This is a genomic window from Stappia sp. TSB10GB4, from assembly GCF_900185745.1.
Lineage (GTDB): Bacteria > Pseudomonadota > Alphaproteobacteria > Rhizobiales > Stappiaceae > Stappia.
This window is the reverse complement of record NZ_FYAV01000026.1, coordinates 53217-159295: the sequence shown is the minus strand read 5'-3', so window position 1 is coordinate 159295 and position 106079 is coordinate 53217. Positions and strand designations below refer to the sequence as shown.

Here is a 106079-nt window from a genome sequence, read left to right as displayed (position 1 = left end):
CCGCCGACTACCGCGCAAACCTCATCACCGTCATGGCCAAGCGCGCCGTCGCAAAACTCAAAACCTGAAACCCCGAAACCCTCAAACAGACCCACATCCCAAACAAAACACCCCGCCGGAAAAAAAAACGGCGGGGTGCTCGTGCTTGCGGGAGGCGCGCTCTTCCGCAGAAGCCTCCTGAAGCGGGTGCCTTCATGGTGAAATTTCTGCCGCTTCGACGTGTAATGGTTAATGAATGGTTAATATGCAGTGTTTCTTGTAAAGTAATTAATCCAAATTTTGCCTCTATCCCGTAATATATGATCCGATGAACCGTAGCCTGAATTCGTGTAAACGCGCATTCTAGCGGCCATGGATCGAAGAACAGGCAAGATGCGGAGAGAGTCATGTCATTTTTGCGGTTGTTATTGTCAATTGCTGCAGGCGTCTGGCTGCTTGCAGCGGCCCATGCCGCCAGTCCTGTCGTGTTGACGGTGGAAGGCAGCATCGAGGGGAATGGTCCGCGTGACTTCACGATTGCCGAGTTGGAGGCCATTGGCGTAACGGCTGTAACCACATCGACCCCCTGGCATGACAAGGTCGTTACATTCGAGGGCGTCCTGCTGTCCGACCTGCTGCAGCGAGTCGGATCCAAGGGGACGATGATCGAAGGGGTTGCCCTCAACAATTTCTACGCCGAGATTCCGGTCTCCGATCTTGCCGCCTATGGGGTGCTTCTCGCTTTCAAGGCCGATGGAGCGTATCTCGGCGTTCGCGACAAGGGGCCGCTTTTCGTCATCTACCCCTTCGACCGCTTTCCGGAGTTGCGCAACGAACTCTTCTACTCCCGATCGATCTGGCAGTTGCGTCGCATCAAGCTGAAGTGAGCCGATGAGCCCGTCGCAACTCCTCAAGCGTGCGACTGCCATTGGCGAGCGGTTTCGCCATCTGGCGATAACGGTTCTGGTGGTGCTGGTCGTCGCGGTGCTGCTGCACGCCGAAGCGGTGCTGACGACCGGAGGGGCGGTGGACAGGTCGATGCGCTACGACATCGCCATGTCGGGCATGAACGGGCGCGTCGATGCGATCACCGCCCGGCAACGGCTCTCCCACTATGCGGCGACCGGGGATCTGGCGGACGCCGAGGAAGCGTGGCTGTTCTACAATATTCTGGCCAGTCGTATCGAGACATGGTCGTCGGGGTCCTTTGGCGCATTCGTCTCCCGTTCGCCGCAGCGCAGGGAGATGATGGAAGACCTGAGGCGTGATGTCGCCGCGATCGAAAGCGATTATCTCGCTCTGCCCGATCAAGCCGCCCTGCGGCGTATCGACCAGGTGCTGGAGAAAGTCGTTGGCATCGTTGACCGGATCGGCGGTGAGGCCCTGACGGAAAATCTGGTCGAGGCCGCCGAGATCCGGGGCACCCTGGTGGAGCGGCAGCGGCTCCAGAATATCCTGGTGGAAGTGCTGGTGGGCATCGGCGCCTTGCTGCTGCTGTTCATGTCCCTTCAGGCCCGCTCCCTGCGTCGGGCCCGGGCGGTGGCCGAAGAAGCGGCGCGGGAATTCGAATTCGCCGCCCGGCACGACCCGCTCACGGGCCTGCCCAACCGCATTGCCTTTCACGATGCGCTGGAACAGGCGCTCTCCTCCGCCGAGGGTCGGGGAGAGGGGCGCCTTGCCGTGCTCGCTCTCGATCTCGACGGGTTCAAGGCGGTCAATGACATTCTCGGCCATGCTTCGGGCGACGACCTGCTTCGTTCGGTGGCGGACAGACTGCGCCGCATCGTTGCCGACTGGCATCCGCGCGATGTGGTTTCGCGTCTCGGCGGAGACGAGTTCACGGTGCTCACGCGTGTTTCGGGCGGTGAGCAGGAGGCGGCGATCCGAGCTAAGCAACTCATCGACGGGTTGCATGAAGCCCACGCGCTCGGGGGCGGCAATGTCGTCGTCAACGCCACCATCGGCGTTGCCCTGTCGCAGGACGGCGAAGGTGGTGCTGCCATGCTGCAGAACGCAGATCTCGCGCTGAGCCACGCCAAGGCGACCGGCAAAGGCCGTGTGCAACTCTATGACGTGTCGATGCGTGCCGACGCGACGCGCCATCGCCAGATCGAGGAGGGCATCACCCAGGCGCTGGAAGATGGCGATATCGCGACCCACTACCAGCCCCAGGTCGACATGCTGACGGGGCGCATCGTCGGTTTGGAGGCGCTGGCCCGCTGGCGGCATCCGGTTCTTGGATGGATACCGCCGAGCGAGTTCATTCCTATTGCGGAGGCTTCCGGTCGGATCGTCGAGATCGGCGAGCGGATCCTTGAGCAGGCCTGTCGCGACACGCTCTCCCTGTCTGACGATCTGCCGGTAGCGGTGAACCTGTCGGTCGCCCAACTCGCGCGTGAGGACCTGGCCGAAACCGTCGCCGACGTGCTGCTGCGTTTCGGCATGCCGGCATCGCGGCTCAAGCTGGAAGTGACCGAAAGCGTCGTGATGAAGGACACGCGCCGGGCGATTTCGACGCTGAAGAAGCTGAAGGCGCTCGGGGTCTCGATCTCGCTCGACGATTTCGGCACCGGCTATTCGGCCCTGTCCTATCTGCGCAGCTTCCAGTGGGACGAACTGAAGATCGATCGGAGCTTCGTCCGCTCGCTGGAAAGCGACCGGCACAGCCTGTCGATCGTGACCTCTATTCTCGAACTGGCCGCGCGGCTCGACATCGGGGTGACCGTCGAGGGCGTCGAGACCCAGCAACAGGTGGCCCTGCTGACCGGTGCGGGCTGCCGTATTGCGCAGGGCTTCCTGTTCGGCGCTCCGGTTCCGGTCTCCGACCTGCCGGCCCTGCTCGCTCGAAGCGCAGTGAGGTCGGGAGCCGCCGATCCGACCGTTTCGAGCGACGCGCTTGCGGCCGCTCGGGGGTTGGCCTGACTTTGCCGTTTGCCGTTTTTCGGGGAAGCTGCTAGCCAGATTTCCGGCCTTCGTGAAACGTCGGCCCGGGAGGGTGTGTCAGGCTGCGGCTTGCCGCGGGCCGATCATGTTCCACAGGAGGTCTGTGCTCCCATGTCCGACCCTTGCATCATCTGTGTGGCAATCACCGGTTCCGTGCCGCAGAAATCCGACAACCCGGCGGTGCCGATCAGCATCGCCGAGCAGGTCGAAAGCACGCAGGAGGCGTTTGAGGCGGGAGCCACGATCGCTCACTGTCACGTGCGCGAGGAGGACGGCACCCCGACCTCCGATCCGGAGCGTTTCGCCCGGCTGGTCGAGGGGCTGAAAAAGCACTGCCCCGGCATGATCATCCAGTTGTCGACCGGCGGCCGTTCGGGGGCTGGCAAGGCGCGCGGCGGCATGCTGCCGCTTTCCCCCGACATGGCGTCGCTGTCGGTCGGTTCCAACAATTTCCCGACGCGCGTCTACGAGAACCCGCCGGACCTCGTGGATTGGCTGGCGGCCGAAATGCTCGCCTGCAACGTCAAGCCGGAGATCGAGGCCTTCGATCTGTCGCATGTCTTCCAGGCGGCTGCGATGGTCAAGGACGGCCGCCTGAAGGCGCCGCTGCACGTCCAGTTCGTGATGGGTGTGAAGAATGCCATGCCGGCCGACCGCAGGGTCTTCGAGTTCTATGTCGAGACCTTGAGGCGGTTGATGCCGGACGCGACATGGACGGGAGCGGGCATCGGCCGCAACCAGATCGAACTCAACCGCTGGAGCCTTGAACTTGGCGGCCACTGCCGCACCGGCCTTGAGGACAATGTGCGCCTCGACAAGGAGCGGCTGGCGCCGTCCAACGCCGCCCTGGTGCAGCGCGTCGTCGACTTGTGCCCGGACTATGGCCGCCACCCGGCGAGCGTTGCCGAAGCGCGGGCGATCCTCGGGCTTGCTGCCTGAAACAGGGTCGGAGCGATAAACGGCATGGGGCCCGCACCGGCATGGCGCGGGCCCTTCGACGTCTTGAGGTGCGACCGGACGGGCCTACTTGCCGGCCAGTTCGTCCTTGAGGGCCATCACGTCTTCGGCCGACATCTGGCCGACGGTCGTGACCTCGCCGGACGAGATCCGCCAAAGGCGGAAGGGGCCGGTGATGTCGCCGTATTCGTCGAAGCCGACCGGCCCGATGACGCCTTCGTACTTGATCGGCTTGCCGGCCTTGATCAGTTCGAGCGCCTTGGCGAACTCGTCCTTGCCCGCGAAGATCGGCTCGCCATCGGCGGCGACCACCTGCGGGATCGCGGCCTTGATCGCGGCGGCTTCGGCGGTGCCTGCCTTGGCGATCGCGAGGCCGACGATGGCGCCGGCATCGTAGGAGCGGTCGGCGGCGGGAGCGCTCGGTTCGATGCCGCCGGAGACGTCCTTGTAGGCGCCGTAGAAATACTCCGTCGACTTGGTCGGCGTGGTGCCCGAGGAGGTGCCGAAGGCGTTTTCCAGGAACTTCGCACCGACACTTTCGATGAAGTCGGTGGAGTTCATGCCGTCGTTCAGCAGGAAGGTCTGCGGTCCGCCCTGCGAGATCCAGGCACGGGCGATGGTGGCCCCGTCGACCGGGTAGCTGACGAGATAGAGCGCGTCCGGCTCGCCCGCCATCGCGGCCGACGCTTCCGCCGAGTAGCTCGCCTGTTTCTCGTTATAGGGCGTGACGGAGGTGATGGTGCCGCCGAGCTTTTCGAAGGCGGAGGAGAACTCCCGCACCATGTTGACGCCGAAGTCGTTGTTCACATGAATGATCGCGAGCTTCTTCAGCCCCTGGTCGATGGCGTATTTCGCCGCCGCGGTGCCCTGGAGAGCATCGGAGGTGATCGTGCGGAAGAAGTAGCCGCCGCTCTTGCCGTCGCGGGCGAGCTGGGTCAGCGTCGGCGAGGAGGAGGCGGGCGAGACCTGGACGACGCCGGCGGGTGCGGTGACCGAGGTCAGGATCGGAATCGATACCGAGGAGATGATGCCGCCGATGATGACCGGCACCTTCTTGATGTTGACGAGTTGCGTCGCCTGATCCACGGCGACATTGCCCTGGCTCTGGCTGTCGCGGGTGTCGGTGACCAGCTTGCAGCCGTCGAGAACGCCGCCGGCCTCGTTGAGGTCGCGGAAGGCCATCTCGACCGACTTGGCGCCGGCCTGGCCGTACTGGCCGGCGGGGCCGGTGAGTTCGAGGACGAGGCCGATGGTGACCTCGCAGGCCTGTGCCGCCGGACCTGCCGCCAGCGCGGCGAGGACGCCGCCGGCAAGCGCGGAAGTCCATTTCAACTTGCTCATTGCTGTTCCCCTTCTCGTTGTTCTGCCGCCGGTTGTCCGTCCGTGCGGTCCTTGATCCAGGTTTCCTGGACGAAGCGCCACGCCACCCCCAGGGGAGCGCCGGCATTCCTGGAGAACAGCGCGCCGGCCCGGCGGAAGGTGATCCTTCCGCCGAGCTCCTGCCGTTCCACATAGATCACGAGGGCATCGTCGCCGGTCTCGCGCAGCACCGCGATATCCTCGATGGCGATTGCGAAACCCTCAGCAAACCGCCCCCTTGCCGCGGACAGCATCGACGCCAGGCCTTCGCGGTCCTGCAGGGCGCCGTCCGGGCCGATGCGATGAAAGTCCGGTTCGAAGGCGGCGAGTGAGGCGGCAAAGGCGCTGTCTTCGAGCCGGCCGGCGAACCAGTCGACGAAGAACGCGTGCCGGGCGATGATCTCGCGCGCGGCGGCAGCGCCGATGTTGCCCGCTCCCATCATGCGGCCTTCTCGTCGTTGAGGTTGTATTTCATGATGCGGCCGTGGCGGCCGTGGCGGTCGCGCTCCAGCGTGTAGACATCGCCGTCCAGCTCGCGGGCGGAGGCGAGCACCGCGGCGATCCTTGTTCGGTCGTCGGCATCCAGGGCGATCTCGCAAAGGCCGAGATTCGAGGGAAGGTGTGCCCGGTTGCGCGCACCGACGATGACCGCGCCGACCTGATCACGGTCGAGCACGCAGCGGCTGGCAACGCTGGCGATGTCGGTGCCGTGCTTGTCGGCGACCTGCTTGAGGGCGGCAAGCAGCGCCTGGAACAGATCCCAGCCGCCGAAGTCCTCGATGATCAGCTTGTATTTGACCAGCGAGCGGTTCTCGAGCTCCGCCGCCGGCTCCGCCCGGCCAAGCCAGTTCTCGCTCAGGAAGCCGCCGGCGACGGTGCCGTAGCACAGAAAGGACATGCTGTTGTCGCGGGCGATGCCGGCAAGCCGCTTGGCAGGGCGCGTGTCGAGCAGGGAATACTGCACCTGCGCCGAGACCAGAGGTACGCCCGCGGCCAGCATGGCGGCGACATGGTCGCTGTCGAAATTGGTGACGCCGATATTGCGGATCTTGCCGGTCTGGCGAAGCTCCTTGAGCCACAGGGCGACGTCCAGCCAGCCGGGGGCGTTGTAGTCCCACCAGTGGAACTGGACGAGGTCCAGCCGCTCGCAGCGCAGCCGCGTCAGCGAACGATCGATCAGTTCCTCGACATGCGCGCGGTCGATGCCGATCAGTCGATCGAGGTCCGGCACCAGCTTGGTGTGAATGCAGATGCGGGATAGGGCTTCCCCTCCGCGCATATCGCGGTAGCGCGTGCGGAAGGCGCCGATCAGCTCTTCCACGCCGGTGTAGATGTCGGCGCAGTCGAAGGTGGTGATGCCGGCATCGGCGAAGGCGATCATGTCGTCGATCGCCATGTTACGGTCGACGGCGCCGTGGCCGCCGGCGAGCTGCCAGCCGCCACGGATGACACGGGAGATGACGTGATCGTCCTTCAGGACATGGCGTTCCATCAAGGTCACGGGGTCACCCGCCGGTTGCGCTGCCGTCAGCGTCGTTTGGAAGGGGGACGGCGGTCGTCGCCGCGTGGGAGAAACGGCGCCGGCCGAGCCGAGTGATGCGCAGCCGGCTGGCGCAGTTGGGGTCGGGGCAGGCGACATCCGCGTCGCTGGTCATCCAGTCGTTGGGATGGCTCGGGCGCTGCTTAGCTGCCAGCAGCGGCAGCACGGCGGCGATGGAATAGATCGAGAAGCCCTGGCCCGGTGGCATGTGGAGCATCTCGCCGCGCAGCTCGAAATGGTCGCCCGGCTTTGCGCCGCAATAGACCTTGCCGCCGCCCTCCGGCATCACTGCTTCGACCCGCAGATCATAGAGCTCGAAGCTGTCGTCGTCCGCTTCGTTGCTCATTGGGCTTCCTCGCCGGTTTCGGTCAGGTGCTTGCGCAGGATGTCGAAGGCACGGCCGATATCGGCCCTGAGCGCGGCCTGCGCCCCCGGCGTATCGCGGCGCGTGACCGCCTCGATGATCTCGCGATGGAAATGGGTGGCGGAGCGGTCGACGGCGGCATCGAACAGGCGGGCGGAGGCGCGCAGATACGGGCCCGACTGCAGCCACAGGCTTTCGATGATCGGGATCATCACCTGCGAACCGGCCGCCCGATACAGAGTGAAGTGGAAGGCGTGATTGAGGTCTGCCGCTTCGCCCGAGATCTCGCGTCCCCTGGTCGCCAGAACGGCGTCGCAGGCGTCGGTCAGGCGCACGAGGTCCTCGACCAGGGCGTCGGTGACATTGGGCATGGCGAGGGCGATCACCTCGCTTTCAATGAGCGCCCGGGCGCGGGCCAGATCCTCCAGCCTGTCGCGGGAGATCAAGGGAACGCGAACGGAGCGGTTGGGCATCGCCTCCAGCGCCTGTTCCGAGATCAGTCGGGCCAGCGCCTCGCGCACGGGCATGGTGCTGGTGCCGAGGCGGTTGGAAACGTCGACGATCCGCAGGACCTCGCCGGGATCGAACAGGCCCTGGATCAGGGATCGGCGCAACTCGTCATAGACGCTGTCCTGCACCGTGCGGCGGCCGACCGGATTGAGCGGGGCGAGCGCGTCGTCGCTCTCGCCGGCATCGGTTCCCGGCATGGCGCGCGCCACGCGCAGCAGTCCGCTCGCCGTCCTTGCAGCCACGGCCTCCTCCCTGGTTTTCCGTCTCCGGGGCAGATCTTGAGCTGTGCGAGAGCCGCCATGCCGGCGGCATCGCCCTGCAAGGCGGTCGTCGCGGCACCGTCGGCGCCTGCCAAAACCTGTCTGGACCATCTTTACAATCAAACGCGATCTGTGATCAAGATATGTTTGATCAAACATCACGGATCGCGAGGCGGTCCTTTGGCGACTGTCGGATGCTCACGGGGTGAACGACAGACAGGGGCGATAACACCCCGCCGCCGGGCGCCGGGATAAGGAGCGGATCCTTGCAGTCAGTCGGCAGCAACGGGGAGGGGATGGCGCGTGCGGCGAACAGTGGACCGTTCCCGGTCCTGTCGGCGACAGGCGTTTCCCGGCGCTTCGGCGGCAACCGCGCGGTGGACGGCATGTCTCTGGAACTCCATGGCGGCGAGATCGTCGGGCTGATCGGGCCGAACGGTGCCGGCAAGACTACGTTCTTCAGCCTGATCGCCGGAAGCCTCAAGCCGGATGCCGGCGAGATCCGTCTCAAGGGCGAGCGGATCGAGCGTCAGCCGGCGGCGCGACGCCTGTCGATGGGCCTGGGGCGCACCTTCCAGATCCCGCGCCCCTTCGCCGGCATGAGCATCCTCGACAATGTCATGGCGGCGGCGCAGAACCAGACCGGGGAGAGCATCCTGCGCAACTTCCTGCAGCCCGGCAGGGTGCGGGCTGAGGAGCGTGCGGCACGCGAGCGGGCGAAGGCGCTGATCGACTTCGTGACCCTCGGCCATCTCGTCGACCAGCCGGCGCGCGTCCTGTCCGGAGGCCAGCGCAAGCTGCTGGAGCTTGCCCGTGTGATGATGGCCGAACCGGCGGTGATCCTGCTCGACGAGCCGGCCGCCGGCGTCAATCCGGCGCTGCTCGATGTCATTATCGACCGGATTGTCGAGATCAACCGAATGGGTGTCAGCATCCTCCTGATCGAGCACAACATGGACATGGTCGCCCGCCTGTGCGGGCGGATTGTCGTGATGGCGTCCGGGCGGGAACTGGCGGCCGGAACACCGGCGCAGATCATGGCCAATCGCGAGGTGACGGAAGCCTATCTCGGCGAGGTTCTGCCGGAGGGCTCGACATGACGGCCATGCCAGCCTCGCCCGCGTCTCCGCTTGCGACCCGTGGCCTCGTTGCCGGCTACGAGCCGGATCTGCCCATCGTCAAGGGGGTCGACTTCACTCTGGCGCCCGGCGAGTTCGTCACGGTGCTTGGGCCGAACGGCGCGGGCAAGTCGACCTTCGTCAAGGCGATTGCCGGACTGGTGCCACTGCATGGCGGCACCTTGCATCTCTCCGGCGAGGAGATCACGGACGAGCCGCGCCATGCGCTGGTGCGCAAGGGATTGGCCTTCGTGCCGCAGACGGAGAACATCTTCGCCACGCTCACGATCCGCGAAAACCTGCAAGTCGCCGCCGCGGTCCTGCCCAAGGCGGAGCGCAAGCCGCGGATCGATGCCATGCTTGCGGCCTATCCGGATCTTGCAAGCCGGCCGGGCGCCATCGCCGGTGGTCTGTCGGGTGGTCAGCGCCAGATGCTGGCCACCGCCCGCGCGTTGCTGGTCGAGCCGAAGGTACTGATCCTCGATGAGCCCTCGGCGGGGCTCTCGCCGAAAGCGGTGTCGGAAATGTTCCAGCGGCTCATCGAGATCAATCGCAGCGGCGTGCCGATCCTCCTGGTGGAGCAGAATGTGCGGGCGGCCCTGGCGATTGCCTCGCGTGCCGTGATCCTGGTCGACGGCCTGCTGCGCCACGATGCTCCGGCGGCGGACCTTGCTGCCGATCCGGATATCGGCCGCCTGTTCCTTGGCGCCCATGCGGACGGCGCCGCCACCGCCGTGGAGGGTGCGCGATGAGCGGCCAGATCCTGCTTGAGGGCCTGCTTGCCGGAGCGATGATCGGCCTTGGAGCGGTTGGCCTGACGCTGACCTACTCGATCCTGCGCTTTGCCAATTTCGCCCATGGAGAGCTGGTCAGTTGGGGCGCCTATCTCTCGCTGAGCCTGTCGCTTGCCATCGGTGCGGTATCGGGCGCTAGCCTTGCCCCGCTCGATCCGTTCAGCGTGTCGGCGGCGCTGATTCTCGCCGTCCTGCTGGCGATGGCGTGCACCGCGCTGCTGGCGCTTCTCGTCGACCGCCTGCTGTTTGCGAGACTGCGCCGGCGCGGGGCGACGGCGATCATCGTGGTGATGGCCAGCTTCGGTGCGTCGATGGCGCTGCGCAGCCTGCTGGAATTCCTCTACACCTCGAAGCCTGCCTATTATTCCCGCGAGTTGCAGATCGCGATGCCGCTGCTCGGCGGCATCCGCGCCACGCCCGACCAGCTCTTGCTGATCGGCCTCGCCTTCGTGGCGGTGATCGCCGTTCACCTGCTGCTCACCCGCACGGATCTCGGCCGCGCCATGCGTGCGGTCAGCGAGAACCCGGCGCTGGCTGGCGTCGTCGGCATCGATACGGCGAAGATCGTGCGGGCGGTGTGGATCATCGGCGGTGCGCTCGCCTGCACCGCCGGCACAATGTCGGGTCTGCTGGTGCAGATTCGCCCCTATATGGGCTTCGACCTGCTGCTGCCGCTGTTCGCCGCCGTCATCCTCGGTGGCATCGGCTCGGTGCCGGGTGCCATGCTCGGCGGGCTGATCGTCGGTCTGTGCGAGGCGCTGGCCGTTCAGACAATAGGCGCCGAATGGCGGGCGGCGGTTGCCTTCGCCGTGATCACGGTCGTTCTGGTGCTGCGCCCCACCGGTTTGTTCGGGAGGGCGACATGAGCCTGGAACTCCTTGCCTATTGCGCCTTCTTCCTCGCGGTTGCACTGACCTATGCGGTGATCGTGCTGGGTCTCAATGTGCAGTGGGGCCAGACGGGCCTGTTCAATGTCGGCGTCGCCGGCTTCGTCGCCGTCGGGGCCTATGCCTCGGCGCTGCTGACCTCGCCGCCGGTGGAGGGGCGGCTCGGCGGGTTCGAGCTGCCGATCGTGATCGGCTGGCTCGGCGCCTTCGTCGCCTCCGGGGTGCTGTCGGCGCTGATCGGCTGGATGACCATCCGTCTGCGCGCCGACTACCTTGCCATCTCGACCTTCGGCATCGCCGTGACCATCCAGCTTGCCGTGCTCAATCTCGAAGGCGTCACGGGCGGACCGTTCGGCATCAGCCTGATCCCGCGCCCCTTTGGCGAGTTGGCCGGCCGGTCGCTCGCCTTTTCGCTTGCCAATCTGGCGCTGCTCGTCGCCGTAGTGTTCGGCCTCTACCTGATGCTCCAGCATCTGGCGAGAAGTCCCTGGGGGCGGGTGCTGAGGGCAATTCGAGAGGATGAGGTGGCGGCCGAGGCGCTCGGCAAGAGCCCGCGCCGCTTCCGGATCGAGGCGTTCGCACTCGGCGGGGCGATCATGGGTCTCGGCGGCGCCGCGCAGGCGCATTTCATCGGCTTCATCGCGCCGGAAAACTACCTGCCGATGCTGACCTTCCAGGTCTGGGCGATGCTGATCGTCGGGGGCTCCGGCAACAATCGCGGCGCCATCCTCGGGGCGCTGCTGGTCTGGGCGCTCTGGGCAGCTTCTTCGGCGGTGGTCGAAGCCTTGGCCCCCGCCGGCGAGCAGGCCCGTGCCGCCTCGCTGCAGACCGTCATCATCGGTGTCGCCTTGTGCGCCATCCTTCTGTTCCGCCCGCAAGGGCTGCTTCCCGAACCGGGCAGTGCGCGCCGCCGCCTGCCCTTCCTTCACAGATGGCGCGGCACACCCGCCGCCACGACAGGATCCGAGCGCACATGACCAGCCGCCCCGAAACCACCAAACTCGGCCCCGACCTGGAGATCAGCCGCATTCTGACCGGCCTCTGGCAGATCGCCGACATCGAGAAGGACGGCACGCCTGTCGATCTGGAAGCGGCAGCCGGCCATCTTGCCGACTACGCGGCCGCCGGCTTCACCACGTTCGACATGGCGGACCACTACGGCAATGCGGAACTCGTTGCCGGCCGGTTGCTGGCGCGTCATGGCGAAGGGGAGGGGCGTCCGCTCGCCTTCACCAAGTGGTGTCCCGAGCCGGGGCCGATGAGCGAGGACGCGGTGCGGGCTGGCGTTCAGGAGCGGCTCGACCGGCTTGGCGTTGCGTGTGTCGACCTGCTGCAGTTCCACTGGTGGACCTTCGAGCATCCCGGCTGGCTCGATGCCCTCAAGCATCTTGCGAGGTTGCGCGAGGAAGGACTCATCCGCGAGATCGGCGTCACCAATTTCGACGCCGCGCACCTTCGCATCGCGATCGCCGAGAACCTTCCAATCGTGTCCAACCAGGTGTCCTTTTCGGTGGTCGACCGGCGCGCCGCCGGAGCCCTGACCGCCCTGTGCCAGGAGCGGGGTGTACGGCTTCTCGCCTATGGCACGCTGTGCGGCGGGTTCCTCTCCGAGCGCTGGCTCAGCAAGCCGGAGCCGACCGAAATCGCCGACTGGAGCCGCATGAAGTACAAGCGCTTCATCGACACGGCCGGCGGCTGGCAGGCTTTCCAGGGACTGCTTTCGGCGCTTGACCGCATCGCCCGCAAGCACGGCGTTTCCCTCTCCAACGTCGCGACGCGCTGGGTGCTGGAAACGCCCTCCGTTGCCGGCGTGATCATCGGCGCGCGGGTGGGCGAGAGCGAACACCGGGCCGACAATCTCCGTCTCTTCGGCTTTGCGCTCGACGACGAGGATCGCGCCCTGCTGGAAGACGCCTTCGGCGCGATGAAGCCGATCCCCGGCGATTGCGGCGACGAGTATCGCCGCCCGCCGTTCCTCACCGCTTCGGGCGACCTCAGCCACCATCTCGACCAGATCCCCAGCGTCTATACGCCGGAACCAGTGCCGGGCCGTCCCAACCGCTGGCGGCTGTCGTCGGGCAGCATCTGGGAGCCGCTGGCCGGCTTCAGCCGGGCGATGCGCATCGGCGACCGCGTTCTGGTTTCGGGCACCACCGCCACTCACGGCGCCGACCATTGCGTCGCTCCGGGCGATGCCGAGGCCCAGACCACCTATATCCTCGACAAGATCGCTGCCGCGCTCACCGCCTTCGGTGGTTCGATGGAGGATGTGGTGCGCACGCGGGTCTATCTGCAGGATGTCGGTGCCTGGGAAGGGCCCTCTAGGGCGCATGGCCGGGTCTTCGGAGAGATTCGCCCTGCCAATACCATGCTCGCCGTCGGCAGCCTGATCGGTGGCTACGAGGTGGAAATCGAGGTCGAGGCGGCGCTGGACCCGCAGTAAAGGCGCGGATGCCGGTGCTCAGCCGATGGCGCGCCAGGCGAGATAGCCGAGGCCGGTAAGGGCTGCTGCCGGCAGCAGGCGGAAGGTGATGAGGCCGACGACATCCTCCAGCGGATAGGCCGGCCGGTCGAGCCAGAAGGTCGGCCGGCTCTCGATCACGTTGAGGATGTATTTGCGCCGGTCGCGCGGGCGAACGGGCAGGCGAGGCAGATCGAAGGGGAGCATGTCGAGCACATGCTTCGTGCACAGCCGGTTCTCGGCTGGGAAGTGGAAGAAGAACGGCTTGCCGCCCGTGCGCGTGTTGGTCAGGTGCGTTCCATCGAAGCGGTACAGCTTGCGCTCCAGCCCCGACTGGCAGGCGGAACTGGCGAAGATCTCCTGATCGTAGTCGAGGGCGGCGCGACCGGGGTTTTCCATGAACCACTTGTTGATCAGCGACTGGTCGCAGTCGACGGCGCTGGCATAGTCGAGTTCGCCGAGCATGGCGGCGAGCGCGCCGGCCATTCCGATATACCCGCCTGAATTCAGGTAGCGATACATGCCGCTCCTGCCGCCGGCCGGCGGGTAGGCGCGGGAGGCGCTAAGCCGTCCGGGCAGCTTCCAGGTGAAGCCCGGCTCGGTCGAGATGACGATGGGATTTGCGAAAGCGCGGTAGCGCGAAATAAGCTCCGCCGGATCGCGGATCAGCACCACGTCGAAGGCGTCGGTATAGACGACGAGCTCGTCGGCGGGCAGGCGCGCCAGATGCGCGCCCAGCATCTGCATTGCGGCAAGATGGCCGGGATAGGGCTTGCCGGTCCACACGACGTCCGGCGCGATGCCGAACCGGGCGAGCGAGGCCCGGTAGCGGGCGAGCCCCGGCCCCTCATGCGAGGCGAGCGTGACGAAACGCGGAAAGGGCTCGCCGGTCACCCCGTGCTGTTCCCGCTCGTCCATCACATCCTCCGCCCATCGCTGTCTGTCAGCGCTTACTCCGGCCTGCCCTGCCCGGCAACGGCTTTCAGAACAGCGGCGTGGCGAAGGAAGCGGAAGGTCGGCCTTCCCGGATCCGCTCGGCCTCCAGTTCGGCGATCTTCAGATCGACGGAGCTGCGATCGAGCATGCCCGAGACATTGTCGGAGGTCGGCAGGCTCTCGGCCACGTGCAGGTAGCGCTCGCCTGCCACCGCCAGCAGGCGGCGCAACTCAGGCAGCGGATCGGGATGGTCATCGGCGCGGATGTCGAGCCAGGGATAGGCCTCGCCGCGCACGATCTTCAGCGCCGCCGACTGCTTGCCGCGCCTGTCGCCGCCCGCGGCCTCGCCCGCCTCCATCGCGGTGAGCAGCCGATCGGCGAAGGCCTTTTGCGGATGGGCGAGATAGGCCGTCAGCGTGGCATCGAGAACCTGCGGTCCGGCCAGCATGTTGCCGGCCACCGAGACGCCTTCGGCGATCAGGTGGCCGGCCCAGTCGATGCACCTCTCTCCGGTGAAGGCGGCGCTGCGCCCCTTTGCGTCCATCACATGGAGCTGGCGGGAATGGGAACCGGCATCGCGGCCGGTCATCGCCGTGACCACCTCTTCGGCCGAGGCGCCGGCCTGCAGCATCTTCAGCCCGTCGGTGCCGTAGAGCGGCGAGATGAAGGCCTGGGTGGCGATGGCGCCGATGCCGCCGGCCATATAGGGCACGATGGCCCCGACCGCGAAGAAGCGGCTGGCGACGGCAATGCCGAACTGGCCGGAGGCCGGGTCGCGGGCCACGATCGAGTAGGTCATTCAGGCAGTCTCCCGTCAGCGTCCGGCCGCATAGGCCTGCATCAGCCGCGGCGTTGCGGCCGCGCGCAGCAACCCGTCCGGATCGCGGCGGGCTGCCGTCAGCCGGCCGATCGACCAGCTTGGTGCCACATCCAGCGAATGGCCGCGCGCCCGCAAGGCGTCGAGCACCGGCCGGCCGAAGCTCTCCTCTACCATGATATGGCCCGGCTGGCGCTGGCGCGGGTAGAAGGACGCCGGAAAGTGGGTGGTGTGGAACAGCGGCTGATCGATCGCCTCCTGCAGGTTGAGGTCGTGATGGGCGAGGCGCAGGAACAGCGACAACTGCCACTGGTCCTGCTGGTCGCCGCCGGGCGTGCCGAAGGCGAGCGTCGGCACGCCGTGCTTCAGGGCAAGGCTGGGGGTCAGCGTGGTGCGCGGCCGCTTGCCCGGTGCCAGCGACGTCGGCAGCCCTTCCTCCAGCAGGAACATCTGGGCGCGCGAGTTGAGACAGAAGCCGAGTGCCGGGATGACCGGCGAGGATTGCAGCCAGCCGCCCGACGGGGTGGCGGACACCATGTTGCCCCAGCGGTCGATGACGTCGATATGCACCGTGTCGCCGCGTTTTTCCGACAGATGCGCCATGGTCGGCTCGTAGACGCCGGTCGCCGAGGTGCCGAGTCCCTCGATCACCTGTATCGCCTTTTGCACCTGCGCTTCGTAGCCCGGCACGATGCCGGGGCGCAGGTCGAAGGAGGCGGTTTCGCCGATCAGCGCCCGCCGGCCGGCATTGTAGGTGTCCGACAACAGATGCGCGATCGGCACGTCGGTGAAGGCAGGGTCTCCGTAATAGACCTCGCGGTCGGCATAGGCGAGCTTCATCGCTTCAGCGACCAGATGCACGAAGTCGGCGCCGACCGGGTCGACCTCGCCGATGGCTGTCCCCTTGAGCAGCGCCAGCGCCTGGAGCAGCACCGGTCCCTGGCCCCATGGGCCGGTCTTGGCAACGGTCCACTCGTGATAGTCGTAGGTGAGCGGCGTTTCGGTCGTCGCGCGCCAGCCTCCAAGGTCGTCAGCCGTCAGAACACCCTTGTGCCGCGCGCCGCTGGCGTCCATCGCCTCGGTCTTGTCGACGAACGCGGCGATCTCCTCGGCGATGAAGCCGCGGTAGAAGCAATCGCGCGCCGCCTCGATCTGGGCCTCGCGGCCGCTCTTCGTCTCCGCTTCCCGCAGCAGCCGCTCCCAGGTGTCGGCGAGGGCGGGGTTGCGGAACAACTCGTCCGTCGCCGGCGCCCTGCCGCCCGGACACCAGGTGGCATGCGAGGTCGGCCATTCCTTCTCGAAGAAGCCGGCAAGGCCGGCGATGGTGGCGGAGACGCGTGCCAGCATCGGATGACCGCTGCGCGCATAGTGGATCGCCGGCTCCAGAATGTCGCGCAGCGGCAGCCGCCCATGGTCGCGCAGGATCAGCATCCAGCCGTCGAAAGCGCCGGGAATGACGGTGGCCAGCAGCCCGTCGCCGGGGATCAGCGACAGGCCTTCGCGGCGATAGTGGTCGATGGTCGCGCCCGCCGGGGCCGGACCTTGCGCGCAGATCACCTCCATCTTGCTGCTTGCGGCATCATGCAGGATCACCGGCAGGTCGCCGCCGGGGCCGTTGAGATGCGGTTCGACGACCTGCAGCACGAAGCCGGTTGCGGCCGCCGCGTCGAAGGCATTGCCGCCCTTTTCCAGAATGCTCATGCCGACGGCGGTGGCGATCCAATGGGTCGAGGTGACGACGCCGAACGTGCCCCGGATTTCCGGTCTGGTGGTGAAGGTGGACATCCGATCTCCCTTGGGGGTTTTCCGTTTTGGTGCCGGGCCGAAGCTCGGGTCAGCTCTCGCGCGGGTCGAGCGCGTCGCGCAACCCGTCGCCGAGCAGGTTGAAGCCGAGGACGACGAGGAAGATGGCGGCGCCCGGCCACCACGCCATCCACGGCGCCTGGGTCACGAAATTCTTGGCGACGTTCAGCATCGACCCCCAGCTCGGGTCGGGGGGCTGCTGGCCGAGACCGAGGAAGGACAGGCTCGCCTCGGCGATGATGGCGGTCGCGACAGTCAGCGTCGCCTGCACCAGCACCGGCGCGAAGACGTTCGGCAGGATGTAGCGCCACATGATCGCAATGTCGGAAAGGCCGATGGCCCTCGCGCCCTCCACATAGTCCTCCGTCTTGACCGACAGCACCTGGCCGCGGGTCAGGCGGATGAAGATCGGTGTGGCCGACAGGCCGATGGCGATCATCGCATTGGTCAGGCTGGGACCGAGAAAGGCGGCGAGTGCGATGGCGAGGATGAGGAAGGGCGTCGCCAGCAGCGCGTCGGTGATGCGCGAGATGATCTGGTCTGTCCAGCCGCCGAAGTAACCGGAGAGGAGGCCGAAGGGCACGCCGACAGCCACCGCGAGCAGCACCGAGACGACCCCTGCGAGCAGCGAGGCACGCGCCCCCCAGATCATGCGCGACAGGAGATCGCGGCCGATTTCGTCGCTGCCGAGCCAATAGAGCTCGGATGGCGGCTTGCGGATCGCCGACCAGTTCGTGGCTGCCGGGTCGGCGATCGGCAGGATCGGCGCCAGCACAGCGACAGCGACGAAGAAGGCGACCAACACGAAGCCGAACAGGGCACTCCTGTTGCGCTTCAGCTTCTTCCAGGCGCGGCTGCCGCCGTGTGCGGGCAGGTCGCCGTCATCGGTTCCGGTGAGCAGGGCGGGCGCGGTCACAGCGTTGCCCTCATGCGCGGGTTGAGCAGGAAGTAGAGCACGTCGGCGATGAGGTTCATCAGGATGAAGCCGGCGGCGGTGCACAGGACGACGCCCTGCACGACCGCGTAATCGCGGGTAAAGACCGCGTCGACGATCAGCTTGCCGAAGCCGGGAATGGTGAAGATCTGTTCGGTCAACACGGCGCCGGCCAGCAACTCGCCGAACAGCAGCGCGCCGAGGGTGACGATGGGCAGCAGCGCGTTGCGGAAGGCGTGCTTGAGGATGACGATGCGCTCGCCCAGCCCCTTGGCGCGGGCGGTGCGCACATAGTCGGCCTTGAGAACGCCGAGCATGGCCGAGCGCGTGTGGCGCATCAAGGTCGCGGCAAGCGCGGTTCCAAGGACGAAGGCCGGCATGATCATGGTCTGGAACGAGCGCACCGGATCCTGGAACGGCGAGGTGTAGCCGGAGGCGGGCAGCCAGCCGAGTTCCACCGACACCAGCAGGATCAGCATGATTCCAAGCCAGAAATTCGGGATCGACAGGCCCGACAGGGCGACGAAATTGGCGATGTAGTCGATGGGGCCGCCCTTCTTCACCGCCGACAGGATGCCGGCGGGAATGCCGATCGCCATCGCGATGATCATCGCCATCACCGCGAGCTGGATGGTGACGGGGAGCTTGTCGAGGATGAGCTGCAGCACCGGCTGGTTGGTGCGCAGGGAGACGCCGAGGTCGCCCTGCACGAGGCCGCCGAGCCAGTAGGCATATTGGTAGAGGATCGGATCGTTCAGCCGGTATTTCTCGCGGATGAACGCAAGCATTTCCGGATTGCGGTCCTCTCCGGCAAGGACCAGGGCCGGGTCGCCCGGAAGGAGCTTTTGCAGCGTGAACACGAAGACCGACACCAGCAATAGGGTCGGGATCGCGATCAGCAGGCGTCTGGCGATGAAGGTCAGCATGAACGGGCCATATCCGTAAGGCTGCGGGACCCGGCAGTCCGGGCCCCGCAGGGGTCACATCAGGATTTGAACTTAACGTCCTGCAGGCGGATCATGCCGTCCGGATAGGGAACGAAACCCTCGATCTTGCCATCCAGCGCCCAGATCCAGGTCTGGTGGTAGAGGTAGATGATCGGCAGGTCCTGCGAGAGGATCTTGAGGGCCGCGTCATAGCTCTCCTTGCGGACTGCGATGTCGTTGCTGGTGCGCGCCTTGTCGAGCAGCGCGTCGACCTCCGGATTGCAATACTTGCTGTCGTTGATGCCACCTTCGCAGGTGAGGAACTGGTGGATGTTGCCGTCCGGATCAGTTCGGCCCGACCAGCCCACCTGGCTGGCCTGATAGTTGCCGGCGGTCTGGTCGGCGAGCAGACTGGCGAATTCCATCGACTTCAGCCTGACGATGAAGCCGGCCTCGGTGGCCATCGACTGCACCACCTGCATCAACTGGGTCTGGACCGGATTGTTGGCGACCTGCACTTCCAGTTCGAAGGACTCGTAGCCAGCCTCCTTCATCAGTTCCTTGGCCTTGGCGATGTCCCGCCCCGGGATCGGCACCTCCGTGTCGTACCAGGGGCTCGTCGGCGGGAAGGGCTGGTTGCCGGGCGCGAAGACGCCCTCGAACACGACCTGGTTGATTGCATCGCGGTCGAGCGTCAGTTCGAAGGCCTGTCGCAACCTCGGATCATTGCCGAAGGGGTTGTCGCCGCGCTCGCCATTGCCGATGTTGATGGTGATGCCCTGATAGCCGAGGCTGACCGCGTCGGCATAGACGAGGCGGGAATCGGCCTTCACCGAGGCGGCGTCGGTGGCCGCCAGCCGTTCCAGCATGTCGAGATCGCCCGAACGCAGGTTGGCGAGACGCACAGTCGTGTCGGGGATCGGCAGGAAGGTGACGCTGTCGAAGTGAATCGCGTCGGCGTTCCAGTAGTCGGCAAAGCGCGTCAGCACGATGCGGTCCTGCTGGACACGCTCCTTGAAGACGAAGGGGCCGGAGCACACCGGGTTCGCACCGAAATCGGCGCCGGCGGCAGACGCTGCGGTCGGCGAGATCATCATGCCGGCCCGGTCGGAGAGCTGGGCGAGCAGCGTCGCGTCGGGCTCGTTGACGGTGATCGCCACTTGCATCGGGCCGGTCACCTCGACGCTTTCGATGGACTGAACCTCGCTCTTGCGACGGCTTTCCGGCAGGGTTTTCGACCGCTCGATATTGGCTTTCACGGCTTGCGCGTCGAAGGGCGTGCCGTCATGGAAGACGACCCCTTCGCGCAGGTCCATGGTCAGGACCTTGCCGTCTTCCGACCATGACCAGGCGGTCGCCAGCATCGGCACGATCTCGAGCTCCGGCGTGATGTCGACCAGCTTGTCGCAAAGCGAGGCATAGACGATACGGCCGACAAAGGTGCGGGACTGATCCGGATCGAGAACGTCCGGATCCTCCTGGAGACCGATCCGCAGGTCGGCGGCGGCGGCCGGCAGCGCGACAAGGGCGCTGGCACTCAGCAGCAAGGCTGCAAGAAGACTCTGTCGCATTCTCAAGGCTCCTCTGGTCAGGTTCTTTTGTTTTCAGGTTGCGGGACGGGAGTTCTGCTGGCGTTCGCTTCTGTCCCGGTAAAGCGAAAGGCGATGACGGGCGGCCTGCGAGGCCTCCGGTTCGATGAGTGCAGCCTGACCCTCGGCCGCCATCCGCTGCCAGTGGTGGCAGGCGACGTGGTGGCCGGGCTCGACTTCCTGCAGCGGCGGGTGGACGGTCGAGCAGCGGCCATCGGCAAGCGGGCAGCGGGTGTGGAAGCGGCAGCCGGGCGGCGGAGCGAGCGGCGAGGGCACGTCGCCGGCAAGCTGTACCGCCGCCTTGCGCGCCCGTGGGCTGGGGATCGGGATCGCCTGCATCAAGGCGCGGGTATAGGGATGGCGCGGTGCGGCGTAGACGGCGTCCGTCTCTCCCTGCTCGACGATCTCGCCGAGATACATCACGGCCACCCGGTCGCTCATGTGGCGGATCACGGCAAGGTCATGGGCGATCAGCACCAGGGTCAGGTCATATTCTTGCTTCAGATCCTCCAGCAGGTTGATCACTTGGGCCTGGATCGACACGTCGAGCGCGGAGACCGGCTCATCCCCGATCAGCACCTTGGGGCCGGAGGCGAGCGCCCTGGCAATGCCGATGCGCTGGCGCTGGCCGCCGGAAAACTCGTGCGGGTAGCGGTCGGCGAATTCCGCCCTCAGCCCGACCCGGGTCAGCAGGCGGGAGACTTCGGCGCGGCGCCACGCGGCATCTCCTAGGCCGTGGACGCGCATCGGCTCCCCGATGATGGCACCGACGCTCATGCGCGGGTTGAGCGAGGAGAAGGGGTCCTGGAAGATGAATTGCAGGTCCTTGCGCAGGCGCCGCATCTCGCCTTTCGGCAGGGCGGCGATGTCGCGTCCGCCATAGAACACCTCGCCCTCGCTCGGCTCGATCAGCCGCAGCAGCAGCCGGGCAAGGGTGGACTTGCCGCAGCCGCTCTCGCCGACCACCGCCAGCGTCTCGCCGCGACGGACCTTCAGCGACACGCCATCGACGGCCCGCACGCTCTGGCGCTCGCCGAAGAGCTTCCATCCGACAGGGAACCGCTTGGCGAGGCCCCGCGCTTCGAGGATCACATCGTGTCTCTCACCGCTCATGCCGCATCTCCGAAGTGCCGCTCCAGCGGCGCATAGCGGCAGGCGACGGCATGGCCGGCGGAGATCTCCGCGAGCGGCGGCGCTTCCGTCCGGCAGGCGGCGTCGGAAAACGGGCAGCGCGGGGCGAAGCGGCATCCCGCCGGCATGCGCTCGACCGTCGGCACCATGCCGGGAATGGCGGCGAGCCGGCCGGCGCGTTCGCCGAGCGAGGGGATCGAACTGATCAGCCCGAGCGTGTAGGGATGCTGGGGGTCGTCGAAGATCGTGGCCACCGGCCCGGTCTCGACGATGCGTCCGGCATACATCACCGCGACCTTGTCGGCGATTTCGGCGACCACACCGAGGTCGTGGGTGATGAGGATGAGGGCCGTGCCGGTCTCGCGCTGCAGCTCGCGCATCAGGTCGAGGATCTGCGCCTGGATGGTCACGTCGAGCGCGGTCGTCGGCTCGTCGGCGATCAGCAGGCGCGGATCGTTGGCAAGCGCCATGGCGATCATCACCCGCTGGCGCATGCCGCCGGACATCTGGTGCGGATAATCGTCGAGCCGGCGTTTGGCAGCCGGCACCTTGACCCGCTCCAGCATCTCCAGCGCGCGGGCCCGTGCCTCGGTCCGCCCGACGGGGCGGTGGCGGCGGACGATCTCCGCGATCTGCTCGCCGACCGTGTAGACCGGGTTCAGCGAGGTCATCGGCTCCTGGAAGATCATCGCCATGCGGTCGCCGCGCAGCTTTCCCATCTCCCGGCGCGAGAGGGTGAAGAGGTCGCGTCCTTCGAACAGGGCGCGGCCGCGCACGAGCTCGGCCGGGGGCATCGGCAGGAGGCCCATCAGCGCCAGCGAGGTCACCGACTTGCCGCAGCCGCTTTCGCCGACGATGCACAGCGTCTCGCCGGCAGCGACATCGAAGCTGACGCCGTCGACGACGTTGGACGAGCTGTCGCCGAAGCGAAGAGCCAGATCGTCGACGACCAGCAGCGGCGTCCGGGATGCGACCGTGGGTGCAGCGCCGGTCTCACTCGACATCTGCGTGCCCCTCGACGGTCTGCAGCATCAGGCGTTCCTGCAAGCTGAGCAGGTGCTTGCGCATGGTCCGCTCGGCGGCGACCGGGTCGCGGCGCTCCAGCGCGTCCACCAGTTCCTCATGCTGGGAATGGTAGAGACGTTGCGAGCTCGGCGTGCGCAGCGCCTCGCGTACATGGCGCCAGTTCTCGTCCTGGCGGACCCGGTCGACCACATCGAACAGGGCGAGGAACAGGGTGTTGCCGGCGGCCATGGCAACGGCACGGTGCAGTGAGCTGTCCCACAGCTCGCGGCTGTCCATGTCGGTTGCCCTGGCGACCTTGTCGGAGATCTCGCGCATGCGGGCAATGTCGGCGGGAGTGGCGCGGAGCGCGGCGAGGCGGGCAAGCGCCGGCTCGATGCGCAGCCGCACCTCCATCACCTCGAACATGTTGCTCATTTCGGGCAGGTAGCGGATGCGGCTCTCGGTGCCGCTGCGGGCGGCGGAGATGAATGTGCCGGCCCCCTGGCGGCGCCAGATCCGCCCCTCCGCTTCCAGCACGTCGAGCGCGCGACGCACGGCGCGGCGGCCGACGCCGATCTGTTCGGCCAGTTCACGCTCCGTCGGCAATTGGTCGCGTGCTTCCCGCTCCAACTGGTCGACGATGATGCGCAGCCGTTCCAGCGCCAGGCTGGAATTGCGCTGTGTCTGAGTTTCGTCTGTCACGGAAGTCGCGTTCGCCTCGTACCTTTTTGTTTATTGGTTCCATTATTGGCGCGAAATCTCGGGCCTGGCAAGCCGGTGTCGCTGGGTCTGTTCGCACTGCTCTCAGAGTGAGCGGTGCTGCCTTCATCCAGATCACTTCAGAGGTGATCTGCCGAAAGAACGGGCGTGTTCTGCCCTCGAACCAATCACTTATTGGTTCGGTTGTTGCTGGCTCTGTGGGGGGCTGTGCGGCAGTCGGCGGCTTGTGAGGGGGCGCGCGCGCCCATATGGTGGCGCTTCCTGTTTTTCCGACCGGAGTTTCCCATGCAGATGAGCGTATCCGTCAGCGGCCTCTATATCGGCAAGGCGCGTCAGCGATGGGACGGCAAGCCGCCCTCGGCCATCGGCAAGCTGCCGGTGACGGATGGGCTCGATGTCGGGCTGGAGGGGCTTGACGGGGACGAGCAGGCCGACCGCAGCGTGCATGGCGGGCCGGAGAAGGCTCTGCACCACTATCCGGCCGACCACTATGCCTATTGGGCCGCGCGATGGCCCGAACATGCCGGGCGACTTGTCGCCGGCGGTTTCGGCGAGAATGTCTCGACGGTCGGGGTGACCGAGGCCGATGTCTGCCTTGGCGACCGGTTCCGTATCGGTACCGCCTTGGTGGAGATCTGCCAGGGCCGCCAGCCCTGCTGGAAGCTGCCGGCCCATACCGGCATCGACGAGATGGCGGTCGCCATGCAGAAGAGCGGGCGGACCGGTTGGTACTACCGGGTTATCGAGGAAGGCCGGATCGCGGTCGGCGACACGATGGAACTGGTGGCGCGTCCGCTGCCGGACTGGCCGCTCGACAGGATCGTCGCCGCCCGCTTCGATCCGCGTCTCGACCCGGCGATCGCCGCGGCCATCGCGGCGTTGCCGCCGCTCTCCGCGTCCTGGCGCGCGTCGTTCGGGAAAAAGTCGCAAGGCGGCTTTTCCGAGGACACCACGGCCCGCCTCAAGGGCGCATGACTCCTTGCCTGGGCATCGGACACTGGTGCCCTTCGTGTGTGGCTGTGGACGGGGGCCCGCGATCGGGGACTTGCAGGAGCGTGATCTCCTGCTAAACCTGATTGGCAATTCCCCGGAGGGGCCTTTGACGACGGAAGATATATCGCGCGTGCCGCATTCGGTGTTTTCGCTGGATGCGGTGCCGGTTGCCGAGCAGTTCGACGTCTGGCGCGAGAGCATCGGCTGCCTGTTCGAGGTGGACGTGCCGAAGGAGCGCCGGGCCGAGGGCTTTTGCGCCGAACTCGACGCTCATGTCATCGGCGACCTGGCGATGGCGCGCACCCATACCCAGGCGCAGGACTGGGCGCGTTCGGCCGCCACCATCGCCCGCGACGGCATGGATCATCTGATGATCCAGATCTATGAAGCCGGCACGATGGAGTTCACCCATCGCGGCCGCGAGCAGGTGTTCGGCCAGGACGCGCTGGTGGTGTTCGACCTCGCCCAGGAGATGCGCTCGCGCACCAGCGACTTCACCAACCTGTCGCTGCTGCTGCCGCGCCCCTTGATCGAGCCGTTGCTGAAACAGGCCGGCGACCGGCATATGCAGATCATCTCGGCGCCGGGCAATCCGCTGGCCCGGCTCCTCATCGACCATATGATGGCCCTGAAGTCGCTGGCCTCTGGGATGAGCCTCTCGCAGGCCACGGAAGCCAGTGCCGCGACCCTGGCGCTCACCGCGGCCTGCCTCAATGCGAGCCGGCCGGAGGACGGGCAGGGCGAGGCCGGCATCGCTTTCGCGCTGCTGGTGCGGGCACGTCAGCGCATTGCCGAACACCTGCGGGATCCGGACCTGTCACCGGCACGGGTGGCTCGCCTCTCCGGCGTCTCGCGCACCCGCCTCTACGAAATGTTCGAACCGTTCGGCGGTGTCCTTGCCTATATCCGCGAGCAGCGGCTGCGCCTTGCGCTGCGCATGCTGATCGACCACCGCTTCGCCGAACGGCCGATTTCGGCGATCGCCGCCGACTGCGGGTTCGCCAACGACAGCGCCTTCTCGCGGGCCTTCCGCGCCCGCTTCGGCACGACGGCGCGCGACATGCGCGCGACCCCGGCATGGGCACATCGGCGCGGCCGCGAATTCGACCGCGACCTCGACCGTCGCTACGAGGAGTGGATTCGCCTGATCAGCGCCTGAGGGACATGCGAGACCGAGGCCTCGCCTGTCTCTTTCGCGTCAGCGCCAGGCGACGACCTTCCCGGAGGAGCCATCGAGCGGGCCGTCCATGCGGTTCGTGCCGCTGAGACGAAGCACGGCGACACGCTTGCTCATCATTCCGTTCAGGACAACCTCGTTGCCGCGCAGCGACCAGCTTGTGACGCTTTGCAGCTCGGTGCCGATGCAGCCGAACGTCGAGGCAAAGTCGCCCATGCCAGCTCCGGTCGGGCGCAGCGACAGTCGGCATTGCCTGCCGTCGACATCGACATTCCAGTCTCCGGCGATCTGGCCCTTGCTGACGGGGGCGGGAGCGGCGGCTGTGGATTGCCCCATCATCGCGCCGAACAGCATCGCGGCGGCATTGCCCATCGCGTTGGGATCGACGCGCATGGACGCGGTGGTGCTGGACGATTTGGTGTGGCGGGTGCCGTCCGGCGTCTCCCAGGATTTCGTCGAGGACGACAGGGTTGCGGTGCGCTGGGTCGGCGAGGCCGCCGGCGCCTGCGTGCTGCCGAAAGCCGGCGCGCCGAAGGACGGGGCGGCAAAGGCCGGCGGCGGCGGTGGACCGGAGCTCGCCGGTGCCTGGCAGCCGGCAAGAGCGGCGGCAAAGAGCAGGGCAGCCGTTAGGCGGCCGCGAGATGACAGCGCGGGAAGGGATTGGGTCATGCGCGTATCCTGAAACCGTTTTTGAAGTCCGTCCGGAGGTTCGTGCCACACTGCCCCCCCTGGTGCGGCGGATGGCACGCCGCCCCTTCTTGTCGCCAGACACGCCAGCCGCCAAGCAGGGGCGGTCAATGCCGGACGCAGTGCCGAGAAAAACGGACGTCCTGCAAGCCCGGGTCGCGGTGTCTTCCACCCTCATCTCGTGACGGGTGTCACATCGCGTCGTACCGCAGCCGCTATTGTGGCTTTGCCCGCCTGCAGTTGTGCGCGGTGTTTCATGCATCCGGTGGAGGTTCGTTTTGCGACAGACAGGAATTGCCGCGCTCCTGGCGACGGCACTGGCCGTGCCGTCCGTGGCGGCACAGGACACGCAGCCCGACACGTTGCTCGTGATTGACATGTCGAACTCCATGTGGGGACAGATCGACGGGGTGGCCAAGGTCGAGATCGCCCGCGAGGCCCTTGCGGGGCTCGTCGACACCCTTCCCGATGGCGCGCCGACCGGCCTGATGGCCTATGGCCACCGGCGCACCGGCGATTGCGGCGACGTCGAACAGGTGGTGCCGATCACGCCGCTCGACCGGGCGGCCCTGAACCGCGCCGTGGCGGCGATGAAGCCGCGCGGCAAGACGCCGATCACCGAGGCGCTGCGGCAGGCGGCGGCCAGTCTCAACGCCAACGACCGGCCGGCGCGGCTGGTGCTGATTTCCGATGGTATCGAGACCTGCGGCGGCGATCCTTGCGCGCTTGCCCGCGAGCTTGCCGCCGGCGGCATCGACTTCACCGCCCATGTCATCGGCTTCGACATCGCCTCGCGCGCTGATCAGGCAAAGATCGCCTGCATCGCCTCGGCGACCGGCGGGCGCTATTTCAACGCCCGCAATGCCGGGGAACTGGCGGAGGCGCTGAGGAGCTCGACAGAGGCAGTTTCGGCGGAGCCGGCGGGCTTCCCGGTGACCTTCCGCGCGGTCGAGGCGGAAACCGGCGCGCCGGTGAGCGGGCAGGTCGACTGGACGGTGGTCGATGCGGCGAGCGAGCAGCTTGTCGCAACGCTCGGCGGCAACGAGGCGAAGATGGATCTTGCGCCCGGCGACTATCTCGTCAGCGCCACGGCCGGCGAGCGCGCCGGGGGTGTCGAGGTGACGGTCGCCGATCAGGGCGCGGCGGTCGTCGTCAGGCTCGCCAGCGATGTGCCGCAGGCAAGCATTGTCCTGGCCGTATCCTCCGCCCCGGCAGCCTCCACCGTCTCGGTCAGCTTCACCGGCCCGATGGAGGAGGGTGACTTCCTGCGTATCCTGGATGCGGGCGGCCAGCGTCTGGAGGTCGACAACTGGGCCTGGATCCGTGATGGCAGTCCGCTGGACATGCGCCTGCCGTCGGAGGTGGGCAGATATGCCGTTGCCTATGTGTGGGCGAAGGGCGGGGATCGCATCCTCGCCACCGCTGCTGTCGAGGTGACGCCGGCGGATCTTGCGATCGACCTTGCGGCGGAGGTGCCGGCCGGCACGATGACGCAGGTGTCCTGGCGCGGCCCGAACGGGGATCGAGACTATCTTGCGTTCGTGCCGGTTGGGGGCTCGGCGGATGCGTCCGGAAACCGTTACGCCTATTTAGTGGAGGGGCCGGTGCTGACCATGCAGGCGCCGTCCGAGCCCGGCGATTACGAGGCGGTCTATATCGCCGGCAATGACGGCCAGGTGATGGTCCGCAAGGCCTTCAAGGTGGTCGAGTCGCCGGCGTCGGTCTCGGTCGAGGGCCCTGTCGTGGTCGGCGGTTATGTGACTGTCGCCTGGACGGGCCCCGGAGGCAGCCGCGACTGGGTCGGCTTCGCCCCCGTCGGCTCCGAGGCGGGCAGCTATCTCGGCTGGGCCACACCCGAGGGCACCAGCGTTCGCCTGTCGACGCCGGCGGTCGCGGGCGACTATGAACTGCGCTACGTGCTCTCGGCTTCGGACGGGGTGAAGGTGCTGGCCTCGCTCCCCGTCACCGTGGCGGAGGCCGAGGTGACGCTCGAGGCCCCGGCAGAGGTCGTCGCCGGCAGCGAGGTACGGGTGACGGCGCAAGGTCCGGTGGCGAATGCCAACTGGATCGGCTTCGCACGGCCTGACGAGGGCGATGCCGCCTATATCGGAGGGGCGTGGAACAGTGCCGAGAATATCGCCGACGGCCATATCACGGTGATGGCGCCGACGGAGCCGGGCCAGTACGAGCTGCGCTATGTGATCGCCACCGGAGAGCATCGCGTCATTGCTCGGGTGCCGGTCACGGTGAAGTAGGGCGAGCGCTGCCAATATATCGACACCCCGGCAGGCGGATGACCTGCCGGGGTGTCTTGCATTTGGCGGAAGCGATCCGTCCTACTTGATGCCGGCGCGCATGAAGCTCTGCACGAACTGCCGCTGGAACAGCAGGAAGGCAATCAGCAGCGGGCCCGAGGTCATCAGCGTCGCCGCATTGATCACCGACCATTCGATACCGGAGTCGATGGCGGAGAAGATGCTGAGGCCGACCGTCACCGGGCGCGTGTCGACCGAGTTGGTGACGATCAGCGGCCACAGGAAGTTGTTCCAGTGGTGGCTGACCGAGACGAGGCCGTAGGCGAGATACGTCGGCTTGGCGAGCGGGATATAGACCCGCCACAGGATGCCGAGCACCGTGGCACCCTCGATGCGCGCGGCCTCGTCGAGTTCGCGCGGCACGGTCATGAAGGTCTGGCGCAGCAGGAAGATGCCGAAGCCGGAGGCGATATAGGGCAGGGCGATCGCCGGGATCGTGTCGACCAGGCCAAGGATGCGCATGGTCTTGTAGTTCTCGACGATCAGGATGTCCGGCATCACCAGCAATTGCAGCAGCACCAGGGTGAACAGGATCGAGCGGCCGGGAAAGGCGAAGCGCGCGAAGGCATAGGCGGCGAGCGTGCACAGCAGGAACTGGCCGGCGAGGATCAGCGTCACCAGCATGAAGGTGTTGAGGAAGTAGCGCGCGAAGGGCGCGGCGCCCCAGGCCTTTTCGAAATTCTCGAAGGTGAGCGGCGCCAGCAGCTCGAAGCGGGCCTCGTAGGCGGACGGGTGGATTGCCGTCCAGATCGCGAAGGCCAGCGGCAGGATCCACAGCAGCGCCAGCGCCCAGGCGGCGAGCGTGTTGAGCGCGCGGTCGAGGTCGAAGCGCCGGCGGCGCGGGCGGGCGGGGGCGTCGGCTGCGGCGGTCATTTGTAGTGCACCCTACGGTCGAAGAAGAAGAACTGGCCGATGGCGAGCGCGCACAGGATCGCCAGCATGGCGACGGTCAGCGTCGCGCCGTAGCCGGTCTCCCAGTATTTGAAGGCCGTCTCGTAGATGTAGAACAGCAGCAGCGACGAGGCGTTGTCCGGACCGCCATTGGTCAGGATGAAGATGTGATCGACCAGGCGGAACGAGTTGATCACCGCGTTGATCGACACGAACAGCGTCGTCGGCATCATCAGGGGGAAGGTGATGCGCCAGAAGATCGTCCAGCGGCCGGCGCCTTCGATCTTCGCCGCCTCCACCAGGGAGGGCGGGATCGCTTGCAGCGCCGCAAGGTAGAAGATCATGAAGAAGCCAGCTTCCTTCCACACGGTGACGACGATCACCGCGTTGAGAGCGGTCGCCGGATCGCCGAGCCAGTTGGTCTGCGGCCAGCCGAACAGGGTCGATGCGGCCTGGTCGATAAGGCCGAAGCCGGGCGTGTAGAAGAACAGCCAGATATTGGCGACGGCGATCAGCGGCAGCACGGTCGGGGTGAAATAGGCCATGCGCACGAAGCCGCGTCCGGCCAGCCGGTCGTTGACCCACAGGGCCATGGCGATGGCGATGGCGATGGATGTGGGGATCGTGCCGAGGGCGAACCACAGATTGTTGCCGAGGACCTTCCAGAAGACCGGGTCGCCGATCATCCGCTCGTAGTTTTCGATGCCGATGAAGCGGGCCGGCCGGCGACCGCGCGGAGTGGAGTAGAAGCTGTTCCACAGCGTCATCACCGCCGGAACATGGGTGAAGGCGAAGAGGAAGAAGAGCGCGGGAAGCAGCAACAGCCACGCGTGAACCCACTCGCGGCTGCGGATCAGCATCGGCACTCTCGCCTGTCCTGTCGGGGTCGTCATCGTCGTCGCCCTGGTTCGTGTCGGGAGCTGCCGCCGGAGGCGGTCAACCCGGCGGGGATCGGCGGCAGGTGCCGCCGATCCCCTTCTGGTGTCATCGGGGCGCCGTGCGCCCCGCAGGCTCAGCGATACTCGGCGAGGATCGCGTCGGCCTGGGCCTGGGCTTCCTGCAGCGCAGTTGCCGCGTCCTTCTGGCCGGTGATGGCGGCGGCCAGCGCATCGTTGAAGATCGTCGTGACGCGCTGGTTCTGGTAGGTGGACAGCTCCGCAACAGCGAATTCGAGCTGGTCGCGGGCAACCGTCGCCGGCGGGAACTCGGCCGCGTAGGTCTTCATCGCCTCGGTTTCCCAGGCATCGGGACGCGGGGCGACATAGCCGGTGGCGATGGTCCACTTGGCCGCCTGTTCGGGGCCGGTGATCCACTTCACGAAGTCGGCAGCGGCGGTGAGCTGCTCCTCGGATGCGCCCTTGAACAGGTAGAAGTTGCCGCCGCCGGTCGGGGCGCCGCGGCGCTTGTTGGCCGGCAGCATGGCGACGCCGAACTCGAACGGCGCGTTGTCACGCACGTTGGTCAGGTTGCCGGTGGTGGTCCACATGATCGCGGTCTGCCGCTCGAAGAAGGCCTTCGGCGTCGCGCCCCACTCGACGATGCCCGGCTCCATCACGCCGTGCTTGGTGGAGAGGTCGACCAGGTACTGCAGTGCCTCGGCCACCTTCGGATCGTCGAAATTGGTCTTGTTGCCCTCGCTGTTGGCCAGGATCACGTCGTTCTGCGTCGTCAGGCCCTGGAACAGCCAGTAGGGGAAGCCGGAGCTCGGGATGCGCACGCCCCACTGGGTGACGTTGCCGTTGGCGTCCTTCTTGGTCAGCTTCTTGCCGAATTCGACCAGCTCTTCCCAGGTCGCCGGCGGCGTCTCGGGGTCGAGGCCGGCCTCCTTGAAGGCCTCCTTGTTCCAGTACATCACCGGGGTGGAACGCTGGAACGGGATACCGTAGGTCTTGCCGCCGGTCTGGCTGTTTTCCATGAAGGCCGGATAGAAGCCCTCGATCCAGGCCTTGTCCTCGTCGCTCTTCAGGTAGTCGTCGAAGGGGACGATCAGGTCCTCGTCGATCAGGGTGAACATGTCGGCCGACAGCGCCATGGAGAGCTGCGGCGGCGTGCCACCGCGCGAGGCGGTGATCACCTTGGCAATGGTGTCCTGATACGAGCCGGAATAGACGGCGTCGATCTTCACGCCCGGGTTGTTCGCGACATATTCGTCGGTCAGGGCCTGGATGGTATCGGCGGCCTTGCCGCCGACGGCCACCGGAAAGAAGAACTGCAGTTCGACGGCCTGGGCGGAGGCCCAGGTGCCGAGTGCCAATCCGGTTGTCAGGGTCGCCGTGGCGGCGGCCTTCATCAGCATCGATTTCAACATGTCTGCCTTCCCTCATGTTGTGCCGGCCGCTTCGCGCTGGCTGTGCCGGCGTCACGTCCCGCGCGTGGGGCGGGAGCGTTTCCTGTCGGGGCCGGGAGCGACCGGCCCGTCATTCGTTTGGGTCCGCCCGCGGGTTCAGCCGGCGAGCCGGGCTCCGGCCGCCATCGCCAGATCATCGCGGCGGTGGCCGGCGGTGCCGTCGAAGACGTGCAGGTCCTGCGGCTCGAAGCCGAGGCGGATCTCGGTGCCTGTGGCGATGTCGTGGTCGCCAGGCAGGCGGACGGTGAAGGTCGCACCGTTCGCCGCGCAGTCGATCAGCATGTCGGCGCCGAGATATTCGAGGCTGGTAACCCGTGCGGCGAGCGGACCGGCGGCGGCGAGCGTCAAGGCTTCGGGGCGCAGGCCGACCTTGTGGGCGGCGAGATCGGCATCCACATGCGCCAGCAGCGCACCCGGCAGCACGTTCATCGGCGGTACGCCGATGAAGCGGGCCGCGAATGGCGTCTCGGGCCGCTGGTAGAGCGCGCGCGGATCGCTCGCCTGTTCCAACCGGCCGCCATTCAGCAGCACCACCTGATCGGCCATGGTGATGGCCTCGACCTGGTCGTGGGTGACATAGACCATGGTGAAGCCGAGCTTCTTCTGCAGCGCGCGGATCTCCACCCGCATCTCGTGGCGCAGCTTGGCGTCGAGATTGGAGAGCGGCTCGTCCATCAGACAGACCGGCCGCTCGGCGATGATCGCCCGCCCCAGCGCCACGCGCTGCTGCTGGCCGCCGGACAGTTGCGAGGGTTTGCGGTCGAGCAGCGCGGACAGGCCCAGGAGCTCGGCAACGCGCTTCAACCGCGCCTCACGCTCGTCCCTCGCCATCCGGCGCACCTTCAGGCCGAAGACGATGTTCTCGGCGACGTCGAGATGCGGAAACAGCGCATAGGACTGGAACACCATGGCGAGGTTGCGCTCGGCCGCCGGCAGATGGGTGACGTCGCGCCCGCCGATCAGGATACGTCCCGCATCGGCGCTTTCCAGGCCGGCGATCATCCTCAGCGTCGTCGACTTGCCGCAGCCCGAGGGGCCGAGCAGGACGGTGAAGGTGCCGGCGGGCACGCGGATCGACAGGTCGTCGACCGCCTTGTGGGCGCCCCAGACCTTCGAGACAGTCTCAAGCAGGATTTCCTGCCCGCCCGGGCGGGTGTCGGTCGCGGTCATCAGCGCTCCTCGCCGGTGTTGGTGCACACCACGCTCTCGCGTCCGGCGGCCGCGAGCAGCGCCTGGATGGGAGCGGGCAGGGCGGTGTCGCAGAACACCGCGGCAACGTCGGTGATATGACCGCCGCGCACATGCGCCGGGCGGCCGAACTTGCTGGCGTCGAGCACCAGGAAGGCGCGGCGGCAATTGGCGAGGATCGCCTGGCGCGCGGCGACCTCGTCCTCGTGGAAGTCGAGCAGCGTGCCGTCGGCATCGACCCCGGCAACGCCGAAGACGCCGATGTCGACCTTATAGGCGGAGAAGAACCGCTCGGTATCGGCGCCGAGGATGTCGCGGTCGCCGTGGCGCAGCCGGCCGCCGGCGATGGTCACCTCGAAACCGGGGTTCTGCGAGGCCGAGAAGGCGACATGCAGGTTGTTGGTGAAGACCCGGAGGCCCTCATGCCGGGTGAGCGCCTGCATGACGATCTCCGGCGTCGTGCCGATGGAGAAGGCCAGCGAGGCGCCGTCCGGCACATGGCGCGCGACCGTCTCGGCAATCGCCCGCTTCTGTGGCAGGTTCAGGATCTGGCGACGCGCATAGTGCAGGTTGCCCGCCGGGGCCGGCGGCTCGACACCGCCATGGGTGCGCCGCAGAATGCCGTGCTCGCACAGCCGGGTGAGATCGCGCCGGATGGTCTGGGTGGTCACCTCGAAGCGCTCGGCCAGCGCTTCGACCGAGGCGAAGCCGTTCGACTGCACGAGGTCGGCGATCTCGCGCTGGCGCGCGGTTATGGTCAGGTCGCCGGTCATGAGCGACTGTCTTCCTCCCGAATGCGGACGTTCCGTCTCTACTTCGTTCATATGAACATAGCACAACGCTCATATGAACATACAATGACAGAATTATCCGATCCGGGAGGTGACCGTTCTTGGGAAGCCTGTCTGTTCTGCGGAAGGGCTTGGCCGAGCGAGCGGATTGCGGTTTGCCGGCCGCGATGAGGCAGATGGCTCGCGCTGGCGGCGGAAGACGGGCGCCGCCCCCTCTTCCGCCGCCAGCGGGCCTCGTCTCAGTCGGCTTTCACCACTTCGACGAGTTCCGCTACGGCGATGCCGGCCGAGCCGAGATAGCCGACCACGATCAGCGCCTCGCCGATGATCGCCGGTACGTAGTACAGCGCCTCCTGCACGTCGGGAACGAACAGGAAGCGCGTGGCCTGTCCGGGAATGACATTGGTCAGCGCCCGCGACAGGCCGAGCTTGGCGAGCGTGTCCTTCTTCGGACTTGCCGCGTAATTCCAGGAGATCATTCCGATATTGGCAAAGCCCCACAGCGTGATGGTCAGCTCCGCCGTGTAGGTACGCGCCTTGCCGCCCGGGAACGCCAGGATCAGCAGCCCGCGCGTCGGCCCGGCGATCACCTGGCAGATCCAGATGACGCCGGCAAAGCCCGGCTGCCCGGCCGGGCAGCTCGGCGCCGGCGAACCGGGGCGGATCAGCCAGGGCATGGTGGCGAAAGTGGTGACGTAGCGCATCAGGACGGCGGCAAGGCCTGCAAGGTTCTTGCCTTTCGGTGTCCAGCTCCTTGAGTAATTCTTCAGCCCCTCCGGCACCCTGCTGCCCTGATCGGGGATCGCTCCGGTGGAGCTGAGGAAGCCGGTAAGCCCGTCGGTGAAGATGCGCACCACCATCGCCGCCGCATAGATGCCGAGCGAGACACCGGCCACCACCTTTTCCGAGGTGCTGTCGAACAGCACCTGCTTGTCGGTCGCGATGCCGAATTTCGATTTCACCCAGTCGACGGTGACGTAGTTCTTGTAGGCCTCGAGCGAGGCTTCGTCCGGGAAGGGCGCCTTGCCGGTGGCCAGCTTGTAGATCAGCGTCGCCGGGATCGCGACCAGCCAGGACGCGATCTGGCTGACCCGGATCGACAGGCTCTTGCCGGTGAAGAACTTGTAGAGCTGCGACAGGACCGGGATTTCCCATTCCGAGAACAGCACGTCGCGGAAGGATTCCACCACTTCCCGAACGAGATCCATCAGCGTCGCGATGACGCCCTTGGCTGCGTCGAGCGCGAAGAGCGCGACGCTCTCCATCAGCTTGATGACGCCGCTCATCAACAGGTTCAGCGCGTTGTTGGGATCATCGCCAATGGCGGTGAAGAAGGTCAGCGCCTCCTCGAACGCTTCCTTGCCGTCGCCGAACTGGAAGTTGTTGGCAAGGTCCTCCATCATTGCGATCAGCCCGTCGAGCGAGCTCGACAGGGCGCTGGAACTCATCAGGCTGACCGTGCTGCCGCCCCGCTCATCGGCCTTGCCGCCGTTCTGCTCATAGGCGTTGGAGAACAGATTGTGCTCCATCTCATACGCCTGCTCGTCGGTCATCTCCTGTTGCGAGGAGAACTGGTCGTAGGTCGGGTTGTCGTCCTTGTTGAGCTCCTGGATCATCGTATCGACGACGGATTGGAGCGACTCCTTCAGCGTGTCGATGCCGGACAGGATCATGTCCTTGACGTGGTCGACGCCCGCCGCCGTGAAGTCGAGCAGCACCCGCGTGTTGTGTTCCACCGCCTCGGCCATGCGCCGGAAGTCGCCGAGGTTGAACAGGAAGGCGAGCCATTCGAAGAGCTGGCGCAACTTCACCTTCAGCCAGTTCCAGACGCCTTGCACGAAGTCGAAGGCCTGCTGCACGAACTCGATGATCGCCTCGAACACCTTGCCGGCAATCTCGAACAGCACCCGGCCGATGCCGTCGATGATCTCGACGACGATCTTGGTCAGCCCGTCGATGACGAATTTCGCCGCGTTCTTGATGCCGTTCCAGACATCGCCCCAGTCGATGCCGAGGAACCCGGCGACTTCCGCGCCGTCGTCATTGGCCGCCGAGGCCCGCATCGAGGCGAGTCGCTCGCTTTTCCACGTCGCGACCTCGGAGACCGTCATCGGCTGGTATTGCGGGAAGCCGGAGGTGAAGTCGATCGACCAGGCCGTGCCGGACATGGCGCGCAAATCCAGCCGCGGGTCGAAGCCGCGCGCCGCCATGCGCCGCGACACGGTGTGATAGACGACCCTTGCGGCTTTCGTCTCGCGCTGGCCGGCGATCTCCATCGAGGCCTGGGTGATCTGCTGCAGGCTCTGGGCATATTCGTCGCTGCTGCGATACTCGGCCGGCAGCAAGTAGTTGCCGGCGGCATCCTTGGCGTTCTTGATGTCGGCGACCGAAAGGCTGGCGAGTTTCTCCTGCAATTGCAGGTTCGGCTCCACCACGATCGGCGTGCCGGCCAGCGTTCCCGGCGTCTCGACATAGAGCGTTGCCGCCGCCAGCGCCGTCGCCTGCTGGTAGATCACCAGCTTGCCCCCCGGTCCGGTCTGCGCCGCCACCCGGTTGAGCTGGCTGCAGCGATAGGAGCGGCCGTCGACGAACAGGGTGACGAGGAACGAGGCCTGGATCGACACGGGCGCGAAGGACAGCGGCATGCCGTCCTCGTCGAGCACCACCATCTCCAATGCATGGGTCTCGACCGGCACCATGTCGTTGTCCTGGCGCAGCAGGTCGATGCGCTGGTCGAACCACTGGCGCGAGGTCGGCGACTGCCAGAAGCGGGTGAGGTCGCCGGCCGCCGATACGGTATAGGCCTCCGCATAGCCGGCCCGGTCGCGCCCGACGGTGAAGATCGTCGCCTTGGAGCCGGGGTCGGACGGGATCTCGTTGCCGAGCGGAAACAGCGTCTGCCACACCGGCTCGGCGCTGCGGCCGCTGCCGGGTGCCTGGCCTGCGCGCCACAGCCGCCCGTCGGTGCCGATGCCGAAGACCTGCAACAGGTCGTCGAAGGTGACGGAGGCGTAGATCTCGGTCAGCGGCACGCTTTGCGCGGGATCGACCTGGATCCAGTCGTCGAACTGTTTCACCGTGCCGGATTGGTATTTTTTCTCCTTCTTCAGCAGCAGCTTGCCGGTGCCCTGCTCGACCGCGAAGATCGCGAGCCGGTCATTGGCATCGGCCACCACATAGAGCGCCGTCGCCTTTTTCGGTCCGAGCACCCGCAGCGCCGAGGTACGGTCGCTGGTCTCGCTGAACAGGAGCGAGTTGTCCTTGCCGATAGCGAAGATCGCCGATTGCACGGCGCTGTTGGCGACCATGGCGATGGTCTTGACCTGCGCCTGGGTGCCGCCCGGCCCCATCACCGGCGCCCAGACCGGCCCGGCCCATTCGCTGCTGCCCGGCTTGAAGAAATTGTTGGCGAGCAGGCCGTAATTCTCACCCGGCACGTCCAGCATGACATTGACATAGACATTGCCGGTGATGCCGCGCGCGCCGCGGAACTGGCGGATGGTCTCGCCCGCATCGCGCGGCTTGGTCTCGCGCTGGTAGTAGCTGGCGGTGGTCGGTTGATATTCGGCAAGCGAGAGCTGGCCGTTGTCGCCCAGCGTCATGATGTTCGGCGTGTCGCTGCTTTCCGAACCGGAGGTGTAGAGGAAGAGCTGCCGTCCGCGAATGTGCAGGTCGGTGTCCTGGTAAGGCGCCAGCGATTTCTCGCCCCGGCGCAGGCGGTAGACCTCGCCCCCGGTGCCGATGGTGTAGAGGTCGAGATCGCCGGCGACATTGGCGTAGGTGACGATATCGGTGCCGCCGAGCGCCGGCCGGGAGAGCTGGAAGGTCTCCATGTATTTGGTGCTGGCGCGGGCCGCCGGGCGCTCGCCGGCATCGAGTTCAGCAAAAACGGACCTGGGCATCGCAATCATGGAAACCTCCCGAAAATCTGGCCGGTGAAAGGGACAGGTCGAAGGCGGCAGGCGCCCGGTCGGCAAGGCGCCGGGCGAGTTGCAGGGCCGGTGCCCGCCAGAGCGGTCGGCCATGGGCGTTGCAATAGAGCGGGCGATCAGGGGGCCGCCCGGCGGCGCGCTCGCGCGCATTGAGGGGCGCGAGTGTTCCGGCGAGCCCGTCGAGGCCCGGCGCGCCGCAGGCCCGTGCCCGCAGCGCGGCGATCGCCAGTTCGGCCGGGTCGGCGTAGTAGGGACTGAGCGCGCGCAGGGCCGAGCGGGTCGGGGGATGGGCGGCGATGACGGCGGAAAGGCGCCCGGCAAGCTGCAGCATCAGGCCCGACAGACCGCTGTTGGAGCTCGCCGCGCCGCAGGCGGCGAGCGCTGCCAGCATGTTGAGATTGACTGTCAGGTCGACGGGGCCGGGGGCGCTGTCGAGAAACCAGGTGCGCAGGAGCGGCGCCCGCGCGAACGGCGGATCGCCGCGGCGCAGCGGGCCGCAGGCGAGGCGCGGCAGCAGGTCCGCCAGCCGTGCCCGCCCTTCGCGCGCCTCGCGGCGGCGGCCGGCGACCAGCGCCATCCAGGCGAGCGCCGTGTCGTCCGCGTCCGGCGGCAGGCTGTCGATCAGGCGGGGCCCGCCGCCGCCTTGCGGATAGAAGCGGAAAGCCCCCGGCAGGCTTGAGTCTTCGCACGTCTCGACGAAGTCGAGCGCCCGCGCATGGGCGTGCATCGCCGCCTCGTTTCGACCGAGCGCCGGCAACAGCAAGGCCACCTGCGCGGTGACGAAGGCGGTTTCGTCGGCGACACACCCGGCCGGCGTTTCCACCTGCGAGGGAAACGCCCCGGATGGCGCTTGCAGGGCCAGAAGATCGGCCAGAAGACCAGCCGGGCGCGGGGCGGGCTCAAGCATGGCGGCCTCCCGCGGGCGGAACCGGCACGGCGAGCGTCGCCGTCACGCGCGGCGGGGCATCTGCCGCCAGCACGATGCCAAGGAGCCCGTGCCGTTGCAGCGGCACTTCGCCGGCGCGTCGCAGCGCGGCGGAGCCGGCGAAGGCCTGTTCATAGGCCGTCATGTCCCAGCCGCGCGCCGCGCCCTCGACAAGCAGCGCGTCGGCGATGCGTGCATCCGGCCCGAGCAGGGCGGCGGCGTTGGAATAGAAGGTGAAGGCGACAGCCTGGGTCCGGCCCTCGGCCGCCATCCTGAAGGCGACGGAGAAGCCGATGTCGCTGGAGGGGATCTCGAAGCGGACGCTGCGCCCGGTCAGCCGCTCGATGAGCCGGCGAACCTCGTGCCCGCGCGGGGCAACGCCGAACCGGGCCATCAGCGTGTCGAGATCGCCGGGAAACAGCGGGTCGGCGCGATAGTAGAGCTCCAGCAGGCTGCCGTCCGGCGTGACGCCGAGCATGGTGGGCCTGAGGTTTCGGCCCGCCAGCACCGGCGGCGCGCCGGCAAGGCGCTCCTCCAGGGCGGCCCAGAGCGGACGCCCATTCGCCTTCGTCATCTGTGCCAGTTCCAGATAGAGCTTGGCGGCAAGGCCCCCGGAGGGCGCTTCGCGCAGACCCGCCCAGGCGCCATAGCGGGCCCCCGCCTGCCGTTGCCAGCAGGACAGCCGCTCGACGAGCCGTAGCGCGGCGGGTGCGAGCGCCGTCCCCGCACCCGTCCGGCAGAGCGACAGCGCGGCCGCAAGGCGAGTGTCGGGCCGCGCGCCGGGCGCGGGATCGAGGCTGAGTCGCGGATCGCAGCCCGCCTCGCCATCGGCCCAGACGAAGGCGGCCTCAAGCGGCGCGCCGGCGGGCGTCAGGTCGCTTGGCGGACAGTCCTGTGCTGTCAGTCCTGGCGGCAGCAAGGGGGCGGCTGCCGCCAGCAGGCGGTCGAGCGACGAGACGGCGGCAGCCGGAACCGTTCCCACTCCCACATCCGGGAGCGGGGCCAGGAGCCGAACCGGAGGCTCGGCACCCAGATCCCGTCGCCGCCGCGCGCTCCCGGACGGGATCGGCGGAGGCATGGCGCTCACCCGCCCTGGCGCATCCGCGCGGCCAGCGCATCGGGATCGATCACCTGGTGCACGAGGCCGGCCGTCACAGGCGTCGGCGGCAGCGGCGGCAGTTCCACCGACAGGCGGCCGGAGACCTGCTGCTTCTCCAACTCGCGGGTGCTGCCGTCCTTCAGCACATAGACGGCGGTGTAGTAGAACTCGATGGTCGGCTCGCTGCGCAGGCGCTGGATGCCGTAATAGCGTTCCAGATTTTCGACGACGACACCCGAAGGGGCCCCCAGCAGGCTGAACAGGATGACGTTCTGCTGCGAGGCTTCCGCCTCGACCCGCTCCGCCCGGGTCATCTCGTGGCGCGGCCGCGACAGGAAGCCCGGCAGGCTGTCGCCGAATGTCTGGCGCGCCTTCGGCGTCAACTGGAACATGGTGAGGTTGACGCTCGCCACTTGCGTCCAGTCGATCCGGCTGCTGTCGACCTTGACGCTGTAGTTCTGTATCGTGTTGGTGATGGTCAAGGTCTTGTATTCGCTCGACTGACGATAGCTGTCGAGGGTAAAGCTCTGGCCATCAGAGTAGAAAATGTTTCCGGAAATGTTGAAGTAGGCGTTGTTGGTGTTGTCGATCGCCTGGAAGTTCCAACGCGGCTCGGCGAAGCTGAGCGCGCCTTTCGGCTCCCAGTTCGACCAACTGTTCTCCGCCACCCAGTGGTCGCCGTTGTTGGCGGGGTCGAAATACTGGGCGTTGACATCGACCAGCAGCAGCGTTGTCGGCTCCGTCGTGTAGTTGAACGCGCGCAGGGTGAACTGGGTGAACAGGCCCTTCGGATCGAGAACGAAGACGATGTCGGCATTGCCCGAGCCGGTGTAGTCGGGCGCCGAGGACAGGGCACCCGGCGGTTCGGAGACGATTTCGGTATTGTCGGCCATCTGGTAGCGCAGCCGATAGCTATAATTCGGGCCGATGGGCAGGTTGTAGAAGCTCTCGAAGCGGACCGCGTTGGTCTCGCCGTTGCCGGTCATCGTCTTGGTCTGGACGATCGCCGGATTGCCGGCCGGCGGGGCGAAGAAGAAGTCGATATTGACTTGCCGCACACCGGTCGCCCCGGAGAAGGGGATGGCCTGGCCGATGAACGTGACCTGCCGCGTGCCGAAGACGTTGGGCGTGATGTTGACCAGCGTATCCGTGGTGGTGATCGGGTCGCTCTGGAAGGACTTGCCGTCCTTGAAGTGGATCACATAGCTGTAGGTGAATTCCGGATTGTAGCTGCCGCCGGAAAAGTCGCCCGGCGCCTCGTAGATCTTCGAGGACTGGTCGCCGTCGGTGACGATCAGCATGAAGGTGTTGTCGGTCTTGCGCGTCGGGTAGGTGACGGTGACGGTCACCGTCTCGGCGATCGGATCGTCAGAGCCGGAACGGGTGAGTTCGCCGATCAGGTTGAAGACCACCGAGAGCTTGCGGTTGTCGACCTTGGTGAAGACCTTTTTCCACTCGTCGGCGGTAAAGCGGCGCATGAAGCTGCTGACCGGCGTCGACCAGTCGATCACCGTGTCTTCCTGATAGGTCTGGTTGAACGAGGTGGTCGCGGAGACCGGGAACGGCCCCGTTGCCATGATCGCGGCGGCGGCCACCGTGTTGGCGACCTGGTTTTCCAGCGTCGTCCAGCCCCAGTCGCGCACCCGCTGGGCCAGTTCGTCGCTGCTGCCCGGCCCGAGCTCGACCTTGACCTCGCCGGCGCCCGACTGGCGCAGCACCTGCTTCACCTCCTGCAACACCTGCTTCTGGTTGCCCCAGGTGTCGCGGACGGTCTTGTACTTCTTCTCGTACTCGATGGCGGCCTCGGCGGTGTAGCTGACCGTCGCCTTGGCGCCGAGCAGCTTGGTCAGCACCTGCATCTCGTATTCGACGCGGAAGGGGGAGGCGCCGCCCTCGTCGCCGCTGAAGGCGTTCTTGAAGGTGTTGACCGCCTCCGCCGTCGGCAATTCGATCTGGAAGGCGGCGACATTGGTGCCGTAGAGCGTCGGCTCGATCGCCAGGACCTGGGTCTCGCCGGCAATGTCATAATAGAAAAAGGCGGTGCCGCCGACCCAGACGAATCCGCCCCAGGAAATGTCGGGACCGAGGATCTCTTCCGCCGCCCGCCGCGCTTCGAGCGGCTGCACCAGCTCCATCTCAAAGGTGCACAGGCCGGCGATGCCGCCGCCATTGGAGGTGTATTCGGTCAGGCCGAAGGCCGGAGCCCCGTCCAGAGTCCGCAACCGCGGCACCGGCACCATGTACCAGAGCTTGGGATCGTCGTGGTCCTGGTAGACATAGGTGACGCCGCTGGCGCCGTATTCGATCTCGCGAACGCTGGAGACGTCGAACATCACAGCCCTCCACAAAAAATTGCAATTAACGTCGATAACATCCTATGCGCGAATGTTCTCACTGCGCAGAGTTTCTTTCAATCGACAGAAGCTGCAGGGCTGATTGTATTTTCGACCTTTAATCGTACTTTCAATTCGAAAAGAAACTTACACTTCGAATGTAATTGTATAAGTTGCGTAGTTTTATTTAGTTATACGTAGATAAAGTCTCGACAAATTGCGCATCTCAAGAGGAAATGGCAAAAGTATCAGGCTGACGGCTGACCGATACGGCGGCGATGCGGAGCCGCGAGACAGGCGGCGGCCAGCATCAGGCCCGAGACCGTGGCGATCATGCCGGCGGCGCTGACCGCATGGGCCGAGCCGAGCCAGAGCGGTCCATAGCCGGCGAGCACATAGCCGAGCACCGCTGAGAGCGCCGCGAATCCGGTGCTCCAGGCCACCTGGTGCTCCAGCCGCTCGGTCATCAGCCGGGCGGTGGCCGGCGGGCAGATGAACATGGCGATGACGATGATCGAGCCGACCGCATCGAAGGCGGCGACGGCGGCCACTGCCGAGGCGGCGACCAGCGCCAGGCCGATCAGGCGGACCGGCAGGCCGAGCGTTGCGGCAAAGCCCTCGTCGAAGGTGGAGAGCTTCAGCGGCCGCCAGAACACCAGCATCAGCACGGTGATCAGGGCGGCGACCAGCGCGATGCGCGGCAGTTCCGGCGGCAGTGAGGCAAGGGCAACCGGGTCCAGCAGCGAGCTCCAACCGGTGGCGTCGAACCAGATCAGGCTCTCCAGATTGCCCATCAGCGCGTGCTCGACATCGAGATGGACGCCGCTGGTGTCGCTCTGCTCCAGCAGCAGCACGCCGCCGGCAAACATTGCCGTGAACACGACGCCCATCGCCGCGCCCGGCTCGATGCGGCCGAGCCGGCGGATCGTCTCGATCAGCAGGACCGCGATCAGCGAGGCTCCGGCGGCGCCCAGCAGCATCGGCAGGCTGGCAAGGCTGCCGGTGACCAGGAAGGCGACGACGATGCCCGGCAGCACGACATGGCTGATCGCATCGCCGATCAGCGCCTGACGGCGCAGGATCAGGAAGTTGCCCGGCAGCGCGCAGGCGATCGCCGCGAGCACGCCGATCAGGATCGGGGTCAGCGAGAGCTGGACGAAGTCGGCGCCCATCATGTGTCCTCCCGGCGGTGCCGCGCCGCGGCGTCGGCCAGCAGGCGGTCGATCTCGGCGATCTCGTCACCCGTCATCACGGCCGCAATCGGGGTCAGCCCGTCATAGCGGTGGCTCAGCGGATCGTCCCGGTGGATGCGGCGGGCGACCTCGAACCGGCGTTCGTCGAGCAGCGCGCGGGTCGCTTCGAGGCGCCCGGCTTCGGTCGGCACGCGGTCGGGTCGGATCAGCCCCTCGCGGCGCAGAACCTTCAAGGTGAGCGGGTCGAAGATCGGCTCGCCGCGCGCCAGCGACAGCAGGCCCTGACGGCGATGCAGACGCAACTGGAACCGGCGGTGGCGGAGGGCGGCGGCCAGAACGCCGCGCCCCGGCGCCAGCAGCAGCGAGACGAGAAACAGCGAGAAGGCGACGAGCACGATGATCGGGCCGGTCGGCAGGCCGGGCGCGGCGGCCGACATCGCGGCGCCGACATAGCCGGACAGGCCGCCGATGGCGCCGGCGATCAGCACCACATGGTCGGTGCGCTCGCTCCACAGGCGGGCTGCGACCGGCGGCACGATCAGCAGGGCGATCACCAGCACGAGGCCGACGATCTTCAGCCCCGCGACGGTGACGGCCAGCACCAGCAGCATCATGGCAAGGTCGATGCGGCGGGTGTTCAGTCCGAGGGCGGCGGCAAAGCCCGGATCGAAGGAGACCAGCGTCATCGGCCGGCGCAAGGCCACGAGAGCGAGAACGGCAAGGACGCCGCCAAGCGCGATCACCACCGCGTCCTGGTAGAGCATGCCGGCAGTGGAGCCGAGCAGGAACCCTTCGAGCCCGGCCTGCCGCCCCTGCGACAGGGTCTGGATCACCGTCAGCAGGACGATGCCGAAGCCGAAGAAGACCGAGAGAACCGCGCCGATCGCGGTGTCCTCGGCAAGGCGGGTGTGACGGGTGATCCACTCGACGCACAGAAGACCGATGCCGGCGGACAGGGCCGAGCCGGCCAGGAGGCCGACGAGGCTGCGGCCGTCGAGGCCGAAGGCGACCATGACCAGGAAGGCGATACCGACGCCGGGCAGCGTCGCATGGGCGATGGCATCGCTGAGCAGGGCGCGCTTGCGCAGGAACAGGAAGGTGCCGCCGGCACCCGCAGCAATGCCGAGCAGGCTGGCGCCGATGGCGACAAGGCCCGCATTGTAGCCGGCCTGCAGCAGCAGTGCTGACAGAAACGCCTCGATCGGGGAGCCCGGCACCGGCATCAGCCCTGCTCCGACAGCCGCAACTGGTCGATATGGGCGGAGGCGAGCCGGCCGCCATAGGTCGCCTGCAGGTTCTCCGCCGTGAAGGCGGTGGCGACCGGCCCTTCGGCAATGCGGCGGGTGTTGATCAGAAGCACCCGGTCGAAATAGGCGGTGACGGTGGCGAGGTCGTGATGGACGCAGACGACGGTGCGCGCCTCCGCCTTAAGTGCCTTGAGAACATCGATAATTGCCTTCTCGGTCGCGGCGTCGACACCGGCGAAGGGCTCGTCGAGCAGGTAGAGGTCGGCGTCCTGGGCCAGCGCGCGGGCGAGGAAGACGCGCTGCTGCTGGCCGCCGGAAAGCTGGCCGATCTGGCGGGTTGCGAAATCGGCCATGCCGACGCGGGCGAGGCAGGCGAGCGCGCGCTCGCGGTGGCTGGCGCGCACGAAGCCGAGCAGCCCGAGCTCGCGATAGAGCCCCATCAGGACGACGTCGATGACGCGGGTCGGGAAGTCCCAGTCGACCGAGGCGCGCTGCGGCACATAGGCGACCCTTGCGCGGGCCCGCTCCATCGGCGCGCCGAAGACGGTGACCGTGCCCGACAGGCGCGGCACGATGCCGAGCGCCGCCTTGAGCAGGGTCGACTTGCCGGCGCCGTTGGGGCCGATGATGGCGATGAGGCTGTCGCGCGGGAAGGTGGCGTCGACGGAAAACACCGCCGGGCTCTCGCCATAGGAGACGGTGATCGCCCGCAAGGCCATCGCCGCCCGCGCCGCTTCGGCGCGCGCGGCCGCCTCCGCCTGCCGGTCCGCCACCAGTTCGACCCTGTCGCGCGCCTGCATCGCCGTCACGCTCCTCAGCTTCCCGCCGCCAGCCGGCCGGCCATGCCGCGCTCCGGCGCATCGCCGCCGAGAGCGCGCGAGATCACGGTGGCGTTGTGATCGATCATGCCAGGGTAGGTGCCTTCATAGGCGCCTTCCGGGCCCATTGCATCCGAGAAGAGCTCGCCGCCGATGGCGACGGTGTGGCCCTTCGCCGCGGCGCCCTCGATCAGCGCGCGGATCGAGCGGTCGGAGACCGAGCTTTCGACGAAAACCGCAAGAATCCGCCGGTCCACCAGGATGTCGACCAGTTCGGCGACGCGCTGCAGGCCGGCCTCGCTCTGGGTCGAGATGCCCTGGATGCCGAGCACCTCGAAGCCCTGGGCGCGGCCGAAATAGCTGAAGGCGTCGTGCGCCGTCACCAGAACCCGCGCGGTTTCGGGCACGCTGGCAAAGACCGTGTCGGAATAGGCGGCGACCTGCTCCAACTCGTCAAGATAGGCTTTTGCATTGACCGAAAAGGCTTTTTCCGCCTCCGGCCGGGCGGCGACAAGCGCCTCGCGCACCGCCTCGACGACGCGCGACCACAGGCGCGGGTCCATCCAGACATGGGGGTCGACCTTGTCGGCATAGTCGAAATGAGAGATCAGCAGCTCGCGCGGCAGGCTCTCGGCCACCGCGACGACCGGCTTGCGGGCGCCGAGTTCCTTGAGAAAGCCTTCCATCTGCGCCTCAAGGTAGAGGCCGTGCCAGAGAACGAGGTCGGCGCGGGCCATGGCGGCGATGTCGGAGCGGGTCTGGCGGTAGGCATGCGGGTCGACGCCCGGTCCCATCAGCGCGCGCACCTCGACATGATCGCCGCCGATCCGCCGCGCCGCATCGGCGATCATGCCGGTGGTAACCACGACCGACAGCGGCCGTGCCGCCTGCCCCGCCTCGGCGCGGACATGGCCCGGCGCGAGGGCCGCGAGCGCCAGCAGCATCAAGCCCGCTGCCAGGGCGATCCGTCGAAGCCCGAGGATAGATCCCGCTCTCATGTGCTGCATCCTTTCAATTCTCCCGACCGGGCGGTGCCGTCGGCGGGGATGTCCCGTTGTTTTGAATGATTATGAGAACCATTTGCAACTTGTCAAATGCAATTGAGAATTATTTGCAAAACGGGGGCGGGACGGGTCAGTTCCGCGCGGTGGCGGGGATACGAGCGGGTGCGGTGGCGGGGCTAAGGGCAGGCGCGGGGCGGGGATACGAGCGGGCGCGGCGGCGGGGACAAGAGCAGGCGCGGGACGGGGATAAGAGCGAGCGCGGCGACGGGGGCAAGAGCGGGCACGGCGCAGGCGCGAGGCAGGTACGGGGCAGGGGTGGCGCAGGTGCGAGGCAGGGGCGAGGCAGGCGCGGGGCAGGGGGCGGAGGCTTGCGGAATTTTGCGAGATTTTTGCAAAATTTTGAGAAATTTTGAGAATCGGCCTCTCAAACTCTCTCAATCGTCGCAAAAAACGGCGCGCCGCTTGTCGCAGCGCGCCGGAGCTTGTCGTCCGGCCCCCGAAACGGGGACAGGGCGGGGATAAGGGCTGATGCCGGCGTCTCAGCCGACCGGCGCGTTGTCCGCCCGCTTGACCGCGACCACGCAGGAGCGGCCGAGCGTGCCCTCGCCGTCCGGGAAGGGCGAGGCGGGATGCTGGATGCCGACGAACATGGTGCGGCGGTCGGCCGACCAGGTGAGGCCGGTCACTTCCGATCCGTGCGGGCCGGTCAGGAAGCGCTCGATGCGGCCCGTCGCCGGGTCGCCGGCCAGCATCTGGTTGTTGCCGTGACCGGCGAAGTCGCCGGCGTTGTCGTCGTCGCCGTCGGTCTGGATCCACAGCAGGCCGGTCGTATCGAACATCATGCCGTCGGGTGCGTTGAACATGTTGCCGTCATGGATGTTCGGCGAGCCGGCATAGGCGTCCTGATGGACGGTCGGATTGCCGGCCATGACGAAGAGGTCCCAGGTGAAGCCGGTGGCGGCGTGGTCGTCGCCGGCCGGATACCAGCGGACGATCTGACCATACTGGTTCTCGGCGCGCGGGTTCGGCCCGCCGACCGGGGTGTCGTCGCCGCCGGCATTCGGCTTGACGCCGCGGCGCGTGTTGTTGGTGAGCGCGCAATAGGCCTCTGCCGCCACCGGATTGACCGCGACCCATTCCGGCCGGTCCATGGTGGTGGCGCCGACCTTGGAGGCGGCGACACGGGTGAAGACGGCGATCTCGGCCGCCGGCATGCCGGTCACCTCGGGCGTCAGCGCGACCCACTCGCCGCTGCCGTCGTCGGCGAAGCGGGCGACGAAGAGCGTGCCCTCGTCGAGCAGGGTCGAGGTGTCGCCGCCCGGCGTATAGACGCCGGCGGACACGAACTTGTAGAGGAACTCGCCGCGCTCATCGTCGCCCATATAGACGACGACGCGGCCATCGCGGGTGAGAACCGTCGCCGCGTTCTCGTGCTTGAAGCGGCCGAGCGCGGTGCGCTTGACCGGCACGGAGGTCGGGTCGGACGGGTCGATCTCGACGACATAGCCGGCCCGGTGCGGCTCGTTCGGGTTCTTCGAGATGTCGAAGCGCGGGTCGAACTTCTCGTAGGAATAGACGCTCTTGGCGCCGATGCCGTAGCGCTTGAAGTGCTCGGGCAGGGCGACGGCCTCGTCGGTCGAGCCGAAATAGCCGTTGAAGTTCTCCTCGCAGGTCAGATAGGTGCCCCAGGGGGTGCGGCCCGAGCCGCAATTGTTGAAGGTGCCGAGCGAGGCGGTGCCGGTCGGATCGGCTTCGGTCTTCAACAGGTCGTGGCCGGCAGCGGGCCCCGACAGGCGCATCGGCGTGTTGTGGTCGATGCGCCGGTTGAGCGGGCTGTCGACGACGATGCGCCAGCCGTCCTCGCCTTCCGCCACTTCCATCACCGTGACGCCCTGCAGGTTCTGCAGCTTGCGCACGTCCTCAGCACTCGCCGGCGTGCCGCCGTCATTGTTCGGCAGGTTGAGCTTCGGGTTGACGTATTCGTGGTTGACCGCGATCACCTGGCGGCCGCCGATGGTGAAGAGTTCCATGCCGTCGGTGTTTTCGCCGAAGACACGGTCGGAGGTGGCGGCGTCGCCGCCGGTCGCATGGTCGAACTCCGCGGCGTCGGAAAACAGCGGGTCGCCCCAGCGCGCCAGCACCTGCCAGGTGTAGCCCTCCGGCACATGCACGGTGGCGTCGGTGGCGATCGGAATGGCGGTGAAGGCGAAGCGCGAGGCGGCGGCCTCGGCGGAGACGGACGACAGCAGGCCGGTCACGCCGGTGCCAAGGCCCATGGCGGCGGCGCCGGAGCCATAGACGAGGAGGCCGAGCAGGCCGCGGCGGGACAGCGCGCTGTCGACCACCTGGTCGAAGCCGGTCGTCTGCGGGGAGGGCCTGCGGGCCTCGTCGAATGCGTCGAAGGAGAAGCCTTCGAAATCAACGTCCTGTTCGGTCTTGCGATCCATGCTGGGACTCCTTTGCTGGCATTCTTTACTGGTGGGGGGCCATGCTGGCTGGAGGCAGGCGGCGTGTGGCGGCCTGTGCTGGACCATAGCGGCGCTGCAACTCATGTGTGTGACGACGGCCGTTCTCCCGGCTGTCGCTCTGGTGGGGTGTGGCAGCAAGGATGCGGGGATTTTTCAACATGCAGAACCTCTCTTTGTGCAGATGAGAGGATTTTTGCGTGAAGTTAACGTAATAATACTTTTAAATTTATGGCAGTAATGGTAGTATAATTTTGTTTCATGAATGAATTCTGATCTGCCTGCGCGGACAAAAAGCGGATTGCAAGCAAATGGCCATGATGGAGATGATGGAGCCCGAACCCGAGGCGGAGACCCTCACCCTGGGCTATGCGGAGATCGTCTATACGGGGGTCTCCCTCGCGGAGGTCGGGGACGCATATGCCGAGCAGGCCTCGCGGGAGATCGCCGAGAAGATCAATGACGCTCTTCACGCGGTCCTCGATGCGGGCCTCGGCTTCAGCATTTCGGGATACGATGTCGCCCTTGAAGGGCTGACCCTCGACTTCAGCGACGTGCGCGCGGGCAGCATCATCGCGCGGTTCAAGATGGTCGGAACGGTCCTCGTCACGTCCTACACTCTCATCGCCGGCTACCCCTCCTTCAAGGAGGCGGTGCCGATGATCGCGGAAGATGTCGGCAAGGCCATCCAGTATATCCTCGACCGCGACCCCGATCCCGACCGGCGGGCGCTGAACCCGGAGCATTTCACCCTCTATTTCCGCGATGAAGACGAATTGCTGCTGGAGATTTCCGAGAAAACGGAAAGCTGACGCGGTTTTCCGACGGCCGCAGGGGCTCTCCCCCTTAGCCCCTGTCCCGGCCCGCTCGATCCCTTCCGCCAAGCCCGTGTGACGGTGCCGCCAGGCGGACCGGGACGGGCTGTCAACGGCGTGTCACAGACCGCCCCTAACACGGGTTCCGCGTATCCGCGACCGATCGCGGTCAGGAGAGGGGAACCCATGACACTCCGTACACTTGCAGGCTTCGCAGCAGCCCTTCTCGCCTCCACGGCGATGGCCGGCGCCGAGCAGAATTTCAACCGCATCGCCACCTTCCCGGTGATCGCCAACATGGCGCCGGGCGAAGATCCGGCCCGCGAAACCTCGGCCGAGATCATTTCCGCCTCGGAAGACGGGATGACCCTGGTCTATAGCGACAGCCCGCTCGGCGTCGTCGGCCTGATCGACATCACCGACCCGCGCGCGCCCAAGCCGCTCGGCAATATCGACGTGGGCGGCGAGCCGACCACCGCCGTCTTTGTCGGCAACATGGTTTTCGCGGGCGTCAACACGTCCGAAAGCTATGCCAACCCGTCGGGCAAGCTGGTCACCATCGACCCGGCCAGCAAGACGATCGTTGCCGAATGCGACCTCGGCGGCCAGCCCGATTCCGTCGCCAAGGCGCCGGACGGCAGCTTCCTGGCGGTGGCGATCGAGAACGAGCGCGACGAGGACCTGGGCGACGGCGGCCTGCCGCAGATGCCGGCCGGCTTCGTCGTCAAGCTGCCGGTCAGCGACGGCGCGGTGGACTGCGCGGCGCTGCAGGTGATCGACATGACCGGACTTGCCGAGATCGCTCCGGAAGATCCGGAGCCGGAATTCGTCGACATCAACGAGGCCGGCGAAATCGTCGTCACGCTGCAGGAAAACAACCACATCGTCATCATCGGCGCGGACGGCACGGTGGTGTCGCATTTTTCGGCCGGCGAGGTGACGCTGGAGGGCGTCGACACCCGCCGCAACGGCGCGCTGGAGTTCAGCGGCAGCAAGGGCCCGATCCCGCGCGAGCCGGACGCGGTGAAGTGGCTCGACGGCGACCATGTCGCCTTCGCCAACGAGGGCGACTGGAAGGGCGGCACGCGCGGCTGGTCGATCTTCCGCCGCGATGGCACGCTGGTCTATGACGCCGGCACGTCGTTCGAACATGCGCTGGTCGAGATCGGCCACTATCCCGAGCACCGCAGCCATTCCAAGGGCGTGGAGCCGGAAGGCATGGAGACCGGTACGTTCGGCGGCATTCCGATGGTCTTCGTCGCCTCCGAGCGCGGCTCGGTGATCGGCGTCTATGACGTGTCGACCCTGTCGGAGCCGCGCCTGCACCAGTTGCTGCCCTCCGGCATCAGCCCCGAGGGCGTGGTCGCCATCCCCTCGCGCAACCTGATCGCCACGGCGAACGAGTTCGACGCGCGCGAGGACGGCGGCGCCGGCAGCCATGTGATGATCTACGAATGGCAGGACGCGCCGGCCGCCTATCCGATGCTGACCTCGGCCGGGGCCGACAGCCTGATCGGCTGGGGTGCCCTGTCCGGCCTGGTGGCGGATGCGGAAAAGCCCGGCATTCTCTACGCCGTGTCCGACAGCGTCTACGGCATGCAGCCGGCCATCTACACGATCGACGCCAATCAGACGCCGGCGCGCATCACCGAAAAGCGGGTGGTGACCCGCTCCGGCCAGCCGGCGCAGAAGCTGGATCTGGAAGGCATTGCGCTGGCCGGCGACGGCGGCTTCTGGCTGGCCTCGGAAGGGCGCAGCGACCGCTTGGTGCCGCATGCGATCTATCGCACGGATGCCAAGGGCGAGATCCGCCAGGAGATCGCCCTGCCGCCGGAACTGCTCGCCCACGAGATCCGCTTCGGCTTCGAGGGGATCACCGTGCAAGGCGACGTGCTGTGGATGGCGGTGCAGCGCGAATGGAAGGACGATCCCAAGGGGATGGTCAAGCTGGTGGCCTATGACACCAAGGCCAAGACCTGGGGCGCGGTGCACTACCCGCTCGACGCGGCCGAGACCGGCTGGGTGGGCCTGTCCGAGATCACCCTGCATGGCGACCATGTCTATGTGCTGGAGCGCGACAACCAGATCGGCGCGGCGGCGACAATCAAGAAGCTCTACCGCGTGCCGGTGGCGGAGCTGCAGCCGGCGCCGCTCGGCGGCGACCTGCCGGTGGTGAGCAAGGAAGAGGTGCGCGACCTGCTTCCCGACCTCATGGTGCTGAACGGCTATGTGCAGGACAAGGTCGAGGGCTTCGCCATCGACGCGGCCGGCACCGCCTTCGTCGTCACCGACAATGACGGCCTGCAGGACGCCTCGGGCGAGACGCTGTTCTTCTCGATCGGCAAGATGTGATCGGCAGGACGTAACGACAGGATGCAACGACAGGCGGGCCGGGCAACACCGGCCCGCCGCTCGTTTCGGGCCTGAGAGGATCGGTTCGGGTCAGTCCGGACGGCGGAACACCATCATGGTGAAGAGGCCGAAGGGGGCGAGGCGCTCCTCGCGGACCAGTTCCATCGCGGTGTTGTCGAGCACCGTCTCGCGGCGGAACAGCGGATCCCAGCCAAGCGCCGAGGCGAAGCGGGCAAGGCCGCGCTCGATCAGTGCCAGCAGGCCTTTGTCGGCGGCGAAATGGTTGACGATGATCACCGTGCCGCCGGGCTTGACCACCCGCTCCAGCTCCTTGAGCACGGCGGAGGGATCGGGCACCACGGTCATCACATACATGACGGTGGCGATGTCGAAGCGGGCGGCGTCGAAATCCATCTCGGTCGCGTCCATCGCCCGCAAGGTGGCGACGTTCTTCAGCTTCTTGCGGCGCACGCGCTCGCGGGCGCGCTCCAGCATCGGCTTCGACAGGTCGATGCCGGTGACGGTCAGGTTCTCGCCGTAAAGCGGCAGGGACAGGCCCGTGCCGACGCCGACTTCCACCAGTTCGCCGCTCAGCCGGTTGGCCTCGCGGGCGGCGGCGCGCTGGCCGAACACCAGCGGCGCGGTGAACACCCAGTCATAGACCGGCGCCCAGCGGGCATAGGCGCTTTCCACCGACCCGGTGGAGGGGCCGGCGACGCGGGCAAGGCCGAGGCGCTTGGCGAGGCGGTCGGCGATCCGGCGCAGGCGGCTGACGGGCCAGAACTCGGCAGCCATTACAGCGGAACCACGGTGGCGGCTTCGGCGCGCGGGGCGCTGAGGCCTGAATTGACGGGAATGGTGCGCTCGATCCAGCCGCCGCCGAGAACACGGGCGCCGTCGCCGTCGTCGTCGAAGAAGACGCAGGCCTGGCCCGGCGCGACGCCGGTCTCGCCGTCGGCGAGATCGATCACCGCCTGGCCCTCGACGAGGCGCAGCACGGCCGGCTTGGGCGGGCGGGTGGAGCGGACCTTGGCGTGCAGCTCGATGCCGCCCGGCGGGATGTCGGAAAGGCGGCCGGGGCCGATCCAGTTGACCTCGCGCAGGACGATCTCGCGGGTGCCGAGCGCCTCGCGCGGGCCGACGACGACGCGGCGGCCCTCCGCCTCCAGACGCACGACATAGAGCGGCTCGCCGGTGGCGATGCCGATGCCGCGGCGCTGGCCGATCGTATAGTGGATGATGCCGTGATGGGTGCCGAGCACCCGGCCGTCGACATGGACGATGTCGCCCGGCTCGGCGGCGTTCGGCTTCAGCCGCTCGATGACATCGGCATAGCGGCCCTGCGGCACGAAGCAGATGTCCTGGCTGTCCTGCTTCTCGGCGACGGTGAGGCCGAATTCGCGGGCGAGCTCGCGGGTCTGCGGCTTGGTCAGCCCGCCGAGCGGAAAGCGCAGGAAGTCGAGCTGTTCCCGGGTGGTGGCGAAGAGGAAGTAGCTCTGGTCGCGGTCGAGATCGACCGGGCGGAACATCGCCCGGTGGCCGTCGAGGAGGCGGGAGCGGACATAATGGCCGGTCGCCAGCACGTCGGCGCCGAGCGTGCGGGCGGTCTCCAAAAGGTCGGAGAACTTGACCGTCTGGTTGCAGGCGACGCAGGGGATCGGCGTCTCGCCGGCGATGTAGCTCTCGGCGAAGCGCTCGATCACCTTCTCGCGGAAGCGGTCCTCGTAGTCGAGCACGTAATGCGGGATGCCGAGGCGCTCGGCGACGCGGCGGGCGTCCTGGATGTCCTGGCCGGCGCAGCAGGCACCGGCGCGGTGCACCGCCTCGCCGTGGTCGTAGAGCTGCAGCGTGACGCCGATGACGTCGTATCCCTCGCGCTTCATCAGCCCGGCGACGACGGAGGAATCGACGCCGCCGGACATGGCGACGACGACGCGGGTGTCCTCCGGTCGCTTGGGGATGTCGAGACTGTTGAGCATGAATGTCACCTTGCGGTCCTGTCGGATTGCGGGCCGGCGGCCGCTTGCGGCGGCTGTCGGGCTCTGCGCGGACGGTCGCTGGAGGACGCGCGTGAGGTCTTCTGTATCTGGCGGCCCGCTTCTGTTGCCCGCGACTATAGCGGATCGCCCGGCCCATGGGAAAGGGGACGCCGCAGCGCGCCAGGGCGGTTTTCGCCCGGTCCACCCGGCAAAGCTTGCCACACCCGGCAAACTTTACCCGGCATGTGAGGCGCAAAGAGCGGCTCGACAAGGGGGTGTTTACCGAAAAGGCGAGGATTTTCGCGATTTTTCCGATCTGGCCCGGCATTTGCTCTCCCCTCTTGCAAAAGATGGTGCGCGCCGGGGATCCGGTGTCCGCGCCGACGACTGGCGGAGAAACGCGTGATCCTCGCAGGGCAGTTCCCGACGACATCGACAGCCGGCACCACGGCCGCCCGCACCGGCCTTGCCGGCGGCGGCGTGCAGGGCGCGTCGGCCTTCGCGATGCTGCTGGGCTCTGCCGGGGGCGAGGGCGCCGGCCAGCAGGCGGGCGTTGCCGAGATCGCGGCCCGGCGGCTGCCGGCGGGCGTGGTGTCGGTTCCAGCCGGGCGGATGCCGGTTGCCGGCCTGCCCTTGCGGTTTGATGCTGCTGCTGCCGGCGAGGCGCGGCGCGATCTCGTCTCGGCGCTGATGGCCGGGCGCAACGAGGGGCGGGCCCAAGGGGGCGCCGAGATCCCGGGCGAAACCACGGGCGAAAACCTGGCCGGGAGCGGAGCCGATCCGGTTTCCACGAGCCTTGCCGCGAGCTTTGCCGAGACCGTGGCCGCGAGCCTGCCGGCCGCCTTCGCGGCGGGCGGCGAGGTGCGGACCGATGCGCCGGCGCGCGCCCAGGCAGAGGTCAATGTCGATGTCGATGCGGATGCCGATGTCAGCGAGGGCGATGCGGCTGGTCAGGAACGAGGCCGCGCCGGAATTCTCTCCGGGTTGATCGCCACGGCCGGCAAGGCGGCCGAAGTTCTGGCGACAACGCCGGCGGGACTGGGTGTTGCCGCAGCGGTGCTGGGTCCGGCGGCGCCGCTCGCCAGCGCGGCGGTGGCCGCCCTTGGCGCGCGCCTGGCGGACGCGGCGGGCGATCTTGCGGCCCTGCCGCAGGCCGACGCCACTGACAGCGACGCACCCGAGGCCCCGCGCGGCGGAACGGCCGCCGCGTTGGCGGACGGGGCGGGCGAGGAGACGGACGCGCAGGCCGAGCTTGCCGAGGCTGCCCGGAAGATGGCGGCGACGGCACGGCGCGGCGGCGAGACGATCGCGACCAGCGGCGCCGCGACGCGGCCGGCGGCCGGGACGGAACAGGCCGGAACGAAACAGGCCGGAACGAAACAGGCTGGAACGGAACGGGCCGGAACGGAACAGGCGGGCGAGACCGCGCCGGCAGGCGCGCAGCCGGCCATGCGCACGACATCCGCGGGACTGGCGGCGAGGATGCTGGCGCCGGAGGCCGGCACTGGTATCGGGACTGGCACTGGCATTGGCACGGGCATTGGCGCGGCTGGTGATGCCGCGCGGGGCGCCGGACAGGGCCCGGTCCGGGGTGCTGCCCAGAGCGTTGGCCAGAGCATGGGCGAGAGCGTGAGCCAGAGCGCGGTTCGGAGCGCGGGGCAGCCTGGCGCCGGCGCGGATACAGCGACACGGATCGTGAATGCGCTGCCGCCGCAGATCCCAACCCCGGCCCAGGCTCAAACGCAGGCCCAGGCTTCGGCTTCGGCAGATGCGCCGCGTCCGGCGCCGATGGTGACGGCCATCGGAACGGCGACGGGTGCAGCGATGCCCGGCGCGGAGGAGGCGCTGCCTGACGCCCCCGAGGCTCCGGTGCGGCCGGTGGCCTCGCCTCGTGACCAGAGCGGCGCGACGGCTGCGCGGATGCAGAGCGAGGCGGCCGTGCGGACCGACGTCGCCGCGGCGATGCGCGCCGCTACCTCCACCCTGGCGCGGCAGGGCGCCAGCCTGCCGGCCGGTGTCGAGGTGACGGTGGCCGAGATGAGCGACGGTTCGGCCGGCGCGACGGGCGAGAGCGCAGCGCGCGCCCAGGCCACTGCCCAGACTGCTGCCCAGGCCACTGCACAGACTGCTGCCCAGGCGAACACGCAGCCATCCGTGCCGGCGAGCCTGAAGGTGGATCTGCAGGCGGCCGCCACCGGTGCGTCTCAGGCCGGGGCGACCAAGGCGGACACGACCAAGGCCGGCGCGACCAACGGGAACGCGACCAAGGCAGGTACATCGCAGGCAGGGACGACACAGGCGGGGACGGCACAGTCCGCATCGATGCCGGTGCCGCCGCAGGGGCTGGCTTCGGCACAGGCGCGCGATGCGGTGCTGAGCGAGGCCGCGAGCCTTGAGGCGGACGCCTTCGCCGCGCTGGCGAGGGGCGCGGATGCCAGAAGCGCGGATGCGGGCGGCGACAGGCCGGCGGCCGAGGCGCGGCCGGCATCGGCGGGCGCCCCGGGCGCGTCGGCTGCGGCATCCGGCGAGACACAGCGGCCGGGGGTCAGCGCCGCGGCGCTCGCCTTCGCGGCGGCGATGACGGATACGGCCGGCGAGCCGCAGGGCGGCGACAGGTCGCTCGACGGCTTCGACGGACAGATCGAGATTGGCCGCGCCGAGGCGCAGGCCCAGGCTTCAACCGCCGCCTTGCGCGGATCGACGGCGGCACTGCCACAGAACGTGGCAGTGGCAAGCGCTCATCTGGCGACGGAAGTCGCCAGGTTTGCCCAGAAGGGGCAAACGCGCTTCCAGATCCGTATGGACCCGCCGGAACTCGGCCGGGTGGATGTCGAATTGAAGGTCTCGCGCGACGGCACGGTGAGGGCGCACCTTTCCGTGGAACGCAGCGAGACGCTGGACATGTTCCTGCGCGACCAGCGCGGGCTGGAACGGGCACTCGATGCCGCCGGCCTCAAGCTGGAAAGCGGAGGACTCGAAATGTCGCTGAAGAACCAGAACGGTTTCGCCGGTTTCGAGCGGGGTGAGGGCGGCAATGACCGCCTCGCGCCGGGCGAGGGCGGCGGCCTCCAGAAGGAGGACGGCGACACGCTGCCGATGGCGGCAGCCAGGGCCTATGTGAGCGGCGCCAGCGGCGCCCTCGATATCCAGGTATAGCCCGCAAGGCATGGCGCGCCCCGGCGGGAGCCGGACGGCGACAGGAGTGAACGAGATGGCGACGAGCGGCATTAGCGGCAGCGGCACGAGCGGCGGGGCGACCACCACCTCCGCCTCGCTGACGGCGCTTTCGAACAATTACGAGCTGTTCCTGTCGATCCTGACGACCCAGATCAAGAACCAGGATCCGCTGAACCCGATGGATTCATCGAAGTATACCGAACAGCTTGTTCAGTATTCGTCGGTCGAACAGCAGATCAAGACCAACGACCAGCTCAGCGACCTGCTGGCGGTGATGGCGGCGACGACGGCCTCCAGCTATGTCAGCTACCTCGGCACCAACGTCACGGCGGCGGGCAACACCACCAGCCTGAAGGACGGCGAGGCCAAGTGGACCTACGATTCGCCCGAATCGGGCAAGGCGCGGGTGGAGATCCGCAACAGCCTTGGGGCGGTGGTCTTCGCCGAGGATGCCGACCTGTCCTATGGCGCCAACATCTATACCTGGGACGGGCGCACGACCGCCGGATCGTCGGCGCCGCAGGGGGCCTACTCGATCTCGATCGCCCGCTATGACGCGAACAACCGCCCGACCGTGCCGGTGGCGACGGAAATTTCCGGCACCGTCGAGGGCATCGAGTTCACCTCCTCGGGAGCGATGCTGAAGATCGGCGGGATCTATGTGTCGGCGGCCACGGTGCTTTCGGTCAATCGCAACTGATCGGGCCGGCCGGCCGGCGGGTGGAAATTGCACGGGGCGGCGAGAAATTTTCGCCGCCCCTTTTTCGTTCTCATTTTGCAAGACACGGCAGTCCTGCACGAAGGCAGGGTTTCCCTCGGCTGATGACATCTTTTACGAAGGCCGAGTCGTTCAAATTCTTACCGAATTGTTGCTTCCCGTTTAGGTAATTTTTAAAGGCAAACCGTTACATTCACAGTCAACGTGGTCATGTTGAGTGTGAGTGTACAATGACCGACCGAGCAAGTGCGCGTGTCAAATATGTAATCGGTCCCGACGGGTCACCGTTGACGATCGCCGATCTGCCGCCCGCGACCACCCGTCGCTGGGTGATCCGGCGAAAGGCCGAAGTGGTGGCCGCCGTTCGCGGCGGACTGCTGTCTCTCGACGAGGCCTGCAAGCGGTATACGCTGACCGTCGAGGAATTCCTGTCCTGGCAGAGTTCGATCGATCGCCACGGCCTTGCCGGGCTGCGCGCGACGCGGGTCCAGCAATACCGGAACTGAGGCAGGATAAGGCGGCAGGCCCGGCCGGCTCGCTTCCCCGCAAGCCCGTCCTGCCCCAGACACCGCTCTTCGAACAGAACGATCCTTGAAGAGGCTGGCGGCAACGCCGGCCTCTCGGTGTTTTCGCGCCGCCGGTGTTCAGACGGTGCTTGTCGCACAGACCTTTCCTTGGCGTCTTCCCGGACGAGGCAGAAGATCCGGGACCGGGGAGGCACGGCGGTTGCGGTGTCTTTTGGGAGTGCCTTTGTGAGGCCCTCGGCTCGCCGGTCCCGCATCTCCGCTTCGCTGCGTGCGGGATGACGAAGGAGAGGGGGTGAGCGTGTCCTCTCGATCGCTCTGGCAGCCAATAGGCACCGGGTCGCGCTAGCGCGCGCCCGGTGTGACGGCGAAGGGTGGGGTGACCGGCGCGTGCTTGCGCGCGACCGGGGGGTGACCTCCGAGATGGGGTGAGGCCGTGCCTCCCCCACGGAGGTCATCCCCGCCGCAGGCGAAGCCGGAGAGCCGGGAACCAGAGGTAACCCCGGCGGGTGCTTGTCGCTTCATCCTCTCCCTGGCGCGGTCCTCAAGCGCTGATGCGCCGGGCGGGGCGCGACTCACCAGGCTTCGCGAAAGGTTAACGCGACCCGGTCGATTTTGCCGGTCTCCTATCGCATTTCGCCACGATAAGCAGCGGAAAGTCCGCGACTTTTACCCTTTCCTAACGCGCGTTAACCACTCGTTTACCATCTGGCGGGCAAAAATTGCCTACCGGCCATCCGGGGGGGCTTTTCCATCCCCCTCATCCCCAAGGAGCCGCCCTGGGTGGCCCGGTCTTTTCAGAGGTTTTCCGCGACAGCATCGACGGGTGGGCACGTGAACGGACTTGCGGATCTTGTGAAGACACTCGGCCCGGCCCGGCTTGGCGCGATGGGCGCGGTGGCGGCGATCCTGGTGGGCGTGTTCGCCTTCATCATGCTGCGGGTGACCGCGCCGCAGATGACGCCGCTCTATACGGACCTGACCTTCGAGGATTCCTCGGCGATCATCTCCCAGCTCGACAGCCTGGCGATCCCCTACCAGATCCAGAACGACGGCGCGACGCTGCTGGTGCCGCAGGCCGACGTGTTCCGCACCCGCATGCGGCTGGCCGAACAGGGCCTGCCGCTCGGCGGCTCGGTCGGCTACGAGATCTTCGACAAGGCCGACACGCTGGGCTCGACCAGCTTCGTCCAGAACATCAACCGGACGCGGGCGCTCGAGGGCGAGCTGGCCCGCACCATCCGTTCCATCGGCCGGATCAAGTCGGCCCGCGTCCATCTGGTGATCCCGGAGCGGCGCCTGTTCCAGCGCGACGCGCAGCCGCCCTCGGCCTCCATCGCCCTGTCGGTGCGCGGCGAGCTGGACCCCGGACAGATCCGCGCGATCCAGCACCTGGTGGCAACCGCCGTCGAGGGGCTGCAGCCGAATTTCGTCTCCATCGTCGACGAGACCGGCCGCTTGCTGGCCAGCGGCGCCGGCGACCAGGGCGAGGGGTTCCTCGCCTCCTCGCTGCAGGAGCGCACCCAGTCGATGGAAGCGCGGCTGCGCAGCCAGATCGAGGAAATCCTCAACTCGGTGGTCGGTGTCGGCCGCTCGCGGGTGCGGGTGGCGCTGGAACTCGACCACACGCGGATTTCCGAGACCCAGGAGACCTTCGATCCGGACGGCCAGGTGGTGCGCTCGACCCAGTCGCGCGAGGAGAACTCCTCGACGACCGGGCGCCAGGGCGGCGTCACCGCCGCCAACCAGGTGCCCGGCGGCGACCAGCAGACCGGCGAGGCCGGCAACCGCGACATCGCCAACCAGTCCGAGGAGATCGTCAACTACGAGATTTCCAAGTCGGTGAAGACCGAGGTGATCGAGGCGGGCGGCATCCGCCGGCTCTCCGTCGCGGTGCTGGTCGACGGCGTCTATGCCCCCGACGCTGGCGGCGACATGGTCTATGCGCCGCGCACGGAGGAGGAGCTGGCACGGATCCGCACCCTGGTGCAGTCGGCCGTCGGCTTCGACACCCGCCGCGGCGACACCGTCGAGGTGGTCAATCTGCGCTTCGCCCAGTCGCCGCACGGGATCATCGGCGAGGAGGAGAAGGGCCTGTTCGAGTTCACCCGCGCCGACCTGATGCGCTTCGTCGAACTCGGCGTGCTGTTCCTGATCGCCCTGCTGCTGACGCTGTTCGCGGTGCGCCCGCTGGTCAAGCGCATCCTGGCCAAGGAAGAAGAGGCGATGCCGGTGCTGCTGGGCGCCGACGGCCAGCCGCTGGAGCCGGCGATGCTCGCCGACCATTCCGGCCAGTCCGGTCTCGGCGAGGGCGAGAGCGACGGCCCGCCGCGCATCGAATGGCTGGAGGCGGCGCAGGCGCAAGGCGCGATGCAGGTCGCCACCATCGCCAAGGTCGGCGCGCTGATCGACGAATATCCGAACGAGGCAGTCGGGATCATCCGCGGCTGGATGAATGAGGCAGCATGAGCATCGCAGGCAGCATCCAGTCCGCCCAGGGCACCCATCTGACCATCAGCGCGACCGAGAAGGAGCGCGAACTGAAGGGGGTCGAGCGCGTCGCCGTGCTGCTGCTGGCCCTCGGCGAACGGCACGGCCGGCGCATCTGGGAACAGCTCGACGAGATGGAGGTGCGCGAGGTCTCCGCGGCGATGTCGCGGCTCGGACCGGTGACGCCGAACATGCTCGACGAACTGTTCATCGACTTCGTGCGCAAGATCTCCAGCAACGGCGCGCTGAACGGCAATGTCGACGTGACCGAGCGGCTGCTGTCGAGCTTCCTGCCGCGCGAGCGCGTGTCGCTGATCATGGAGGAGATCCGCGGGCCGGCGGGCCGCAACATGTGGGAGAAGCTCTCCAACGTGCAGGAGAACGTGCTCGCCAACTACCTGAAGAACGAATACCCGCAGACCGTCGCCGTGGTGCTGTCGAAGATCGAGCCCGACCATGCCGCCAAGGTCCTCGGCATCCTGCCGGAGGAGCTGGCGCTGGAGGTGATCTCGCGCATGCTGAAGATGGAGGCGATCCAGAAGGAGGTTCTGGAGAAGGTCGAGCAGACGCTGCGCGTCGAGTTCATGTCGAACCTGACCAACACCTCGCGGCGCGACAGCCACGAGATGATGGCGGAGATCTTCAACAATTTCGACCGCCAGACCGAGGCCCGCTTCCTGGCCGCGCTCGAGGAGGAGAACCGCGACTCGGCCGAGCGGATCAAGACGCTGATGTTCACCTTCGACGACCTGATGAAGCTGGACGCGGGAAGCTGCCAGACGCTGCTGCGCAACGTCGAGAAGGATCGCCTCGCCATCGCGCTCAAGGGCGCGTCGGAGGCGGTGCGCGAGTTCTTCTTCTCCAACATGTCCTCGCGCGCGGCGAAGATCATGCAGGACGACATGGAGGCGCTGGGACCGATCCGCCTGCGCGACGTCGACGAGGCGCAGTCCGGCATGGTCGCCACCGCCAAGGATCTCGCCGCGAAGGGAGAGCTGATGCTCTCCAAGAGCAAGGGCGACGACGAGATCATCTACTGAGCGGCCTGAACGATGACGACAAGGATGGCGAGCACGCATATGAAGGTTCACCGCTTCCTCTTCGACCGCAATTTCGCGGCCATCGAGCTTCCCGACGAGGAAGAGGTGGAGGAGATCGTCGAGCCGGCCGAGCCGACGATCACGCTGTCGGAGCACAAGGCGCTGCTGGCGATCGCCGAGCAGGCGGCGTTCCAGCGCGGGCGCGCCGAGGCGCTGGGCGAGCAGCAGCAGAGCGAGGAAGGCCGCCTTGCCGACGAGGCGGGGCGGCTGGCCGAATCGGTCTCGGCGCTGATCGGCCAGCTCGACGTCGAGCAGGCCCGGCACGAGAAGGACGCGGTGGCGCTGGCCTTCCTGGTGGCGCGCAGGATCTGCGCCCATCTGATCGCCCGCGAGCCGCTCGGCGAGATCATCGCGCTGATCTCGGAATGCCTCGGGCCGCTGCGGCGGGCGCCGCATCTGGTGATCCGCGTCCGCGAAGGCGACATGGCCGAGCTGAAGCGGCGGCTCGATCCGCTGGTCGCCGAAAAGGGCTTCGACGGGCGGCTGGTGCTGCTCGGCGAGCCGGACATCGCCGCCGGCGACTGCCGCATCGAATGGGCGGATGGCGGCATCGTGCGCGACCGCAAGGCGATCGAGCGGCAGGTCGACCAGGCCGCCAAGCGCTATTTCGAGGGCCGGCGTGCCGGCAAGGGGCACAAAGCGGCCCTCAACCAGGAGACCGCCGAGGGGCGGAATGACGGATGAGCGATCCCAACGAGATGCAGGAAACCGGTTTCCAGCTCGCCGACATGGAGGCGCAGGAACCCCATCGCGAGGTCGAGCGCGACCATTCGCAGGCGCGCAGCGCCGCCGACCTGGAAGCCGTGTTCGACGTGCCGGTGCAGATCTCGGCCGTGCTCGGCCATTCGCGCATGCATGTGTCGGAACTGCTGCGGCTGGCGCCGGGAACGGTGCTGAAGCTCGACCGCAAGGTCGGCGAGGCGATCGACATCTATGTCAATGACCGGCTGGTGGCGCGCGGCGAAGTCGTCCTCGTCGAGGACAAGCTCGGCGTCACCATGACGGAAATCATCAAGTCCGATCGCTGATCGGAAGGAGAAGACCCATGCGACTGTTGATCGTCGGCACGCTCGAAGGCCAGTTGATCACCGCCTCGAAGATCGCCATGGACCGCGGCGCCTCGGTCACCCATGCGGCGACGATCGAGGAGATGCTGAAGGTGCTGCGCGCCGGGCGCGGCGCCGATCTCGTGATGGCCGATGTCGGCCTCGACATTGCCGACCTGATCGAGCGGCTGGAGGGCGAACGCTTCCACCTGCCGGTGGTCGCCTGCGGCGTCAAGACGGACGCGAGCGCGGCGGTCGGGGCGATCCGCGCCGGCGCCAAGGAATATATCCCGCTGCCGCCGGACCCGGAGATGATCGCCGCCGTGCTGGCGGCGGTGGCGCGCGACCAGTCGAGCATCATCTATCGCGACCCGGCGATGGCCACCGTGGTGCGGCTCGCCGAGCAGATCGCCCCGTCCGACGCCTCGGTGCTGGTGACCGGCGAGAGCGGCTCGGGCAAGGAGGTGATCTCCCGCTACGTGCACGCCCGCTCGGCCCGCGCCAACCGCCCGTTCATCTCGATCAACTGCGCGGCGATCCCCGAGCAACTGCTGGAATCGGAGCTGTTCGGCCACGAGAAGGGCGCCTTCACCGGCGCCATCGCCCGGCGGATCGGCAAGTTCGAGGAGGCCAATGGCGGCACGCTGCTGCTCGACGAGATCTCCGAGATGGACGTGCGGCTGCAGGCCAAGCTCCTGCGCGCGATCCAGGAGCGGGTGATCGACCGGGTCGGCGGCGGCAAACCGGTGCCCGTCGACATCCGCATCATCGCCACCTCCAACCGCGACCTTGCCGAGGCGGTGCGCGCCGGCACGTTCCGCGAGGACTTGCTCTACCGGCTCAACGTCGTCAACCTGAAGCTGCCGCCGCTGCGCGAGCGGCCGACGGACATCATCGAGCTGGCCTCGCATTTCGTCGAGCGCTACGCCCGCGAGAACGGCGTGCCACGCCGGCAGATCTCGGAGGAGGCGCGGCGCATGCTGCTCGCCAATCCGTGGCCGGGCAATGTGCGCGAGCTGGAGAACACCATGCACCGGGCGGTGCTGCTGGCTATGGGCGAGGAGATCGACGTCGACGCCATCCGCATGCCGGACGGCAGCCCGATCGCCCGCGCCGCCAGCCCCGATGCGCGGCTCGCCGCCGATGTGGCGGCCACCGCCGAGGCGATCAGCCGGGCCCTGGTCGGACGCACCGTCGCCGATGTGGAGCGCGAACTGATCCTCGACACGCTGGACCATTGCCTGGGCAACCGCACCCATGCGGCGAAGATCCTCGGGATCTCCATCCGCACCCTGCGCAACAAGCTGAACCAGTATGCCGACGAGGGGGTCGATGTCCCCGGACCCGGCGAGGCGCGGATCGCCGTCGCCTGAGAGCGGAACGGGTCGGGTGACGGCCGGCTCCGGCCGGCGGGTGCGATGAAGGGCATGGCATGAGCGATGTGACGGTGAGCGGGGGCGAGGGCGCCCCGGGTCGTTCCCAGGGCGTGAGCCCGATCCCGGCGGCTTCGGGCGCGGCGGGGGGCGGCGGCGGCCTCCGCCTGCCGGCGGGCATGCCGACGCTGGCGGTGATGTGGGATACGGTCCGGCGCGGCGACATCGCCCTGGCGCTCGGCGTCATGATCATCCTGGTCGTGCTGATCCTGCCGATGCCGGCGATGATGCTCGACCTGTTCCTGGCGATCTCGATCATCTTCTCCGTGCTGATCCTGATGACCGGCCTGTTCATCCAGAAGCCGCTGGAATTCTCGTCCTTCCCGACGGTGCTGCTGATCGCCACCATGTTGCGGCTGGCGCTGAACCTTGCTTCCACCCGCCTGATCCTGGCCAATGGCCACGAGGGCACCCATGCCGCCGGCGAGGTCATCCAGGCCTTTGGCAACTTCGTGATGGGCGGCAATTTCGTCATCGGCCTGATCGTCTTCGCGATCCTGGTGATCGTGAACTTCGTCGTCATCACCAAGGGTTCGGGCCGTATCGCGGAAGTCGCGGCGCGCTTCACCCTCGACGCGATGCCGGGCAAGCAGATGGCGATCGACGCGGATCTGTCGGCCGGCCTGATCGACGAGGCGACCGCCCGCCGCCGCCGCCGCGAACTGGAGGACGAAAGCTCCTTCTTCGGCGCCATGGACGGCGCGTCGAAATTCGTGCGGGGCGATGCCATCGCCGGCCTGCTGATCACCTTCATCAATGTCATCGGCGGCATCATCATCGGCGTCGCGCAGATGGACCTCAGTTTTTCGCAGGCGGCCGCATCCTACACGCTGCTGACCGTCGGCGACGGCCTCGTCTCGCAGATCCCGGCGCTGATCGTCTCCACGGCGGCCGGCCTGCTGGTGTCCAAGGCGGGCGTCGCCGGCTCGGCCGACAAGGCGCTGGGCCAGCAGCTCTCCGGCTATCCGAAGGCGCTCGGCATGTCGTCCTTCGTGATGGTGACGCTGGCGATGCTGCCGGGCATCCCGATGCTGCCGTTCCTCAGCCTTGCCGGCCTTGCCGGCTACCTCGCCTATCGCTCCAGCAAGTCGCAGAAGGACGCGGCGGAGGAAGTGCGGGTCGCCGAGGTGGCGGCGGCCGCGCCGCCGCCGCCAAGCGAACCGCCGGTGACGGATTCGCTGAAGATGGACGAGCTGCGCATCGAACTCGGCTATGCCCTGCTGTCCCTGATCAACGGCCAGAGCGGGGAGGGCGACCAGCTCACCGAGCAGATCAAGGCGCTGCGCCGCCAGCTCGCCGCCGATCTCGGCTTCGTGATGCCGCCGGTGCGCATCCTCGACAACATCCAGCTCGGCGCCAACGACTATGTCATCAAGGTCAAGGAAGTGCCGGCGGGCAACGGCCAGCTCTTCCCGAGCCACTACATGGTGATGGACCCGAGCGGCGGCCAGGTGAAGCTGCCGGGCACCCATACGACGGAGCCGACCTTCGGCCTGCCGGCGACCTGGGTCGAGGGGCAGTATCGCGAGGACGCGGCGCTGCGCGGCTATACGGTGGTCGACCCGGCGACGGTGCTGGCAACGCACCTGACCGAGACGATCCGCGGCAATGTCTCCGAACTGCTGACCTATGCGGACGTGCAGAAGCTGCTGAAGGAAATCACCGGCGAGCAGGCGAAGCTGGTGGAGGACATCGTGCCGGGGCAGATCACCGTCTCCGGCATCCAGCGGGTGCTGCAGGCGCTGCTGGCCGAGCGGATCTCGATCCGCGATCTCGGCACGATCCTGGAAGGCATCGCCGAGGCGACCGGCTTCACCCGCAACCCGGCGACCATCGCCGAGCATGTGCGCTCGCGGCTGGCCCGGCAGATCACCGCCGCCAACCAGTCGCCCGGCGGCTACCTGCCCTTGATCGCGCTGACGCCGCAGTGGGAGCAGGCCTTCATCGAGGCGATCGTCGGCGAGGGCGAGGAACGCTCGCTGGCCATGGCGCCGTCGAAGCTGCAGGACTTCGTCCGCCTGGTGCGAGACGCCTTCGAACAGGCGGCGCAACTGGGCGAGGTGCCGGTGCTGCTGACCTCGCCGCAGACCCGGCCCTTCGTGCGCTCGATCGTCGAGCGGTTCCGCGCCCATACGACGGTGATGAGCCAGAACGAGGTGCATGCCCGCGCGAGGCTGAAGACGGTCGGAACGGTGTGACGATACGGCGGGCACCCGGAGCCCCGCGGGTGCCGAACACCGGTTTGCGAAACGAGGTGCCGAAACGAGGTGTGGGAGAACCGGCGCTCAGACCTTGATGTCGACGCCGTTGGTCTTTTGCTCCTCGATGGCGTCGAGGGCGCTGTCGATGGCCTCGCTCTGCTGTGCCAGCTTGGCCTGGGCTTCCTTCTTGACCCGGGCCGCGACGTTGTTGAACAGCATTTCCGTCGCGGTCTGGGTCTCGCTGATCCCGACGGCGAACAGGTTCGAGCTGATCGCGTTCTGCCGTTCGAGCGTCTCGCTGCGCTCGCGCTGCTTGGTTCTCCATTGCTGCATCTGCTGATAGGCCGACAGCTTCTTGGTGCTGCCGAAGCTGCTGCCGATCCTGCTGCCTGATGTCTTGCCGATGAGCGACATGGTGACGGAGTGCGATCCCTGATGCTGGGCCAAAGCCAGAGTTGCTGTGCCGAAAGACCTCTCCAGTGTCCCAGCCGGGGGTTAACAATTCCTTAGCGACGCGCTCTGCCGCGGCGGCAGCCTGTTGCGAAATGCAAGCGAACCGGCCGGCGGGGCGGGTCAGGCCGGCACCTGCTGGGTGATGCAGTGGATGTTGCCGCCGCCGAGCAGGATCTCGCGCCCCGGAACGCCGACGATCTCGCGGCCCGGAAACAGCTCGGCGAGGAGGGCGGCGGCCTCGCCGTCGTGCCGCTCGTCGAGCAGCGGGAACACCACCCGCGTGTTGGCGATGTAGAAATTGGCATAACTGCCGGCGAGCCGCTCGCCGGTCTGCCGCGACATGCCGGTATCGCCGGCGGCGATGCCGGCTGCTTCCTCCGCGCTCATATGCAGCGGGCCGGGCATCGGCAGGCGAACGACGCGCAAGCGGCGGCCGCGCGCGTCGACACAGGTGGAGAGCAGGTCGAGCGCCTCCGCCGAGCGCTGGTATTGCGGATCGCCCCTGTCGTTTGTCCAGGTGAGCGCGAGCGTGCCGGGCGCGCAGACATGCAGCAGGTTGTCGACATGACCGTCGGTCTCGTCGAGATGGACGCCGCGCGGCAGCCAGACGACGGCGGTGGCGCCGAGCCAGTCCTTCAGCCCCTGTTCGATCTCCGCCTTTGTCATCTGCGGATTGCGCCCCCTGGAGAGCAGGCATTCGGCGGTGGTGAAGATGGTGCCCTCGCCATCGACATGGATGGCGCCGCCCTCCAGCACGAAGGGCGCCCGGTAACACTCCACCCCTTCCACCTCGGCAATGCACGCGGCCATGGCATCGTCCCGGTCCCAGGGCGCATAGAGGCCGTTCGCCGCGCCGCCCCAGGCGTTGAAGCGCCAGTCGACCGCGCGGACCTCGCCGCCGGGGCCGGTCAGGAAGGTCGGGCCGATGTCGCGCATCCAGCAATCGTCGGAGGGAATGTCCAGAATGCGGATGCCGGCGGGCAGCAGCGCCTGCGCGCTGGCGCGCCCCTTGGCCGAGGAGACGGTGACGGTGACCGGCTCGCTGGCATGGATCGCGGCGGCAACGGCGGCGAAGGCGCGGCGCGCCGGGGCGGCGCCCTCGCGCCAGTTGTCGGGCCGCTCGGGCCAGGCCATCCAGCAGCCGGAATGGGGCTCGAACTCGCCGGGCATGCGGAAGCCGTCGGCGGCGGGGGTGGTGGCAAGGGGAGCCTGCGGCATCACGGGTCCTGTGCGGGCGGGGGCGTGGGCGAGCCTATCGCATGGCGCGCCGCAGGCCAACGCGGGACGCTTGATCGTTGCCGCCGGAGCGGGTACCTCAAGCCGTGTCGCATCGCATTGCGCAAGGAGCGAGAATGACGTCGTCGATCACTGTTGACCTTGCGGGCTATACCGACCTGCCGGCCGGCAAGGTCGCGACCATCGTCACCTATCTGGAGATGCGCGCCCGGCCGCTGGCGCGGCGGGCCGAGCGGCCCGACCTGTCGCTGGAGCGGATCGAGCGGCCCGACCCGGCCGAATATCGCGCCCTGTTCCGCCGGATCGGCGACGACTGGCTGTGGTTCGGCCGGCTGACGATGGGCGATCAGGATCTCGCCGCGGTGCTGACCCGGCCGGGATACGAGGTCTATTTCTGCCGCAAAGCGCGCGAGAGCGCGCCGGTCGGCCTGCTGGAACTCGACTTCACCGATCCGGCGGAGGTGGAGCTTGCCTATTTCGGCCTGGTGGCGGAGGAGATCGGCAACGGCGCCGGGCGCTGGCTGATGAACGAGGCGCTGTCGCAGGTGTGGTCGCGGCCGCAGACGCGGCGCCTGTTCGTCCATACCTGCACCGCCGACAGCCCGCAGGCGCTCGGCTTCTACCGGGCGAGCGGCTTCACGCCCTACAAGCGGGCGATCGAGATCGCCGATGACCCGCGCCTTGCCGGCGTGCTGCCGCGCGATGCGGCAGGCCATGTGCCGCTGATCGAGGGCGAGTGATCGAGGGCGGGTGCGGCCGGATCACGGCGTCATGCGGATGATGGGAGCGCCGGTCGCCCGCAAAAGATCCGACGCAGTTGTGGCAAACACCGCATTTGGTGCGCCCGCGGCCGCCCAGATGCCTTCGAATCGGGTAAGATCCTCGTCGAGATAGACCTTGACCGGTGCCAGATGGCCGATCGGGGCGACGCCGCCGATGGCAAAGCCGGTGCGTTCGCGCACGGTGCGTCCGTCGGCGCGGCCGAGCTCCTCGCCGATGCGCTGTGCGACGGCGGCTTCATCGACCCGGTTGGAGCCGCTGACCAGCAGCAGGACGATCTCGCCGCTGGATTTGCCGAGGAAGACGAGGGACTTGCAGATTTCAGAGACGGAGCAGCCGCAGGCCCTGGCCGCATCCTCCGCCGTGCGGGTGGAGGAGGGCATGTCGCGGATGTCGATGGTGAGGCCGGCCTCAGCGGCGGCCTGGCGAACGCGGTCGATACTGCTGATTGCCATGGAGAAGACTTAATCTCCGTTAACTATAAGTCGTTGTTTGTCCGTGGACGACTCGCGATGGACTGCCCACGATGCTGCGGTTAATGCCTGTCTATGGTACAGGTTTTATTAAGGGTTCGTTTACCTCGCTCGAATCGGAATCATGATGCCCAGAACGCGTGACAATGTCGTACCGCACGCCAAGGTGCGCAGCCTTCGGGAGGCCATCCGGAAGGTCAAGTTCGCCGAGGTCGAGCGCACCGATGTGGTGGTGGAGTTGCAGGAATCGGAGCGGGCCCGTCTGGAACTCCTCGCCGAGGAGCTGCAGGACGTCTTCAAGGAAGTGCCGGAGGACGACGACCAGTTCTCCTTCCAGATCGTGCCGGGCAACCTGCCGCGGCTGTGGATCGACATCACCAGCCACGTGGCGATGGGCCGCGACAAGCGCACCTATCGCTTCCTGAAGGACACGAGGCTCGGCCGCACCGTCATCCTGGAGACGACCGAGCTCGACGACATGGCCGACTGCATCACCGAATATATCGCCGAGCGGGTGCTGGAACGCGAGCGGGCGGTGGAAGGCGACTGGCTGAACAAGCGCCTGAAGGAGGCGCCGCGCACGACGCAGCCGGAGGCCGCCGTGCAGCCGCAGCCGGCCGCCCAGCCGGTCAGCGTGCCGACGGTGCGGGGCCTGTGGGGACCGTTCGCGGCCTTCGCCATCGGCATCCTGGTCGGCGTCGCGGCGCTGGTCGGCTATGCCTGGTTCGCCAATCCCCTGAACTGACTTTTCTTCACCAGAGACAGGCCGGCGGAAAAGCCGGTGCCCGGTGCCTGGGATGCGGCCTTGCGTCAGCCGGGGATCGTCAGTTCGTGGCTGGCAAGGCTGACGATCTCGGCCGGGTCGTGCTTGTGGGCATCGGCGTGGAGGCCGCGCTCCTCCATCCGGCAGTGCCAGGCGCCGGGGCTTCCCGAGATGGAAAAGAGATTGTAGCGGGCCGGCGGGCGCTTGTGGCCGGGAGCGTTGGAGGCCGAGGGCACGCCGATCACCGGGACGGGACCGTTCGGTCCCTCGATCTCGCTGCGGGTGGCAAGGTGGGTGTGGCCGTGCAGCACCAGCTCGCAGCCGGAGCGCTTGACGGCGGCGCGCACGCGCGAGGCATCGGTGAGGCGCTTGTTCCAGGCGGTGGCGCCGCGCTGCGGGGGATGGTGGATCAGCAGCACGCGGAAGGCGCCTTCCTCGCCGAGCCGGCCGAGCTCGTCGCGCAGGCGGCGGGACTGGCCGCTGCCGAGCCGGCCGGTGGCGAACCACGGGCCGCTGGCTCTTGCGCTGGATACGCCGACAAGGGCGATGCCGCCGCGGCGGCGGAGGAAGGGAAAGCCGGGCTCGGCCGGCGGGTCGCCGATCATATAGGGGCCCCAGGCATGCACCGCGCGGCGCAGGGCGCCGGGCACATAGGCGTCGTGATTGCCGGGCACCACGGTCAGCTCTTCCGGCAGGCCGAGCGCGTCGAGCCAGTGGCGGGCCGCCGAAATCTCCAGGTCGAGCGCGATGTTGACGAGGTCGCCGGTGACGGCGATGTGGTCGGGGGCCTGCTGGCGGACATCGTCGAGCAGCAGGTCGAGCCAGGTCGCCGTCATCGACCGGGCGCGCGAGCGGTGCCAGTTGAGATAGCCGAGCACCCGCTTTGACACGAGATCGCGAAGCCGGGCATCGGGCAGGGGACCCAGATGCGGGTCGGAGAGATGGGCGAGGCGGAACATGCGCCCACATCAGGAACAGGAGGGCGAGCGGTCAAGCAAAAAGCGCCGCGGAGGATCCGGGCGCTTCCATCCGTCCCTTGCGGACGGTGCTCACAAAGGCTCCGCGGCGGCGCGATGCGCGCCCTGCCGGGAGGCCTGTCAGTTGCTGCTGAACGTGGTCAGCACCGCGGCGATGCGCGGGTTGGTCAGGTCGACTGCCGGGCGCCAAACGAAACGGCGACGGGCGAAGGCCGGGAACAGGGCCGAGAACATGGATCTCTCCTTCGAGACGGCGGCTTGGAGACGGGCTGGGTCCGGCGCTCGGGTCTTGAGCTCTTGTCCGGGTGCCGCTCCTTCGGCCGCGATGGCACACTCGTCGAAGTCGGTCCCGCGAACAAGCGCGATTCGGGCAGTGCTCCCATGCGGGAGGCGCATGGTGGGTTAAGGGAAATTAGCCATATTCCGCCGGTGGAGCGGGCTGTGGAGCGGGCCATGGAGCGGGGAGTGGAGCGATGGGAAAAGGGCGGTGAGGTGACGCGAAGCCTGCCGGGCATGACGGCGCTCAGACGGCTGGTGCTGGCCGCCACCCGCTATCAGCGGGCGATGACGCTCGGCGTGCGCGTTGCGGCAACCGACGCCGAAGGCCGGCTGCTGCTGGTGCGCCACAGCTATCTTGCCGGCTGGTATCTGCCCGGCGGGGCGGTGGATGTCGGCGAGACGCTGGCCGAGGCGGCGCTGCGCGAGTTGCGCGAGGAGACCGGCGTGAGCGGCGGCGCGCCGGTGCTGTTTGCCGTCTATCACAACCGGCGCAACCATATCCGCGACCATGTCGCGCTCTACCGCGTCGCCGTCGCCGAGGTGCCGGAGGCGGCCTTCACGCCCACGCGCGAGATCCGCGAGGCGGGGTTCTTCGCGCCGCAGGCCCTGCCGCCGGACACCAGCCCGGCGACGCTGAGGCGGATCGCGGAGCTTGCCGGAGACAGCCCGCCATCACCCTTCTGGTAGGCGTCACGCCTTCGGGAGCGCGTCGCGGCCATGCGGGCGCTCGAGGTCCAGCACCGGGCCGAGCGGCACGATGCCGGTCGGATTGATGGTGCCGTGCGAGCCGTAATAGTGCTGCTTGATGGTGGCGAAGTCGCAGGTGCCGGCGACGCCCGGATGCTGGTAGAGCTCGCGCAGAAAGCCGGAGAGCGCCGGATAGTCGGCAATGCGGCGGATGTTGCACTTGAAATGGCCGACATAGACCGGATCGAAGCGCAAAAGCGTGGTGAACAGCCGCCAGTCCGCCTCCGTCAGCCGGCCGCCGACGAGATAGCGCTGGCGCGACAGGCGGTCCTCCAGCCAGTCGAGCGCGGCGAAGAGGGTCGTCACCGCCTCCTCATAGGCCTCCTGCGTGGTGGCGAAGCCGGCCTTGTAGACGCCGTTGTTGACCTCGTCATAGACGCGGGCGTTGACCGCCTCGATCTCCTCGCGCAGGTCTTGCGGGAAGAAGTCGAGCCCGCTGTCGACGCCCGGCAGGTCGTCGAAGGCGGAATTGAACATGCGGATGATCTCCGCCGATTCGTTCGAGACGATGGTCTGCGTCTTGCGGTCCCACAGGATCGGCACGGTGGCGCGGCCGGTGTAGTGCGGATCGGCCTTCACATAGACCTGCCAGGCGGCCTGTGCGCCGGTCTCCGCTTCGGCTTCCGCGAAGGTCCAGCCGTTTTCCAGCATCAGGGGCTCGACCGCGGCGAGCGAGATCGTGTCCTCCAGCCGCTTGAGCCGGCGGAAGATCAGCGTGCGGTGCGCCCAGGGACAGGCGAAGGAGACGATGAGGTGGTAGCGGCCGCTTTCGGCGGCAAAGCCGCCTTTGCCGCTGGGGCCTGGGGCGCCGTCGCGGGTGATCCAGTTGCGGAAGGAGGACTCCTTGCGCTCGAACCGGCCGCCGGTCGACCCGGTATCGTACCACACGTCCTTCCAACTTCCGTCCACCAGCATGCCCATGTCGCGTGTCCTTCCCGTCCGATTTTGTTTGCGTCCTTGTGCTTCAGATGGGGCCATGCGGTCAGGCTTCAACGTCGCGAATGGACCGTTCACCCTGAGTAGACGATGCGGGCGGGGCGCAAAAGCGCTTTACGCACCGCATATTGCATGATACCGACGCGCTCCTGTCGTGGCACCCTCCCGAGTGCGGGGCGCGGGCCGGACGGACACAGCTTGCGGCTTGCCCCAGAACGACAGGCCGCACGCCAGAGCAGGATGCGATGCACAGGATCGAACGGCAGCGACGACGAGACTTGCGACGAGGCCAGCCCTCGCGCGTCGTCACACGTGTGCCTTGAGATCCGGTTAGAGCGTTGGGCATGACCCGGCGGAGCGGATCGAAGGCGCAAGGTTCCGCCTGACCGTCCCGACTTTCCGAGATCCGATCATGCTTGCACTGTCCTGGCTTATCCGGAACGAACTTCCGTCCGACCTCCCCGCCATTCTCGATCTGCAGGCCGAGGCCTTCGGTCCCGGCCGCTTCGCCAAGACGGCCTTCCGTCTGCGCGAGGGAGTGGAGCATGACCGGCGGCTCAGCTTCGTCGGCATGAGCGGCGATGTCTTTGCCGGCTCGGTGTGGCTGACGCCGATCACCATCGGCGAGGAGCCCTCGCAACTGCTCGGTCCGCTGGCAGTGGCGCCGGCCTTCAAGAATCAGGGGCTCGGCCGGCTGCTGGTCAACCAGGCGCTGAAGACCGCCCGGGCGCTGGGCGAGAAGACCGTGCTGCTGGTGGGCGATGCGCCCTATTACGGGCCGCTCGGCTTCGCGCCGGTGCCGCCGGGGCGGATCATCCTGCCGGGACCGGTGGACCCGGCGCGGCTGCTGGTCGCCAATCTGGCGCCGGACAGCGCCTTGCCGGCGGGCAAGGTGCGCGGCGGCCGCGATGCGCGGTTCGCGATCTGCACCGATCCGGTCGAGGCGTGATGCCCCGCGAGGGCGGCCTCAGCGCCCCTCGCGATACCACAGGAACGACAGGCCGCCGAGCAGCAGCGCCAGGCCCAGCAGGCCGTGGAACAGCGGGTAGCGGTCGATGCCGCGCAGGAGGCTGGCCTCGGTGGTGCGGAAGCCGATCCAGCCGTCGCCGGCAAAGCTGGTGGCGCGGCGCATCGGCACGACGCGCGGAACGATGACGCCGCCATCCGCCCCGGCAAGGCGGCGGACGCTGCCGCCGGTCGCTGCGGCGATGGGGGCGAGGGGCCCGGTCGTCGACAGGACGTCGGTGAACTCGCGCGGGTTCGGCGGGCCGACATGGACGAGCGCCTTGCGGGTGCCGTCATCGACCGAATAAAGCCCGAGATCCGGCGCCGGAGCGGTGGTGCGCCACAGGCCGGGCGAGACTTCCGTCGGAGCGAGGGTGCGCGTCTCGCCGTCCGGCAGGGTCAGCGTCAGGCTGCCGACGGCCTCGCCGATGGTCTGGCGCTCGGCGACGACCTCCGTGCCGCGGGCGGTGAGGCGCAGGGCCTCCTCCTCCAGGTCCGGCTCCTTCATCAGCCAGTGGGCGAGACGGCGCAGCAGGTCGACATGCGGGCCGCCGCCCTCATAGCCGCGCGCCCACAGCCAGACATGGTCCGACAGCAGCACGGCGACGCGGCCCTCGCCCTCGCGGCTGAGCACCAGGAGCGGCTTGTCGTCGACGCCGGTCATCAAGGTTTCGCCGTTGCGCACGCTGGCATCGACCAGACGGAACCAGCGGCTCCAGGCCGGCGGCTCGGTGGTCGAGCCGGGCAGGGCGCGGGTCACCGGGTGGCGGGAGCCGATATCGGAGATGCCGGCATGGAACGGCTCCTCGTAGATCATGCCGCTGGGCTCGGCCGGCAGCACCGGCGCCAGCGGCGTGCGGTAGAGGCTGCCGGCTTCCGCATAGTCGGGACCGCCGGCGACCAGCACGGCGCCGCCATCGCGCACATAGCGGGCGATGTTGTCGAAATACAGCAGGGGCAGCACGCCGCGCTGCTCGTAGCGGTCGAAGATGATCAGGTCGAACTCGTCGATCTTCACCGAGAACAATTCGCGCGTCGGGAAGGCGATCAGCGACAACTGGTTGATCGGCGTGCCGTCCTGCTTGTCGGGCGGGCGCAGGATGGTGAAGTGGACGAGATCGACGGAGGCGTCGGACTTCAGCAGGTTGCGCCAGGTGCGCTCGCCCGCATGCGGGCTGCCGGAGACGAGCAGGACGCGCAGGTTCTCGCGGATGCCCTCGATGGTGACGACGACGCGGTTGTTGATGTCGGTGAGTTCGCCGTCGAGCGCCTCGGCGGAGAATTCGAAGATGTTGTTGCCGCCATGGGCGATGGTGACCGGAATGTCGATGCTGGCACCGGGCTGGGCCATCTGCTGCGACACGACCTCGCCGTCGCGGCGCACCACGATCGGCACCCGGTCACTGGCGCTGTGGCCGTGATCCTGGAGCTGCAGGGTGACAGTCTGCTGCGAGCCGACCAGCGCGAAGCGCGGCGCGCGGGCAATGGCAAGGCGGCGGTCGACCTCGTCGGCGCGCCCTGTGATCAGCGCATGCAGCGGTGCGTTGAAGCCGAGGTCGGCGGTGCGGGCGGGAATGTCGTGAACCTGGCCGTCGGTGATCATCACCGCGCCGCCGATGCGGTCGGGCGGCACGTCGGAGATGCTGTCGGCAAGGGCAGAGAACAGGGCGGTGCCGTCGGCGGTGGCGCCGTCGCCGCGGCCGGCGCGGACGATGCGCAACTCGTAGCCGGACAGACCGGCAAAGCGCTGTTCCAGCGCTGTCAGCGCCTGTGCCGTGACGCTGGCGCGGTCGGCGAGGCGCTGGCTCTGGCTTTCGTCGACGATGACGGAGACGACGCTGGAGAGCGCCTCGCGGTCCTCGCGCTCGAGCGCCGGGCCGGCGAGCGCGACGAGCAGCAGCGCCATGGCGAGCGCCCGCAAGGGCCAGGCCGGCAGGCGCAGCACCAGGGCGCCGATGACCAGCAGCACGGCCACGACTGTGGCGGCGGCGAGCAGCCAGAGCGGCACGAGCGGGGCAAAGGAGAGGGACCAGATCACAGGTTCGCTCCTATTGTCCGAGCCGTTCCAGCAGCGCCGGAACATGCACCTGGTCGGCCTTGTAGTTGCCGGTCAGGGCGTACATGACGATGTTGACGCCGGAGCGATAGGCATATTCGCGCTGCATGGCGTCGTTGGGCACGGTGGGGAAGAGGGGATTGCCCGCCTCATCCACCGCCCAGGCGGCGGCGAAGTCGTTGCCGGTGATCAGCAGCGGCGAGACGCCGTCGCCGGCGCGCACCGGCCGGTCGGCGCTGTTCTGCGCGTCCGTCGCCTCGACCCAGAGCGGTCCGTCGGCATAGCGGCCGGGGAAGGTCTCCAGCAGGTAGAAGGCCTTGGTCAGCACATGATCGGCCGGCACCGGCTCCAGCGGCGGGATGTCGAGCCCGTCGAGAACCTGGCGCAGGCGCAGCACCGCCGGCGAGGTGCCGAAGCCGGAAATGCCGGCGGCGAGCTGGTCGGCGGTGTCGAACAGGATGGTGCCGCCGTTGCGCATATAGGCATCGATCCGGGCCAGGGCGTCGGAGGAGGGCACGGGCGTGTCCTCGGTGATCGGCCAGTAGAGGATCGGGAAGAAGGCGAGCTCGTCGCGGGCGATGTCGACGCCGACGGGGGCTTCCGGCTCCAGCGCGGTGCGGCTGGCGAGATAGCGGCTGAGGCCGAGGAGGCCCTGGCGGCTGGTGACGTCGCGGTCCGGCTGGCCGGTGACCACATAGGCAAGGCGGGTGTCGAGCGTTGCCTCCAGCGCGGCGAGGTCGTCGGAGGTCTCCTGCGCGAGGGAGGCATGCGGCAGCGCCGCGGCGGCAAGGCCGGCGAGAAGCAGGACGGTCGCGCCGCGCGCCAGCCGGGCCCGCAGGCCGTTGCGGTCGCCGCGCAGCGCCATCATCGCAATCGCATCGGCGAAGAGCAGCAGGAGGGCGGCGAGGAACAGCAGCGGCCGCAGGTCGGTCGCCTCGGAGGTCGGATAGGTCACCACGCGCGCCGAGCCGCCCAGGCCGGCGAGATCGAGCGGCAGGACCTGCCCCGGCGCGGTGAAGAGGTTGATGGCGCGGAAGGCGTCGTCGCTGCCGTAAAGCCCCGGCGGATGGCGCCGGGAGGCGGCGACCTCGCCGCCCCGCGCCGAGATCGGCAGGGCGGAGGCGGGCGGCGGGCCGAGACGGCCGAACCCGTCGAGCACGCGCACGGGCGGCAGCAGCACCTCGGCCGGCTCCTGCAGCCTGCCGCCGGCCGCCGTGCCGGCGCCGTTTTCGGCACGCGAGCCGGAGGCCGAGGAGACGGCGACGATGCGCCGGAGCATGGAGACGAAGGCGCCGGAGAGCGGCAGGTTCGACCAAGCGGTGTCGGCGGTGACATGGAAGAGGACGAGGGTGCCGCGCCCGCGCGCGGCGGCGGTGACGAGCGGCGTGCCGTCGGCGAGCGAGGCCCAGGTGCGGTCGGAGAGATCCGGGCCGGGCTCGGCCAGCACCTGCCGGTTGACGGTGACGTCGGCGGGAACAGGGAGGCGGGCGAAGGGCGAGCCTTCGGAGAAATTCGCCAGCGGCTGCGGCTGCTCCCAGGAGAGGCTGCCGCCGAGCGTCCTGTCGCCGGCGCGCAGGGAGGTCGGCACCAGATCATCGGTGCCGCCGGCCATGCGCGGACCGGCGAAGCGCAGCAGCACGCCGCCCTGCTCGACCCAGGCGGCGACGCTGGCCTGCGCCTCCTCCGGCAGGCGGCCGACATCGGCGAGGATGATGACCGAGACGCCCTGCTCGATCAGGTCCGGCAGGGCCACGGCGAGGTTTTCCTCGCGCGGGCGGCGCAGCTCGGCAAAGGGCGAGAGCGCCCGTTCCAGATAGTAGAGCGGCGACAGCAGCGGCTGCGCCTGATCGGCGGAGGCGCCGGAGACGAGGCCGACGGTGCGGCGCTGCCAGCGGTCGTCGAGAAGCTGGACGCCGGCGGCGCTGTCCTCGCCGACCAGCTCCAGCCGGGCGACGTCGTTGCGCAGTTCGACCGGGAAATCGAACTCGGCCGAGCCGCTCACCCCGTCCTCGCCGAAGCGGGCCACCGTCTCGCCGAGGGTGAGGCCGCGCATGTCGAGGGCGCGGATGGTGCGAGGCGCGGAGGAGGGTGCATCGGCGAGCACGGAGACGGTCAGCGCCTCGATGTCGTTGCGGGCATCTGCCAGGACAGTGGGGCGGCCGAGCCCGGTCATGACGGTCAGTTCGGTATCGCCGACAAGGGCGCGAAGACCCTCGATGAAGCGCGGCGTGCCGGCGTCAGCGGCGTCCTCGGCGAGCCAGACGACGGCGCCGGGGCGGGTCTCCTGCGCCGCCGCGGTCAGGCCGGGGGTCAGTTCGCCGCGATTGACCGGCCAGGGGCGGGGCTCCAGCACGCGCAGCCGCTCCAGCGCGACGCGGGCGTTCTGCGGCACCAGGGGTTGGTCGGCGCCCTCCGCCGTGGCGGCGAGCAGCACCGGGCGGCCGCTGTCGGCGGCGGTCTCGATCAGCCGTTCGGCGCCGCGCTGGCGGGTCTGCCAGCCGGCCGAGGAGGCCCAGCCATTGTCAAGAAGGATCCATAACGGGCCGCGGCCGGAGGGCGCTTCGGCGAGCGGACGCCAGATCGGCCCGGCCAGCGCGAGAATGATCGCAGCCGCCAGCAGCAGGCGCAGCAGGGTCAGCCACCAGGGACTGTTGTCGGGCGTCTCCTCGCGCTTGTCGATGTCGGCGAGCAGGCGTGCGGGCGGGAAGGCGACGCGGCGCGGGCTCGGCGGGATCAGCCGCAGCAGCCACCAGATCACCGGCAGCAGCAGCAGGGCGGCGAGCATCAGCGGCGCGGTGAAGCCGAGGGGGAGGAAGGTCATTGGCCGGCGCCTCCCGGTCCGTTGAGCGGCAGGCCGCTGAGCCGGCTATGCAGCAGCAGCATCGGCTCGGAGGCCGGGCGATCCGTATGATGCAGGACGAAGGTCCAGCCGGCACGGCGGGCGGCGTCCGACAGCGCCTGGCGATGCGCCTCCAGCCGGTCGCGATAGGCGCGGCGCCACTGCTCCGCCTTGCCGCTGGTGAGCTTGAAGCCGGTCTCCGGATCGCGGAACTCGGTGCGGCCGGTGAAGGGAAAGGTCTCCTCGATCGGGTCGAGCACCATGACCACATGGGCGCGGGCGCCGGTGGCGGCGACCTTGCGCATCCAGGCCAGCGTCTCCTCGACGGGATCGAGCAGGTCGCCGATCAGCACCACTTCCGAAAAACGGCGGATGTCCTCCGTCGGCGGCAGGCTCACGGGATCGGCCAGGTGGCCGAGCGTGTCGGCGATGCGCTCGGCCGCATGGCGGTCGGCGGAGGGCCGGCGCAGGCCGGGCAGGCCGATGCGCTCGCCGGTCTCGGCGAGAAGGTCAGCCAGCGCCAGCAGCAGCACCAGGGCGCGGTCGCGCTTCAGGACCTGCGACAGATGCGAGCGAAAGCCCATGGACGGCGACAGATCCGCCCAGAGCCAGACGGTATGGGCGGCCTCCCATTCGCGCTCGCGGACATAGAGATGGTCGTCGCGGGCCGAGCGGCGCCAGTCGATGCGCTTGACCGGCTCGCCGGCATTGAAGGGGCGGAACTGCCAGAAATTCTCGCCGGTGCCGGCGCGGCGGCGACCATGCCAGCCGGCATTGATCGTCATCGCCACCTGGCGGGCCTCGACCAGGAGGTCGGGCAGGGCCTCGGCGAGCGCGCGGGCGCCGGCGACGACCTGCGGCCAGGCGGCTCCCTGATGATCGTCCAGGGCCGGGGACCCCGGCGAGGACAGGCCGAAACGCCCGAGGCGGCTCATCGGGCGCTATCCGATCCGGCTCTTGATGCGGCCGATCACCCCGCGAATGGTCTGGCCGTCCGCCCGCGCGCCGAAGGTCAGCGCCATGCGGTGCTGCAGCACCGGCTCGGCCAGGGCCAGCACGTCGTCCACCGACGGCGCGAGCCGCCCGTCGACGAGGGCACGGGCGCGGACGGTGAGCATCAAGGCCTGGCTGGCGCGCGGTCCGGGGCCCCAGGCGATCTGGCTGGTGATCTCGTCGTCGCTCTCGCCGGGACGGGCGGAGCGGACGAGCTCGAGGATCGCCTCGACGACACTCTCGCCGACCGGCATGCGGCGCACGAGCTGCTGGCAGGCGGCAAGGTCCTGCGCCGTCATCACCGCGCTTGCCTGCGCGTCCTGGGCGCCGGTCGTCTCCATCAGGATGCGCCGTTCCGCCTCGCGGTCGGGATAATGCACGTCGATCTGCATCACGAAGCGGTCGAGCTGCGCCTCGGGCAGGGGATAGGTGCCCTCCTGCTCCAGCGGGTTCTGGGTCGCCAATACATGGAAGGGGCGCGGCAGATCGTAGCTCTGGCCGGCGACGGTGACCTGGTATTCCTGCATCGCCTGCAGCAGGGCCGACTGGGTGCGCGGGCTGGCGCGGTTGATCTCGTCGGCCATCAGGACCTGCGAGAAGATCGGCCCCTTGATGAAGCGGAAGGCACGGCTGCCGTCGCGACCCTGGTCCATCACCTCGGCGCCGAGAATGTCGGAGGGCATCAGGTCGGGGGTGAACTGGATGCGGCGGGCGTCGAGGCCGAGCACCGTGCCGAGGGTTTCCACCAGCTTGGTCTTGGCAAGGCCGGGGACGCCGACCAGCAGGCCGTGGCCGCCAGCCAGAAGCGTCACCAGCGCGCGCTCCACCACGCTTTCCTGGCCGAAGATGATGCGGGAGATCTCCGTCCGGGCGGCGGTGATCGTCTCCATCGCCGCTTCCGCGTCGCGGGCGACCCGTTCGTGATCAACTTCCGGTGAAGTGACGGCACTCATGGTCGAATTATCCTTCCTGATCGCGCGGCGGTTCCAGCATCACCCGAAACGCCCGAGTCGGCCAGCGGTTGCCATCGGCCGCCTCGCCGTTGCAGTCTTCCGCGGGGACTGGCCCGAGACTCACGCCGGCACGGCAATGGTAACCCATGTCATGACAGGGTATGGGCCAAATGATGGCGACGACAATGGGAACGCGACAGCGATGACGCAGGGACAGGCCATGGATGGGGCCAAAATGCCCGCCGGACTGGCCGATCTCGTCGCCCGCGCCGGCAAGACGCGGGGCACGCCGCCGGTCGAGCGATGGAACCCGCCGTTCTGCGGCGACATCGACATGCGGATCGCCGGCGACGGCCGCTGGTACTACATGGGCTCGCCGATCAACCGCGAGGCGTTGGTGCGCCTGTTCGCCTCGGTGCTGCGGCGGGACGAGGACGGGCGCCACTATCTGGTGACGCCGGTCGAGCGGGTGGGCATTACCGTCGAGGATGCGCCGTTCCTGGCGGTGGAGATGCATGCACAAGGCGAGGGCCGCGAGCAGCGGCTGACCCTGCGCACCAATGTCGGCGACGTGGTGACGGCGGATGCCAGCCATCCGCTTCGCTTTGAACGGGAAACTGGCACGGACGGACTTAAACCCTATATCAGGGTACGAGGCGCGCTGGATGCGCTGCTGGCGCGGCCGCTGCTCTACCAGCTTGCCGAGCTTTTCGAGGAACAGGACATGGGTGGCCGCTCCATGCTCGGCGTATGGAGCGGGGGCGTCTTCTTTCCGGCGGTTGCGGCCGGCGAGACGGATATGGAAACGGGCGGGGCAGGGTGAGCCTGGAGATCGAGCAGGATCGCGCGGAGCGGATGATGAAGGGGGCGGCCGCCGTGATCGATTCGGCGGAAGCCTTTGCCGAGCAGGCGCGGCTGCGCCTGGCGCTGGCCGCGATGGACGAGGTCGGCGACCACATCCTCAATCCGGACATGGGACCCTTCGCCTTCGCCAAGCGGCCGCCGCGCGATGCGGCGGTGCTGATCCCGGTGGTGGACCGGCCGGCCGGGGCCTCCGTCATCCTCACTCAGCGCACCGACCATCTGACCAGCCATGCCGGGCAGATCTCGCTGCCGGGCGGCAAGATCGACCCCGAGGACGAGGGGCCGGTCAGCGCGGCGCTGCGCGAGGCACGCGAGGAGATCGGCCTGTCGCCGCGCGCGGTGCAGCCGGTCGGCGTGCTGCCGACCTATCTCACCGGCTCCGGCTACCGGGTCGCGCCGGTGATCGGCGTGGTCTCGCCGAGGGCGCGGATCGTCGCCAACCCGGACGAGGTGGCCGATGTCTTCGAGGTGCCGCTGCGGTTCCTGATGGACGATGCCAATCACCGCCGGCAGTCCCGGATCTTCGCCGGAAAGCCCCGCTATTTCTACGCCATGCCCTATGGCGAACGCTACATCTGGGGCGTTACCGCCGGGATCCTCCGGCTTCTCTATGACACGGTGTGCCGCTGATGTTGCGTATCATTCTCACCCAGCTCCTGCTGTTCTCGCTGCCCTTCATCGGATTTGCGATCTGGCTGTTCATCAACAAGAAGGCACAGACCTCGGAGAACTGGCGCAAGGGGCCGATGCTGTGGCTGGTGATCGCCGGCGGCGCGCTGGTGATTGCCGGGCTGGTGACGCTGACCCTGCGCGAGGGCCTGCCGGAGGGGCAGACCTACCGCCCGGCGGAGATGCGCGACGGCCAGTTCATCCCCGGCCGCTACGAATAGCGGAGCCTCGCGTGGAGGGGCGCATGAGCGAGCGGATCAAGGCCGACTGGCTGGGCGAACCGGCCCTGCAGGCCGTGTTCGACGCGCTCGAACAGGGCGGCGAGACGGCACGCGTCGTCGGCGGGGCGGTGCGCAACACGCTGTTCGGCCTGGCCGTCAGCGACATCGACATCGCCACCACGGCGGAACCTGCCACCGTCATCCGGCGGGTCGAGGCGGCCGGACTGAAGGCGGTGCCGACCGGCGTCGACCACGGCACGGTGACGGTGGTCAGCGATGGCCGCGCCTTCGAGGTCACCACCCTGCGCGAGGATGTGGAGACGCATGGCCGCCATGCCACCGTGCGTTTCGGCCGCGACTGGCGACATGACGCGGAGCGGCGCGACTTCACCATGAACGCGCTCTATGCAGGACGCGACGGGACGCTGTTCGATCCGGTCGGCGGCCTGGCCGACCTTCACGCCCGGCGGGTGCGCTTCATCGGCGATGCGGAGCGGCGCATCCGCGAGGACTATCTGCGCATCCTGCGCTTCTTCCGCTTCCATGCCCAATATGGCGAGGGCGCGCCCGACGCCGAGGGGCTTGCCGCCGTGACCCGGCTGAAGGACGGCCTTGCGGGGCTTTCGGCCGAGCGGATCGGCGCGGAGATGCGCAAGCTCGTCGCCGCCCGCGGCGCGGTCGCGACGCTGGAGGCGATGGCGGCAAGCGGCGTGATGCCGCAGGTGTTGGTGCCGCGCGCCGGGCTCGGCCCGTTCCGGGCCCTGCGGGCGCTCGATGCCCTTGCCGCCAACACGCGCGCGCCGGCGCTGGCGCTCGCCGCGCTCAGCGAGGGCGGCGAGGCGGAGCTGGATGCGCTGGCCGACCGGCTGCGGCTCTCCAATGCGGAGCGGCGGCGGATGAAGGCGGCGCGGTTGGCTGCCGACATGGCGCGCGCAAAGCCGTGGAGCGACGATCCCGAGGCGGTGCGTCTCGCCGCGCTGGAGCTGCTCTATCGCCATGGCCGCGAGGCGGCGACCGATGGCGTGCTGCTGGCCGCCGCCGAGGCGGGACGTGCTGCGGACGACGCGGGGCTGCGGGCGTTGCTGGAGGCGGTGAGGGGGCTCGACATTCCGGTGCTGCCGGTCTCCGGCCGCGACATGACCAGGGCCGGCCTCGCGCCGGGGCCGAAGGTCGGCGAGGGATTGCGCCTCGCCGAGAGCCGCTGGATCGACAGCGGTTTTTCCCTCGACCGGGCGACGCTGCTGGCCGAGGTCGCCGGGACGGCTTGATGCCCTTCAGTCCTCATCGGCGAATTCGCCGGTGATCTTCAACCCTTCGATGCCGGTCGCCCCTTCGGTCTTCACGATCGTGCGTGGTACGGCGCCGGCCTCGCGCGCCAGCGCATCGGCGAAGTCCTGCGAATGGGTGACGATCCAGACCTGTGTGCGCTCGCAAGCCCGCGCCACGACCCGGGCGAGCGGGGCCAGCAGCTCCGGATGCAGGCTTGCCTCCGGCTCGTTCAGCGCGACGAAGGCCGGCAGCCGGTAGGCGAGCAGCGCGCCGGCGAGCGCCAGATAGTTGAGCGTGCCGTCGGAGAGCTCGCGGGCCGAGAAGTCGCGCGGCATGTCGGCAAAGCGCAGCGACAGACGGGCGGTGCCCTCAGCCACCTCGACCCGCAGGCGCGCGCCGGGAAAGGCGTCATTGATGGCGGCCTCCATGTCGCGGGCATCGCCCCGCACCAGGGTGAGCGTCGCCAGGACGGCGGCAAGGTCCGCCCCGTCGGAGGACAGGGTCGGCGTCGTCAGCGCAAGGGCGGGCTGGCGCAGCGGCGAGGCCTCGTCGGTGCGAAAGCCATGGTAGAAACGCCAGTCGGCAAAGGTGCGGCGGACGATGTCGAGCTCGGGAAAGCGGGCACCGTCGCGAAAGGCGCCGAGTGCGGTTTCAGACCCCAGCAATTCGTTGTCGTAGGTCAGCCGCGTGCCGTCGGCCGCGCGCAGCCAGGCCGTGGGGCCGCCGCGCTGCATCAAGGTGACCTCGCGCCGACCGGCGGCGAGCGTCAGGCTCTCCTCCTTGACCAGCGGCTCCAGCGGCAGGGCCGCGTCGGTGATGTTGTTCGGCAGGCCGACCTCGATGGAATAGGTCATGTCGCCGAGCCGGGCCTTGAGGATCAGCCGCACCGGGGCGCCGCGCTTGCGACCGCCGGCCCACAAGACGCTCTCGACGCCGCCTTCCTCGGCGATGGCGCGGGTGATGCGGCCGAAGGCGGCCTGCTGCAGCAGCGAGAGAGCGCGGTAGAGGTTGGTCTTGCCGGTGCCGTTGCGGCCGACGAAGACGTTGAGCGCGCCGACCGGCATATGCAGCGCGCGCAGGGAGCGATAGCCGGTGACGGAGAGGGATGTCAGCGGCGGCAGGGACATGGGATCAGCCTCGCCTCACGGCCATTTCACCACTGGCGGCATCGACGACAGGATCGAGGCGACGTTGCCGCCGGTCCTCAGCCCGAAGATCGTGCCGCGGTCGTAGAGCAGGTTGTACTCGACGTAACGGCCGCGGCGGATGAGTTGTTCCTCGCGCTCGGCCTCGCTCCACGGCGTGCGGTAGTTGGCGCGCACCAGCTTCGGGTAGATGTCGAGAAAGGCGAGGCCGACGTCCCGGGTGAAGGCGAAATCGGCCTCCCAGTCGCCGGAGTTGAGATAGTCGTAGAAGATGCCGCCGATGCCGCGCGCCTCGTTGCGGTGCTTGAGGAAGAAATACTCGTCGCACCAGGCCTTGTAGCGGGGATAGTCGGCGACCGCATGGGGCTCGCAGGCGCCTCGCATCGCCGCGTGGAAGGCGCGCGTGTCGGCATCCTCCTGGGTGCGGCGGGCCTCCAGCACCGGCGTCAGGTCGGCGCCGCCGCCGAACCACTGGCGGGTGGTGACGACCATGCGGGTGTTCATGTGCACGGCCGGCACATGCGGATTGTGCATGTGGGCGATCAGCGAGATGCCGGAGGCCCAGAAGCGCGGATCCTCCGAAGCGCCGGGGATCTGGCCGCGGAACTCCGGCGAGAACTCGCCGTGGACGGTGGAGACGTGAACGCCGACCTTCTCGAAGACGCGGCCCTTCATCATCGACATGACACCGCCGCCGCCCTTTGCCCCGGTCGAATCGGTGCGCTCCCATGGCGTGCGCTCGAAGCGGCCGGCCGGCAGGGCCGCGAGGTCGCCGGGCAGGGCAGCCTGTTCGGCGGCCTCGTCCTCGATCGCCTCGAAGGCGGCGCAGATGCGGTCGCGCAGGCTCTGGAACCAGGCTTCGGCGCGCAGCTTCTTGTCGTCGATGCCACCGGGAACCGGGCCGCCGCGCGTCTCGCCCCTGTCGTCCGTCGTCGCTGCGCTCATTCCTGCAGTCCTCCCCCTATGCGTGCCCGCGCGCCTGATTGGCCTTCTGCCCCGGCTTCATGGCAGAACTCATCCGCCGGTGGAAGGGGACGCGTCCCCCGGACGGGGAAAGGCGCCAGTCTGCCGCAGGGCCTCGCCCAGCACCATGGCCGCCGCGACGGCGACATTGAGCGAGCGCAGGCCGGCGACCATCGGCACGGTGAGTCGGGCATCGGCGCGGGCGTGAACCTCTTGCGGAACGCCGGAGGATTCGCGGCCGAGCATGAGAATGTCGGACGCCTCGAAGGCGTGATCGAGATAGGAGGTCGCCCCGGAGGTGGTCAGCAGCACCAGCCGGCGGCCTTCTTCCGCGCGCCAGGCCTCGAAGGTGGACATGTCGACATGGCGGACCAGGGCGGCGCGCTCCAGATAGTCCATGCCGGCGCGGCGCAGCGCGTGATCGGACAGGGGAAAGCCGGCCGGCTCGATCACATGCACGGTCACGCCGAGGCAGGCACTGAGCCGCAGGATCGTGCCGGTGTTTTGCGGAATGTCGGGCTGGAAGAGCGCAAGGTCGGGCATGGCAGGCGCGGTCCGGGTCTGGAAGCGGGCTTGGAAGCGGGGCAGGGTGTCCCATATGCAGGTGCGGGCGGCGCATGCATCCCCTCAGCGCCCCTTCTTGCCCGCAGCCCACCCTTCCGGCAACAGCAAAGGACCCGCGTCCCGTGATCGAAAGACTGCTTGCCTGGTTCGAAGGGCGCCTCGATCCGCTGGCGCCGCTGCCCGACCGCCCGGTGCCGCGCACCGCCTTCGGCTATCTGTGGTTCTTCGTCTCGCAGGCGCGGCTGACCTTTCTGGCGATGCTGGTGCTCGGCGGCCTCACCGCCCTGATCGAGGCGGCGCTCTATGTTTTCGTCGGCGACCTGGTCGACAGGATGCAGGCCGGGACGCGGACGGAGTTTCTCGCCGAGCACGGGACGGTTCTGATCCTGATGGCGCTGACCGTGCTGCTGCTGCGCCCGCTCATTGCGACGCTGAATGCGCTGGTGGAAGAGCAGATCGTGGTGCCGGGCTTCTTCAACCTGGTGCGGATGCAGGGTCACGCGCAGGTGGTGGGCAAGTCGCTGGCCTATTTCCAGGACGAGTTCGCGGGGCGCATCTCGCAGAAGGTCTGGCAGTCGGGACAGGCGGCGGGCGACTTCATGGTCAGCCTGCTGCAGGTGACCTGGTTCATCGTCGTCTTCGCGGTGTCGACACTGGCGCTGGTGACCGCGCTCGATCCGTGGTTCGGCCTCGTCGTGGGGCTGTGGCTCGCCGGCTTTGCCGGGCTGGCTTTCCTTTATGTGCCGCGCATCCGCCGGACCGCGAAGGACAGCGCCCATGCCTCGTCCGGCGTGACCGGGCGCTTCGTCGACACCTATGGCAATATCCAGACGATCAAGCTGTTCAGCGACACGCAGCGCGAGGGGATCGGCACCCGCGAGAGCTACGAGACGTTCCTCGCCGCGATCCGCCGCTTCACCCGCACGCTGACGGCGGTGCGCTGGCAGATGAGCGTGCTGTCGGGCGTGATGATCACCGCGATCGGCGGGCTGGCGGTGTTCGCCTGGGAGGCGGGCCGGGTGACCACCGGCGACGTGGCGCTGGTGCTCGGCCTGGTGCTGCGGCTCAACGTGCTGCTCGGCCGGCTGCTCGGCCAGCTCAACGGGCTGTTCCGGGCGCTGGGCACGCTGCAGGACAGCGCCGAGACGATCACCCGTCCGGTGACGGTGACCGACCGGCCGGGGGCGCCGGCGCTCGCCGTGTCCAAGGGAGAGATCGCGTTCGAGGGCGTGCGATTCCACTATGGCAAGACGGGCGGGGTGATCGAGGACCTGACGACGACGATCCGTCCGGGCGAGCGGGTGGGGCTGGTCGGCCGCTCGGGGGCGGGCAAGTCGACGCTGGTGAACCTGCTGTTGCGCTTCTACGACCTGGAGAGCGGCCGCATCCTGATCGACGGGCAGGACATTGCCGCGGTGACGCAGGCAAGCCTCAGGTCGCAGATCGGCATGGTGACGCAGGACACGGCGCTGCTGCACCGCTCGATCCGCGAGAATATCGCGCTCGGCCGGGAGGATACGGGCGAGGCGGCGATCCGCGAGGCGGCGCGGCGGGCGCATGCGCTCGAGTTCATCGAGGCGCTGGCCGACAGCCGCGGCCGCACCGGCTTCGAGGCGAGGGTCGGCGAGCGCGGCGTGAAATTGTCCGGCGGCCAGCGCCAGCGCATCGCCATTGCGCGGGTGCTCTTGAAGAACGCGCCGATCCTGGTGCTGGACGAGGCGACCTCGGCGCTCGATTCGGAGGTCGAGGCGGCGATCCAGGAAAGCCTGAACGAGCTGATGGCCGGAAAGACGGTGATCGCCATCGCCCACCGACTGTCGACCATCGCGGCGATGGACCGGCTGATCGTGCTGGACGAGGGGCGGATTGCCGAGGAAGGGCGGCATGATGAACTGGTGGAGCGCGGCGGGCTCTATGCCGAGCTATGGGCGCGCCAGTCCGGCGGCTTCATCGCCGCCGATGGCGAGGCGGAAGCGGTGGGGTAAGGCGCGCTTCTGCTGAGCAACGCGAGGCCGTTGCCCCGCGCGGGCCGAGGTCAGCGCGAGAACGTTGCCCCGCGCTGGCGGAGCCGGCGCGAGAACGTTGCATGAACGCAACAGTCGCATGGCTTCAATCCTTCGGGTTCGAATTGAGCCTTTGCAACCGCCGGTCATCGTGTATGGTCACCGCATCGGCTTTCGCCATCTTCGGCGCCTCGCGCGCCCGGTGGAGCTTCGCCGATCGGCGGACGCCCGTCCGTCCTTAACCCGCAGGTCATACCAGGTCGCAACAGCAAGGAGGGAGTGCATGATGGCATTTTGCGCAGTCAAGTTCCGCACCTCCATGTGCGACCTCGCTCCGGTTGCCGGGGCACCAATGACCGGATCTGCGATGCGCGGCGCTTAGGCCGCCAGCCTTCCCAGCCAGACCCATTTTCCCCTTCGACCCGGCCCCGGCCGGTTCGTTTTCCGTCCCGTCCCGCACGCAATTCACCGATCCGCGGTGAATGCATGGCGTTTGCGTCCGTGTCTGTCGCGGGACATGTCCGATGCCGAGTTCCGCAGGAGCTTACCCATGGACTCCCGTTATCCGCTCGATCCTTTCGCGCGGCCGCAAACCCCGCTGCCGCAGGACAGCGGTTCCCTCGACCGCGCCTCCAGCCGCGATTCTGGCCGCGATTCTGGCCGCGATATTGGCAGAGGACGCCTGACCGATGCCGCGCTGGTCGCCGGCGCGGCGGTGGGGCTGACCCTGTCGCTGGCGCTGGCGCTGTTCGTGCCGCAGGCCTTGCTGGAATTCGACCGCCTGGACGCGGTCGTTTCCGCCGGAACCAGCGTGCCGGCCGCGCAGTTCGCCGAACGGCTTTTCACCCTGTTTCTGGGCCTGACGGTGCTTGCCGCCGCCGTGTCCGCGTTCATCCTGTCGGTGCTGATGACACCGGCTGCACAGCAGCCGGTGTTTCCCGCCGGCCGCCATGCGGTGACGCGGCGGGCGGAGCGGACCCGCAGGACGTATGAGGATCTTCGTCATGTTCGCCCGCTTTGAGAAACTCATCGACCCGTTCCGGGAGCAGCCGATCAAGGCGCCCCCGGCCGGGCTTTTCGCCTTCTGCTGGCACTACACGCGGCCGATCTGGCCGATCCTGGTGACCATCTGCGTGCTCGGCGCCGCCGTCGCGATCTTCGAGGTCATGGTCTTCGCCTTCCTCGGCGACCTGGTGAACTGGCTGTCGACGGCGGATCGCGAGACCTTCTTTGCGGACAATGCCGGGCGGCTCGTGTGGATGGGCGTGGTGATCCTGGTGATCATGCCGGTGCTGTCGCTGGCCTGGGAACTGCTGTTCCACCAGGCGCTGCTCGGCAATTATCCGATGGCGATCCGCTGGCAGGTGCACCGCTACCTGCTGCGCCAGAGCATCGGCTTCTACCAGAACGACTTCGCCGGCCGCATCGCCACCAAGGTGATGCAGACGGCGCTGGCGGTGCGCGAGGTGGTGACCCGCGTGCTCGACGTGCTGGTCTATGTGTCGGTCTATTTCGTCTCGGCGGTGCTGCTGATCGGCGATGCCAACATCCGCCTCGCCCTGCCGCTGGTGTTGTGGTTCTTCGCCTATCTGGCGGTGCTGGTGTTCTTCGTGCCGCGCCTGAAGACCCTGTCGCAGGTGCAGGCCGACGCGCGCTCGCTGATGACCGGCCGGGTGGTCGACGCCTATACCAACATCACCACGGTGAAGCTGTTCTCCCATACCGACCGCGAGGAGGAGTATGCCCGCTCTTCCATGTGGGAGTTCCTGAAGACGGTCCACCGGCAGATGCGGCTGGTGACGGTGCTCAACACCGTGCTGCACACAATCAATGTGCTGCTGCTGTTCGGCATCGGCGCCATGTCGATCTATCTGTGGCGGGCCGAGGCGGTGACCACCGGCGATGTCGCCGTGGCGGTGGCCCTCGTGCTGCGGCTGCACGGTATGTCGCAGTGGATCCTGTGGGAAGTCTCGGGCCTGTTCGAGAATATCGGCACGGTGCAGGACGGCATCACCACCATCTCGCGCGAGCGGGAAGTGACGGACCGGCCGCAGGCGCCGGCGCTTGTCGTCTCGCGCGGCGAGATCGCCTTCGAGGGCGTGCGCTTCCACTACGGCAAGGAGGCGGGCGTCATCGACCGGCTCGACCTGACGATCCGTCCGGGCGAGAAGGTGGGCATCGTCGGACGCTCGGGCGCGGGCAAGTCGACGCTGGTGAACCTCTTGCTGCGCTTCTACGACGTGGAGAGCGGGCGCATCCGGATCGACGGCCAGGACATCGCCGAGGTGGGCCAGGCGAGCCTCAGGGCGCAGATCGGCGTGGTGACGCAAGACACCTCGCTGCTGCACCGCTCGGTGCTCGACAACATCGTCTACGGCAAGCCCGGCGCGGGCGAGAGCGAGGCGATGGAGGCGGCCCGGCGCGCCCATGCGGCCGGCTTCATCGCCGGCCTGGAAGATCCGGAAGGGCGCAAGGGGCTGATGGCGCATGTCGGCGAGCGCGGCGTGAAACTGTCCGGCGGCCAGCGCCAGCGTATCGCCATTGCCCGGGTGCTCTTGAAGAACGCGCCGATCCTGGTGCTGGACGAGGCGACCTCGGCGCTCGATTCGGAAGTCGAGGCGGCGATCCAGGACAGCCTCAACGAGTTGATGGCCGGAAAGACGGTGATCGCCATCGCTCACCGGCTGTCGACCATCGCCGCGATGGACCGGCTGATTGTCATGGACCGGGGCCGGGTCGTCGAGGACGGGCGCCACGAGGATCTCCTGGCGCGCGGCGGGTGGGGGAAACCGAAGTTGACCACGTGGCGAAAATCGGGCGGCATTGCTGCAATCATTGGGCAAAAAACCGCGACAAAGAGTCGTCTCGTTTCATGATGATCTGGACAAGCGCGGGCAAGGGTGCCAATAACAGCCCCGCTTGGAAAGATGCGGAAAGCCGCATCTGCCGCCCAGACGACGCCTTCCGCCGGCCTTCGTCCCCGTTGTTGCCGGGGCAGGGACGGCGGCGCTTGCCGTTGTCGTCGGGCTTGTAGGTTAAAAGAGGACGCGACCTTGGCACAGCAGGATACGGTCGAACCCACTCGCCGCGATTTCCTCTATATCGCGACCGGTGCGATGGGGGCGGTTGGCGCAGCCGCGCTCGCCTGGCCCTTCATCGACCAGATGAACCCGGATGCGTCCGCCTTGTCGCTGGCATCCATCGAGGTCGACATCTCGGCGATCGACGAGGGACAGGAAATCAAGGTGATGTGGCGCGGCAAGCCGGTGTTCATCCGCAACCGCAGCGCCCGCGAGATCGAGGAGGCCAACGCCGTCGCGATCTCCGATCTTCCCGACCCGCTGGCGCGCAACGCCAACCTTGCCGCCGACGCGCAGGCGACCGACGCCAACCGCGGCGTCGACGGTCGCGAAGCGCTGATCGTGATGGTCGGCGTGTGCACCCATCTTGGCTGCATTCCGCTCGGACAGTCCGGTGATTTCGGCGGCTGGTTCTGCCCTTGCCACGGTTCGCACTACGACACGGCCGGCCGGATCCGCAAGGGACCCGCACCCGAGAATCTCCTGATCCCGCCGTTCGAGTTCATCTCGGACAACGTGATTCAGATCGGTTGATACGCGGCATTCCAGAGGAGAGGCAGCCATGGCTGGACATTCCAACTACGTGCCGCAGAGCGCGGCGGCGAAGTGGCTCGAGAGCCGCTTGCCGGTCATTTCGCTCGTTCGCGGTTCCTTCGTCGATTTCCCGACCCCGAAGAACCTCAATTACTGGTGGACCTTCGGCGGTATCCTGTTCTTCGTGCTGATCGCGCAGATACTCACCGGCATCGTGCTGGTGATGCATTACACGCCGAACACCGCGCTCGCCTTCGCCTCCGTCGAGCACATCATGCGCGACGTGAATTTCGGCTGGCTGCTGCGCTACCTGCACTCCAACGGCGCGTCGATGTTCTTCATCGCCGTGTTCATCCACATGTTCCGCGGCATGTATTACGGCTCCTACAAGGCGCCGCGCGAGATCTCGTGGATCCTCGGCGTCGTGATCTTCCTGATCATGATGGCCACCGCCTTCATGGGCTACGTGCTGCCCTGGGGCCAGATGTCCTTCTGGGGCGCCACGGTGATCACCAACCTGTTCTCGGCGCTGCCGCTGGTCGGCGAGCCGATCGTGAACTGGCTGTGGGGCGGCTTCGCGGTCGACAATCCGACGCTGAACCGCTTCTTCTCGCTGCACTATCTGCTGCCTTTCATGATCTTCGGCGTCGTGCTGCTGCATGTGTGGGCGTTCCACACGACGGGCAACAACAACCCGACGGGCATCAATCCGAAGACTAAGCAGGACACGATCCCGTTCCATCCGTATTACACGATCAAGGACCTGTTCGCGATCGTGGTGTTCATGATCCTGTTCGCCTACTTCGTGTTCTACATCCCGAACTACATGGGTCACGCCGACAACTACATCGAGGCCGATCCACTGGTCACCCCGGCGCATATCGTTCCCGAGTGGTACTTCCTGCCGTTCTACGCGATCCTGCGCGCGGTTCCGGACAAGCTCGGCGGCGTCGTCCTGATGTTCGGCTCGATCGCGGTGATGTTCGTCCTGCCGTGGCTCGACACGTCGAAGGTCCGCTCCGGCACCTACCGGCCGCTGTTCAAGCAGTTCTTCTGGATCTTCGCCGCGGTCTGCGTCGGTCTCGGCTATCTCGGCGCGATGCCGGCGGAGGGCGGCTATGTGATTGCAGCCCGCATCCTGACGACCTATTACTTCGCCCACTTCCTGATCATCCTGCCGCTGCTGGGCTTCCTTGAGAAGCCGAAGGAGCTGCCGGCCTCGATCTCGGAAGCCGTGCTCAGCGGCGGCGGCAAGCCGGCCGGTGCGGTCGCGGCGCCGGAAACGAAGTGACACACGGACGGGATTGGGAGTTCTCCTCAATGAAGACGATGATCAAATCCGTGCGTGGCGCCCTGCTGGCCGTGGCGGCTCTGGCAGTCGCCGCGCCGGCCATGGCCGCCGGCGAAGGGCCGCATATCGAGCGGCAGCAGTGGTCTTTCTCCGGGCCGTTCGGCCAGTATGACAAGGCCCAGCTCCAGCGCGGCTTCAAGGTGTACAAGGAGGTCTGCGCCTCCTGTCACGGCGCCAATTTCATGGCGTTCCGCAACCTTGCGGAGCCGGGCGGGCCGGGCTTCACCGAAGACCAGGTCAAGGTGATCGCGGCGGAATACACCGTGATGAAGGGCCCGAACGACGACGGCGAGATGGAGGAGGTCGCTGCGATCCCCTCCGACCGCTGGCCCTCGCCGTTCCCGAACCAGCAGGCGGCGCGCGCCGCCAATGGCGGCGCCTATCCGCCGGACTTCTCGACGCTGGCCAAGGCCCGCGCCGTGGCGAGCGGGTTCCCGGGCTTCATCTTCGACATGTTCACGCAGTACCAGGAGCAGGGTCCGGACTACATCTACAACCTGCTGACGGGCTATGAAGACCCGCCGGAGGGCCTGGATGTGCCGGCCGGCCAGTACTACAATCCGAAGTTCATCGCCGGACAGACGCTGGCCATGGCGCCGCCGCTGTTCGCCGATGGCGTCGAGTACACCGACGGCACCCCGACCACGGTCGAGCAGTATGCCAAGGACGTCTCGGCCTTCATGATGTGGGTCGCCGAGCCGAAGCTCGAGGAGCGCAAGCGGATGGGCTTCCGCGTGATGATCTTCCTCATCGTCTTCGCCTCGCTGCTCTACTTCACCAAGAAGTCGGTCTGGCGCGACGTCGGCCACTAAGGCAACGGGAAAGTCCTGAACGACCGGCCGCCGGAGCGATCCGGCGGCCTTTTCATGTCCGCCGGGCGGTTGGAACATCGCGGCGGGAATGCTATCGCAGCAGGCAGGGCAGAGGAGTTGCGCGGATGGTCAAGGCTGTGCTCGGGGTGATCGGCGGATCGGGTCTCTACGACCTGCCGGCGTTGCAGGACGCGGACTGGGTGCGGGTCGACAGCCCCTGGGGCGAGCCGTCCGATGCCGTGCGGATCGGCGAGGTGGACGGGCTCAAGGTGGTGTTCCTGCCGCGCCACGGGCGGGGCCACCGCTTCGCCCCGTCCGACATCAACTACCGCGCCAATATCGACGTGATGAAGCGTTGCGGCGTCACCTCGCTGGTGTCGGTCTCCGCCGTCGGCTCGCTGAACGAGGCGATGGCGCCGGGCCATTTCGTGCTGGTCGACCAGTTCATCGACCGCACCTTCGCGCGGGCCAAGAGCTTCTTCGGCAAGGGCTGCGTCGCGCATGTGTCGATGGCCGAGCCGGTGTCGCCGCGCCTGGTGGACCATGTCGCGGCAGCGGCGGCAGCGGAGGCGCTGACCTTCCATCGCGGTGGCACCTATCTGGCGATGGAGGGCCCGCAATTCTCGTCGCTGGCGGAAAGCAACCTCTACCGGAGCTGGAACTGCGACGTGATCGGCATGACCAACATGCCGGAGGCCAAGCTCGCCCGCGAGGCGGAGATCTGCTACGCGACGGTGGCGATGGTCACCGACTACGATAGCTGGCATCCCGATCACGGGTCGGTCGACATCCAGTCGATCATCAAGGTGCTGCACGACAATGCCGACCATGCGCGCCAGCTCGTCGCGCGCCTCGCACGCGACCTGCCGCGCGAGCACGAGGCCTGCCCGATCGGCTCGGACACCGCGCTCGAATACGCGGTGATGACGAGCGTGGAGGCGCGCGATCCCGAACTGGTGGCACGGCTCGACGCCGTCGCCGGCCGCGTGCTCTTCCGCTAGGGCAGCGATCCCGCGAACGAAACCGCTTTGCCGGACCGGCGAATGTGGCAAACTCCCCCACCAAACGGTTGCGCCGTCGCCGGACGGGCAGGCGCGCCGAAACAAGCAAGACGGACGGGCAATGACGACTGAAACGGTCTCGCAGGAGCTGAAGGCGGCGATCCGCACCATCCCGGACTATCCGAAGACGGGCATCCTGTTTCGCGACATCACCACGCTGCTCGGCAACGCGCGGGCCTTCCGCCGGGCGGTCGACGCCCTGGTGCAGCCCTGGGCGGGCGCCAAGGTCGACCAGATCGCCGGCATCGAGGCACGCGGCTTCATCCTCGGCGGAGCGGTGGCGCATCAGTTGTCGGCCGGCTTCGTGCCGATCCGCAAGAAGGGCAAGCTGCCGCACGAGACGGTGCGGATCGCCTATTCGCTGGAATACGGGCTCGACGAGATGGAGATGCACAAGGACGCGATCCGGCCCGGCGAGAAGGTGATCCTGATCGACGACCTGATCGCCACGGGCGGCACGGCGGAGGCGGCCACCAAGCTGCTGCAGCGGATGGGCGCGGACGTGGTGGCGGCCTGTTTCATCGTCGACCTGCCGGATCTCGGCGGGCGGGCGCGACTGGAAGCCCTGGGCGTTCCGGTGCGCACGCTGGTGGACTTTCCGGGCCATTGAGCGGCGCGGCGCCCCGCGACCCGGCCCGCCGCGCAGACGGGCAAGACGGCGGGACGCCGGTCTTCGACGCGGCCTTTCTCGACGGGTTGCAGGCGCTGTTCGTCTGGCGGCGGGACGTGCGCCAGTTCGACCCGCAGCCGCTGCCCGAGGGGCTTCTGGAGGCGCTTCTGGCGCAGGCGCATCTGTCGCCCTCCGTCGGCAACAGCCAGCCCTGGCGTTTCGTGCTGGTGGACGATCCCGCCCGGCGCGAGGCGGTGCGGGGCAGTTTCCGCAAGGCCAATGCCGACGCGCTGTCGTCCTACGAGGGCGAGCGGGCCGAGCTCTATGCGCGGCTGAAGCTGGAGGGCTTGAGGGTCGCGCCGGTGCAGCTTGCCGTCTTCTGCGACGAGGCGACCGACCAGGGCGGGGGCCTTGGCCGGCGGACCATGCCGGAGATGCTGGCCTATTCCTGCGTCTGCGCGATCAGTACGCTGTGGCTGGCGGCACGGGCGCGGGGCGTCGGCCTCGGCTGGGTGTCGATCCTCGATCCGCAGGAGGTCGCGGCCGCGCTCGACGTGCCGGACGACTGGCGGCTGGTCGCCTATCTGTGCATCGGCTATCCGCAGGAGGAGCAAGACGAGCCGGAACTGGAGCGCGCCGGCTGGCAGGCGCGGCAGGGGCTCGGCGAACGGCTGTTCCGGCGCTAATGTGGCTGGCGAATATGGCGGGCGCGCCCGCCCGCGCATCACGAGGACCCCACCATGACGGTTACCATTCGCAGCAAGACAGAGGACGACCACGCGGCGGCGGTCGAACTGCTGACCCGGCGATGGACCAGCCCGGAGATCCTGATCGAGGGCGAGATGATCGACGCCTCACGGCTGCCCGGCTTCATCGCGGTGGATGAAGCGGGCGAGATCGTCGGCCTTGTCACGCTGATCCAGCGCGAGCGGGAATGGGAGATCCTGACGCTCGATTCGCTGAACCGCTGGGGCGGTGTCGGCACCTTGCTGCTCAAGGCGGTGGCTGGAGCCGCGGTCGAAAACGGCATCCGCCGGCTGCTGGTGCGCACCTCCAACGACAATCTCGACGCCTTCCGCTTCTACCAGCGCCGCGACTTCCGGCTGGAGAAGGTGGTGCCCGGCGCGATCGACGAGGAGCGCAAGCTGAAGCCGGAGATCCCGGCGCTCGGCGAATACGGCATCCCGATCCGCGACGAGGTGGTCTTCGCCCGCCGGCTGTAGCGGCGGCGCTCAGGCAGCAGGACGGCGGGCGACCAGCACCTTGCCGGTGAAGGAGAACACCGTCACGCCGTCCTGGTTGATGCCCTCGTTGCCATGGATCAGCAGGCCCCATTGCGGCCGCGTGCGCATGTCGCGCTTCTCCAGCAAGGTCGAGCTGTAGGAGATCGTGTCGCCGGCATAGACCGGGCGGATCCACTTCAGGTCGGTGAAGCCGGGGGAGGGGCCGAGACGCGAGGGCGTGCCGAGCCTTTCGCAGTCGGCCCGGATATGGGCGACCATCAGCTTCATCCAGACGGAGGCGGTGTGCCAGCCGGAGGCGCACAGGCGCCCGAAATGGGTCTGCGCCGCCCCCTCATCCGACAGGTGGAAGGGCTGGGGATCATAAGCCTGCGCGAAGCGGACGATCTCCTCCGGCGTAAAATGATGGCTGCCGAGTTCGCGGCGCTCGCCGACGACCATGTCCTCGAACCAGGTCATTGCGACACCTCCCGCCTGCCGAAGAGGATCTTGTTGCGCTGGGTCATGACCGGCGTTCCGGTCTGGTCGGTGACGGTGAACAGGAAGTCGACCATGCCGAGATCCGGGCGGGAGTTGAGCACCCGGCTGGAGATGACCTCGGCGCTGGCGGTCAGCACGTCGCCGGGGCGCACGGGACGCATCCAACGCACTTCCTCGACGCCGGGCGAGCCCTTGCCGCTCGAATTCAGCAGGAGATTGTCGCACAGCAGGCGCATCAGCATGGCGATCGTGTGCCAGCCGGAGGCGGCAAGGCCGCCGAGCAGGGAGGCTTCGCCCGCCGCATCATCCAGGTGAAACGGCTGGGGGTCGAACTCGGCCGCGAAAGCGATGATCTCTTCGCGGGTGACGGTTTTCGAGCCGAGCGCAATGGTCTCGCCCGGCTCGAAATCCTCAAAGCTTCTGAACGTGGTCATGACGCCGATCTATACGCAGCCGGACGCCGCTGTCGAGAGCCTCCGGCCGCGCGTCGACGCTCAGTCGTAATAGATCTCGTTGTCGTCGAGATAGACGTTGCTGGCCTCGCAGATGTCGATGTCGATCGGATCGTCGAGCACCTCGCCGCCGCTCTCCGCGAGCCAGCCGACCCGGAAGGTCTGGGCGCAGGAGCCGCTGTCGGCGGTGAACTCGGCGCGCGCCGACTCGTCCGGGCGGATCGGCTGGCTGAGCCAGTTGCTCGACCAGCCGCTGCCGTCATTGGTGTAGAAGCCGACGACGGTGTTGTCGTCCGTGTTGTTGTAGATCTGGAAATAGCCTTCCGAGCCCGTGCCCGCGAGGGCCGTGGACGCGCAAAGGAACAGCGCCGCCGAAGCGGCCGCGAGCATGCGATGGGACATGCGGTTTTCCTCAGGAGAGGCCGCCACGACGGCGGCGGCCGGAAGACTAATCCGGCCTTGGGAAAAGCGCGAGTCGCTTCGCGCGGCCGCTGTCAGGTGTTGAACTTGAACAGCAGCACGTCGCCGTCCTTGACCACATATTCCTTGCCTTCGTCGCGGGCCTTGCCCGCTTCCTTGGCCGCCGTTTCGCCGCCAAGGGTGACGAAATCGTCGAAGGCGATGGTCTGGGCACGGATGAAGCCGCGCTCGAAATCGCTGTGGATGACGCCGGCCGCCTGCGGCGCCTTGGTGCCCTTGCGGATCGTCCAGGCGCGGGCTTCCTTCGGGCCGGCGGTGAAATAGGTGATCAGGTCGAGCAGGTCGTAGCCGGCGCGGATGAGGCGGTCGAGGCCGGGCTCCTCGAGACCCATGGTCTCCAGGTATTCGGCCTGTTCGGCATCGTCGAGCTGGGCGATCTCGGCCTCGATGGCGGCGGAGATCACGACGCAGGCCGCGCCTTCCGCCTCCGCCATCTCGCGCACGCGCTCGGACTGGGCATTGCCGGTGGCCGAGCAGGCTTCCTCGACATTGCAGACATAGAGGATCGGCTTGGTGGTCAGCAGGTTGAGACCGGCCAGGATCTTGCGCTCCTCCGGGGTGGAGACGTCGAGCAGGCGCGCCGGCTTGCCCTCGCGCAGCAGCTCCAGAGCGCCTTCCATGATCGGGATCACCGCCTTGGCATCCTTGTCGCCGCCGGTCGCCTTCTTCTTCAGCGGCGCGAGACGACGCTCGAGGCTCTCCATGTCGGCGATCATCAGCTCGGTCTCGACGGTCTGGGCATCGGCGATGGGATCGATGCGGCCCTCGACATGGGTGATGTCGTCATCCTCGAAGCAGCGCAGCACATGGGCGATGGCGTCGACCTCGCGGATATTGGCGAGGAACTGGTTGCCGAGGCCCTCGCCCTTGGAGGCGCCGCGCACCAGGCCGGCAATGTCGACGAAGGTGAGACGGGTGGGGATGATACTGGCCGACTTGGCGATCCGGGCGATATCCTTCAGGCGCGGATCCGGCACGGCGACCTCGCCGGTGTTCGGCTCGATGGTGCAGAAGGGATAGTTCGCCGCCTGGGCCGCCGCGGTCTTGGTCAAGGCGTTGAACAGCGTGGACTTGCCCACATTCGGCAGGCCGACAATGCCGCACTGGAATCCCATCTCGTCTCAGTCCTTCTTTCCAAACATGCGCGCGAGCTGCTCGGCGAGCCCCGTCTTGGGCGTACTGGTCTTGGGCGCACCGGTCTTGGGCGCGCTGTCGCCGCCGCGCCGCGGCAGCGGCGGATTCGGATCGCGGGAGGTGCCGCCCACGCCCGCGCCCTGCTCCTTGCGGGGCTTCTGCGGCTTTGCCGGGGCGAGCGCCAGATGCAGCCGGTTGCAGAATTCCGAATGGTGGCCGCCGGCCAGCAGGCCGGCCTCCGCGGCGATCTTGTCGAGCAACGGGTCGAGCCAGTCGGCGTCGACCTTGGCGAAATCGCCCAGCACATACGCGGTGACGCGGTCCTTGTGGCCGGGATGGCCGATGCCGAGCCGCACGCGCGAATACTCCTTGCCCAGATGGGCGTCGATCGAGCGGATGCCGTTATGGCCGCCGCTGCCGCCCCCGACCTTGGTGCGAACCTTGCCCGGCGGCAGGTCGAGCTCGTCGTAGAGCACGATGACGTCGGCGGGCGCGAGCTTGTAGAAGCGGGCGGCGTCGCCGACCGCACGGCCGGACTCGTTCATATAGGTCTGGGGTTTCATCAGCATCACCTTCTCGCCGTCGAGAAGGCCCTCGCTGACATCCGCGTGAAAGCGGCTCCGCCACGGGCCGAAGGTGGAATTCCGGCCGTGGATCGCGTCCACGGCCAGAAAGCCGATATTGTGGCGGTTGCGGGCGTATTTCTCGCCCGGATTGCCGAGGCCGACGATGAGGCGCATGGGAACTCCCCGTCACTTCTCCGCGGCGGCCGGCGAACGGGGGCTCAGCCCTCGCTCTCCTCCTCGGCACCGTCTCCAGCCGAACCGGCACCGCCGCCGGGAGCGGCGATCGTCGCGATGGTGAAATCGCGGTCGGTGATGGTCGGGGCGCAGCCGGCCGGAATGGCCACGGCCGAAATGTGGATCGAATCGCCGACCTTGGCCTTGGCCAGGTCGATGACCAGCGCATCCGGAATGGCGTCGCCCGGCACGGTCATCTCGACCGTGTGGCGCACCACGTTGAGCACGCCGCCGGCCTTGATGCCCGGGCACTTCTCTTCGTTGACGAAGTGGACCGGCACGTCGACGGTCAGCGTCGCGCCCTTGGACACGCGCAGGAAGTCGACATGGATCAGGTCGTCGCGGACCGGGTCGAGCTGGTAGTCCTTGGCGATCACGCGGTGCGCGACGCCGTCGACCTCGATGGTGCCCAGATGGGTCATGAAGCCGCCGCGATGCAGGGCGATCGTGGACTCCTTGATCGGAATCGCGATCGGCAGGGCAGCTTTCTTCTCGCCGTAGATCACGGCGGGGACGAGGCCTTCACGGCGAAGTGCGCGAGCGGCCCCCTTGCCAACCCGATCCCTCACCGAAGCCTTCAGCACATAGCCTTCAGCCATGGTAGTTCTCCTTGATGTCTCGTGAAAGGGGAGGGCATTGTCGCCTCGATGAGGCATGCCGACCCGATGCGCCGCCTCCAGGGGTGCAGGTGCGCGCGGCTGCTATAGCCGAAGGCGCGGAAAAGGGCAAGCGCGGGCGGGGTTTTCGCGGAAAATGCGCTGCCATTGCGGCAGGCTGCGCGTGTGCCCGCCGGCCCGATTACTCTGCCGCAACGTCAATTTCAGTGCAAGGCCGGGGCCGAGCCGCTTGCATGTTGCCGTCAAAGCGGATTTCTATGGCGGCATCGCCGCAAGGAAGGTGCGAACCTGCGCTTTCCCCATGAGAGTCTGGTCCGGATAGGGTGCGCCCGCGCACCGGCCGGTGCGGCGGACCGGGCAATGATGGGGGGGATCATGCTGACCAGGGTTTTCAGGCTGATGGCGGCTTCGTTGCTCGCGGCGGCCGTGGCCGGTCCCGCGCAAGGCACCGGCCTGAATGTCTTCGAGAGCGATCTCGCCGTGCTGGCAAGGACGCGGCTTGCCGAGGTGGCCCGGTCGCCGCGGGTGATCGCGGCAGTGCGCGAGCAGAACCGGCAGACCGCGCAATACACCCAGGAGCAGATCACCGAGCTCGACGAGCAATGGATAAGGGAGGCGGAAAGCGGCAGCCACGGCCCGCTCATTGCCGGTGTGCTGGACCACGAGGTTTCCCGCTATCTGGCAAGGCTGCAGGACGACAGCCAGGGGCTGTTCACGGAAATCATCCTGATGGACGCCGTCGGACTCAATGTCGCGGTCAGCCGGGTGACCACCGACTACTGGCAGGGCGATGAGGACAAGTGGCAGAAGACTTTCCTCGTCGGGCCGCACAGCCTGCATATCGGCCCGCTGGAGGAAGACCTGTCCACCCGCACGGTGCAGAGCCAGGTGAGCCTGCCCGTCGTCGACCCGCAGACGGGAGAGCTGATCGGGGCGCTGACCTTCGGGATCGATGTGGAAGAACTGTAGGCCCGCCGCTGCGATCAACGATAAGACCCTGCACAGATTGACAAGTCAGGCCGGCTGCGGTCACCTGCGCCGGCACATTGCCGCCCCGCGTCGCCGCTCGACAGGGCTGCGCCGGCAGGCAGGGAACGTCCGCGAGACGGACACAACAGGACCGGCGCGGACGACCGGCCATATCGGGAGGGTGCCATGAAGGCTTTGACCAAACGCGGATTCGTGAAACTGGCGGCGGCTGCCGGCATTGCCGCCGGCGTGAGCCTCGCGCCGCTGGCCAGCGCCGTCGCGGCCGACAAGATCACCGTCGGCGCGCTGCGCTTCACCTCGCACGCGCCGAGCTTCATCGCTTTCGAGCGCGGCTATTTCGCCGAGGAAGGCCTCGACGTCACCTTCGAGTATTTCCAGGCGGCGCAGCCGATGGCGGTGGCGATCGCCTCCGGGGATGTCGACTTCGGCATCACGGCGATTTCCGGCGGCCTGATCAACCTTGCCGAGAAGGGCGCGATCAAGGTGGTCGGCGGCGGCCTGCAGGAGGAGCCGGGCGTCGACGGGCAGATGATCCTGGTGTCCAAGGCGGCCTATGACGCGGGCGTGACCTCGCCGGCGCAGCTCAAGGGCAAGAGCTTCGGCATCACCCAGACCGGGTCGTCGTTCCACTACATCGCCCACAAGATCGCCGACAAGGAAGGCTTCGACCGCTCGGAACTGACCCTGCGGCCGCTGCAGAAGGTCGGCGCGATCATCGGCGCGCTGAAGACCGGGCAGATCGACGCCTGGGCGATCGTCCCGCATATCGCCAAGCCGCTGGCCGAGGGGCCGGAGATCGAGGCGATCGGCATGGTCGCCGACTATATCCCGGCCTATCAGGTGACCACGGTCTTCACCTCGACCGCCAACACGGTGGACAAGCCGGAGCTGGTCAAGCGCTTCCTCGCAGCCTTTTCCAAGGGCGCGGCGGACTTCAACGCGGCCTTGATCGACAAGACCACGACCGAGGAAGAGGCCGAGGCGCTGGTGCAACTGCTGCACAAATACGTCAACAACGACGAGCCCTACGAGAAGGCGTCGCCCTCCATCCGCAGCGGCGCGATGCGCATCAACGAGGGGGCGAAGCTGAACATGGCCTCGATCGCCGATCAGCTCGCCTGGTTCCAGTCGGAGAAGCTGGTCCCCGCGACGGTGACGATGGAACTGCTGGTCGACCCGTCCTTCGTCGAGACGGACTGACGCCCGACCGGGCGAAGAGCGGGCAAGGAACGCAGCCGATGGATCTCCTGCTGCGCGGGATCACGCATCGCTATGGCGCGACCGAGGTGCTGAACGGAATCGACCTCACGGTCAGTGAGGGCGAGATCGTCTGCATCATCGGTCCGTCGGGCTGCGGCAAGTCGACCTTGCTGCGCTTCATCGGCGGGCTGGAGCGGCCGGACGAGGGCGAAGTGCTGCTCTCCGGCGAGGTGCCTGCCGGGTCGCTCAATCCGCTCACCTATGTGTTCCAGGACTTCGCCCTGCTGCCCTGGCGCAGCGTCGAGGCGAATGTCTCCTTGGTGCTGGAGGACCATCCGCTGTCCGCAGCGGAGCGCGAGACGATCATCGCCGACGTGCTGGAGCGCACGGGGCTGTCCGATTTCCGCAAGGCGCTGCCGCGGCAGCTTTCCGGCGGCATGAAGCAGCGCGTCGCCATCGCGAGGGCGCTCAGCGTGCGCCCGGCGGTGATGCTGATGGACGAGCCGCTGTCGGCGCTCGACAGCCAGACGCGCGAGCTGCTGATGGACGATCTCGTCGCCCTGTGGCAGCGCGAGCGCTTCACCGCCTGCTACGTCACCCACAATCTGGCCGAGGCGGTGCGCCTCGGCCACCGCATCGTCGTGCTGTCGCGCCGGCCGGGACGCATCCGCACCATCGTGGAGATCGACCGCGATCTCGGCGCGCGCGAGGCGGGCGATCCGAAGCTCGATGCCGTGCAGCGCGAGCTGTGGCAGCTCCTGCGCGACGAGGCGCGTGCCGCCGACAGGGAGATCGCCGATGACGTCGCTTGAGCAGTCGTCGCTTGACCAGACGTCCGGCGGCCGGGCAGCCGGGGAGCAACGCGAGGGTCTGCGCCCGGTTCCCTATCGCGGCGGCGGTTTTCGCCCGGTGCCGATCCGGCTGATCGGGCCCTTCGTGTTCCTGGCGATCGTCGCGCTGTGGGAGGCGGGATCGCGCAGCGGCGTGATCAGCAACCTGGTGCTGCCGGCACCGAGCGAGGCGTTCGAAGCTTTCAGCTATCTGGTCGAATCGGGGCAGCTCTGGCGGCATCTGTCGGCCTCGCTGCAGCGCCTCGTCATCGGCTGGACGCTCGGCACCGCCCTCGGCATCACCGTCGGGCTCGCCATCGGCCTGTTCTCGCTGGCCCGCGCCGGCCTGTTGCCGCTGGTCTCGGCCCTGTTCCCGATCCCGAAGATCGCCCTCTTGCCGCTCTTCGTGATCTGGTTCGGCATCGGCGAGGGCTCGAAGGTCGCCACGATCCTGTTCGGCACGTTCTTCCCGACGGTGATCGCCACCTATGGCGGGGTCGACAATGTCGACCGCACCCTGGTGCGCATGGGCCAGTCCTTCGGCCTGTCCTGGCGCTCCATCGTGCGCAAGATCATCCTGCCCGGCGCCATGCCGGCGATCCTGTCCGGCTGCCGGATCTCGGCGTCCATCGGCATCATCCTGCTGGTGGCGGCCGAGATGATCGGCGCCGAATACGGCGTCGGCGCCTATATCCTGATGGCCGGCAGCCTGTTCGCCACCGACCAGTTGCTGGCCGGCGTCGCGATCCTGTCGATGCTCGGGCTGATCGTTAGCTGGCTGATCGGCCGGCTGGAGCGCTGGCTGCTGGCCTGGCGCGGCTGATCGGCGCCAACGGGCAAAAGCAGAAGCGCCCGGAGCCATGCGGCATCCGGGCGTTCGAGAGAATGGTCGTGGTTTTCGCGATCAGCCGAAGAGGCTTGACACCGACTGTTCGAGCGCGGTGCGCGAGATCGCCTCGCCCATCAAGGGGGCGATCGAGACGGTGCGGATGTTCGGCGCGGCAAGCACCGCGGCGGTCGGCTCGATGGAATTGGTGATGACCAGTTCCTTGAGCTTGGACGAGGACACGCGCGCGACCGCGCCGCCCGACAGGACGCCATGGGTGATATAGGCGGTGACCGACTTGGCGCCCTGGTTGAGCAGCGCCTCGGCGGCGTTGCACAGGGTGCCGCCGGAATCGACGATGTCGTCGACGAGGATGCAGTCGCGGCCCGACGGATCGCCGATGATGTTCATGACTTCCGACTCGCCAGGCTTGTCGCGGCGCTTGTCGACGATCGCCAGCGGCGCGTCGATGCGCTTGGCGAGCGCGCGGGCGCGCACCACGCCGCCGACATCCGGCGAGACGACCATGACGTTGTCCGTCGAATAGCGCTCCTTGATGTCGCGGGTCATCACCGGCGCAGCGAACAGATTGTCGGTCGGAATGTCGAAGAAGCCCTGGATCTGGCCGGCATGGAGATCCAGCGTCAGCACGCGGTGGGCGCCGGCATGGGTGATCAGGTTGGCGACCAGCTTGGCCGAGATCGGTGTGCGGCCGGAGGCGCGGCGGTCCTGACGGGCATAACCGAAATAGGGCACGACGGCGGTGATGCGCTTGGCGGAGGAGCGGCGCAGCGCGTCGATGACGATCAGCAGCTCCATCAGGTGGTCATTGGCCGGAAAGCTGGTCGACTGCAGGACGAAAACGTCCTCGCCGCGTACGTTTTCCTGCAGTTCGACGAAAATCTCCTGGTCGGCGAAACGGCGCACCTGACACTTTGCCAGGGGCGCCCCGAGATAGGACGAGATTTCCTCTGCAAGCGCGCGATTGGAATTGCCCGCGACGATCTTCATGGCCCGCAAGTCCTTTCTTGGGTCCGCCGCCGCACGGGGAACGCAGCGCCGGTACGACAGGGTCACACGGTGGTCTGTCTGGTCTTCTTTCGTGGCCTAGGTCGAAGCG

Annotated in this window: 94 protein-coding genes; 44 read left to right on the top strand and 50 right to left on the bottom strand. The window is 67.8% G+C overall.

From position 1 onward, the window contains the following. Window positions 1-386: 386 nt before the first annotated feature. The 3 genes from TSB10GB4_RS03465 (at window position 387) to TSB10GB4_RS03455 (ending at window position 3861) form a co-directional block, all read left to right on the top strand. A complete protein-coding gene (locus tag TSB10GB4_RS03465; RefSeq protein WP_186387137.1) occupies window positions 387-866 on the top strand; it encodes a molybdopterin-dependent oxidoreductase in 480 nt (159 codons plus the stop codon). Window positions 867-948: 82 nt separating this feature from the next. Further along, the gene (locus TSB10GB4_RS03460) at window positions 949-2901 is read left to right on the top strand and encodes a bifunctional diguanylate cyclase/phosphodiesterase (RefSeq protein ID WP_208984397.1); all 1953 of its coding nucleotides are present in this window, start codon (window positions 949-951) and stop codon (window positions 2899-2901) included. A 132-nt stretch (window positions 2902-3033) separates the two neighbouring features. Beyond that, the gene (locus TSB10GB4_RS03455; RefSeq protein ID WP_186394556.1) at window positions 3034-3861 is read left to right on the top strand and encodes a 3-keto-5-aminohexanoate cleavage protein; all 828 of its coding nucleotides are present in this window, start codon (window positions 3034-3036) and stop codon (window positions 3859-3861) included. Between the two features lie 84 nt (window positions 3862-3945). Here TSB10GB4_RS03455 and TSB10GB4_RS03450 read toward each other — a convergent pair whose 3' ends face one another. Genes TSB10GB4_RS03450 through TSB10GB4_RS03430 form a run of 5 tightly spaced genes read right to left on the bottom strand, consistent with a single transcriptional unit; the run spans window position 3946 to window position 7894 of the window. Next, a complete protein-coding gene (locus tag TSB10GB4_RS03450; protein WP_186394555.1) occupies window positions 3946-5220 on the bottom strand; it encodes an ABC transporter substrate-binding protein in 1275 nt (424 codons plus the stop codon). Beyond that, a complete protein-coding gene (locus TSB10GB4_RS03445; RefSeq protein WP_186394554.1) occupies window positions 5217-5681 on the bottom strand; it encodes a hypothetical protein in 465 nt (154 codons plus the stop codon). The genes TSB10GB4_RS03450 and TSB10GB4_RS03445 overlap by 4 nt, the downstream gene beginning before the upstream one ends. After that, window positions 5678-6730 carry an aldo/keto reductase gene (locus TSB10GB4_RS03440; RefSeq protein WP_186394574.1) on the bottom strand — a complete coding sequence of 351 codons (1053 nt, stop codon included), beginning with the start codon at window positions 6728-6730 and terminating at the stop codon, window positions 5678-5680. The genes TSB10GB4_RS03445 and TSB10GB4_RS03440 overlap by 4 nt, the downstream gene beginning before the upstream one ends. Window positions 6731-6743: 13 nt before the next feature. Next, window positions 6744-7124 carry a TIGR04076 family protein gene (locus tag TSB10GB4_RS03435; RefSeq protein WP_186394553.1) on the bottom strand — a complete coding sequence of 127 codons (381 nt, stop codon included), beginning with the start codon at window positions 7122-7124 and terminating at the stop codon, window positions 6744-6746. After that, a complete protein-coding gene (locus tag TSB10GB4_RS03430) occupies window positions 7121-7894 on the bottom strand; it encodes a GntR family transcriptional regulator (protein WP_244296455.1) in 774 nt (257 codons plus the stop codon). The genes TSB10GB4_RS03435 and TSB10GB4_RS03430 overlap by 4 nt, the downstream gene beginning before the upstream one ends. A gap of 314 nt (window positions 7895-8208) precedes the next feature. Here TSB10GB4_RS03430 and TSB10GB4_RS03425 point away from each other — a divergent pair, with 314 nt between their 5' ends. The 5 genes from TSB10GB4_RS03425 to TSB10GB4_RS03405 are packed head-to-tail and all read left to right on the top strand — an operon-like array spanning window position 8209 to window position 13154. Next, window positions 8209-9012, top strand: coding sequence for an ABC transporter ATP-binding protein (locus TSB10GB4_RS03425; RefSeq protein ID WP_186394572.1), 804 nt, complete (start codon window positions 8209-8211; stop codon window positions 9010-9012). Next, window positions 9009-9782 carry an ABC transporter ATP-binding protein gene (locus TSB10GB4_RS03420; RefSeq protein WP_186387144.1) on the top strand — a complete coding sequence of 258 codons (774 nt, stop codon included), beginning with the start codon at window positions 9009-9011 and terminating at the stop codon, window positions 9780-9782. Before TSB10GB4_RS03425 ends, TSB10GB4_RS03420 begins: the two co-directional genes overlap by 4 nt. Next, window positions 9779-10690: a branched-chain amino acid ABC transporter permease gene (locus TSB10GB4_RS03415; protein ID WP_186394552.1), complete on the top strand. Its 912-nt coding sequence runs from the start codon at window positions 9779-9781 to the stop codon at window positions 10688-10690. The genes TSB10GB4_RS03420 and TSB10GB4_RS03415 overlap by 4 nt, the downstream gene beginning before the upstream one ends. Further along, entirely contained in the window at window positions 10687-11688 is a 1002-nt protein-coding gene (locus tag TSB10GB4_RS03410; protein WP_186394551.1) for a branched-chain amino acid ABC transporter permease, read from the top strand. The genes TSB10GB4_RS03415 and TSB10GB4_RS03410 overlap by 4 nt, the downstream gene beginning before the upstream one ends. Continuing rightward, window positions 11685-13154 carry an aldo/keto reductase gene (locus TSB10GB4_RS03405; protein ID WP_186394550.1) on the top strand — a complete coding sequence of 490 codons (1470 nt, stop codon included), beginning with the start codon at window positions 11685-11687 and terminating at the stop codon, window positions 13152-13154. The genes TSB10GB4_RS03410 and TSB10GB4_RS03405 overlap by 4 nt, the downstream gene beginning before the upstream one ends. Window positions 13155-13172: 18 nt before the next feature. Here TSB10GB4_RS03405 and TSB10GB4_RS03400 read toward each other — a convergent pair whose 3' ends face one another. From TSB10GB4_RS03400 to TSB10GB4_RS03360, 9 genes are all read right to left on the bottom strand, one after another. Further along, window positions 13173-14090, bottom strand: coding sequence for a glycosyltransferase domain-containing protein (locus TSB10GB4_RS03400; RefSeq protein WP_186394549.1), 918 nt, complete (start codon window positions 14088-14090; stop codon window positions 13173-13175). Between the two features lie 64 nt (window positions 14091-14154). Then, window positions 14155-14907 (bottom strand): DUF1028 domain-containing protein, encoded by a 753-nt coding sequence (locus TSB10GB4_RS03395; RefSeq protein WP_186387149.1) that lies wholly within the window; start codon window positions 14905-14907, stop codon window positions 14155-14157. A 15-nt stretch (window positions 14908-14922) separates the two neighbouring features. Further along, window positions 14923-16710, bottom strand: a complete 1788-nt coding sequence (locus tag TSB10GB4_RS03390; protein ID WP_186394548.1) for a gamma-glutamyltransferase family protein — start codon at window positions 16708-16710, stop codon at window positions 14923-14925. A 49-nt stretch (window positions 16711-16759) separates the two neighbouring features. Continuing rightward, window positions 16760-17629: an ABC transporter permease gene (locus tag TSB10GB4_RS03385; RefSeq protein WP_186394571.1), complete on the bottom strand. Its 870-nt coding sequence runs from the start codon at window positions 17627-17629 to the stop codon at window positions 16760-16762. Between the two features lie 11 nt (window positions 17630-17640). After that, complete coding sequence (locus TSB10GB4_RS03380; RefSeq protein WP_186394547.1) at window positions 17641-18588, bottom strand: ABC transporter permease; 948 nt, start codon at window positions 18586-18588, stop codon at window positions 17641-17643. Window positions 18589-18647: 59 nt separating this feature from the next. Next, a complete protein-coding gene (locus TSB10GB4_RS03375; protein WP_186394546.1) occupies window positions 18648-20159 on the bottom strand; it encodes an ABC transporter substrate-binding protein in 1512 nt (503 codons plus the stop codon). A 33-nt stretch (window positions 20160-20192) separates the two neighbouring features. Next, window positions 20193-21290, bottom strand: a complete 1098-nt coding sequence (locus TSB10GB4_RS03370; RefSeq protein ID WP_186394545.1) for an ABC transporter ATP-binding protein — start codon at window positions 21288-21290, stop codon at window positions 20193-20195. Continuing rightward, window positions 21287-22312: an ABC transporter ATP-binding protein gene (locus TSB10GB4_RS03365; protein WP_186394544.1), complete on the bottom strand. Its 1026-nt coding sequence runs from the start codon at window positions 22310-22312 to the stop codon at window positions 21287-21289. Before TSB10GB4_RS03365 ends, TSB10GB4_RS03370 begins: the two co-directional genes overlap by 4 nt. Continuing rightward, the gene (locus TSB10GB4_RS03360; protein ID WP_186394543.1) at window positions 22302-23015 is read right to left on the bottom strand and encodes a FadR/GntR family transcriptional regulator; all 714 of its coding nucleotides are present in this window, start codon (window positions 23013-23015) and stop codon (window positions 22302-22304) included. Before TSB10GB4_RS03360 ends, TSB10GB4_RS03365 begins: the two co-directional genes overlap by 11 nt. A gap of 303 nt (window positions 23016-23318) precedes the next feature. Here TSB10GB4_RS03360 and TSB10GB4_RS03355 point away from each other — a divergent pair, with 303 nt between their 5' ends. Beyond that, on the top strand, window positions 23319-24008 hold the full coding sequence (locus TSB10GB4_RS03355; RefSeq protein WP_186394542.1) for an MOSC domain-containing protein: 690 nt from the start codon (window positions 23319-23321) through the stop codon (window positions 24006-24008). Between the two features lie 124 nt (window positions 24009-24132). Then, the gene (locus TSB10GB4_RS03350) at window positions 24133-25185 is read left to right on the top strand and encodes a helix-turn-helix domain-containing protein (RefSeq protein ID WP_186394541.1); all 1053 of its coding nucleotides are present in this window, start codon (window positions 24133-24135) and stop codon (window positions 25183-25185) included. 39 nt (window positions 25186-25224) lie between these two features. Here TSB10GB4_RS03350 and TSB10GB4_RS03345 read toward each other — a convergent pair whose 3' ends face one another. Further along, window positions 25225-25872, bottom strand: coding sequence for an AprI/Inh family metalloprotease inhibitor (locus tag TSB10GB4_RS03345; protein WP_186387158.1), 648 nt, complete (start codon window positions 25870-25872; stop codon window positions 25225-25227). Window positions 25873-26168: 296 nt separating this feature from the next. Between TSB10GB4_RS03345 and TSB10GB4_RS03340 the strand changes: the two genes are divergently transcribed. Beyond that, entirely contained in the window at window positions 26169-28145 is a 1977-nt protein-coding gene (locus TSB10GB4_RS03340; RefSeq protein WP_186394540.1) for a VWA domain-containing protein, read from the top strand. 81 nt (window positions 28146-28226) lie between these two features. Here TSB10GB4_RS03340 and TSB10GB4_RS03335 read toward each other — a convergent pair whose 3' ends face one another. The 14 genes from TSB10GB4_RS03335 to TSB10GB4_RS03270 all read right to left on the bottom strand — a co-directional run bounded on the left by TSB10GB4_RS03335 (window position 28227) and on the right by TSB10GB4_RS03270 (window position 48420). Further along, window positions 28227-29078: a carbohydrate ABC transporter permease gene (locus tag TSB10GB4_RS03335; protein WP_186394539.1), complete on the bottom strand. Its 852-nt coding sequence runs from the start codon at window positions 29076-29078 to the stop codon at window positions 28227-28229. After that, on the bottom strand, window positions 29075-29989 hold the full coding sequence (locus TSB10GB4_RS03330) for a carbohydrate ABC transporter permease (RefSeq protein WP_208984395.1): 915 nt from the start codon (window positions 29987-29989) through the stop codon (window positions 29075-29077). The genes TSB10GB4_RS03335 and TSB10GB4_RS03330 overlap by 4 nt, the downstream gene beginning before the upstream one ends. A gap of 119 nt (window positions 29990-30108) precedes the next feature. Continuing rightward, entirely contained in the window at window positions 30109-31404 is a 1296-nt protein-coding gene (locus tag TSB10GB4_RS03325; RefSeq protein WP_244296453.1) for an ABC transporter substrate-binding protein, read from the bottom strand. Between the two features lie 135 nt (window positions 31405-31539). Continuing rightward, window positions 31540-32613: an ABC transporter ATP-binding protein gene (locus TSB10GB4_RS03320; protein WP_186394538.1), complete on the bottom strand. Its 1074-nt coding sequence runs from the start codon at window positions 32611-32613 to the stop codon at window positions 31540-31542. After that, window positions 32613-33404: a DeoR/GlpR family DNA-binding transcription regulator gene (locus TSB10GB4_RS03315; RefSeq protein ID WP_186394537.1), complete on the bottom strand. Its 792-nt coding sequence runs from the start codon at window positions 33402-33404 to the stop codon at window positions 32613-32615. The genes TSB10GB4_RS03320 and TSB10GB4_RS03315 overlap by 1 nt, the downstream gene beginning before the upstream one ends. A gap of 257 nt (window positions 33405-33661) precedes the next feature. Then, on the bottom strand, window positions 33662-37333 hold the full coding sequence (locus tag TSB10GB4_RS03310; RefSeq protein WP_186394536.1) for a hypothetical protein: 3672 nt from the start codon (window positions 37331-37333) through the stop codon (window positions 33662-33664). Continuing rightward, entirely contained in the window at window positions 37302-38261 is a 960-nt protein-coding gene (locus TSB10GB4_RS03305; protein ID WP_186394535.1) for a hypothetical protein, read from the bottom strand. Before TSB10GB4_RS03305 ends, TSB10GB4_RS03310 begins: the two co-directional genes overlap by 32 nt. Next, entirely contained in the window at window positions 38254-39261 is a 1008-nt protein-coding gene (locus tag TSB10GB4_RS03300) for a hypothetical protein (RefSeq protein WP_186394534.1), read from the bottom strand. The genes TSB10GB4_RS03305 and TSB10GB4_RS03300 overlap by 8 nt, the downstream gene beginning before the upstream one ends. 101 nt (window positions 39262-39362) lie before the next feature. Beyond that, window positions 39363-41711: a hypothetical protein gene (locus TSB10GB4_RS03295; RefSeq protein ID WP_186394533.1), complete on the bottom strand. Its 2349-nt coding sequence runs from the start codon at window positions 41709-41711 to the stop codon at window positions 39363-39365. A gap of 248 nt (window positions 41712-41959) precedes the next feature. Further along, on the bottom strand, window positions 41960-42886 hold the full coding sequence (locus TSB10GB4_RS03290; protein ID WP_244293014.1) for a metal ABC transporter permease: 927 nt from the start codon (window positions 42884-42886) through the stop codon (window positions 41960-41962). After that, window positions 42883-44127, bottom strand: a complete 1245-nt coding sequence (locus TSB10GB4_RS03285) for a metal ABC transporter permease (protein ID WP_186394532.1) — start codon at window positions 44125-44127, stop codon at window positions 42883-42885. The genes TSB10GB4_RS03290 and TSB10GB4_RS03285 overlap by 4 nt, the downstream gene beginning before the upstream one ends. Beyond that, on the bottom strand, window positions 44127-44951 hold the full coding sequence (locus tag TSB10GB4_RS03280; protein WP_305849837.1) for a metal ABC transporter ATP-binding protein: 825 nt from the start codon (window positions 44949-44951) through the stop codon (window positions 44127-44129). Before TSB10GB4_RS03280 ends, TSB10GB4_RS03285 begins: the two co-directional genes overlap by 1 nt. 14 nt (window positions 44952-44965) lie before the next feature. Then, window positions 44966-45967, bottom strand: coding sequence for a metal ABC transporter solute-binding protein, Zn/Mn family (locus TSB10GB4_RS03275; RefSeq protein ID WP_186394531.1), 1002 nt, complete (start codon window positions 45965-45967; stop codon window positions 44966-44968). Between the two features lie 545 nt (window positions 45968-46512). Then, window positions 46513-48420: a PhoX family phosphatase gene (locus tag TSB10GB4_RS03270; protein ID WP_186394530.1), complete on the bottom strand. Its 1908-nt coding sequence runs from the start codon at window positions 48418-48420 to the stop codon at window positions 46513-46515. Window positions 48421-48755: 335 nt separating this feature from the next. Between TSB10GB4_RS03270 and TSB10GB4_RS03265 the strand changes: the two genes are divergently transcribed. Continuing rightward, entirely contained in the window at window positions 48756-49250 is a 495-nt protein-coding gene (locus tag TSB10GB4_RS03265; protein ID WP_186394529.1) for a hypothetical protein, read from the top strand. Window positions 49251-49439: 189 nt separating this feature from the next. Next, a complete protein-coding gene (locus TSB10GB4_RS03260; protein WP_186394528.1) occupies window positions 49440-51605 on the top strand; it encodes an esterase-like activity of phytase family protein in 2166 nt (721 codons plus the stop codon). A 90-nt stretch (window positions 51606-51695) separates the two neighbouring features. On the opposite strand, the gene TSB10GB4_RS03255 is transcribed toward TSB10GB4_RS03260, so the two are convergent. Then, window positions 51696-52400, bottom strand: a complete 705-nt coding sequence (locus TSB10GB4_RS03255) for a class I SAM-dependent methyltransferase (protein ID WP_186394527.1) — start codon at window positions 52398-52400, stop codon at window positions 51696-51698. Continuing rightward, a complete protein-coding gene (gene mnmA / locus TSB10GB4_RS03250) occupies window positions 52400-53584 on the bottom strand; it encodes a tRNA 2-thiouridine(34) synthase MnmA (RefSeq protein WP_186394568.1) in 1185 nt (394 codons plus the stop codon). The genes TSB10GB4_RS03255 and mnmA overlap by 1 nt, the downstream gene beginning before the upstream one ends. 402 nt (window positions 53585-53986) lie before the next feature. Here mnmA and TSB10GB4_RS03245 point away from each other — a divergent pair, with 402 nt between their 5' ends. The 9 genes from TSB10GB4_RS03245 to flhA all read left to right on the top strand — a co-directional run bounded on the left by TSB10GB4_RS03245 (window position 53987) and on the right by flhA (window position 66270). Then, on the top strand, window positions 53987-56740 hold the full coding sequence (locus TSB10GB4_RS03245; RefSeq protein ID WP_186394526.1) for a flagellar hook-length control protein FliK: 2754 nt from the start codon (window positions 53987-53989) through the stop codon (window positions 56738-56740). Window positions 56741-56795: 55 nt separating this feature from the next. Then, window positions 56796-57461: a flagellar hook assembly protein FlgD gene (locus TSB10GB4_RS03240; protein WP_186394525.1), complete on the top strand. Its 666-nt coding sequence runs from the start codon at window positions 56796-56798 to the stop codon at window positions 57459-57461. Between the two features lie 248 nt (window positions 57462-57709). Then, on the top strand, window positions 57710-57985 hold the full coding sequence (locus TSB10GB4_RS03235) for a DUF1153 domain-containing protein (protein ID WP_067217848.1): 276 nt from the start codon (window positions 57710-57712) through the stop codon (window positions 57983-57985). Window positions 57986-58837: 852 nt separating this feature from the next. Continuing rightward, window positions 58838-60472, top strand: coding sequence for a flagellar basal-body MS-ring/collar protein FliF (gene fliF / locus TSB10GB4_RS03230; protein ID WP_186387176.1), 1635 nt, complete (start codon window positions 58838-58840; stop codon window positions 60470-60472). After that, the gene (fliG, locus tag TSB10GB4_RS03225) at window positions 60469-61533 is read left to right on the top strand and encodes a flagellar motor switch protein FliG (protein WP_186394524.1); all 1065 of its coding nucleotides are present in this window, start codon (window positions 60469-60471) and stop codon (window positions 61531-61533) included. The genes fliF and fliG overlap by 4 nt, the downstream gene beginning before the upstream one ends. Before the next feature lie 24 nt (window positions 61534-61557). Continuing rightward, window positions 61558-62277, top strand: a complete 720-nt coding sequence (locus TSB10GB4_RS03220; protein WP_208984393.1) for a FliH/SctL family protein — start codon at window positions 61558-61560, stop codon at window positions 62275-62277. A 44-nt stretch (window positions 62278-62321) separates the two neighbouring features. Continuing rightward, window positions 62322-62621, top strand: coding sequence for a flagellar motor switch protein FliN (gene fliN / locus TSB10GB4_RS03215; protein ID WP_244293028.1), 300 nt, complete (start codon window positions 62322-62324; stop codon window positions 62619-62621). Window positions 62622-62638: 17 nt separating this feature from the next. Then, window positions 62639-64012 carry a sigma-54 dependent transcriptional regulator gene (locus tag TSB10GB4_RS03210; protein WP_186394522.1) on the top strand — a complete coding sequence of 458 codons (1374 nt, stop codon included), beginning with the start codon at window positions 62639-62641 and terminating at the stop codon, window positions 64010-64012. A gap of 59 nt (window positions 64013-64071) precedes the next feature. Continuing rightward, window positions 64072-66270, top strand: a complete 2199-nt coding sequence (gene flhA, locus TSB10GB4_RS03205) for a flagellar biosynthesis protein FlhA (protein WP_186394521.1) — start codon at window positions 64072-64074, stop codon at window positions 66268-66270. A gap of 87 nt (window positions 66271-66357) precedes the next feature. On the opposite strand, the gene TSB10GB4_RS03200 is transcribed toward flhA, so the two are convergent. Both TSB10GB4_RS03200 and aguA read right to left on the bottom strand, forming a co-directional pair. After that, window positions 66358-66687: a hypothetical protein gene (locus TSB10GB4_RS03200; RefSeq protein WP_186394520.1), complete on the bottom strand. Its 330-nt coding sequence runs from the start codon at window positions 66685-66687 to the stop codon at window positions 66358-66360. Between the two features lie 159 nt (window positions 66688-66846). Then, complete coding sequence (gene aguA / locus TSB10GB4_RS03195) at window positions 66847-67944, bottom strand: agmatine deiminase (RefSeq protein WP_186394519.1); 1098 nt, start codon at window positions 67942-67944, stop codon at window positions 66847-66849. A gap of 134 nt (window positions 67945-68078) precedes the next feature. Here aguA and TSB10GB4_RS03190 point away from each other — a divergent pair, with 134 nt between their 5' ends. Further along, the gene (locus TSB10GB4_RS03190; RefSeq protein ID WP_186394518.1) at window positions 68079-68702 is read left to right on the top strand and encodes a GNAT family N-acetyltransferase; all 624 of its coding nucleotides are present in this window, start codon (window positions 68079-68081) and stop codon (window positions 68700-68702) included. A gap of 21 nt (window positions 68703-68723) precedes the next feature. Here the strand turns inward: TSB10GB4_RS03190 and TSB10GB4_RS03185 are convergent, their stop codons facing one another. Next, on the bottom strand, window positions 68724-69197 hold the full coding sequence (locus TSB10GB4_RS03185; RefSeq protein WP_186394517.1) for a YbaK/EbsC family protein: 474 nt from the start codon (window positions 69195-69197) through the stop codon (window positions 68724-68726). 145 nt (window positions 69198-69342) lie between these two features. On the opposite strand from TSB10GB4_RS03185, the gene TSB10GB4_RS03180 reads away from it, so the two are divergent. Beyond that, window positions 69343-69960, top strand: coding sequence for a hypothetical protein (locus tag TSB10GB4_RS03180; protein ID WP_186387186.1), 618 nt, complete (start codon window positions 69343-69345; stop codon window positions 69958-69960). 65 nt (window positions 69961-70025) lie between these two features. Here the strand turns inward: TSB10GB4_RS03180 and TSB10GB4_RS03175 are convergent, their stop codons facing one another. Continuing rightward, a complete protein-coding gene (locus TSB10GB4_RS03175) occupies window positions 70026-70937 on the bottom strand; it encodes a metallophosphoesterase (protein WP_186394516.1) in 912 nt (303 codons plus the stop codon). A 471-nt stretch (window positions 70938-71408) separates the two neighbouring features. On the opposite strand from TSB10GB4_RS03175, the gene TSB10GB4_RS03170 reads away from it, so the two are divergent. Next, entirely contained in the window at window positions 71409-71921 is a 513-nt protein-coding gene (locus tag TSB10GB4_RS03170) for an NUDIX domain-containing protein (protein ID WP_244296451.1), read from the top strand. A 3-nt stretch (window positions 71922-71924) separates the two neighbouring features. Here the strand turns inward: TSB10GB4_RS03170 and TSB10GB4_RS03165 are convergent, their stop codons facing one another. Continuing rightward, on the bottom strand, window positions 71925-72902 hold the full coding sequence (locus tag TSB10GB4_RS03165; protein WP_186394515.1) for a glutathione S-transferase family protein: 978 nt from the start codon (window positions 72900-72902) through the stop codon (window positions 71925-71927). A 427-nt stretch (window positions 72903-73329) separates the two neighbouring features. Between TSB10GB4_RS03165 and TSB10GB4_RS03160 the strand changes: the two genes are divergently transcribed. Further along, window positions 73330-73866 carry a GNAT family N-acetyltransferase gene (locus tag TSB10GB4_RS03160; protein ID WP_186394514.1) on the top strand — a complete coding sequence of 179 codons (537 nt, stop codon included), beginning with the start codon at window positions 73330-73332 and terminating at the stop codon, window positions 73864-73866. Window positions 73867-73884: 18 nt separating this feature from the next. Here TSB10GB4_RS03160 and TSB10GB4_RS03155 read toward each other — a convergent pair whose 3' ends face one another. From TSB10GB4_RS03155 to TSB10GB4_RS03140, 4 genes are read right to left on the bottom strand one after another with little or no spacing between them, the layout of a single operon-like run. Further along, window positions 73885-75960 carry a hypothetical protein gene (locus TSB10GB4_RS03155; protein ID WP_186394513.1) on the bottom strand — a complete coding sequence of 692 codons (2076 nt, stop codon included), beginning with the start codon at window positions 75958-75960 and terminating at the stop codon, window positions 73885-73887. A gap of 10 nt (window positions 75961-75970) precedes the next feature. Beyond that, on the bottom strand, window positions 75971-78799 hold the full coding sequence (locus TSB10GB4_RS03150) for a DUF4159 domain-containing protein (RefSeq protein ID WP_186394512.1): 2829 nt from the start codon (window positions 78797-78799) through the stop codon (window positions 75971-75973). Next, window positions 78796-79752, bottom strand: coding sequence for a DUF58 domain-containing protein (locus TSB10GB4_RS03145; RefSeq protein WP_186394511.1), 957 nt, complete (start codon window positions 79750-79752; stop codon window positions 78796-78798). Before TSB10GB4_RS03145 ends, TSB10GB4_RS03150 begins: the two co-directional genes overlap by 4 nt. Window positions 79753-79758: 6 nt before the next feature. After that, window positions 79759-80763: a MoxR family ATPase gene (locus TSB10GB4_RS03140; RefSeq protein WP_186394510.1), complete on the bottom strand. Its 1005-nt coding sequence runs from the start codon at window positions 80761-80763 to the stop codon at window positions 79759-79761. Between the two features lie 202 nt (window positions 80764-80965). Here TSB10GB4_RS03140 and TSB10GB4_RS03135 point away from each other — a divergent pair, with 202 nt between their 5' ends. The 4 genes from TSB10GB4_RS03135 to TSB10GB4_RS03120 are packed head-to-tail and all read left to right on the top strand — an operon-like array spanning window position 80966 to window position 83785. Next, window positions 80966-81586, top strand: a complete 621-nt coding sequence (locus tag TSB10GB4_RS03135) for a DUF1285 domain-containing protein (RefSeq protein WP_186394509.1) — start codon at window positions 80966-80968, stop codon at window positions 81584-81586. Between the two features lie 35 nt (window positions 81587-81621). Beyond that, window positions 81622-82257: a CoA pyrophosphatase gene (locus TSB10GB4_RS03130; RefSeq protein WP_371328849.1), complete on the top strand. Its 636-nt coding sequence runs from the start codon at window positions 81622-81624 to the stop codon at window positions 82255-82257. Beyond that, window positions 82257-82517: a DUF6111 family protein gene (locus tag TSB10GB4_RS03125; protein WP_186387196.1), complete on the top strand. Its 261-nt coding sequence runs from the start codon at window positions 82257-82259 to the stop codon at window positions 82515-82517. Before TSB10GB4_RS03130 ends, TSB10GB4_RS03125 begins: the two co-directional genes overlap by 1 nt. Window positions 82518-82540: 23 nt before the next feature. After that, window positions 82541-83785 carry a CCA tRNA nucleotidyltransferase gene (locus tag TSB10GB4_RS03120; protein ID WP_186394508.1) on the top strand — a complete coding sequence of 415 codons (1245 nt, stop codon included), beginning with the start codon at window positions 82541-82543 and terminating at the stop codon, window positions 83783-83785. A 6-nt stretch (window positions 83786-83791) separates the two neighbouring features. Here the strand turns inward: TSB10GB4_RS03120 and TSB10GB4_RS03115 are convergent, their stop codons facing one another. The 3 genes from TSB10GB4_RS03115 to TSB10GB4_RS03105 form a co-directional block, all read right to left on the bottom strand. Then, complete coding sequence (locus TSB10GB4_RS03115) at window positions 83792-84913, bottom strand: AAA family ATPase (RefSeq protein ID WP_186394507.1); 1122 nt, start codon at window positions 84911-84913, stop codon at window positions 83792-83794. A gap of 15 nt (window positions 84914-84928) precedes the next feature. Beyond that, window positions 84929-85876, bottom strand: a complete 948-nt coding sequence (gene hemF, locus TSB10GB4_RS03110; protein ID WP_186394506.1) for an oxygen-dependent coproporphyrinogen oxidase — start codon at window positions 85874-85876, stop codon at window positions 84929-84931. A 69-nt stretch (window positions 85877-85945) separates the two neighbouring features. Continuing rightward, window positions 85946-86437 (bottom strand): tRNA (cytidine(34)-2'-O)-methyltransferase, encoded by a 492-nt coding sequence (locus tag TSB10GB4_RS03105; RefSeq protein ID WP_186394505.1) that lies wholly within the window; start codon window positions 86435-86437, stop codon window positions 85946-85948. Between the two features lie 143 nt (window positions 86438-86580). Here TSB10GB4_RS03105 and TSB10GB4_RS03100 point away from each other — a divergent pair, with 143 nt between their 5' ends. The 10 genes from TSB10GB4_RS03100 to TSB10GB4_RS03055 all read left to right on the top strand — a co-directional run bounded on the left by TSB10GB4_RS03100 (window position 86581) and on the right by TSB10GB4_RS03055 (window position 97132). Continuing rightward, window positions 86581-88443, top strand: a complete 1863-nt coding sequence (locus tag TSB10GB4_RS03100) for an ABC transporter ATP-binding protein (RefSeq protein WP_244296444.1) — start codon at window positions 86581-86583, stop codon at window positions 88441-88443. A gap of 568 nt (window positions 88444-89011) precedes the next feature. Next, entirely contained in the window at window positions 89012-89482 is a 471-nt protein-coding gene (locus TSB10GB4_RS03095; RefSeq protein ID WP_186394503.1) for a hypothetical protein, read from the top strand. Next, window positions 89466-91337: an ABC transporter ATP-binding protein gene (locus TSB10GB4_RS03090; RefSeq protein ID WP_186394502.1), complete on the top strand. Its 1872-nt coding sequence runs from the start codon at window positions 89466-89468 to the stop codon at window positions 91335-91337. The genes TSB10GB4_RS03095 and TSB10GB4_RS03090 overlap by 17 nt, the downstream gene beginning before the upstream one ends. Window positions 91338-91514: 177 nt before the next feature. Further along, entirely contained in the window at window positions 91515-92075 is a 561-nt protein-coding gene (petA, locus tag TSB10GB4_RS03085; protein ID WP_244296441.1) for a ubiquinol-cytochrome c reductase iron-sulfur subunit, read from the top strand. A gap of 28 nt (window positions 92076-92103) precedes the next feature. Then, window positions 92104-93366 (top strand): cytochrome b/b6, encoded by a 1263-nt coding sequence (locus tag TSB10GB4_RS03080; protein ID WP_186394500.1) that lies wholly within the window; start codon window positions 92104-92106, stop codon window positions 93364-93366. 29 nt (window positions 93367-93395) lie between these two features. Continuing rightward, window positions 93396-94238: a cytochrome c1 gene (locus TSB10GB4_RS03075; RefSeq protein ID WP_186394499.1), complete on the top strand. Its 843-nt coding sequence runs from the start codon at window positions 93396-93398 to the stop codon at window positions 94236-94238. A gap of 125 nt (window positions 94239-94363) precedes the next feature. Next, entirely contained in the window at window positions 94364-95239 is an 876-nt protein-coding gene (locus TSB10GB4_RS03070) for an S-methyl-5'-thioadenosine phosphorylase (RefSeq protein WP_186394498.1), read from the top strand. A gap of 121 nt (window positions 95240-95360) precedes the next feature. Beyond that, complete coding sequence (locus tag TSB10GB4_RS03065; RefSeq protein WP_186387207.1) at window positions 95361-95909, top strand: adenine phosphoribosyltransferase; 549 nt, start codon at window positions 95361-95363, stop codon at window positions 95907-95909. Further along, a complete protein-coding gene (gene bluB, locus TSB10GB4_RS03060) occupies window positions 95906-96595 on the top strand; it encodes a 5,6-dimethylbenzimidazole synthase (RefSeq protein WP_186394497.1) in 690 nt (229 codons plus the stop codon). The genes TSB10GB4_RS03065 and bluB overlap by 4 nt, the downstream gene beginning before the upstream one ends. 54 nt (window positions 96596-96649) lie before the next feature. After that, complete coding sequence (locus TSB10GB4_RS03055; protein WP_186387209.1) at window positions 96650-97132, top strand: GNAT family N-acetyltransferase; 483 nt, start codon at window positions 96650-96652, stop codon at window positions 97130-97132. 9 nt (window positions 97133-97141) lie between these two features. Here TSB10GB4_RS03055 and TSB10GB4_RS03050 read toward each other — a convergent pair whose 3' ends face one another. The 6 genes from TSB10GB4_RS03050 to TSB10GB4_RS03025 all read right to left on the bottom strand — a co-directional run bounded on the left by TSB10GB4_RS03050 (window position 97142) and on the right by TSB10GB4_RS03025 (window position 101095). Then, window positions 97142-97609, bottom strand: coding sequence for a MaoC family dehydratase (locus TSB10GB4_RS03050; RefSeq protein WP_186394496.1), 468 nt, complete (start codon window positions 97607-97609; stop codon window positions 97142-97144). Continuing rightward, the gene (locus TSB10GB4_RS03045) at window positions 97606-98064 is read right to left on the bottom strand and encodes a MaoC family dehydratase (RefSeq protein WP_186387211.1); all 459 of its coding nucleotides are present in this window, start codon (window positions 98062-98064) and stop codon (window positions 97606-97608) included. Before TSB10GB4_RS03045 ends, TSB10GB4_RS03050 begins: the two co-directional genes overlap by 4 nt. Before the next feature lie 60 nt (window positions 98065-98124). After that, window positions 98125-98484 carry a hypothetical protein gene (locus tag TSB10GB4_RS03040; protein ID WP_186387212.1) on the bottom strand — a complete coding sequence of 120 codons (360 nt, stop codon included), beginning with the start codon at window positions 98482-98484 and terminating at the stop codon, window positions 98125-98127. Between the two features lie 92 nt (window positions 98485-98576). After that, window positions 98577-99677 (bottom strand): redox-regulated ATPase YchF, encoded by a 1101-nt coding sequence (ychF, locus tag TSB10GB4_RS03035; RefSeq protein ID WP_186394495.1) that lies wholly within the window; start codon window positions 99675-99677, stop codon window positions 98577-98579. Window positions 99678-99683: 6 nt separating this feature from the next. Then, window positions 99684-100436 (bottom strand): aminoacyl-tRNA hydrolase, encoded by a 753-nt coding sequence (gene pth / locus TSB10GB4_RS03030; RefSeq protein ID WP_186394494.1) that lies wholly within the window; start codon window positions 100434-100436, stop codon window positions 99684-99686. A 44-nt stretch (window positions 100437-100480) separates the two neighbouring features. Beyond that, window positions 100481-101095, bottom strand: coding sequence for a 50S ribosomal protein L25/general stress protein Ctc (locus TSB10GB4_RS03025; RefSeq protein ID WP_186387215.1), 615 nt, complete (start codon window positions 101093-101095; stop codon window positions 100481-100483). A 393-nt stretch (window positions 101096-101488) separates the two neighbouring features. Here TSB10GB4_RS03025 and TSB10GB4_RS03020 point away from each other — a divergent pair, with 393 nt between their 5' ends. The 4 genes from TSB10GB4_RS03020 to TSB10GB4_RS03005 all read left to right on the top strand — a co-directional run bounded on the left by TSB10GB4_RS03020 (window position 101489) and on the right by TSB10GB4_RS03005 (window position 104956). Further along, window positions 101489-102082, top strand: a complete 594-nt coding sequence (locus tag TSB10GB4_RS03020; protein WP_208984389.1) for a cache domain-containing protein — start codon at window positions 101489-101491, stop codon at window positions 102080-102082. 186 nt (window positions 102083-102268) lie between these two features. Further along, window positions 102269-103303 (top strand): ABC transporter substrate-binding protein, encoded by a 1035-nt coding sequence (locus TSB10GB4_RS03015; RefSeq protein ID WP_186394493.1) that lies wholly within the window; start codon window positions 102269-102271, stop codon window positions 103301-103303. A 38-nt stretch (window positions 103304-103341) separates the two neighbouring features. Next, window positions 103342-104115 carry an ABC transporter ATP-binding protein gene (locus TSB10GB4_RS03010; protein WP_186394492.1) on the top strand — a complete coding sequence of 258 codons (774 nt, stop codon included), beginning with the start codon at window positions 103342-103344 and terminating at the stop codon, window positions 104113-104115. Continuing rightward, window positions 104102-104956 carry an ABC transporter permease gene (locus TSB10GB4_RS03005; protein WP_186387219.1) on the top strand — a complete coding sequence of 285 codons (855 nt, stop codon included), beginning with the start codon at window positions 104102-104104 and terminating at the stop codon, window positions 104954-104956. Before TSB10GB4_RS03010 ends, TSB10GB4_RS03005 begins: the two co-directional genes overlap by 14 nt. Window positions 104957-105037: 81 nt before the next feature. On the opposite strand, the gene TSB10GB4_RS03000 is transcribed toward TSB10GB4_RS03005, so the two are convergent. After that, entirely contained in the window at window positions 105038-105970 is a 933-nt protein-coding gene (locus TSB10GB4_RS03000; protein ID WP_186387220.1) for a ribose-phosphate pyrophosphokinase, read from the bottom strand. Window positions 105971-106079: the final 109 nt, after the last annotated feature.

Bases quoted from the DNA above. Each gene is read 5' to 3' on its own strand.
- TSB10GB4_RS03465 (WP_186387137.1), top strand. From the start codon at position 387: ATGTCATTTTTGCGGTTGTTATTGTCAATTGCTGCAGGCGTCTGGCTG.
- TSB10GB4_RS03455 (WP_186394556.1), top strand. From the start codon at position 3,034: ATGTCCGACCCTTGCATCATCTGTGTGGCAATCACCGGTTCCGTGCCG.
- TSB10GB4_RS03450 (WP_186394555.1), bottom strand. From the start codon at position 5,220: ATGAGCAAGTTGAAATGGACTTCCGCGCTTGCCGGCGGCGTCCTCGCC.
- TSB10GB4_RS03445 (WP_186394554.1), bottom strand. From the start codon at position 5,681: ATGATGGGAGCGGGCAACATCGGCGCTGCCGCCGCGCGCGAGATCATC.
- TSB10GB4_RS03440 (WP_186394574.1), bottom strand. From the start codon at position 6,730: ATGGAACGCCATGTCCTGAAGGACGATCACGTCATCTCCCGTGTCATC.
- TSB10GB4_RS03435 (WP_186394553.1), bottom strand. From the start codon at position 7,124: ATGAGCAACGAAGCGGACGACGACAGCTTCGAGCTCTATGATCTGCGG.
- TSB10GB4_RS03425 (WP_186394572.1), top strand. From the start codon at position 8,209: ATGGCGCGTGCGGCGAACAGTGGACCGTTCCCGGTCCTGTCGGCGACA.
- TSB10GB4_RS03420 (WP_186387144.1), top strand. From the start codon at position 9,009: ATGACGGCCATGCCAGCCTCGCCCGCGTCTCCGCTTGCGACCCGTGGC.
- TSB10GB4_RS03415 (WP_186394552.1), top strand. From the start codon at position 9,779: ATGAGCGGCCAGATCCTGCTTGAGGGCCTGCTTGCCGGAGCGATGATC.
- TSB10GB4_RS03410 (WP_186394551.1), top strand. From the start codon at position 10,687: ATGAGCCTGGAACTCCTTGCCTATTGCGCCTTCTTCCTCGCGGTTGCA.
- TSB10GB4_RS03405 (WP_186394550.1), top strand. From the start codon at position 11,685: ATGACCAGCCGCCCCGAAACCACCAAACTCGGCCCCGACCTGGAGATC.
- TSB10GB4_RS03400 (WP_186394549.1), bottom strand. From the start codon at position 14,090: ATGGACGAGCGGGAACAGCACGGGGTGACCGGCGAGCCCTTTCCGCGT.
- TSB10GB4_RS03395 (WP_186387149.1), bottom strand. From the start codon at position 14,907: ATGACCTACTCGATCGTGGCCCGCGACCCGGCCTCCGGCCAGTTCGGC.
- TSB10GB4_RS03390 (WP_186394548.1), bottom strand. From the start codon at position 16,710: ATGTCCACCTTCACCACCAGACCGGAAATCCGGGGCACGTTCGGCGTC.
- TSB10GB4_RS03380 (WP_186394547.1), bottom strand. From the start codon at position 18,588: ATGCTGACCTTCATCGCCAGACGCCTGCTGATCGCGATCCCGACCCTA.
- TSB10GB4_RS03375 (WP_186394546.1), bottom strand. From the start codon at position 20,159: ATGCGACAGAGTCTTCTTGCAGCCTTGCTGCTGAGTGCCAGCGCCCTT.
- TSB10GB4_RS03370 (WP_186394545.1), bottom strand. From the start codon at position 21,290: ATGAGCGGTGAGAGACACGATGTGATCCTCGAAGCGCGGGGCCTCGCC.
- TSB10GB4_RS03365 (WP_186394544.1), bottom strand. From the start codon at position 22,312: ATGTCGAGTGAGACCGGCGCTGCACCCACGGTCGCATCCCGGACGCCG.
- TSB10GB4_RS03355 (WP_186394542.1), top strand. From the start codon at position 23,319: ATGCAGATGAGCGTATCCGTCAGCGGCCTCTATATCGGCAAGGCGCGT.
- TSB10GB4_RS03345 (WP_186387158.1), bottom strand. From the start codon at position 25,872: ATGACCCAATCCCTTCCCGCGCTGTCATCTCGCGGCCGCCTAACGGCT.
- TSB10GB4_RS03335 (WP_186394539.1), bottom strand. From the start codon at position 29,078: ATGACCGCCGCAGCCGACGCCCCCGCCCGCCCGCGCCGCCGGCGCTTC.
- TSB10GB4_RS03330 (WP_208984395.1), bottom strand. From the start codon at position 29,989: ATGACGACCCCGACAGGACAGGCGAGAGTGCCGATGCTGATCCGCAGC.
- TSB10GB4_RS03325 (WP_244296453.1), bottom strand. From the start codon at position 31,404: ATGTTGAAATCGATGCTGATGAAGGCCGCCGCCACGGCGACCCTGACA.
- TSB10GB4_RS03320 (WP_186394538.1), bottom strand. From the start codon at position 32,613: ATGACCGCGACCGACACCCGCCCGGGCGGGCAGGAAATCCTGCTTGAG.
- TSB10GB4_RS03315 (WP_186394537.1), bottom strand. From the start codon at position 33,404: ATGACCGGCGACCTGACCATAACCGCGCGCCAGCGCGAGATCGCCGAC.
- TSB10GB4_RS03310 (WP_186394536.1), bottom strand. From the start codon at position 37,333: ATGATTGCGATGCCCAGGTCCGTTTTTGCTGAACTCGATGCCGGCGAG.
- TSB10GB4_RS03305 (WP_186394535.1), bottom strand. From the start codon at position 38,261: ATGCTTGAGCCCGCCCCGCGCCCGGCTGGTCTTCTGGCCGATCTTCTG.
- TSB10GB4_RS03295 (WP_186394533.1), bottom strand. From the start codon at position 41,711: ATGTTCGACGTCTCCAGCGTTCGCGAGATCGAATACGGCGCCAGCGGC.
- TSB10GB4_RS03290 (WP_244293014.1), bottom strand. From the start codon at position 42,886: ATGATGGGCGCCGACTTCGTCCAGCTCTCGCTGACCCCGATCCTGATC.
- TSB10GB4_RS03285 (WP_186394532.1), bottom strand. From the start codon at position 44,127: ATGCCGGTGCCGGGCTCCCCGATCGAGGCGTTTCTGTCAGCACTGCTG.
- TSB10GB4_RS03280 (WP_305849837.1), bottom strand. From the start codon at position 44,951: ATGCAGGCGCGCGACAGGGTCGAACTGGTGGCGGACCGGCAGGCGGAG.
- TSB10GB4_RS03275 (WP_186394531.1), bottom strand. From the start codon at position 45,967: ATGAGAGCGGGATCTATCCTCGGGCTTCGACGGATCGCCCTGGCAGCG.
- TSB10GB4_RS03270 (WP_186394530.1), bottom strand. From the start codon at position 48,420: ATGGATCGCAAGACCGAACAGGACGTTGATTTCGAAGGCTTCTCCTTC.
- TSB10GB4_RS03265 (WP_186394529.1), top strand. From the start codon at position 48,756: ATGATGGAGATGATGGAGCCCGAACCCGAGGCGGAGACCCTCACCCTG.
- TSB10GB4_RS03260 (WP_186394528.1), top strand. From the start codon at position 49,440: ATGACACTCCGTACACTTGCAGGCTTCGCAGCAGCCCTTCTCGCCTCC.
- TSB10GB4_RS03255 (WP_186394527.1), bottom strand. From the start codon at position 52,400: ATGGCTGCCGAGTTCTGGCCCGTCAGCCGCCTGCGCCGGATCGCCGAC.
- mnmA (WP_186394568.1), bottom strand. From the start codon at position 53,584: ATGCTCAACAGTCTCGACATCCCCAAGCGACCGGAGGACACCCGCGTC.
- TSB10GB4_RS03240 (WP_186394525.1), top strand. From the start codon at position 56,796: ATGGCGACGAGCGGCATTAGCGGCAGCGGCACGAGCGGCGGGGCGACC.
- TSB10GB4_RS03235 (WP_067217848.1), top strand. From the start codon at position 57,710: ATGACCGACCGAGCAAGTGCGCGTGTCAAATATGTAATCGGTCCCGAC.
- fliG (WP_186394524.1), top strand. From the start codon at position 60,469: ATGAGCATCGCAGGCAGCATCCAGTCCGCCCAGGGCACCCATCTGACC.
- TSB10GB4_RS03220 (WP_208984393.1), top strand. From the start codon at position 61,558: ATGGCGAGCACGCATATGAAGGTTCACCGCTTCCTCTTCGACCGCAAT.
- fliN (WP_244293028.1), top strand. From the start codon at position 62,322: ATGGAGGCGCAGGAACCCCATCGCGAGGTCGAGCGCGACCATTCGCAG.
- TSB10GB4_RS03210 (WP_186394522.1), top strand. From the start codon at position 62,639: ATGCGACTGTTGATCGTCGGCACGCTCGAAGGCCAGTTGATCACCGCC.
- flhA (WP_186394521.1), top strand. From the start codon at position 64,072: ATGAGCGATGTGACGGTGAGCGGGGGCGAGGGCGCCCCGGGTCGTTCC.
- TSB10GB4_RS03200 (WP_186394520.1), bottom strand. From the start codon at position 66,687: ATGTCGCTCATCGGCAAGACATCAGGCAGCAGGATCGGCAGCAGCTTC.
- aguA (WP_186394519.1), bottom strand. From the start codon at position 67,944: ATGCCGCAGGCTCCCCTTGCCACCACCCCCGCCGCCGACGGCTTCCGC.
- TSB10GB4_RS03190 (WP_186394518.1), top strand. From the start codon at position 68,079: ATGACGTCGTCGATCACTGTTGACCTTGCGGGCTATACCGACCTGCCG.
- TSB10GB4_RS03185 (WP_186394517.1), bottom strand. From the start codon at position 69,197: ATGGCAATCAGCAGTATCGACCGCGTTCGCCAGGCCGCCGCTGAGGCC.
- TSB10GB4_RS03180 (WP_186387186.1), top strand. From the start codon at position 69,343: ATGCCCAGAACGCGTGACAATGTCGTACCGCACGCCAAGGTGCGCAGC.
- TSB10GB4_RS03175 (WP_186394516.1), bottom strand. From the start codon at position 70,937: ATGTTCCGCCTCGCCCATCTCTCCGACCCGCATCTGGGTCCCCTGCCC.
- TSB10GB4_RS03170 (WP_244296451.1), top strand. From the start codon at position 71,409: ATGGAGCGGGGAGTGGAGCGATGGGAAAAGGGCGGTGAGGTGACGCGA.
- TSB10GB4_RS03165 (WP_186394515.1), bottom strand. From the start codon at position 72,902: ATGGGCATGCTGGTGGACGGAAGTTGGAAGGACGTGTGGTACGATACC.
- TSB10GB4_RS03160 (WP_186394514.1), top strand. From the start codon at position 73,330: ATGCTTGCACTGTCCTGGCTTATCCGGAACGAACTTCCGTCCGACCTC.
- TSB10GB4_RS03150 (WP_186394512.1), bottom strand. From the start codon at position 78,799: ATGACCTTCCTCCCCCTCGGCTTCACCGCGCCGCTGATGCTCGCCGCC.
- TSB10GB4_RS03145 (WP_186394511.1), bottom strand. From the start codon at position 79,752: ATGAGCCGCCTCGGGCGTTTCGGCCTGTCCTCGCCGGGGTCCCCGGCC.
- TSB10GB4_RS03140 (WP_186394510.1), bottom strand. From the start codon at position 80,763: ATGAGTGCCGTCACTTCACCGGAAGTTGATCACGAACGGGTCGCCCGC.
- TSB10GB4_RS03135 (WP_186394509.1), top strand. From the start codon at position 80,966: ATGACGCAGGGACAGGCCATGGATGGGGCCAAAATGCCCGCCGGACTG.
- TSB10GB4_RS03130 (WP_371328849.1), top strand. From the start codon at position 81,622: ATGAAGGGGGCGGCCGCCGTGATCGATTCGGCGGAAGCCTTTGCCGAG.
- TSB10GB4_RS03125 (WP_186387196.1), top strand. From the start codon at position 82,257: ATGTTGCGTATCATTCTCACCCAGCTCCTGCTGTTCTCGCTGCCCTTC.
- TSB10GB4_RS03120 (WP_186394508.1), top strand. From the start codon at position 82,541: ATGAGCGAGCGGATCAAGGCCGACTGGCTGGGCGAACCGGCCCTGCAG.
- TSB10GB4_RS03115 (WP_186394507.1), bottom strand. From the start codon at position 84,913: ATGTCCCTGCCGCCGCTGACATCCCTCTCCGTCACCGGCTATCGCTCC.
- hemF (WP_186394506.1), bottom strand. From the start codon at position 85,876: ATGAGCGCAGCGACGACGGACGACAGGGGCGAGACGCGCGGCGGCCCG.
- TSB10GB4_RS03105 (WP_186394505.1), bottom strand. From the start codon at position 86,437: ATGCCCGACCTTGCGCTCTTCCAGCCCGACATTCCGCAAAACACCGGC.
- TSB10GB4_RS03095 (WP_186394503.1), top strand. From the start codon at position 89,012: ATGGACTCCCGTTATCCGCTCGATCCTTTCGCGCGGCCGCAAACCCCG.
- TSB10GB4_RS03090 (WP_186394502.1), top strand. From the start codon at position 89,466: ATGTTCGCCCGCTTTGAGAAACTCATCGACCCGTTCCGGGAGCAGCCG.
- TSB10GB4_RS03080 (WP_186394500.1), top strand. From the start codon at position 92,104: ATGGCTGGACATTCCAACTACGTGCCGCAGAGCGCGGCGGCGAAGTGG.
- TSB10GB4_RS03075 (WP_186394499.1), top strand. From the start codon at position 93,396: ATGAAGACGATGATCAAATCCGTGCGTGGCGCCCTGCTGGCCGTGGCG.
- TSB10GB4_RS03070 (WP_186394498.1), top strand. From the start codon at position 94,364: ATGGTCAAGGCTGTGCTCGGGGTGATCGGCGGATCGGGTCTCTACGAC.
- TSB10GB4_RS03065 (WP_186387207.1), top strand. From the start codon at position 95,361: ATGACGACTGAAACGGTCTCGCAGGAGCTGAAGGCGGCGATCCGCACC.
- TSB10GB4_RS03055 (WP_186387209.1), top strand. From the start codon at position 96,650: ATGACGGTTACCATTCGCAGCAAGACAGAGGACGACCACGCGGCGGCG.
- TSB10GB4_RS03050 (WP_186394496.1), bottom strand. From the start codon at position 97,609: ATGACCTGGTTCGAGGACATGGTCGTCGGCGAGCGCCGCGAACTCGGC.
- TSB10GB4_RS03045 (WP_186387211.1), bottom strand. From the start codon at position 98,064: ATGACCACGTTCAGAAGCTTTGAGGATTTCGAGCCGGGCGAGACCATT.
- TSB10GB4_RS03040 (WP_186387212.1), bottom strand. From the start codon at position 98,484: ATGTCCCATCGCATGCTCGCGGCCGCTTCGGCGGCGCTGTTCCTTTGC.
- ychF (WP_186394495.1), bottom strand. From the start codon at position 99,677: ATGGGATTCCAGTGCGGCATTGTCGGCCTGCCGAATGTGGGCAAGTCC.
- pth (WP_186394494.1), bottom strand. From the start codon at position 100,436: ATGCGCCTCATCGTCGGCCTCGGCAATCCGGGCGAGAAATACGCCCGC.
- TSB10GB4_RS03025 (WP_186387215.1), bottom strand. From the start codon at position 101,095: ATGGCTGAAGGCTATGTGCTGAAGGCTTCGGTGAGGGATCGGGTTGGC.
- TSB10GB4_RS03020 (WP_208984389.1), top strand. From the start codon at position 101,489: ATGCTGACCAGGGTTTTCAGGCTGATGGCGGCTTCGTTGCTCGCGGCG.
- TSB10GB4_RS03015 (WP_186394493.1), top strand. From the start codon at position 102,269: ATGAAGGCTTTGACCAAACGCGGATTCGTGAAACTGGCGGCGGCTGCC.
- TSB10GB4_RS03010 (WP_186394492.1), top strand. From the start codon at position 103,342: ATGGATCTCCTGCTGCGCGGGATCACGCATCGCTATGGCGCGACCGAG.
- TSB10GB4_RS03005 (WP_186387219.1), top strand. From the start codon at position 104,102: ATGACGTCGCTTGAGCAGTCGTCGCTTGACCAGACGTCCGGCGGCCGG.
- TSB10GB4_RS03000 (WP_186387220.1), bottom strand. From the start codon at position 105,970: ATGAAGATCGTCGCGGGCAATTCCAATCGCGCGCTTGCAGAGGAAATC.